Source organism: Rhizobium laguerreae, assembly GCF_019778565.1.
Lineage (GTDB): Bacteria > Pseudomonadota > Alphaproteobacteria > Rhizobiales > Rhizobiaceae > Rhizobium > Rhizobium laguerreae.
Map to the genome: position 1 here is coordinate 1 of NZ_JAAXQT010000009.1, position 113638 is coordinate 113638.

Sequence of the window (113638 nt, forward strand, 5' to 3'; positions counted from 1 at the left end):
ATCCGCTGCAGATCACGCTCGCTCATCGCTATCAGTCCCATCGGCAATCTCCCCGGCGCCAATCAAACGCGGGGAGTGTGACATTCCAACTTTGCAGAAACAGGACACTTTAACTTTGCGGCTACAAGCATATATCGCATAAGATAGCTTATGGAACTGCTTCCGACGCCTGGCCTGTTGGTGGCTGTAGAACCGGAGCAAAGACCGGATGACCTTGCCCCGTTGAAATAATCCATTTTGAAGTAAGCTCTGGCCCATGTGAGAGGACCAGAGGATGAAGCGCAATCGTTTCACAGACGAACAGATCATCGGCATATTGAAGGAGCACGAGGCAGGCACGCCGGTCTCGGAGCTTTGCCGCAAGCATGGCGTTAGCGATGCCAGCATCTATAAATGGAAGGCCAAGTTCGGCGGCATGGAGGTGTCCGAGGCCAAGCGGCTGAAGACGCTTGAGGACGAGAACACGAAGCTGAAGCGGCTTCTGGCGGATGCGATGCTCGACAATGCTGCCTTGAAAGACCTTTTGGGAAAGAAGTGGTGACGCCCGCGGCCAAGCGGAAAGCTGTTGCGCATCTGATGAGCCATCATGGGATGAGCGAACGGCGGGCGTGTAAAGCCATTGGTTTTTGCCGAATGACGGTCCGTTATGAGACCAGGCGCGACGATGATCATGAGCTTCGCGAGCGAATGAAGGCGTTGGCGCATGAACGTCGCCGCTTCGGATATCGACGCATTCATGTGCTGCTCCGGCGGGAGGGTCACCTCGTGAACCACAAGAGGCTCTTCCGGCTCTATCGGGAGGAGAAACTGACGGTGCGCAAGCGCGGCGGTCGCAAGCGAGCGATAGACACGCGAGCGCCGATGCTGGTGCCGATGGTGGCCAATGATCGCTGGTCGCTAGACTTCGTGTCGGATCAGTTCACCGATGGGCGCAGGTTGCGGATTCTGACCGTCGTCGATGATTGCACGAGGGAGTGCCTGGCGCTCGTCGCCGATACATCGCTTTCCGGTCTTCGCGTCGCACGGGAGCTTGACCGGATTATCGAGGAGCGCGGCAAGCCGAGGATGATCGTCAGCGACAACGGCAGCGAGTTCACCAGCAACGCGATCCTGCAATGGGCGGACCGGACCAAGGTTGACTGGCATTACATCGCGCCTGGAAAACCGATCCAGAACGCTTTTATCGAAAGCTTCAACGGGCGGCTGCGAGACGAGTTCTTGAATGAAACTCTGTTCTCGTCGCTTGCTCACGCCCGGTCTGCGCTTTCAAACTGGCGTAGCGATTACAACGATCAACGCCTGCATTCAGGCCTTGGCTGGCTGACACCGGCCGAATTCGCTCAGACACTCAACCCGCGACGTGATGCGGTGCTGCGCAGCCGAAATGGCTCCGCACCGCAACCCGCCGCTACCGAACCAACAACAGCAACCAAAAACCGCTGGAGCGAACTCAAAGCTGGATAAAACTGGGGGCAAGGTCAGAGCCGCCCCACCCTCCAATTGACTGCCCACCATCTTCTATCGCGACCTTAACGTCCAAGGCGATAAGGTCCTGAACATTTGGGACAACGCCAGTTTGCAAGATATCGCCGATCACCGTTGCACCAATCAGATTCGAATTACGTTGAATCAATTCGCTATTGGCGTCCTGGCCGGAAAACATCAGACCATTTCGTGTAGCGGCCCGAATGTATGTGTTGGCTTGACTTTCAAAATAATTGGAATTGATCTCAACGGCCTTATCTAGCCAATACAGAAAAGGTTCATTCTGGGGATCTCCACTCAATATCGTGGAAAGATAGGTGTATCCCTCCCAATAGTTTGTATTAGCGTTGTCTGTAATTTCGCGAAGAGTATCGACCTGCAATTGTGTAAGCATAACCATGTTTTTTCTCCGATAATGAGAGTGGTTCTACTGATTTTGTCGCCAATTTGAGATAAGTGACCGCAAGGTCGCGTCGATTTTGCGTATTTCTCTAACCGAGTGCTGCTTCAGCGTTATGTGCGCCGAAAAATGAAGATCTCGCAGGTTGAGGAAGCCGGTACAGAGACTGATGAGATCACAGGAGATAAATACCTCAGTCTCATCGGTAGCCCGATGCCAATGAGTACCTTCAGTAGCCGCCCATCCTGGCTTTATCTCCTCCAGTCCGTCGATTACTTTCACGGACCCGGCTGTTGTTACCGCGCGTATGGTGTTTTTGTAGCGTAATGAGGGATCGAAATAATCTTGTGGCGCACGGTCGTAGAACTGAAGCGCTTGGATTTCTACCAAATCCGACGGTGCGTCATTTCCGAAACCAACACCGCCGTAGGAATAATCAATTTCGTTAGAGGAGACTGAAACGTCACCATTATATCTGAATTGGATTGCAAGCTTGTTCACACCTAGTTCGCAGCTCTGCAGGTTCGCGCGTGGTCGGCCCGAAAGAAATACCCACGGCACTGAAAATCTGTAGGGACCTAAGACGACAGCAAATGTCCGCATCGGATCGAGTGCAGGTGCGGGGTTCGGCGATAGGTCGGGTTTAAAGGCGTCAACACAAAGAGGAATTCGGCTACTAGCCGGTTGGGCGAGCACCGGAGAGGGAACGGTTGCCAATCCTGAGAGGATCACCAAGCAGATGACTGCGGTCCTTAGAGTGCGGTTCACGGACCTGCAATCTGAAGCGCCTTCATCATCCAACCGGACCGATTCACACCCATTTGTAACGACATTTAGGTGCTGGTGCTCGAATTGGTTCGACTCACGATTTTTCGCATATGACTGTTCAGCCTGCTTTCCGTTCTCGGCATCAGACTGATTGTATTTCGCCCCCACAAGCCCATTAGTACCTTGGATCGATGGCACAAACACTTCCTCGACTCGCCCAGCCAATTGGGTGACTGCTGCATTACATTAAACGACACTCGCCCTGCATGACCCGAAAGTTGGCGATCAACGGCGTGTTCGCACGGCTGGATCATCTAGAACATCGCGTTGGAGGCGCTACAAAGTTAATCCTAGTGCTCACGAACTGCATCTCCGACACCAGCTTGCTGCCTGCCCAAAGGCCAGCGAGCAAATGTCAACAACTCCGATAATGGCGATCGGTCGGTCAAACATTTTGCACCCGCCCCAAGCGGATCAAACACAACTTAAAGGCTACGTGGAAAAATGCAACCATGATTCCACCGAAGTTTATTTAACACTTCATGCATGCATATTTTGTAGTGTCGCGAGATGGATCACTGCGGCCTTGCCTCGCAGCTGGAGCTTAAACAGCCTAATCGTCGTCGGCATCCGGTATGAAGACTACGTCTTTCTCCGACAGACTGGGATGTTGACGTGTCGTTTCAACTGAGGCAGGTGCGCCAAACAGTTCTCAGCACAGGGAAGCTCACTCGATGAAGTGCGCCTGCCTCAGTCTCCCGACATCGGACTCGCCTGGCTCACCACCGATCCAAAAAGCCGAGAAATTCTATCGAGCGGCTGGTTGGGAACATGTCGGTGAGAAGGATGGTGAGCTACTTTTCGAGCGATCAATGTGAGTCTTCCGCCAATTCCGGAAGAAAAGAAGAGGAGGCACCAGTTGCAATTGGGTTTGGAGCATTTGTCGAGAGCCCTGAAAAATCGCTTGATTTCTATCGGCGGGTTTTGGGCTTTGAAGTCCAGGGCTCGGCAAGCACCGAATACACGATGTTGAAAAACGGTGACGCGGTGGTCGCGATCGATTCGCGTAGCGCCCCTTTCGACCGATCATCCGCTTCGGATCGCATCCGGCCAAAGAGCTGGCCTTGGTATTGAGATCGTCGTGAAGGTCGCTGACGTCGAGGGTGCCTATCGACGGGCAAAAGAGAGCGGCTGGCCGGTCTCCGATCTTGCTCTGCAGCCTTGGGGGCTGCGCGACTTTCGCCTTGTCGATCCCGACGGCTATTATGTCAGAGTGACCGGCCGTAAAAACGAAAGTTAATGTCCATGACTTCTGCCATACCTTTGAGACTTCTCCGGAGAAGCCATCAGCCTTTAGCGCGATTGTGTGGAAAGCGTCCCGACGTATGATAGCTTAACAGCGTTTCACAAGAAGCCGCGAAATGCGTGACAGTGTTATGAACGTCGAATGGGGGCGGTGCTGTTTCTGCTCGGAAGGCATTGAACCGACGGACACTGATCCTGTCCGGATTACCGCTGAGACCCCAGAGGGCAAATGGCAAGTCTGGTTCGCACACGGAGAGTGCTTTAAGGTCGCTTAACTGACCCGCCGGATGCTCCCGGATATTTTGCACCCGCTCACTTCTGAAGACGGAGCGTGTGGCCTTAACCCCGGCGGGTCTGTGAGGATCACCGGCTAAATTAGGAGGAGGCTGATGAGGGGCTGGGCAGCAATTCTCGTCGTAGCTTTGCATCGCATCGTGCCGCGGATGATTTGGACAATTAGATCAAGCTTTTCAATCATTTGGGCGCCTCCCATCACATCGCTCCCTGATGGAGGTTTTGATGGCCACGCTTGATCGAGAAGTAAGACTCCGACTTAGTGTGCAACAGGCATTGCTTGGGGCAGTCTCATCGACGTTAGCCGCTGTTACGTGCGGCTGGAATTACGACGAAATCGTCCTAGAATTTTTGGTTGACCCGGACTTCAACAAAGAAGATCGGGAACGTATGGACGTGGTTGCATCTGAGGTAATCGCGGGTCTTGAAAGGCAATGAACCAACGACACCACTCATCAGATGCCCAGCGTCTCTAATTTAGCGAGCTTACGCGTTAAAGCGCTCACTTTCTCGAGATATTTGTTTGAACGATGTGGTTTTCCGCCTGGGGGATTTTGCCCAAATACGTTTTGGTCTGTCCTATTGTTCGATCAATCAGGCCGAATCTCTCACCACAAGCTCGCCTTTGAAGTTAACCGTCTCCCTCGGTGCTCTTTCCAGAATCATGTCTATTGCCGCTTTGACCATCTGGTCGGTGGGTTGCTCGTAGGTTGTAAGGCCGTATGCTGGTGACGCCGCAGGAGCAGCGTTGTCGAAGCCCACAATGGCGAGATCATCCGGCACACGTAAGCCGAACTCGCTTCGGGCAACATCCATCGCTCCGAACGCGAGAGCATCGTTTTCGCACATGAGGACATCGATCCGGTCTTCCGGCGCAACTTTGGACAGATAGTCCCGTGCGGCTTGCGCGCCGGCTTCTGCGCTGTAACGCTCGGCAGACATCTCTACGAGCTCGACGCCGAGAGCGGTTCGCCAGAACTCCTTAAAGTTTCTCCGCCTGCCAAGCGCTGTAGACAATGTACGCGCCCCGGCCATAAATCCCGGTCTCCGATATCCCCTTTTTAATAGGTGCTCGCCGATCTCGGCAATCGCCACGACCGCATCGCAGGAGATGGCGGGAACACCTTCGATCTGGCTATCTCGAGCAAGAACAAACATCGGCGGCCCACCGCGTCCCAGCTTATGATCTGTCAACATCTCGTCCCGAAACGCCGTACCAAAGAGCACGATCGCATCAACCTGCCGCTGGTCGGCATTCAATATGGCGTGCACGTGGTTGTAGTGTTGATTGATATTGATCAACATGGTCACGAGCCCCTCCGCCTGCAGGCTGGCGGTCAGCTTTTCAAGAAACGGAAGCTTGTGCGGGTTTGCGAAGTCATCAACGAGAACCGCGACCTGATGTGTAGAATTGGTGGCAAGGCTCCTGGCCAACAGGTTAGGCCGATAATTGAGCCGCTCTGCCGCCTCCAGCACTTTGGCTTTGCTTGCTTCCGTGATCGATGCACCCGGCGTAAATGCGCGGATGACCGTCCACTTTGAAACGCCGGCCTCCATCGCCACGTTCTGCGCCGTCGCTCGCTTCATAGTCGAACCTCCCGTTTGAAACGTTTATTCCATTTCTGCCGGAATGCGAAATGAATGGTTGATTTCTCTTAGCAATCTTATAGCTATGCACGTTTGCTACCGGTAGCAAAAAATATGCACCCGGTAGCAACTTTGGAGGACGCGCCGTCTGAGGCGTTTTTGGTGGTTCTCGCGCTCGGAGGTGCGGGACACCCTTTGGGAGGAGTTTTTATGAAATCGTTTCTTCGTAAAATCGTGCTGGGCGCTGCCGTGGTTGGAGCGCTTGGCGCTGCATCCGGCGTTGCCATCGCACAGGATATCAACATCATCGCCGTAACGCACGGCCAGGCCAACGACCCCTTCTGGTCCGTCGTCAAGAACGGAGTGAGCGCCGGTGCCAAGGATGCCGGTGTCAGCATCGATTATCGCGCACCGGAAACCTTCGACATGGTGGCCATGAGCCAGTTGATCGACGCAGCCGTCAACCAGAAGCCAGCCGGTCTGATCGTCTCGATCCCGGATTCGTCCGCATTGGGCCCGTCCATACAAAAGGCTGTCGCCGCCGGCATTCCGGTCATTTCCGTCAATTCCGGTTCCGATGTCTCGAAGTCGCTCGGAGCGCTCCTCCATGTCGGCCAGGACGAATACAGCGCCGGCAAGGCAGCGGGCGAAAAGCTCAAGGAAATGGGCGGCAAGGTTGCCATCTGCGTCAACCAGGAAGTCGGCAACGTCTCCCTCGATCAGCGTTGCAAGGGCTTTTCCGATGGTTTTGCGGGTACCGTTACGGTCCTACCCGTCTCCAACGATCCGGCCGACGTTCGGGCCAAGGTGAAGGCGGCGCTCAGTTCCAATCCCGACATCGACACCGTTATGGCGCTTGGCGCAAGCACTGCCGGCGAACCGTCGCTGGCTGCCGTCGCCGATGCAGGCATGACTGGCAAGATCAAAGTCGCCACTTTCGACCTTTCTGCAGACTTCTTGAAGGCTGTCGCAGCTGGCGATGCCGCTTTCGCCATCGATCAGCAGCAGTTCCTCCAGGGTTATCTGCCCGTGGTCTTCCTCGCAAACTATGCCAAGTACGGCCTGATCCCCGGCGGCAACGTGCCTTCCGGTCCGAACCTGATCACCAAGGAAAAGGCCGCCCAGGTCGTCGAATTATCTGCAAAGGGCATCCGCTAATCCACGACTGCCGAAAGGCTTGATTGTCGAACACCCTCCGCTTTCGAAGAGGGTGTTCGACAGGCGACGTGCGCCGTGAGGAATGCCCTCGGCGCTTCGGCGAATTGCATCCATTGGGAGGTAGGTATCATGGCTCCGATTGAGCAAAAAATAGGAGATGCGTCTAACTCCGACGAGCGCATCAAACAGGTGGGCTTTCTCACACATATGATGCGTCGGCCCGAGCTCGGCGCGGTTGCTGGCCTCATCCTGGTGGTGACGTTCTTCTTTCTTACCGCAGACCGTTCGATGTTTTCGCTTTCAGGTGTGATGACGATCCTGGCCCCAGCCTCACAGCTGGGAATTCTCGCCATTGCGGCAGCTCTGCTGATGATTGGTGGCGAGTTCGATCTTTCGATCGGCTCGATGGTCGCCTTCGCGGGCCTGATCTTCGGTGCGGCCCTGACCAATTTCGGCCAACCGCTCTGGATTTCCATTATCATCACGATGCTGCTTGCAGCCGCCATGGGCGCGGTGAACGGACAGATCGTGATCAGGACACGGCTGCCGTCGTTCATCGTCACGCTTGCCTTCCTCTTCATTCTGCGGGGTCTAACCCTTGTTGGCCTGAAATGGGCGACAGGCGGCTCAACGCAGCTTCGCGGTATAGGTGAGGTCGTCGGCGACGGTCTCTTGAAGCGCTTGTTCTCAGGCGTCGCCTTCCAGGATCTTTTCAGCTGGCTTGCAGCCCATGGCCTGGTCGAGAAGTTCGACAACGGCGTTCCGAAAGTCACGGGCGTGCCGGTGTCGGTGGTCTGGTTCATCGCCATTGCCGGGCTTGCCACCTGGGTTCTTCTGCGCACTCGGATCGGAAATTGGGTCTTTGCCGCCGGCGGCGATCCCAATGCGGCTAGAAACTCCGGCGTACCGGTCGATCGCGTGAAGACGGGGCTCTTCGCGCTCACGGCCTGCGCCGCGGCGCTTGTGGCCATCATTACGGTTCTAGACGCCGGCTCGACGGACGCGCGCCGCGGCTTCCAGAAGGAATTCGAGGCGATTATCGCTGCCGTGATTGGCGGATGTCTGCTGACCGGCGGCTACGGTTCGGCGATCGGCGCCTTTTTCGGCGCTATCATCTTCGGCCTCGTCTCGATCGGCCTGACCTACACGAAGTTCGACTCTGACTGGTTCCAGGTGTTCCTCGGCTCCATGCTGCTGCTGGCCGTTCTCTTCAACAATTTCATCCGCCGCAAAGTGACAGGGGAACGCTGATCATGACTGGTAGCCAATCAGAAACCGCTCCGCCCGTCATCGAAGTCAAAAATATCGTCAAGCACTACGGCTCCGTCATCGCTCTCTCGGGCGTTTCGATGAAGGTATCGCAGGGCGAAGTGCTCTGCCTGCTTGGCGACAACGGAGCTGGGAAATCCACGCTCATCAAGACGCTGTCGGGTGTGGTCCGTCCTTCGGGCGGCGATTTCCTGGTCGAGGGAAAGCCAGTCGCGTTCACCAGTCCGCGCGATGCGCTCGATGCCGGGATCGCAACCGTCTATCAGGATCTGGCGATGATCCCGCTGATGTCGATCACGCGAAACTTCTTCATGGGACGGGAACCCGTAAAGGGCATTCCTCCGTTTCGCCATGTCGACTTCAAGTATTGCAGCGAGGTGACCCGCGAGGAGATGCACAAGATCGGCATCGATATCCGCGACCCCAACCAGGCGGTCGGCACCCTTTCCGGCGGCGAGCGGCAATGTGTGGCGATCGCGCGGGCCGTCTATTTCGGAGCCAAGGTCCTCATCCTCGATGAGCCGACGTCGGCATTGGGTGTTGCCCAGACCTCAATGGTGCTGAAGTACATCCACCAGGTCCAACAAAAAGGCCTCGGCGTAATTTTTATTACCCACAATGTCCGCCACGCCTTTGCAGTCGGGAACCGCTTCACGGTTCTCAATCGTGGAAAGACGCTCGGCACCTTCGACAAAAGCGAGATTTCTCTCGAGGAACTGCAGAACCTCATGGCCGGCGGCAAGGAACTGCAGGTGATTTCTCACGAGCTCGGCGGGACGATCTGAGCAATACAAGCATTGGGAAACAGAAATGACCACGATCCTAAAATCCTCGCCTTTCATGCTCGCAGTCTGCGCTGAAATGGTGTTTCGCTCCCTGCCCGTTCTTGATCGGCTGAAACGGATCACAGAACTCGGTTTCCAGGCGGAAATTTGGGACTGGACGAAACACGATATCAAGGCGATCGCAAAATCTGGCGCCACTTTCTCGTCGATGACCGGATACGTGACCGGCACTTTGGCAGACGAGGAAGGTGCGAATGAGCTTCTGCGCACAGCGCGCCTGTCGATCCCCGTCGCCAAGGAACTCAACTGCCCACGCCTCAACCTGCACGGCACCGGGCTCGACGGGCAGGGTCTGCCCGTCGTCAAATCGGAAATCGTCACTGGCGCCATGTGGCTGAAGGCGTACGACACCCTACAGCGTATCGCCGATCTCGGCGAGGAGGAAGGCGTCACCTTCGTGCTCGAAAACCTGAACGAGGCTGTTGACCATCCGAAGACGCCGTTTGCCAAGGCCGCCGACACTCTTGCATTGGTGGCGGCCGTCAACCGGCCGTCGCTGAAGCTCAACCTCGATCTTTACCACGCACAGATCGGCGAGGGGAACTTGATCGAGCTTTGCCGCACCGCTCTTCCACATATCGGTGAAATCCAGGTCGCCGACGTTCCCGGCCGTAAAGAGCCGGGCACTGGTGAAATCAACTATCCGGCGATCGCACGCGCCCTGAATGAGATGGGCTACCGGGGCACGATCGGCATGGAAGCCTGGCCTTCCGGCGATGACGAGCTGGCGCTTTCCCGCTTTCGCGACGCGTTTTCCCTTTGATCCGACAGCAGCATTTTCAGGAGCTTTCCATGCCCGCCCACCGTCCCGTCAATCTCGCTCTCATCGGTGCCGGCCGCATCGGTTCGTTCCACGCCGAAAGCGTCGCCCGGCGCCTGGTTGATGCCAATTTGCTCGCCGTCGCCGATCCGGCGCCGGGCGCTGCCGAAAAACTGGCGGCAGCGCTCGATGCACCCAAAGCCTATACCAGCGTATCGGAGCTCCTCGCCAATCCGGAGATCGATGGCGTCATCATCGCCACGCCGGCGCGTTTCCACACGAGCGTCGTCGTGGAAGCCGCCCGGGCCGGAAAAGCGGTCTTCTGCGAAAAGCCGATGGCGCTGACGCTCGGGGAAGCAGACGAGGCGATCGCTGAGACAAAGTCTGCCAAGGTACCGCTCCAGGTTGGTTTCAATCGCCGCTGGGACCAGGCTTTTTACGAGGGCCGCGCGGCGATCGACGCCGGCAAAGTTGGTTCCGTCCAACTTCTTCGCTCGTTGACGCGAGACCCGGGTCCCTACGGCGGCAACCCGGAAAAGACGCCGCTATGGACGATCTTCTATGAGACGCTGATCCACGACTTCGACACGCTGCTGTGGCTGAACCCGAAAGCAACCCCGATCGAGGTGACGGCGATTGCCGATGCCCTCGTGGTACCGGACTTTGCCAGAAAGGGTTTTCACGACACCGCCGTCGTCACCATCCGCTTCGACAACGGTTCGATCGCTGTGGCGGAGGCGAATTTCTGCGCCATGTACGGCTACGACATCCGCGGTGAGGTCTTCGGCTCCGGAGGCATGGTGACGATGGGCGATGTACGCCGTTCCTCGATGACGCTCTACGACAAGAACGGAGTTTCGAACGATACCTGGCGGCGTGACACGGATCACTTTGTCCACGGTTACACCGCCCAGCTCGCCTCCTTCGTCGACGCCATAAGGACAGGCTCCGTCACCGGCCCGACCGGTGAAGATGCCCGCAATGCGCTTGCCATCGCGCTCGCCTGTATCACGTCGATTACCGAACGCAGGACAATTCAGCTGTCCAGCCTCTAGGCCGGATCGCAAAAGACGGAGTGTGCCAAGAAATGTCGCAGCATATCCGCAATCTATGCAGCCCGCCGGCAAGTTTCGAAGAGCTGAAGTCGGCCATCGCCTGCCGCCACGTCACCTTCCCTCTTCGCGTCGAGAATGTGGCGAAGAGGGTCCTGGCCAAACCGGAACTCATGGCCTTTGGTAGCGCGACCTCAATCGCGGACGACTGCGGCGTCTCCGTCTCTACGGTCATGCGCTTCGTTGCGCATATCGGTTTCCATGAAATCGCGCAGGCACGCGCAATTTTCAGAAATGAGTTGCGCCGCCGCCTGGCTGTGTTGTTACCCGAGTCGGGTACGAAAAACGAGAGCGATGGGTAGATGGCCGTCGCCACAGTCGGCCATTTGGGCCTCCATACTGCGCACAAGTTAAACTGAAATTGGCAAAGTTTGTCAAACTAGCTCCTCAATCTGTATCGGCGAAAAGCGACGCACCTGCTGGACCAAAGGAGATCGTTGGGAGGCTTGATGTGAGATAGCCCCACGACCGCGCGCGGCTGCCTCGACCGATTTCTACCCGAGGAAGGCAGCAAATTCGGCTTGAAACACGTTACATGCAGGCCTCGTCCGGCACGAGCACATGGTTCTTGCTCTCAAGCGGTACGAAGTTCGCATTTGGAATCGCGGCGGCAAGCTTGAAACCTTGATCAAGCGGCACGCACACGTTACCGCGGCTCGGCAAATCGCGCCGCTCCCCAAGATCACCTTCTCCGACGCATTCCCTCAGAAACTAGTTTCGATCTTGGGCCCTCTGAGATAGACATCCCAGGTCCATACGCGCGTGTTTTGCGTCGACGCGTCAATCCCCGGAGTTGCATCATGAAAATCGCGCCGCAGCAGCGGATCTATGTCTGCTTCTTTCTCTTCGCTGTGTCGCTGGGCGCGCTGCTGTCGAGGATGCCGGATTTGCAGGTTGCGATGGGCGTCAATAAGTCCGAGTTGGGGTTGACGCTGATAGGGGCTGCGATCGGCGCCTTGATTTCGTTGACTTTATCTTCGCCCTTGATCGCCCGGCTGGGCGCGCGTACGACGGCATTCATTACTGTTCTCGGCACATCTGCGCTGCTGTCGCTGGTGCCGTGGATCGGTGCGGCGCCGCTCGTGTTCTGTGTGCTCTTCGTCGAGGGGCTGCTCGCCGGGGCGCTGGAGATCAATCTCAATGTTGAGATCGACCGCATCGAAGCGCAGTTAGGACGCGGCGTGATGAACAGGGCGCATGGTTTCTGGAGCCTCGGCTTCTTCGTCACAGCACTTGTCTCCTCCGTCGTCCGCCAAGCCGGCATTTCGATGGAACTCCATCTCGCCGCGACCTTTGTCACGGTTCTTATCATCGGCATCTGGGCGATTTCCGGCATGCGGAATGCACCGGCGCGGATCGCGTTGCATGAAGGCAAGGCGCCGCTGGTAGCGCTTCCCACCTGGGGCCTAATGCCGCTCTGCGTGATCGGCATCGCGGCCTTTCTCGTCGAAGGCGCCGGGATCGACTGGTCGGCGATCTATATGCGCGATGTGTTTTCGGTCGAGCCCTTCATCGGCGGACTGGGACTGACGCTCTTTACCTTCTGCATGGCGCTGGCGCGCCTATTCGTCGATCCGCTGGTCGATCGGTTTGGCGCGCGGGCCGTCGCCACGATGTTGCTTGTTCTTTCGGCGATCGGCATCTGCGCCGTGTCGGCGGCGCCGCATCCCTATGTCGCGCTGGTGGGCTTTGCCTTGATGGGCGCCGGCTGCAGCGCGGTCTATCCTCTCGCCGTTTCGGCGGCGGCCCAACGCACAGATCGCGCGGCGTATCTCAACGTCGCCGCCCTCGGCCAGATGAGCTTTGTCGTCTTCTTCCTGGCGCCGCCGCTGCTCGGCTTCATTGCCGAACATGCTGGCATCCGGACATCCTATCTCGTCTGTCTTCCGCTGATCATTTACGCGCTCTTCTCGGCCAAGGCGCTTGCTACGCGCCGGGCTGCCGGCGGCGGTAGCGCTGCGATTGCTCGAAGCGTCAACGGGTGACTTATTGTGCTACCGGTTTTTGGCCGCGCGATTGGTTCCGCGCAAGGCCCAAACGAGCACGTCGTCGCGGCATGCATGGTGCCCTAAGCCTTGCGAGATTGAAGGTCAGTCCGTTCTGGTCGGGGGAGATCGCCATCGTGCGCTATTGATCACGTGTAAACCAGCCTGGCGGTGACGCTTCGCCGAATTTACAGACGAACGACGGCCTTGAGCGGGATCGAACCGGCGTTGGCTAATCGTGAAGCACCTGATAGGTCATAGATCGCTGTGTATGAGGTCTTGGCACATCCTCAGAGACACAACCCTCGGACCGCACTGGAGAGCTTTGATGGGCTGGAAAACACCGAAGATCGAATACGTGAATGGCTATAAGATCGTTGAAGTCGAAGGGCCTACCTTCAAAGTCTACGATGGGGACCGTCAGCTCGGGGACGATTTCCCCTACCCCGGCGAAGCTGCTGCTTACGCAACCTCGTTGCCAAAACGGGATCATCCACGCTAGGCGAAACGCCGCGGAAGATCATTCAAAACCCTTTATGGCAGCCTTACTGAAAGTGGAACAAGATTTGACCAGCTCCCAACTTTCTTCATCGCTGGAACTGCTTGGGTGGTCTGAATTCTTCGCTGACCAGGTCCAGCCCAGCGAAGCGGACTTGATCCCCAGACGCATCGCTTCAGTTCACCGGGCACGCATCGAGGCAATCGATGTCACCGGGCCGGTCGGACTGGAATTCCCATCCAATACCAGTACCGGTGACTACGCGGTGGGCGACTGGGTTCTTGCCGATGCACTGACTGACATGCTTATCAGACGTCTCGACCGAAAAAGCGTCTTTCAGCGACGCCCGGAAGGCGGACGTGGCCAGCAACTTGTTGCCGCCAACATCGACACCCTGTTGATCGTGACCTCGTGCAATGCCGATTTTAATCTTGCTCGGCTGGAACGTTACCTGATCATGGCCAACCAGGCCAGGAGCAATCCGGTGATTGTGCTAACGAAGGTGGACACCGCGGAAGATGTCGGCATATTCCAGGCGCAAGCCGAGGCGTTGCAGCGTGACCTGCCAGTCATCGCCTTGAATGGGCGCTCCGCGGACGCCGTTTCCCTGTTGAGGCCCTGGTGCGGCGTTGGCCAGACGGTTGCGTTGGTGGGATCTTCTGGTGTCGGAAAATCAACGCTGGTGAACACCATGACCGGGCCTGAATCCGACGCAAAGCAAAAGACGGGCACCATCCGCGAATATGACGCGCAGGGCCGCCACACAACCACGGCGCGATCCCTGCATGCAATTTCAGGCGGCGGCTGGGTCATCGATACGCCGGGAATAAGAACGCTTTACGTGAGTGATGGTGCCGACGGTATAGACACCCTCTTTGCTGAAATAACCGAGCTGGCGCCGCTTTGCCGCTTTCGCGATTGCACCCATGCCCATGAACCTGGGTGCGCGGTCCAGGCAGCTGTCGCAAGCGGTGCTCTGGTCGCCGATCGCCTGGAACGCTGGCGGAACCTGCTTGCCGAAAACCGCGATCGAACACCGGTTGTGAGCGGACCCCGCGGCAACAAGATCGTTCGCAAGAAGAAATATTGAAAGTGTTGAGGTTTGCGACGGTGCTCATCGGCATCAGCCCATGATCCGCCACCTGAATTGGCTGGGCTGGGGGATAGCGCGAGCGCTCAATGATTGGGATTGCGGTCACGAAGAAGACCCTGCAAGCGGCCGCTCCCGCTTGTGAGGGATATATCTTTGAACAACCGCGATATGAGGCGCGGTTGCAATCCTTGCCTCTCATCGATGAGGAGGAATGACATCCTCTTTATCTCGATCGTGACCACGCCTGCATTGTCATGGCGACGATAATTCCCGGAATCCATCGCATGGAATCCATTTTCCACCGCCCAGGCGGCTATCATATCCGCGTTCATCAAGATCCTGCTTTAGGAGATGTGGACGTGCTGTCTCTAGCTGTCCCGCTCGCGCAAATCGCTTCGCAGTCCTACCGATACCGTAACTGAATCGCTCTAATCCAGCCAAATCCTTCCAAGATTACAGTTCCCGCTCAGGTGTTGCGAGAAAGACTCGAAGCAATCGTTGTAAACCGGTACCACTCAGCCGAGGCCCCGCCCGTTTTAGTGCCTTGAAGGGATGTGAACCGGCGACGCCTTACTCAGGATAAGCCGCTGATGTGTAACCCTTATTTATGGAACTGGAGGTAGTGGGCTCTTTTTAGCGTGCTCATCGTGTTCGTCAGGCGCGCCTATGTGGTGCAAGCTGCACGCCAAGCATCCTCCGCCATCCTTGATCGTAGCGAAACGAGGCAGGATGCATTACTCGATATCTTTCAGCGCATCGAGCGGGCCGATCAGCGCCGTGCGTGGGGGCACGAGGGTCGGCTGCACCAGATGCGTAATTGCTGGGCCGCGGTCTGCGTCGAGGATCGCAAACCCCTTGGTGATCATCGCCTCGCTGTCCTGCCGGATCATGAAGACGGGGAAAGGCAGGAAGGAGCCGAAGGGATCGTAGTCGTAGCAGCCGACGATGATATCGGCGAAGGTCTCATGCGGGTGCAGGGCGAGAAAGCGCATCAGCCCTTCGAGGTTGATCGAGGAATTGACGAAGAATGCGCGCGGCAGCTTTCCATGGCCTTCGTAGAAGGCTTCGAAGGCGCGCGCCGTCATGGCGGGGGAATAGCCGGTCGGCTGGATGCAGACGTCCGGATCCGCGCCCAGCAATGCGCGCTTTACGTCGCGAAAGCCGCGAATTCGCTCATGGCTGGCATGGTCGTTGCGGCCGCCGAACAGGTACAGATCGTCGGGTGAAAGTGGGCCATCCTCCTGCGCGCGTTCGATGATCGCCTGTGTCAGCATGCGCGCACCTTCATGATTGTCGCTGATGATCGACGGCGCCAGCGTGCCCGGCAGATCGATGTTGACGTGCTTCAGCCCAGCCTTTTCGCAAACCTTGTGCACGCCATCCGGATCGGTTGCGCCGGCGATGAAAAGCTCGTCGATCGAATAGGAGATCAGCGTCTCGACAACCTTGCGCTCCTCCTCCGGATCGCGACAGGCGCTGACGACGAGAGGGCACTGGCCGCGGCTTCTGACCTGCGCCTCGAAAGACTGCGCCATCGAGGAGAAATAGCGGTTGTCGTGCACCGGCAGCAGAAGACCGACGAGACCGGAGCGGGACGAACGCAAGCCGCGGGCCTGCAGATTTGCCGTATAGCCGTGCTCGTTTGCCAGATTCTGAATGAGCTGCGCCGTCGCCTCTTTGATACGCCGTTTCCGCCAGCTTCCGTTCAGCACGGCGCTCACGGTGGAAGGCGACGCACCCGATAGGATCGAGAGATCGTAGATGGTCGCCTTCTTCCTGCTGACGTTGGTCATATCGCGCCTTCCTTTGTCGCTTCCCTTAGAAACAAACCCCTCTTGACGAAAGCCCCGCCTTGATCGATAGTCATTGCACCATCGATTGTGCAAAAAAGAAAGATCGATTGTGCAAAGATGGTTCGCCGGAGGAGGCGGGATGGGAGGCAAGGGTATTCCCTCGCCAAGAAGCAATCAGGAACAACCTGCCGCAAACCGGCCGGTGGTCGTCGTTCGTATGAGCGACCTTTGAGGAGGAGTGAGGATGAGGAGCCTTATCGTAGCGGCGTTTGCCGCATCGCTGTCGCTTGCCGGGGCGGTGGTCGCGTTTGCGCAGGACGCGCCGAAGGTCGGCGTTGTCGTCAAGATCGGCGGCATTCCCTGGTTCAACGCGATGGAAGCCGGGATCAAGGAACAGGGCCAGAAACTGGGGGTCGATGCCTTCATGATTGGCCCGACCAGCGCCGACCCGGCGCTGCAGGTGCGCGCCATCGAGGATCTGATTGCCCAAGGCGTCAAGGTCATCGGCGTGGTTCCGAACGATGCCAAGGTGCTTGAGCCCGTGCTGACCAAGGCGCAGGCCGCCGGCATCAAGGTCATTACGCATGAATCGCCCTCGCAGAAGGGCGCCGACTGGAATTTCGAGCTCGCATCGGCCACCGGCTTCGGTGAAGCGCATGGCAAGCTGCTCGCCGAGAAAATGGGCGGCAAGGGCGAATATGCCGTCTTCGTCGGCTCGCTGACCGTGCCGCTGCACAACGCCTGGGCGGATGCCGCAATCGCCTATATCAAGGCGAATTACCCGGACATGAAGCTCGTCGGTGAGCGCTACGGCGTGGCGGAAGACGTCGACAAGAGCCGCTCGACGGCGCTCGATCTCATTGCCGCGCATCCGGATCTGACCGGCTTCCTCGCCTTCGGCAGCCAGGGTCCGATCGGCGCTGGGCGCGCCATCGAGGAACGCCGCAAGACGGGCAAAATCTTCGTGCTCGGCCCGTTCTCGCCCGGTCAGGGCCAGAAGCTGATCAAGGCCGACGCGATATCGGGCGGCTTCATGTGGAATCCGAAACAGGCCGGCGAAGTCTTCGTCACGCTCGCCGATCGCCTGATCAAGGGCGAGAGCGTCAAGGAAGGTGATGACATTCCGGGTCTCGGCGTGATCAAGCCTGTTGGTAACGACATCATCGTCGATCAACTGCTGCCGATCAACAAGGATACGGTCGACGACCTGGCCGCAATGGGCCTCTGAAGAGGCCCCCTCCCCGGGTGTCGGGCTGGTCCATGTCGACCGGCCCGGCGTTCGGGAAAGAGAGCGGTATCCGGCCATGGCCGGACCATTTGACTTTTATGGCATTCGACTGGACGGGCAACCGGCATGAACACAGCAACGGATGATGGTGTGAAGGCCACGCCGCTTCTTTCGCTTCGCGGCATCAACATGACATTCGGCGGTGTCAAGGCGCTCAAAGACGTCTCCTTCGAAGTCTTGCCCGGCGAAGTGCATTGCCTGGCCGGCGAAAATGGCTCCGGCAAGAGCACGCTGATCAAGGTGATCTCCGGCGTCTATCGGCCTGCTGACGGCGCCGAGATCGTCTTCGACGGTGAGACGATATCCCACATGACGCCAGGCATGGCCCAGTCCCGCGGCATCCAGATCATCTGGCAGGATCTCGCGCTCTTTCCGGAAATGAGCGTGGCTGAGAATATCGCCTTCCAGACCCTTTCCGGTTCGCGCCCGCGCTTCGTCAATTATGCCGCGATCCGCGGAATAGCCGAGGAAGCACTCGCCCGCCTCGGCGTCACCCTCGACGTCGACAGACCCCTTAAGGATTTCGCCATCGCTCAGCGCCAGATCGTCGCCATTGCCCGCGCGCTGGTCGGAGAGGCCCGGATCGTCTTCATGGACGAGCCGACCGCCTCCCTCACCCAGTCGGAGACCGATCATCTGCTGGCGATCGTGCGCACGCTGTCGGCCTCGGGCGTTGCCGTGGTCTTCGTCAGCCATCGTCTTGCGGAAGTGCTGGAAATCTCCTCGCGCATCACCGTGCTGCGCGATGGCGCGCTGGTCGGGGTCTATCCGGTGGAGGGCATGACCCAGTCTAAGATCACCGAGCTGATGACTGGGCGCACCTTCGACCAGAATGTAGTCGCCCGCGACGTATCGCAGAACCCGGTCGTGCTTTCTGTCAGCAAGCTTTCCCGGCCTGGCGAGTTCGAGGACATCTCTTTTGATCTGCGCCGTGGCGAGACGCTCGGGATCACCGGCCTGCTTGGCTCCGGGCGCACCGAACTTGCCCTCACGCTGTTCGGCATGCGCCGGCCCGCCTCCGGAACGATCGTGTTGGAGGGAAAGCCGGTGCGCTTTGCCTCCAACCGCGAGGCGATCACATCAGGTGTCGCCTATCTCTCCGAAGACCGCCTTTCGCTCGGTCTCAACCAGCCGCAATCCATCGCCGACAATCTGGTCATGGCCTCGCTCAACCGCATCCTGAGCGGCCGGCTCATTTCGCCTGAAAAGAAGCGCTCGCTCGTCGCGCGCTGGATCGCCGATCTCGGCGTTAGGATCGGCAGGCAGGACGATGCGATCTCGACGCTTTCGGGCGGCAACCAGCAGCGCGTCGCCATTGCCAAATGGCTCGCCACCGATCCAAAGGTGCTGATCCTCGATGCGCCCACGGTGGGCGTCGATGTCGGCGCCCGCGCCGGCATCTTCGAAATCGTAGCGCGCCTTGCCGAGGCGGGGCTTGCGATCATCCTCATCTCGGACGAGGTGCCGGAGGTCTATTTTAACGCCGATCGGATCATCCATATGGAAAAGGGCCACATGGCCGGCTGGTACGATCCGCGCGCAACCACACTGAAGGACCTGGAGGCGACGGTTTATGCGTAAGCTGTTCCTGGCCTATACGACGGAATTCGTGCTGTTTGCCGTCATCATCGCGATGAGCATTGTCCTGGCTTTTACGACCGACCGCTTCATCACGCTCGGCAATGGGTTCGACCTGCTCAACATCAGCGCGGTCAATATCATCTTCGCCGTCGGCCTGCTCGTGGTGCTGATATCAGGCGGCATCGACATCTCCTTCGCCGTCGCCGCCTCGATCGTGCAATATGTCACTGCACTGGCGCTTGAGCGGATCGGCGGGGGCGGCTGGGTGTCCGGTCTGCTGATCGCGGCCGGTATCGGCATGGTGCTCGGGATGATCAACGCCTTCCTGATCCACCGCTTCCGGATCATCTCGATCGTCGCGACGATCGCGACCTTCAACGTCTATTTCGGCCTGCTGATGTTCTTCACCAAGGGCGTGTCGATCTACAATCTGCCCGACTGGCTGACGACCCGCGTCATCATCTACGAGCGCGAAATGGCCGATGGGAGCTGGGCTGAGATCACCTTGCCGGTTGTCGTCATGGCCGTCTGCACGCTCGCCACCTGGCTCTTCATTACCCGCACGACCACCGGCCGGCAGCTCTATGCCTTTGGCGACAATCCGGAAGGGGCGCGCCGCTTCGGCATCAATATCGGCGCCATGCAGTTCATCGCCTTCGGTTGGCTTGGATTGATGGCAGGCATCGCCGGTCTCATGCAGGCGCATTATGCGCAGGAGGTCGTGCCGAATGCACTTTATGGCCGCGAGCTCGATGTCCTGGCTGCGGTGGTACTCGGCGGCGCGCGGCTGGGCGGCGGCAAGGGCTCGGTGCTCGGTTGCGTGCTGGGCGTGCTGCTCGTCTCGATCACCCAGAACGGCCTCAACCTGATGGGCGTCTCGCCCTTCGCCTTCAAGATGATCGTCGGCGCGATCATCCTCGTTGCGATCACCTTGTCGAGCGCCCGCATCGGCAATCTGGTGCCGGTATTTGCGACTCGCAAATTGACCGGCGACAGGCCTGCAGACAGGGGAGAGAGCTGATGAACGCGCTCGCCGCCCGCTTCAACGCCATCTTCGGGGCCGACATGGCCGGTCCCCTCGCCGCACTGGCGGCCGTGCTGATCGTCTTCGGTGTCGCCTCGCCGCATTTCCTCACGAGCGCGACCTTCGGATCGGTCGCCTTTCAGCTTCCCGAGCTTGGCATCCTGACGCTTGCCATGCTGATGCCGATCCTCACCGGCGGCCTCAACCTTGCGATCACCTTCACCGCCAACATCGCCGGCCTGACGCTCGCCTGGACGCTGCAGGCCAATGGCGGCATCGATGCCGGCCCGGGCGCCTTCCTGCTCGGCTCGGCTCTGGCGCTCGCCGTCGGCGCGGCAAGCGGCCTGGTCATGGGCCTGGTCATCGCCTTTACCCGCGCCCATCCGATCCTCGTTTCGCTGTCGATGATGATCTTCCTGCGCGGCCTCGGCGAGTTCCTGACACGCGGCGGCGATATTTCGGGCTTCCCCACCTTCATCGCTCCGATCGGCCACGGCAGCATCCTCGGCATCCCGGTACCTTTGTTGATCCTGATCGCCTGCGTGATCGCCAGCCACATCCTGCTCTCGCGCTCCAAGCTCGGCTTTTCCACCTACATGATCGGCTCCAATATCGAGTCTGCCCGCTATTCCGGCATCAACAGCCGCAAGGTCCTGGTGCTGGTCTACATGCTTTCCGGCGTGATGGCGGCGGTTGCCGGCATCATCATGCTTGCGCGCTTCAATTCGGTGCGCGTCGGCCACGGTGAGTCCTATCTGCTGATCACCGTGCTCGCCTGCTTTCTCGGCGGCATCAATCCTTTCGGCGGCTTCGGCCGCGTCCTGCCCGTTTTCGTGGCGCTCATCGTGCTGCAGCTCCTCTCTTCGGGGCTCAACCTGCTCGGCGCCAACCAGCATCTCACCACTGCCGTCTGGGGCATCCTGCTCATCGTCGTGATGGTGCTGCGATGGCTCTCGGCCACGTTCATCAGAATCGTGAAATAGGAGACACGACCATGGAAGGTTTCGGCGTTCACACCAGCATGTGGACCATGAACTGGGATCGCGCAGGCGCCGAGAAGGCGATTGCCGGAGCCGTGCATTACAAAATGGACTTCATCGAGATCGCGCTGCTCAATGCGCCGGCTGTAGATACCAAACACACCCGCGACCTGCTCGAAAAGCACAAGCTGCGCGCCGTCTGCTCGCTCGGCCTGCCGGAACATGCCTGGGCATCCGTTCGCCCGGATGCGGCGATCGAGCATCTGAAGGTCGCGATCGAAAAGACTGCGGAAATGAACGCGGAAGCTCTGTCCGGCGTCATCTTCGGCGGCATCGGCGAGCGTACCGGCGTGCCGCCGACGCAAGGCGAATACGACAACATCGCCAAAGTGCTCGACGCGGCGGCAAAACATGCGAGGAAGTACGGCATCCAGCTCGGTGTCGAGGCCGTGAACCGCTATGAGAACCACCTGATCAATTCGGCGCAGCAGGCCGTCGACATGGTGGAGCGTGTCGGTGCCGACAACATCTTCGTTCACCTCGACACCTACCACATGAATATCGAGGAAAAGGGTGCGGCAAACGGCATCCTGATCGCCCGCGATCACCTAAAGTACATCCATCTTTCCGAAAGCGACCGCGGCACGCCGGGCTACGGCAACATCCCGTGGGATGCGATCTATGCCGCGCTTGCCGCAATCGGATTCAAGGGCGGGCTTGCGATGGAAAGCTTCATCAACATGCCGGTTGAGGTCGCCTATGGCCTGGCCGTCTGGCGCCCCGTTGCACGCGATATGGAAGAGGTCATGGGCAAAGGCCTGCCGTTCCTACGCAATAAGGCGGAACAATACGGTCTGATCTGACCCCAGTTGCCGGATATCGCCCATTCGGTTGCATCAGCCTTAAGTCGAGGCTGATGCTGGTCGTCCATAAGTCACAACCGCAGCGGCCACAGGGGTGCCCGGCTGAAGAGCTCTCGCCACCGCCGGCAAGACCATGCGCCCCATCTCTTCAGCAAATGTTGGAATTTCTTTCGGCTTGTGGGTACGAAATGACTGCTGAGAAATATCATACTCGTTGTGATATTGTTATTATTGCTTGTTACGTTCATCCTCCTATGCCATTTTGCCTATTAAAATAAGACGCTTGAACGGCTCGCGCCTGGGCTCTAGTTTCGAAGAGATGGCGGCGTTTCGATCGACCATCGATATGGGGGAATCTTGGATGGCACGCATTACGCTGAGGCAACTGCTCGACCATGCTGCGGAGGAAGGCTACGGCGTTCCCGCTTTCAACATCAACAATATGGAGCAGGCGCTCGCCATCATGGAAGCCGCCGACGCGTGTCATGCGCCGGTTATCATGCAGGCGTCGCGCGGAGCCCGCGCCTATGCCCATGACATCATGTTGAAGCACATGATGGATGCCGTCGTCGAAATCTATCCGCATATTCCTGTCTGCGTGCATCTCGATCACGGCAACGATCCCTCCAATTGCATGACGGCGATCCAGGCGGGCTTCACCTCGGTGATGATGGATGGTTCGCTGAAGGCGGACGCCAAGACGCCCGCCGACTGGGCCTATAATGTCGGCGTCACCAAGATGGTGACCGATATGGCGCATTTCGGCGGCATCTCGGTGGAAGGCGAACTCGGCGTTCTCGGTTCCCTGGAGACCGGCATGGGCGAGGCCGAGGACGGCCACGGCGCCGAGGGCAAGCTTTCGCATGACCAGCTGCTGACCGATCCGGACGAAGCCGTGAAGTTCGTGCGCGAAACCAAGGTCGATGCGCTCGCTATAGCGATGGGCACATCGCATGGCGCTTACAAGTTCACCCGCAAGCCGGACGGTTCGGTGCTGGCGATGAACGTCATCGAAGAAATTCACCGCAAGCTCCCGAACACGCATCTCGTCATGCATGGCTCGTCCTCGGTCCCGATCGAGCTGCAGGAGATCATCAACAAATATGGCGGTCAGATGAAGCCGACATGGGGAGTGCCGGTCGAGGAAATTCAGCGCGGCATCAAGAACGGTGTGCGCAAGGTCAACATCGATACCGATGGCAGAATGGCGATGACCGGTCAGATCCGCCGCGTGCTGCAGGAGGACCCGAGCGAGTTCGACCCGCGCAAATATCTGAAGCCGGCAATGACGGCGCTGACCAAGCTCTGCAAGGAGCGCTTCGAACAGTTCGGCACGGCCGGTATGGCGGGCCGCATCACGCCCCTTCCCGTTGCGGAAATGGCGAAGCGTTACAAGTCCGGTTCACTCGATCCGGCTTTCTCCTGAAACTGGGCTAGCCCGAGGCCGGGCGGGTGCCTTTTCCGGCTCGGCGGCGACAGGTCCGCCCGTCAGTGCTTGGCCGTGGAAGCGGCTCAGCTGGCTGACAACATCCTCGATTTCGCTTGCCGTTCGTTCGGCATTCCAATCGAGCGCCGCCCCGACAACGCCGGCGATTTCCCGCAGGCCTTCCAGCGTCAACCGGCCCTCGATCGCAAGCGTCGTGCGGCGCATCACGATGTCCGACAGGTGGACGGCGAGTTCGTTCCGGGCGATCCAGTCGATCTCCCGGAAACTGTAACGCGACGCACCGGTCAGGCGCTGTTCGTCGGAATAGCTTGAGGGGGAAGAAAGCAGGGCCACAGCCGTCGTGCCGTAGCGGCCGAGCAGTTCGTCAGCTCGCTCGGCAACAACGCCGCTGCGTGACGCCATATCCCTGATCCAGGCGTTACGTTGCTTGGCCTCAGCCGGAAAGGCCTTGCCGCCGCCGATCGCGAGATAGCGCGTCGACTGGCTGCGGCTGCGCTGCAGCCGGGCGAGAATGGTGTCGGCGACCTCTTCCGCAAAGCCGCGGAATGTCGTCCACTTGCCTCCCACCAGCGAAATGATCGGAAAAGGTCTGCCGTCCTCTGGCTCCTTCACCGGCGCGGAGTGATCGCGGCTGATCAGCCCCGGTACGGTCGCATCCGATGCAGGTAGCGGGCGGATGCCACTATAGCTGTAAACGATCTGGTTGTGATCGAAGCGCAGCGTCGGCAGCAGCGAGCGGACGCTTTCGAGGAAATACTCCGTTTCGGGCTCTTCGCAGGAGACGTTGTCCGGATCATCCGCGGGAATGTCGGTCGAGCCGACCAGCGCCAGCCCGAGATAGTCGTAGACCAGGCAGATGCGGCCGTCGTCGGCCTCGAAATAGATCATGTGGCCGTTGAGGCTTCGCACCAATTCGGGATGGTCAAGCAGGATGTGGGAACCCTTCGTGCCGCCGATCAGGTGCGATGGAGCGCCGAGCAACGTGTTGACGTGATCGATCCAAGGACCTGCCGCATTGACGACCAGCTTGGGAGCGACGCCGAACTCGCGACCATCGGGCTGCCGGAAGGTCAAACGCCCGTCTGAAACGGCGGCCAGTGTCGCGAAATTCGCCGCGAGGCTCCCCGCATTCGCGTCGAGACCATCACGCACGAGCTCATAGACGAGCCGCTCCGGCCTGCTGATCTTGGCATCGTAATAGATGCCGCCGGCGACGATGGCAGGCGTAATATGCGGCATTTCCTTGCGCGCCTGTTTCTTCAGGATCAGCCGGTGGCGCGGCATGACCTGGTCGCGCGAACCGAAGAAGTCGTAGAGCCGAAGCCCGATCTTGATGAGAACCGCACCACGGCTGCGCGGCGCCGTCTTCGACCCGAAGAGCGTCCGGATCGCTGCCCAGATGCCGCGTGTCCAGGAAAAGACCGGAATGAAGGTCGGCAGCGGCTCGACGCAATGCGGCGCGTTCTTGAGCAGGAGGTTGCGCTCAAGCGTCGACTGCGCAACCAGTCCGAACTCACCCGTTTCCAGATATTTCAGGCCGCCGTGAATGAGCCGCGATGGTGCGGCGCTCGTGCCGGAGGCAAAGTCGGCCTTGTCGACGATCAGGCAATTGACACCCTGTAGCGAGAGGTCGCGGAACAGGCCGGCACCGTTGATGCCCGCCCCGATGATCAAAACGTCGATATCGTTCTCGCCGAGATTCGAGAAGCGCTGCTGCAAATCGGGGGTCATGCTCATCGTCCTCAATCGCCCGCCGCTGCAGGCATTTGTCTTTTCAGTTTGCCGATTGCTCCGGCGCAAGCGCGGCAATCCTAGGCCAAAGGGGGATCATCGCGTCGGCAATGTCGCGGAATACCCGGTAACGCTTTTCATAATCCGCGCTGCGCGCCGCATCCGGCCGGCAAGTTTTCGCGATGGAGGCCGTGTCGCGCGGATCGCTCTGCGGATCGGCAAAGATACCGGCGCCCGAGCCGGCACAAAGCGCAGCACCCCAGGCGGCCGCCTCATCGGTCTCGGTGACCGTGACCGGCATGCCAAGCACATCGGCAAACATCTGCACGACGGCAGGATTGCGCGAGACGCCACCGGCGAGCCGCGCCTGATCGAAGGCAAAGCCGTCGCGAAGCGCGTCGACATGGATGCGATGATTGAAAGCGATGCCCTCAAGCACGGCGCGCAGCATATCGCCGCGGTCGTGCCATCCACCGAGCCCGAAGAAGCCGGCGCTGGCTGCTGCGCCATAAGGCGAGCCGAACAGATAGGGATGGAAGAGCGCCGTCGAGGGGCGCTCGAAGGCGGCGTCGATCTCGGGCGCCAGCAGGGCGTGGATCGAGTTGCCTTGCATCTCGCCATTCATTCGCTCGGCAGCGCAGAGCGTATCCAGAAACCAGTCGTAATTGGCTGTCGAGGCCGGGGAGATCGACATGCTGTTCCAGATGCCGGGCGCAATCCCGTTGCGGCAGAACCAGCGTCGATCGACACGCGGTTCCGACGAAAGCGTCTCGTTGATCGAATAGGTCCCGGCAATGACTGCGACAACGCCCTTGGCATAGCCCCCTGCCCCGAGCGCCGAGGCCGTGACGTCGTGCAGACCGGCAACGACAGGCGTCCCTTCGGCAAGGCCCGTCAGCTGCGCGGCTTCACGGGTCACGCGTCCGACGATCTGGTCGGAGCGCGAGGCCGGCGGCAGGGCGTGGACGAGATCCTGCAATCCAAACAGCCGAAGGGCGTCCTCGCTGTAGTTCTGCGTTTTGACATTGGTGAAGGAGGTGCTCGCTTCGGTGCGGTCCGTACCGATGATCCCGGTCAGGCAGAACCGCAGCCAGTCCTTGCAGCTGCAGAAATGGCCGATGCGCTTATAGCGTTCAGGCTCCATTTCGCGGATCCAGGCAAGCAATGCCGATGGCGCGGAGACGTGCGGGATCTGTCCCGTCAGTTCGATCGCCAGGTCGGCGACATCGCTCTGCGTCCACCGGTCGACGATCGCCCCTGCCCGGCTGTCCAGCGAGAGAATGGCCCGGCCAAGCGGCTTCCGGGCGTGATCGAGCAGGTAGATGCCGTCTCCATGCGCGGTAGCGGCAATGCCCTCTATGTCGCTTGCCGGTCGTCCGCTGAGGGAAATCGCTTCGCGAATGGCATCGGCCGTCGCGTTCCACAATTCATCCATGTCGCGCTCGATATGGCGTGCCCTCGGAATGAACTGCGTGACGCGGCGCCGAGCGACTGCAAGAGGCGTGCCGTCGATATCGAAGATGACTGCCTTGGTGACTGTCAAACCACTATCAATCCCGAGCAGTGTCGGCATTCAGATTTACCTCACGAGGAGCAACGGGTCGGCGCCGTCAGGAGCGCCCTCCGGCGCCCCTGGCGATGACCACGTTGATATCTCTGGACCGCATGCGGTCGATGTGCACCGGCTGGGTCTTGTCGTCGACGATGACCACGTCGAACTCATCCAGTGCTGCGAAACTGTGGAGCGCACGCCGTTCGAACTTGGTATGATCGGCAAGCAGGATGCGTTTTACGGAACAGTCGAACATGGCGCGCTTGGTATCGACTGTTTCAGGAGACTGGTGCAGCACCGTGCCATCGCTGATCGCCGACATCGAGATGAACGCGACATCGGCCCTGAGAGCCTTGATCTCGTTGATGGTCATGCGACCCATGAAGGCATTGCACCAATTGTAATACTGGCCGCCGAGGGCGAGCAGCGTCACGTCGTGCAGGCCCGTCAGCGCATTCATCAGCGTCAGGGAATTGGTGATTGCGGTGACCGGCGCCTTCGACGGCAGATGTGCCGCCATCTGAAGAACCGTGGTCGAGTCATCGAAAAAGATCGCCTGCCCCGGTTCGACGAATTGCATTGCCGCCTCGGCGATCAGCTTCTTTTCGGCCGACTGACGGTTCGAGCGGTAGACGTCGCTGGATTCGATGAGATTGGTCGCCGCCGCCGTGACGATGCCGCGCGTCTTCCTGAAGAGGCCGCGGCTGACGAGTTCATCGACGTCGCGATGAGCCGTCATCAGGCTGATCCCAAAGCGGTCGGTCAGGTCTTCAATCCGCATCGAGCCTTCACCCATCACGGCCTCTGCAATCATGCGGCGGCGCGCGATCTGGCGCGTCTGCCGGCTGTCGCTGGTGAGTTGGTCCAACAGATCGTCGTCCCGGCTGGTCTTCTGTGTCACGGGTCACCCCTGTCGCTGAATTGTGGATCCCAGCTTCGTACAGTGATTGCCGCGCCAAGGCAAAAACGTGAAGAGCAACCGGTGATTGAACCGCCGGCCATCGCTTCCAGCATGAAAGTGAGGGCGCTCTTGCGAGCGCCCTCTTCTGTTTACTGAGCCAGAACGAACGGGCCAGTGTACTTGTCGATGTTGTCCTTGGTAATCAACAGGCAATCAAAGAGCTGCTTCTCGCTCTTGGCACCCGTGTTACCCGTCTTGATCAGATTGTCGGCCTGCTTGACGGCTTCTTCGGAGAAGACGGCAACCGGTTGGAGGACGGTGTATTGGAGTTCGCCCGCCTTGATGGCAGCAACGGCATCCGGCGAACCGTCGAAGCCGCCGACCTTCACATTGGCGAGCTTGCCGGCTTCCTTGAGCGCGGCAATCGCACCAAGCGCCATTTCGTCATTGCCCGAGATGACGCCGACGATATCTGGGTTGGCCTGCAGCATCGACTGCATCTTGTTGTGGCCCTGGGTGCGGTCCCAGTTGGCAACTTCCTTGGCGACCTTCTTCAGATCCGGATACTGCGAAAGGACAGTTTCGTAGCCATTCGACCGCGTTGCAGCATTGTTGTCGGACGGAGCGCCGAAGAGTTCGGCATAGTTGCCCTTGTCGCCGATCGCTTCGACCCATTGCTGCGCACCGAGTGCGGCGCCCTGTGCGTTGTTGGAAACGAGCTGCGCCTTGGCCAGGCCTTCCTGGTTGATTTCGGCGTTGACGAGGATGACCGGGATGCCGGCAGCAACGGCCTTCTTGACCGCTCCGACGGAACCGTCGGCGTTTGCCGGGTCGAGGATAATCGCCACCGACTTGTTGGTGATCGCCGTATCGATCAGGTTGCTTTCGGTATTGGTGTCACCCTTGTGGGCGTTGACCGAGGCCGTGTAGCCGAGCTTCTCGGCGGTTGCCTTGGCAACATTGCCTTCCGTCAGCCAATAGGGATTCGACGGATCGTTGACGATGATCGTCATCATGCCCGCTGCCCAAGCCGAGCTTGCCAGAAGCGGTGCTACGGCCGCGGCGGCCAGAAGTATGCGCATGCCTTTCTTAAACATAGTCTCTCTCCCATTCGTGAGCTTAGTTATTGCCGGGGATCCGGCAGGGCTTTCCGCAATCGGCTTCGTGGATTCCAATCTGCCGTCGTGGATAAGTTTCGGTCTTAGCCGTCAGGACGATTTGACCCGGCGGCCGTATTGGATGCTGTTCATGAGGACGGCGAGAACGATCACAGCGCCGGTAAATACTGTCTGCCAGTAGGCCGAGACGCCGATGATCACGAGGCCGTCCGAAAGGAAGCCGATGACGAAGGCGCCGAGCATGGTGCCGCGAACCGTACCGCGGCCGCCGGTCAGCGCCGCGCCGCCGATGACCACGGCTGCGATTGCCGTCAGTTCGTAGGTTGTGCCTGCCGTCGGACCGGCTGAAGTCAGCTGCGAGGAGAGGACCAGACCGGCGATCGCAGCACAGACGCCCGAAAGCACATAGACGATGATCTTCACACGCTTGACCGGGACACCGGAGAGGTCGGCGGCTCGCTCGTTACCGCCTGAGGCATAGAGCCAGCGGCCGAAGGCGGTGCGGCTCAGCACGATGCCGCAAATGATGGCGAGAACCGCAAGCACGATGACACCGATCGGAATGCCTGCGAGCCGGTTGAAGCCGAGCCAGTCGAAACCGGTATTGCCGAGTTCCGGACGGCCACCGAGATTGTTGTAGGTCAGGCCGTTGGTCATCAAGAGCGCGATACCGCGGGCGACGTAGAGCACGCCGAGCGAGGCGACGAAGGCCGGCACCTTGAGATAGGCGATCAGCACGCCGTTGACCGCACCGACCAGCGCACCGAGCGCACATGTGATGACGACGACGGCCCAGACCGGCGGATAGAGGATGACGCCGAAATAGGTGAGCGTGACGCCGTGCATCAGGAAACCGGCGATGCAGCCTGCAAGCCCCAGTGTCGAGCCGACCGACAGATCGATACCGCCATTGAGGATAACGAGCAGCATGCCGATCGCCAGAATGCCGAAGATCGCGACGTGCGACGCCATGATCAGGAAGTTGTTCAGCGTGAAGTAATAGGGCGACAGGAACGAGAAGACCGCAATGATGACGATCAGCGCGAAGAAGGCCCGGCCCTCCAGGATGAGACGCACGATATTGGTATTGCGCTTCGGCCCGCTGGAAACTGATTTCTTTTCGGTGACGTTCGTGACTGACATAATCAGTGCTCCATAATCCAGGCTAGTGCGCGATCACGGCTTCGCCGGAGGCGGCCATGATCTTTTCCTTGGTGACATCCGAGCCGAACTCGGCCGATATCCTGCCGCGGTGCATGACGATGATGCGGTGTGCGATACTCAGGCATTCATTGACTTCGGACGTCGAATAGATGACCGCCAATCCCTGCTTGGCGCGCTCCGCGAGCAATTTGAAAACTTCCGCCTTGGCGCCGATGTCGATGCCGCGGCTTGGCTCATCAAGCAGGATGACCTTTGGCTGGGTTGCCAGCATCTTGCCGATGACGACCTTCTGCTGGTTGCCGCCGGAGAGCGAGCCGATCGACGCAGCACCGCCATCGGTTTTCACATGCACCCGCCGGATCGCGTCATTGACGAGATCGCGCTCCCGATGGCCGGAGGTGAAAAGCCCTTTGGTGAAGGCGCGGATACTCGCAAGCGACAGATTGGAGCCGACCGTCATCGTCTGGACGAGGCCGTCGCGCTGGCGATCTTCGGGCACGAGCACGAGACCGCTGGCAATGCGCCCGGCGATGCTGAGCCCGCTGACGTCCTGTCCTTCGAGCAGAACCTGTCCGCCACTTGCGCGCAGACGTCCGGCAATGCACTCGAGCAGTTCCGTGCGCCCCGCGCCCATCAGCCCGTAGATGCAGACGATTTCGCCGGCACGCACCTTGAGCGACAGACGATCGACTGCATTATAGGCAGCGCCGGAGGGGCCGGGGACACTGAGGTTTTCGATGGAAAGCGAGAGGTTTCCGAACGGGTGACCTTGCGGCGGGCTGCCAAGGTCGAAATTCTCGCCGACCATGTTGCGGACGATCCATTCGAGATCGATGTCCTTGCGCTCGGCATAGGCCGTCATGTTTCCGTCGCGCAGAACGACGGCGTGATGGGTGATCTGCAGCGCCTCTTCCAGATGATGCGAGATGTAGACGATCGACACGCCACGGCTCGTCAGGTCGTGGATGACCTTGAAGAGCACTTCCACCTCCGTCGCGCTCAGCGCCGAGGTCGGCTCGTCCATGATCAGGATGCGCGAATTGACGGAGAGTGCCCGGGCAATTTCGACAATCTGCTGCTGGCCGAGGCGAAGATCCTCGACCCGCGTCAGCGGATCGATGTCTTCCTCGAGCTCTTCCATCAGCGCCCGGGTCTGACGCTCCTCTTCAGCGAAATCGACGACACCGCCCTTGATGATCTCGCGGCCCATGAAAATATTGTCGCGGACACTGAGATTGGGGGCCAGGCTGAGCTCCTGATGGATGATGGAGATCCCGCACTCGCGCGCATGGGTCGACGAGGTAAAGCTGATCGGTGAGCCGTCGAGAATGATCTCGCCGGAGCTTGGCTGCGCCACACCCGAAAGGATCTTCATCAGGGTCGACTTGCCCGCGCCGTTCTCCCCGAACAGCGTTGTGACCTGGCCGCGATGGATGTCGAAGTTCACTCCCTTGAGGGCGTGAACGCTGCCGTAGGATTTTGCTATGTTGCGGGCAGCGAGGACCACCTCGCCTTTCGCCCCGTTGCTGCGTTGCGGCTGGTTCATTTGAGCTCGACCTTTACCGGCGTGACGAGCCAGTTCTTCGGGTTGATGAGCTTGAAGACGCCGACCACGGTCGCCTGCTTTCCGTCCAGGGCGTCAGCATCCAGGCCCGCGAAAACCGCCTTCTTCATCTCGTTATTGATGGCCGAGCCGGCATCCTGATACTGGATCTGGTTGGTAAACTGGCCGAATTCGATGGTGCCGGTTGCATCGCGGAGGTCCGTGCCGTTGACCGCAGGGCCGGTCTGGACACGGACCACCGTCTCGGGAGGCAACCCATCGATCTTCATTTCGTTGGTGTTCGACTTGCGGGCGCCGAAAACGCCGGTCAGCGTGACGGGGATGACCGGTCCGGTGCTCGTCGCGGTACCGTATTTCTCGGCCGCCGCCTTCTTGTCGGCGGCAATGGCGGCCGCGAGATCGGCGGCGGCAACGGCCCGCTCCTCGACATTCGCCTTGATCTTCGGGAACTGCTCGGCGCCGAAGGTTTCCGGAGAGAATGCCTGCTGGCGGACATCGTTTTCGGAGCCGATCCTGACGACCGTCGTATCGAACGCGATCGCTGCAACGACGATGGCCGTCAACGCCGCGCTGACAAGGAGCGTGCGATTGCTGCTGCTCGGCTTTGATGCTGGATAATCGGGCGATGTACTCATGTCCGTTCGGCCTTTGGGCTTGGAATAGCGAGGTGAAGAAGGCTAGCGCGATGATGACCGCAGACGGGCTGAAGCACTGCGTCGCACTGGAACGGAAGCCGGCGGGCCGCCCGCAAGAGCGCAACTCTGGACGAAAATTCGCATCGGAAGCCTCCTCAACAAGACCGGCGATTGTCTCCTCCAACCGCCTTGGCCTGCAATTCTCCATCAGGAAGGGACTTCCGTGATAGAAGTATGTTATTTATGCCGTAGATGATGTTATATATTTTATAAGCTGTCAACGGCACTTTCGTGGCAACTTGACTGAAATGCACGACCTCACATCTTGTTCATCACGCTGCGGTGCAGCAAAAAGCGGCGGCAAATGCAGACACTTTCACATCTGTCATTCAGCCCACAATTTCGCCATCCACATGTTTTTTAACTATTATCTCACAGCTACAGCATTGCGCGCTCTGCCGCTTTTGACGCCACCTGCCGATAGCGCGGCGGCGGGGAAGCAAACTCCCTACTCCTCTATTTTAGATGAAAAAAATTACACCGCTAGAAAAATCTTACTAGCATTATGGTATCTTTATGTTATCTTTTCGAGCGAGCTTAGGAAGGTTTCTGCGGCGCGCCGATCCTGGGATTTGCCGAAGTGGCCGCGCTTGCCGTTGCTCGTGAAAGAACCGAAGTTGGCAGCCGCATGCATCATCGCAGAGAGTTAGGGATCGGGAGGATTTCAGATGAATTTGATGCGCGTATGGCCCGCCGCGGCGCTTGCGGTGGTGGCGAGATAGGCCTGCAATGACATCGACCGAGAAGATTATCATTGGGATAGATGCCGGCACCTCGGTCATCAAGGCTGTCGCCTTCGATCTGTCCGGCCGCCAGATCGCCACTGCCTCCGTGCGCAATAGATACGCCACCGGAGACGATGGCTCGGCAACGCAGTCGCTGGATCAGACCTGGCTCGATTGCGCCAGCGCGTTGCGTGGCCTCGGCGAAAGAGTCCCTGATCTTGCATCCCGCACCGCAGCTATCGCCGTCACCGGACAGGGCGACGGAACCTGGCTCGTCGGCCGCGGCAATCGGCCGGTCGCCGACGCCTGGCTGTGGCTCGATGCGCGCGCCGCGCCGACAGTGACGTCGCTCGCCGGCGGAACGCAGAACCGTGCCCGCTTCGAGGCAACAGGCACCGGGCTCAACACTTGCCAGCAGGGCGCGCAACTTGCCCATATGGACCGCTTCACGCCGGATCTTCTCGATCGGGCGGAGACGGCGCTGCACTGCAAGGACTGGCTCTATCTCAACCTTACAGGCGTGCGGGCAACCGATCCATCGGAGGCGAGTTTCACCTTCGGCAATTTCAGAACGCGCCAGTATGATGCAGTCGTGATCGACGCGCTCGGCCTTGACCATAGACGCAGGCTCCTGCCCGAAATCATCGACGGCAGCGAGATCAGCCACCCACTGACATCGCAGGCGGCGAAGGCCTGTGGGCTTCTTGCCGGAACGGCGGTCTGCCTCGGCTATGTCGACATGGTGATGACGGCGCTTGGTGCAGGCGTGCGCAGCGGCGCTCACAACGCCGCCTGCTCGACGATCGGCTCGACCGGCGTGCACTTGCGCGCCAAGTCCGTTGCCGATGTTCAGCTCAATCGTGAAGGGACCGGCTATGTGATCGCCCTGCCTATCCCCGGCATCGTCACCCAGGTCCAGACGAATATGGGCGCCACGATCAACGTCGACTGGATCCTCGACGTCGCCGCCTATCTGATGGCCGAGGCAGGAAAGCCTGCTTCGCATGCAGACCTCATTGCGCGCATCGACGGCTGGTTTGCAGAAAGCCGGCCGGGGTCGGTGCTTTACCATCCCTACATTTCCGAAGCGGGCGAACGTGGGCCTTTCGTCAACGCCAATGCGCGCGCGGGCTTCACCGGGCTTTCGATGCGTCACGGCTTCCCCGACCTGCTGCGCAGCGTGGTCGAAGGGTTGGGGCTTGCCACCCGCGACTGCTACTCGGCGATGGGCGCGATGCCCGAAGAGCTGCGGGTCACCGGCGGGGCAACACGCTCCGTCGCCCTTCGCCGCTCACTTTCGGCCGCCGTCAACGCACCGATCCGCCAGTCGCGCCGCGAGGAGACCGGGGCGGCCGGCGTGGCGATGATGGCCGCGGTGGCTGTCGGCGTCTATTCCAGCATGGACGATTGCATTGCCGACTGGGTGACGCCGCTGCTCGGCGATCCGGAGATACCGGATGCCAGCGAGGCCCACAGGTTCGACCGGCTTTTTTCTGCCTACACCGATGTACGCCAGGCAATGGCGCCCGCCTGGGACAAGCTTGCCGAAGCCGCAACGACGTCGCCGCTGGGCGCGTAATTCTGATGCAGCAGGCATTGAAGGAGCATGACATGACCGAACCCGAACTCCTGGATCTCTTCGTCATCGGCGGAGGCATCAACGGTGCGGGGATAGCACGCGATGCCGCTGGTCGCGGCCTGAAGGTCGTGCTGTGCGAAAAGGACGATCTGGCACAGGGAACCTCGTCTCGCTCGGGCAAGCTGGTGCATGGCGGTCTGCGTTACCTCGAATATTACGAATTCCGCTTGGTGCGTGAGGCGCTGATCGAGCGTGAAGTGCTGCTCAATGCCGCGCCCCATATCATCTGGCCGATGCGCTTTGTCCTGCCGCACAGCCCAGAGGATCGCCCCGCATGGCTCGTGCGGCTCGGCCTCTTCCTCTATGATCATCTCGGCGGCCGCAAGAAGCTGCCCGGGACCCGCACGCTCAACCTGCTCCGCGACCCCGAGGGCACGCCGATCCTCGATCAATACACACGCGGCTTTGAATATTCCGATTGCTGGGTCGACGACGCCCGCCTCGTGACCTTGAATGCGGTGAGCGCAGCGGAAAACGGCGCTCTGGTGCTGATCCGCTCGCCGGCCGTTTCGGCCCGTCGCGAGAACGGCGGTTGGACTGTGGTCACGAAAAGCAACGCCACGGGAGAGACGCGAACCTTCCGTGCCAAATGTCTGGTGAACTGCGCCGGCCCCTGGGTGATGGACATCATCAATCGCGTCGCCGGATCGAACTCCGGCCGCAACGTCCGGCTCGTCAAGGGCAGCCACATCATCGTGCCGAAGTTCTGGCCGGGCGCCAATGCCTATCTGGTCCAGAACCACGACAAACGCGTCATTTTCATCAATCCCTACGAGGGTGACAAGGCGCTGATCGGGACGACCGATATCGCTTACGAAGGCCGGGCCGAGGATGTCGCCGCCGACGAGACGGAGATCGAGTATCTACTCCAGGCGGTCAATCGCTACTTCAAGGAAAAGCTGCGTCGCCACGATGTGCTGCACAGCTTCTCCGGCGTGCGCCCGCTGTTTGACGATGGTAAGGGCAATCCGTCCGCTGTTACCCGCGACTATGTCTTCGATCTCGACGAGACAGGCGGCGCTCCGCTGCTCAACGTCTTCGGCGGCAAGATCACCACGTTCCGCGAGCTCGCCGAACGCGGCATGCAGCGTCTCAAGCATATTTTCCCGAATATGGGAGGCGACTGGACTGAGAAAGCGCCACTGCCCGGCGGCGAAATTCCGAATGCCGACTACGAGAGCTTCGCCAACAGCCTGCGCGATATCTATCCCTGGATGCCGCGCAAACTCGTGCATCACTACGGCCGTCTCTACGGCGCTCGCGCCAGGAACGTGGTTGCCGGCGCGACAAGCATGGAAGGGCTCGGGCGGCATTTCGGCGGACAGCTCTATGAGGCCGAGGCCCGCTATCTCGTCGCAACGGAATGGGCCGAAACGGCGGACGACATCCTCTATCGCCGCACCAAACACTACCTCCATCTGAACGAAGCGGAACGCGCGGCCTTTGGCGAGTGGTTTGCTTCCACCCGCCTTGCCGCCGCCTGAAGGATGCCGCCATGCCGCTGACCCTTTCGCTCAATACCAATCCGCTGGTGAACCGCTTCGCCGACCCAGACGATCTGATCGACACGGTTGCGCGCGACCTGCGGATCCGCGACATTCAACTGACCCACGAGTTCATCAATCCGAGCTGGCAGGCACCCGTCATCCGCCGCCTGACGCGCACGATGAGCGCTGCGCTGAAACGCACCGGCGTACGGGTCACCTCGGGCATGACAGGCCCCTATGGGCGCCTCAACCATTTTGGACATCCGGATGCCGATGTGCGCCGCTACTACCTCGACTGGTTCAAGACCTTTGCCGACATCACCGCCGATCTCGGCGGCCACTCGGTCGGAACGCAATTTGCGATCTTCACATACAAGGACTTCGACGATCCGGCCAGACGCGAGGAACTGATCAAGATCGCCATCGATTGTTGGGCCGATGTCGCCGAGCACGCGCGTGCCGCAGGCCTCTCCTACATGTTCTGGGAACCGATGAGCATCGGCCGCGAGTTCGGCGAGACGATCGGCGCCTGCCTGTCGCTGCAGGAGCGGCTGACATCGGCCGGAATGGCCATCCCGATGTGGATGATGGCGGATATCGATCATGGCGACATAACCTCCGCCAATCCCGACGACTACGACCCCTATGCCTGGGCGCGTGCCGTCCCGCCGATATCGCCGATCATCCACATTAAACAGAGCCTGATGGACAAGGGCGGGCACCGGCCCTTTACCGCCGAATTTAACGCCAAGGGCCGCATCCAGCCGGCACCTCTGCTCCAGGCGCTGGCCGAAGGTGGGGCGAAGGACAATGAAATTTGCCTGGAACTCTCCTTCAAGGAACGCGAGCCGAACGATCGCCAGGTCATCCCGCAGATTGCCGAAAGCGTCGCCTTCTGGGCGCCGCATATCGACACCGGCATCGCCGACTTGAACATCTGAGGCGGAGATCTTTAAAAGGCAGCACTGCGATACGGCGGAATCGCCGCATGACCTTCGAAAAGGAGCCGTGATGACGGACGCCGATGATACGCTTGCCGTGCGTGCTGCCTGGCTTCACTATGCCGGTGGCCTGACGCAGTCCGACGTTGCGCGCCGCCTCGGCGTGCCGTCGGTAAAGGCCCATCGACTGATCGCCAGAGCGGTCGCCGATGGTGTCGTCAAAGTTACCATCGACGGGGATATCGTCGAATGCGTCGAGCTGGAGATGCGGCTTTCGGAACGGTTCGGGCTTCAATATTGCGAGGTCGCACCCGATCTCGGCGAGGAAGGCTTGCCGCTGCGCGCACTCGGCCATGCAGGCGCCGGCTATCTCAAGCGCGAGATCGAGCGCGGCGACAATACGGTGATCGGCCTTGGTCATGGCCGCACGCTTTCCGCCGCCGTGCAATATATGCCGAGGGTGAGCGCGAAGAACCTGCGCTTCGTCTCGTTGCTTGGCGGGCTGACACGAAACTACGGCGCCAATCCCTATGACGTGATGCATCGCATCGCCGAAAAGACCGGCGCCCATGCCTATGTCATGCCGGTTCCCTTTTTTGCCAATACCGGCGAGGACCGCGAAGTGCTGAAGGCGCAGCGTGCCGTCAAGGAGGTCTTCGATCTTGCCAATAATGCCGACCTCAAGCTCGTCGGCCTGGGAACTGTCGATGCCGAGGCGCAGCTGGTTTTGTCCGGCATGGTCGAACCGGGTGAAATCGACGACATTGCTGCCGCAGGCGGCGTCGGCGAAATCCTCGGACATTTTTTCGACGCCGACGGCCATATCCTCGAGACCGCGCTGACGGCGCGCACGCTCTCTGCATCTTTTCCCAAAACCAAGAAAGAGCGGCTCGTGGCGCTGGCGGGCGGACAGTCGAAAGTGGCGGCCATCCGGGCAATTCTGAATAGCCGTCGCCTTTTCGGGCTGATCACCGACGAACGAACCGCGCAGTCGCTGCTGAAGTAGCTACGGAAACACAACAATATTTGATCGCAAAATAACATAATAAATGTTGATTATCACGCATACTCCGTTATCTTAACATCAAACGAGGGTGGAGATCGGGATGAGGCGGGAAGAGCGGCAGCAGTTGATCGTCAACCTGCTCGTCGAAAACAAGACCGTCGATCTCGACGACCTTGCCGATCGCTTCACCGTGTCAAAGATGACGATCCATCGCGATCTCGACGATCTCGAGCAGGCCGGCGTCCTGCGCAAGGTTCGCGGCGGCGCGACCATTGACGCCGGAACGCAGTTCGAAAGCGACTTCCGCATTCGCGAACGCCAGGGCAACGAGGCCAAGCTGGCTATGGCCGAGACCGCGCTGGAACTGGTCGAGCCGGGTATGACGGTGATGGTAAACGACGGCTCGATGGCGGCCGTGCTCGGCGAAATGCTGCTGCAGAAGCGGCCGTTGACCTTGATCACCAACAACGCGGCGATCATGGAGCGGCTGAAAGGCGAAACCGGCATCACGCTGATCGCGCTCGGCGGGATCTACTCGGCCAAATTCAACGCCTATCTCGGCGTCGTCACCGAGGAGGCACTGTCGCGCCTGAGAGCCGACATCGCCTTCATTTCGACGCCCGCCGTCAGCGGCGGGCTCGCCTATCACATGGACGATAACGTCGTGCGCGCCAAACGGGCGATGATCGCGTCGTCGACCAGGACCTGCCTTCTGGTCAACCATCAGCGCATCGGCCACACTGCCCTGCATGTCATGGCGGACCTGGCCGATTTCGACGCTGTTATCACCGACAGCGCACCGAATGCCGCTGTCCTCGAGGAATTCGAGCAGGCGGGCATTACGCTCACCATCGCATCAACGCAGGATCCGACATGACCGAAAAGCCGCGCTTCTGGATTGGCACCAGCTGGAAGATGAATAAGACGCTTGCTGAAGCCGAGCATTTCGCCCGCGGCCTCGAAGCTGCCGATGCCGCGCGTGACCCGCGTATCCAGCGCTTTGTGATTCCGCCCTTCACAGCGGTGCGCGAGGTCAAGTCGCTGCTTGCCAAGACCTCGGTGAAGGTCGGCGCCCAGAACATGCATTGGGCCAATCAGGGTGCCTGGACCGGCGAAGTCTCGCCGGTGATGCTGAAGGACTGCAATCTTGATCTCGTCGAGCTCGGTCATTCCGAACGGCGCGAACATTTTGCAGAGACCGACGAGACAGTGGGTCTGAAGACCGAAGCAGCCGTTCGCCACTGCCTAATTCCGCTGATCTGCATTGGCGAGACGCTTTCCGACCGCGAAAGCGGAAAGGCCGCCGATATCCTCGCGATCCAGGTGCGCGGGGCGCTTTCGAAACTTTCCGGCGCCCAGAAAAGCGCCGAAATCCTGCTCGCCTACGAGCCGGTCTGGGCGATCGGCGAGAAGGGCATCCCGGCGACCGCGGAATATGCGGATGCACGCCAGTCTGAAATCATAGCCGTCGCCGAAACTGTGCTGGGCCGGAAGATCCCCTGCCTTTATGGGGGGTCGGTCAACCCGCAGAACTGCGAAGAACTGATCTCGAGCCCGCATATCGACGGGCTCTTCATTGGCCGTTCGGCCTGGAATGTCGAAGGTTACCTCGACATCCTGGCCAGATGTGCCGCCAAACTCTGAGGAGAAAGACAATGAAACTTGCCATTGCAGGAGACAGCGCCGGCGAAGGCCTCGCCAAGGTTCTGGCCGACCATCTGAAGGACCGCTTCGACGTCTACGAAGTCTCGCGTACCAGCGCCGGCGCTGATCCTTTCTATGCCAACCTCTCGGATCGCGTTGCCTCAGGCGTCATCGACGGCACCTACGACAAGGCGATCCTCGTTTGCGGCACCGGCATCGGCGTCTGCATCTCGGCCAACAAGGTTCCGGGCATCCGTGCTGCCCTGACGCACGACACCTATTCTGCCGAGCGTGCAGCACTTTCCAACAATGCGCAGATCATCACCATGGGAGCCCGCGTCATCGGAACCGAGCTTGCAAAGTCGATCGCTGACGCATTTCTTGCCCAGACCTTCGACGAGAACGGCCGCTCTGCCGGTAACGTCAAGGCCATGGATGATCTCGACGCAAAGTACAGCGCCCGCTGATCCTGCCGCGACCAAGAAACGGCTTGTCGGCGGCAGGACGACCCGCATCGGCTGTCTGGCCGAAGAGACCGATGCGGGAGATCGATGCGGTTGGCGATCTCGTCAATGTTTGAGGTTGCAATCGCCTCGGTCGCCCTCGCCGGCCTTTGCTTTCGTCTTGGCCGTTTGGCGGCGATCGGCAGCTAGCGAGCGACCGACGTCATCACTCTCCTTAAACTGTCCCTGCTTATTACGGCGGACATAGCGTTTGTCGGTGCCGGTATCGATCAGTTCGCGCTTGGTCATGTCATCTATTCCTGTGGTTGCCGTCTTCTTGCGACGCACGCCGTGACAAAAAGATGCATCGAATCAAGAACATCTCCGGACTCGGAATACGGGAGGCTGTCGTACGTTAAGTCATTGAAATTAGATTCGTTTCGCGGCGGAACAATCAGCCGGGTGATTGAGTTGACTCGCGTTGGTTGTGTGAGGGAGTCGCGCAGATGGTTGCCCCGCGGGCGAATTGGAAAGGCTACATCAAGTTTGGAGAAGTTGCGTTTCCCGTCGCGCTCTACACGGCCGCATCCTCGTCCGAACGGATCGCGTTCAACACCCTTAACCGAAAGACTGGCAATCGGGTTCGGCGTGAGTTCGTCGACAGCGAAACCGGCGATCCCGTCGAGCGCGAGGATCAGGTCAAAGGTTTCGAGATCGAGGACGGGCGATATGTCGTCCTTGAACCCGACGAAGTCGCGGCCGCGATTCCGAACAGCGATAAGACACTTACCGTCGAGGCGTTCATTCCCTGCGATGAAGTGGATGATGTCTATTTCGACAAGCCCTACTACCTTGCTCCCGACAAATTAGGCGGAGACGCCTATAAGCTGCTGCGCGACGGCATGAAAAAGGCCAAGGTTGCTGCAATTGCTCGTACGGTCTTGTTCCGGCGTCTGCGTACCGTTCTCATTCGGCCGCACGGCAACGGTTTGGTCGGCTCCACCTTGAACTATGACTATGAGGTCCGTTCGTCGCAGAAGGCTTTCGAGGAAATGCCGGACCTGAAGATCGAAGGCGAGATGCTGGAACTTGCCAAGCACATCATCAATACCAAGAAAGGTGAATTTGATCCGAAGCAGTTCGATGATCGCTATGAGGAGGCCGTCGCCGAGCTGGTGAAGGCCAAGATAGAGGGCCGTACGCTGCCGAAGAAGAAGGCGCCTCCCGCATCAAAGCCGAGCGACTTGCTTCAGGCGCTGCGTGAAAGTGCCGGAGTGCCCGCGCCCGCCAAGAACAAGCGCACCGCAGCTAACGCAAATGCCGGAAAAGCGCGCCAGAAGGCAGCGCGTGCTACATCGGCGAAGTCGCGTGGCACCGGCGCCGCTCAACACCGCCGCGCCAGCTGATCGGAGGATGCAATGGCCCTTCGTCCCCACTGGAAAGGCTATCTCAAGCTCTCGCTTGTCACCTGCCCCGTGCAGATGATGCCCGCGACCTCGGAAAACGAGAAGGTCCGCTTCCACACCTTGAACCGAGAGACGCAGAACCGCGTCGTCAGCCATTATGTGGATTCCGTCACCGGCAAGGAGGTGAAGGATGAGGACGAGGTCAAGGGTTATCAACGCGGCGAGAACGAGTATGTCATTCTGGAAGACGAGGAACTCGAAAGTATCGCGCTCGACAGTACCAAAACAATCGACATCGAAGTTTTCGCACCGCGCGACGGCGTCGACTGGATTTGGCTCGATACGCCCTACTATCTTTCTCCGGACGATCCGGTCGGCCAGGAGGCGTTTTCAGTCATTCGCGACGCCATGGCCGCCGAGAATATGGTCGGCATATCGAGACTGGTGATCTCGAGACGGGAACGCGCCGTCATGTTGGAGCCACGCGGCATGGGCATCGTACTTTGGACGCTGCGTTATGGGGATGAGGTGCGCGATGCAGAGACCTATTTCGAGAGAGTCGATGACCAGCCTGCCGACAGCGAAATGATGCCGCTTGTCCAGCAGCTCATCAAAAAGCAGACGCAGCACTGGAGCCCGAAGATGGTTTCCGATCCGGTTCAGGACAAACTCCTCGACATCATCGACGCGAAGAAGAAGCAGATGAAAAAGCCGAGCAGGACAGCGTCCAAGTCCAAGGAAAAACAAGAGCCGGCACCAAGCAATGTCATCAACATCATGGATGCCCTGCGCAAGTCGGTCGAAGCGGAAAACCGCCCGGGGAGGCGCTAGACCTGATCATGACGCGCCCGCGCCGCCCAATTCTGCCCTTGCTCGACGAATCTCACTCAACGCTGCACTCTCGTCCGATCCGCAAGCGCGATCCTGACCAGCCCAGTCTGCCCTTCGATCCAATGCCGTCGCGCATTGAGCCGTGCCTCGCACTGCTGAAGCCGACTGTGCCCGTGGGGCCGGATTGGCTCTATGAGGTGAAATTGGATGGCTATCGATTGGCAATCCATATTGAACCGAAGGGCGTGCGAGTCATTACTCGCGGCGGCCATGACTGGACCCATCGCTTCCCCGCCATCGCTGCGGCAGCAAAAGAGCTTGGGGTGACGACCGCCATTCTCGATGGCGAGGCCGTTGTACTCGATGATCACGGCCGATCGGATTTTGGCGCCCTGCAACGTTCTCTCGGCGGGCGGGGCGGCAAGCGGGTGTCGACCGAGTCAATCCTCGTTGCCTTCGACCTTCTCTATCTCGATGGACACGATCTGACCGGCACCGAGCTTGACGTACGCCGGCACCTGCTTGAAGACCTGATACCGGAAGGCGATGATCAGACGATCCGCATCTCCGAAGAGATAGAGCTGCCGGCCGAAGACCTCCTCGAGCACGCCTGCCATCGTCATCTGGAAGGCATCGTTGCCAAGCACCGCGACCGGCCCTACCGCAGCGGTCGCACGGGCGATTGGCTGAAAATCAAATGCGTCCAGAGCGAGAGCTTCATGATCGTCGGTTATGAGCAGTCGGCATCCGCCCGCGGCGGCATCGGCAGGCTGCTGCTGGCCGGCAGACAAGGGCTCGACTGGATTTACGTTGGGTCGGTCGGAACCGGTTTCGGTGCCAGAGATGCTGAATACCTGAAAAAGACGTTGGACCGGTTGAAGACGAGCCGGCCTGCCGTTCCCCTGAAGGGCAAGCGTCTTGTCCTCGTGCAGCCGACGCTGATCGCCGAGATCGAGTTTCGCGGCTGGACGGATGACGGCAATCTCCGCCATGCCTCCTACAAGGGGCTGCGCGAGGTTCAGGACAACGCCGCCGTCTTCGATATGAGCTAAAATCATCCTTGCTCTAAGGTCAAAACGCCGATCAGAGGTTCTCGAGAAGAAGCCCAAAACTGGGCCGCCATTCGAATATATCGACGCTCGCGTAAATGCCGGAGCGGACGAAGGGGTCTCCTGCGCTGAACGCCCCGAACTCGGCGAGCGTTTCGACTTGCGCGATCACGATTGCGGTGGAACCCTTGCCCTCCGACGGCGGTGCAGAAGGTCCGGACAGCAGGATGCGGATCGGCGCGCCATGCAGATAGGCCTTGTGCTCATCGAGCAATCGCGAGCGTTCGGCAGCCTTGCAGGGGTCGGATACCGCGTAGCGGGCGACGATCATTGTCTATTCTCCACCGGCGTCAGCACGAAGTCGAAATCGGAGCGCCAGACCGTCGGGTGATCGACACGCTCGAAAGGCGCGACCAGGCTGTTTTTAACGCCAAACACCGTATCGGATTCCAGATAAGGATCGTCGCCGACAAACGTGTGGGTGACGAGCTTCTGATAACCTGAAGCCGTAATCAGGTAATGGGTATGGGCTGGACGGTAGGGATGGCGGCCGAGGGACGCCAACATCTGGCCGACCGGGCCGTCATCCGGGATCGGATAGGAAACCGGCTTTATGCCAACGAAGCTATAGACGCCATCTGCGCCGGTGACGAAAATGCCACGGTTGTTCCACTTCGGCTGGATATCCGGCTGCTGGACGTCGTAGAAGCCATCGGAATTATCCGACCATACATCGATCCGGGCTCCCTCGACCGGATTGCCGTCAAGATCCAGCACCCGGCCGATGAAGAGACAACTCTCGCCCTTGCCGTCGAGCGAGATCTTTTCACCCATCTGCCGTACGGGCGCCCCTTCGACATGGAATGGTCCAAACACCGTATTTTCCGTGGCGCCTGGCGGATGCCGATTGTTGATCGCATCCACCAACATCGACAAACCCAACGTATCGCTGAGCAGGATGAACTCCTGTCGCTCATCATGACAGAGATGGCCGGTACGGGTCAGGAAGTGTATTGCCAGCTCCCATTCCTCCTGGGTCAGGCTGATATCCTTGGCAAAGGCATGCAGGTGCTTGACGAGCGACTCCATGACTTCGGCAAGGCGCGGATCAACGCCCTGCCCCATCCGCGAGTTGACGGCTTCCACGGATCTCTCTTCGGTGAAATATTCAGTCACGTCGCCATCCTCCTAAAGCATTAACGCGGCCGCGCGCCCTCCCAGGCGCTCTGCAACAAAGCCCGGATCGCTTTCCGTTCGATCGGGCGCGGGTTCCAGTAGGGATTCCGGGCGGCGAGTTCCGCCGCATGATCCAGATCGGCTTCCTTCATACCCAGATCCCGCAGCGCCATGGGCGCGCCGATCGAAGCGGCAAAATCATAAAGACCGCCGCCCAGCGAGCCGCCAAAAAGATCGGCAGCGGGCTTTAGCGCATCCGTCGCGGCTGCGGCATTGTAGGCAGAAGAATGGGGAAGAATGACCGCATGGGTTTCGGCATGCGGCAGGTCGAAGCTACCGCCCAGCGTATGGCAAAGCTTGTGATGCAGGGCCATGCCAACCGCTCCGAGCACCGTGCCGCACAGCCAGGAACCGTACAGCGCTTCGCTTCGCGGCTCGATGTCCCCAGGTGCATTGACGATTTGAGGCAAAGCCTGCTTCAGCGCGCGCAAGCCCTCGACCGCCATCATCGACGAAATGGGGTTGCGATCCTGCGCGTAGAGACCTTCGACCGCATGCGCCATCGCATTGAGCCCGCTGCTGACGCTGATGTTGACCGGCAATCCCAGTGTCAATTCAGGATCGTAGATCACCACTTCAGGCAGGATGCCGGCCCCGCGGACCGTCGTCTTCTGCCCGTTCTCTGTCTGACCGAGGATTGGTGTTACCTCCGACCCCGCATAGGTCGTCGCCACCACGATTTGCAGCGCGTCGTTGCGATAGGCGATTGCCTTGCCGAGACCGATCGTCGATCCGCCGCCGATCGCGACGACGCAATCGGCACCGGCTGCGTTATAGGCCGCCATCGCGCGCTCGGTCACATCGACCGGCGTATGCATCGTCGCATCGTGGAATAGTCCAGCCGCAAGCGGGCCGAGGGAAGCGGCGATCCGTTCAGCCTCCGCTTTCTGGTGCGGGGTCGAAAGGATCAGGGCGCGTTTGCCGCCCTGCCCTGCAATCGCCTCGGCGAGACGGTTCAACGAGCCGCTCCCGAATATCACCTGGGCCGCGCTGGCCGTGTATCTGAAAGGTACAACCATGCTATCGATCGAGTTTGAAGAGTGAAACCGCGTTGGTGCGACCGATCTTCAGACGGTCGGCTTCGGAGATGGTCGTGCTGTCGAACCAGTTTGCAGCATGGTCGACGTTCTCGAATGGCCAATCTGTCGAGAACAGAATTCGGTCCGCGCCGATTTCCAGCATAGCATCGATAAGCGATTGGGTGCGGAAGTTCCCCGACGTCGTGATGTAGAAATTTTCGTTGAAATAATCAGCAATCGGGCGTTTGGCCGGATAGCTCTTTTCCACCTTGACCCACGCATTCCGGTTGTCGATGCGCCACATCATGTATGGCAGTCCCTCGCCCATGTGGCCAACGATGATCCGCAAGGCCGGATGTTCATCAAACAGGCCGGACCCCATCAGGCGCAGCGCATGAACAGCGGTCTCCTGCGCGAACGCCCAGGTCGGCCCCATCAGCCAGGAATGGCCGGCATAGATCCGGCTATCCTGCGGCAGCGGGTTGCGCGGATGCAGATAGAAAGGAACGTTGAGCTTTTCGACTTCGGCCCAGAACGGGCGGTATTGCGGCAGGTCGTAGTAGAGCGGCGTCGTTCCGTCGCCTTCCTGCGAGAAGCCATTGACTAGCGCGCCGACAAAACCCAGCGTCGTCATGCAGCGCTGCAATTCCTGCGCTGCGGCATCCGGATCCTGCAGGGGCAATGCTGCAAATCCCAGAAAACGGTTCGGGTTCTTGACGCATTGCTCCGCCAGGAAGTCGTTGGCGCGTCGGGAAATCTCCAGCGCCTTTGCCTTGTCCGGGATCGCCTGCACGGCCGGAGCGTTCAGCGACAGGATCATCTTCTCGATGCCGTGGGCATCCATCAGCCGCAAACGCTTTTCCTGGATATCTAGGAGACGGGCGGATAGTTCCGTCCAGTAGTCGCCCGGCACGAATCCGGCAGAATCCTGCAGCGTCTCGGGAATGGCGAAATGTTCTTCAAGCGCGATCTTGCCTTGCACGATATGTTCTCTTTCCTGTCTTAAATCGAAATGCTGAGGATGGCGGATCAGAATTGTCCCTTGGGCGGAAGACCGAGCAGTTGCTGGCCGGCCATGGTGCCGACGGCATCCCAGTTCATGGAAATGTGGCGCCCGACGGCATTTGCATCGCGCCACGCCCGCTGGACGGGGTTGGACATCTGGAGGCCGAGGCCGCCTGTCGATGCATTGAGTGCTTCGACCGCCCGAAGGGCCAGGCTGACCGCAAAGGACTGGCTGCGGCGGGCAAGAATCCGATCTTCCTCGGTGATCTCGCCGGTGCCATCCTCGCGGGCCTGGGCCAGTTGCTGCGCCCGGGCAATATCGCGCAGAATGATTTCGCGGGCGGCATCCACCGATGCGGAGGCTTCCGCCACGCGAAGCTGGATCGTCGGAAACTCCGCGATCTTGTTGTTGCCACCGGCCACTGCACCACGTGTCACACGGGTCCCGATCTGGTCGATATAGCTATCCAGTGCGCCCTTGGCCGCACCGACGGCGGCGCTGCCGAGGCAGAACGGAACTCCCATGAGGAGCGGAATGTTGAAAAGCCCGATACCCTTGTAGCCACGTCCGCCCGGCGTTCTGCCGGAGGTCGCATCCGGAAAGCTCAATATGCGGTATTCGGGAACGAAGACATCCTTAAGGATCAGGCTTTTTGAGCCGGTGCCTGCGAGGCCGACGACGTCCCAGGTCTCGGCGATGGTATAGTCGCTGGCGGGAACCAGAAGAAACGCCGGTACAGGACGCTCCCCCTCGCCGTTTGGCGGAATGATCGCCGCACAGAGCGCCCATTGGGCATTTTCGCATCCGCTCGCAAAGGCCCAATCGCCGGATAGCCGGAAACCACCCTCGACGCGTTCCGCCATGCGGACCGGCGCGTAGGAACCGCAGAGCAGCGCATCCGGATTGCTGCCCCACACGTCCTGCTGAACCCTTTCATCGAACATGGCAAGCAGCCATTGATGCGCGGAAAGGAGGCCGGCAACCCAGCCGGTGGAGGCGCAGGCCGACGATAGCTCGATATTTGCATCGACAAGCTCGGCAAAGGATCCTTCGTCGCCGCCGAAACGGGCCGGCTTGACGACATCGAAATAGCCGGCGGAGCGCAGCAGATCGATAGAGCGGACCGGCACACGGCCGGATTTTTCCGTATCGCGCGCGCCGGCACGGATTTCGTCCAGCACCGGGGCGATGCGATCTGCAAGACATGCGGTCTTGACCCGCGCCGAGGCGGGAAACAGGGCGGCTGTATTGTTCATGGGACTACCTTCAGTTCTGGGATGCAGGAAGCGCGTGCTGCGGCGCGCAATATTTCGAATTTTCGTACATCAGCGCGATCGTGTTTTCGGAATGGCGTGTATCCACCACCTGCCCGATGAAGATCGTGTGCGTTCCATAGGGAACTGCGCCCATGCGGCGGCAGACAACCGAGGCATGAGCGGTGTTCAGCACCATCATGCCGCGCTCATGGCGAACCCAATCGGCAGCGTCGAACCGACGCTCAGGCGCGATCTTGCCGCTGAAACCTTCCGATACGGCTGCCTGCCTGTCGGTCAGAATGCTGACTGCGAATTCCGGCACCTCAAGCAGCATGTCATGCAGGTAGGTGCGATTGTTCAGGCAGATGATGAGAGATGGCGGATCCATCGAAAGTGATGTGACGGCGGTCGCCGTCATTCCATGATCCGCGCCGTTGCGACAAGCAGAAATGACTGTCACCGTCGCCGGGAAACGGCGCATGGTCGATCGAAACGCATCGCTGATCGGTGCGGGGTCCGGCGCTATGCCGAGGGCAGCAGTGGCAGACATGATTTCCTCCCGTGTCTCCTCGGCATCTAGATTATTGCATTTGCAACTATTGTCAATGCAAGTTTATAAATTGAGCGGGAAAATGCTGGCCTTACTCGACCTTTCTCGACGGCTGAAAGCCAATCGTGTTGTCTTTCCGGTCATTTAGGTGCATGTCGGAGAGAGCCCTCAGCAAGCGAAATCCCGCCAGCAGACAGAGACATGTACAAACTTACCGATTCCGTTCCTTATCTTCTCAATCGCGCCGGCGTGCGGATAGCCGAGGTATTCGCGCAGAGAATCGCCGAAGACAATCTCAGCGTGGCGATGTACCGCGTTCTGGCCATGCTCAAGGAGCGCCGGGAGAGCACCCTTGGAGATCTCGCCGACGTCGTCTCCGTCGAGATTTCGACGCTGTCGCGCCTCGTCGGCACACTGACCAAGCGGAAGCTGGTGTCGAGAACACGTCCGGAAGATAATGGCCGTATCGTCATCGTAAGGCTGACCCCGCAGGGCGAGGCGCTGACCGAAAGGCTCATGCCGCTTGCCGTCGAGCTTGAACGCACCGCGGTTCAGGACATGTCGGACGAGGAGGTCGCAGCACTGAAGAAGGCGCTGCGCCGCATGCACAGCAACCTGCCGGCAATGTCCGGAAAGGGAAAAGTTGCGAGCTGAAAAGTTTGCAGTTGCAAATATTTTATTCGCAAGTATTTAATAGCGTGTCATCGTTGTCTTGACATAGCCCGTTTGCGGGTGAGTCTGGCGCTGGGAGGAACCACGCCGGCAACGATCCAGGAGGATTTGTACACGGATCGACGCGGACCTGCCGCTGGCAGGAGCGTACTTCCTGTACGCAAATGTATGGGGAGGGAACATTGGCCATACAAGATCTCGCTATTATCAACGAACGCGTTCGCAGCCCGAATATCATCATCGCCCTTTGCGGTCTGCTGATCCTGTTCGACGGCTATGACCTGATCGTTTACGGCGCAGTCGCGCCGGCTTTGCTCGGTGAAGCCAGTTGGGGCCTGACGCCGGGCATGGTCGGACGGGCTGCCTCCATCACCCTATTCGGTATGCTGCTGGGCGCTCTCGTTGCCGGAACACTTGCTGACAGGATAGGTCGTCGCAAGGTCATCATCGGCAGTCTGCTGAGCTTTTCCGTGATGATGATCGGCAGCGGTCTTGCGCCGAACTTTATCGCTTTCGAGGGAACACGTTTTCTCGCCGGCCTGGGCCTTGGAGCTCTTTTTCCGACGGTAACCGCTCTAATCATCGAGTTTTCTCCGCCGAAACGGAAGGCAATGGCCTATTCGATTGCTCTTCTGGGTTACCTGGCCGGCGGCATCATCTCGGGTATCCTCGGAATGCTGCTGATACAGAAATACGGATGGCGTCCACTGATGATTATCGGCGGTGCACCGATCCTGCTTCTGCCTTTCTTCATCCGTCTCATCCCCGAGTCCCCCGAATGGCTGGCAACGAAGAACCGCCAGACCGAAGCGAACCAGATTGCAAACCAGTACGGGCTGCCCAATCCTATAGCCAGGCCTGCTGCGTTTCGACAAGTGGGCATCCGGTCGCTGTTTTCCGAAGGTCGCCTGCTGCCGACATTGAACGCATGGGGCATTCACTTCTGTTCGCTTCTGCTCACATTCGGCATGGTCAACTGGCTTCCGACCATCATGAACAAGATGGGCTATGACCTCGGTTCTGCCCTCCTCTTCTCCGTAACGCTCAATCTCGGAGCGGCCGTCGGCCTCCTGATCGGCGCAAGGATTGCCGACCGCGGAAATGTCAAAATAGTCGTGGCTGGGATGTTTCTTCTCGGTGCCTGCTCGATCTGGTTGCTGACGCAGGTGGATCAGGGCCTCCAGGTTTATGGTCTCGTCGCACTTGCCGGTACGGGAACGATCGGTACGCAGATCCTCGCCAACGTTCTCGTTGGAAACCTCTATCCGGTCGAGATCCGCGGAACCGGCCTTGGTTTCTCGCTCGGCATCGGCCGTATCGGAGGCATGATAGGACCGGCCATCGGCGGTGCGGTTCTGGGTGCAGGCCTGGCTCCGCAGTGGAACTTCTACATCTTTGCATCCGTCGGAGTCTTGGGATGCGTCCTCGCACTCATGACATTGCTGTATCGCAAAAAGGCTGATTGACGCCCAGATTGTCGGCAGGTCTGGCATCCAGAACCTGCCGGCAATGGCTCCCGCAGACCGGCGGTCGAGCAGGTCGGCTAGATCGCCCTGATGAAACGAGCTAAATAGTCGACGAAGCAGCCGAGATCCCGTATGCCGCTCATATGTCGATCCGACAGGCAATAGAAAGTCATAACGATGGCAAACTCGCCCCGCAGACCTGTCAATCCAATGGATGCTGCCGAAGCGTTGTTCAATCCCGCGAAGAAGAAGCCGAAACAAGCTGTTGAGCGGCCGGCGCTGCCGAATACAAAGGAGCTTGTTTCGCTCAAGATCGACAGTGATGTGCTTGCCTATTTCCAGGAAGATGGCCCTGGCTGGCAGGATCGGATCAACGACATTTTGCGCGCCGCGATGAAGAACAGGCTCTGACCCTGTTGCACCATCTTGTCCGCCACGGGTGGTCGTTGTGATGCCGAATGCACTGCACCGGCTTCTCCGCAGCGGCCTTGTCCATGTTCTCTTCGCCTCTTTGGTAATGGGCAGCTGGGCGGTCTTCGCCAATCGGGCGCACGCCATGCCATTGCCGCTCTATGCCGGGCTTGTGCAGGGTACGATATCCGCCTGCCTGACGCTTTTCCTGAAATCTGTGATTGACTGGCTTTCCAAGCGCTTCGTCGGATCGGTACGATTTTGGGCGCCGCCTCTCATTGCTTGTCTCGGCTCAGCCAGCATTCTCGTGGCAATCCATGCGGCGACCGGCACACCGGAAATACTCAAGACCATCGCATTTCCGCTGCTCGTATCGACGAGCTACGCGACAGTTTACAATTATTCGATCTCGGCAAGACGAGGTTTCGATACATGATGGGAAGGCACGTGATCCCATTTTCGCGGACACGCCTCCTGCAATAACAAGCAGTCGCATGCTGCAGGAAGCAAGGGCGTGTCCGGGGTAGAATGTCACTCCTTCACCGCCCCGGTCATCGATGAGACGTAGTAGTCCACGAAGAACGAGTAGAGGATGACCACCGGAAGCGAGCCGAACAATGCGCCCGCCATCAGTGCCCCCCATTCGAAGACGTCGCCGCGCACCAGTTCGGTCAGTACGCCCACAGGAATGGTTTTGTTTTCCGACGACTGGATGAAAGTCAGCGCATAGATGAATTCGTTCCAGGACAGCGTGAAGGCGAAAATGCCAGCTGAAATCAGCCCGGGTACTGCGAGCGGCAGAATGATCTTGGTGAGAATCTGCCACCTGTTGGCGCCGTCCACCAGCGCGCTTTCCTCCAGCTCGAATGGAATCGAGCGGAAATAGCCCATCAGCAGCCAGGTGCAGAAGGGAATGAGGAAGGTCGGATAGGTGAAGATCAGCGCCAGCCGCGAGTCATAGATCCCGAGCTTGAAGACGATGAAGGCAAGCGGGATGAAGAGGATCGACGGCGGCACGAGATAGGCGAGGAAAATGACGAGGCCGACCGAACGCGAGCCGGTGAAGCGGACGCGCTCGATCGCATAGGCGCCGAAGACTGACGCCACCAACGAGAGGAAGGTGGAGCAGACCGCCACCAGCATCGTGTTCCACAGCCAGCCCGGATAGGATGTCTCAAAGAACAGGTATTTGATGTGATCGAGCGTCGCCCCCACGACCCAAAAGGGGCTGTAGTTGTTATAGTCGGTCAGCTGATCGTTCGGCTTCACCGCGGTGATCGCCATCCAGTAGAACGGGAAGAGCAGCACGACGACGAAGACCGCCATCGGCAGGTAGAGCATCACGATCCGCCGCGGCAGGCGGTTCAGATAGCTCATACCTTCGGCATTGTCGGTCACGACCTGATCGGCGGCGTTTGAATTTATCGACATCGTCACTCTCCCTAACCCCAATTTGGCTCTAACCCTGGCCTTAATCCTGGCCGCCCTGTTGCCATTTGCGCCGTTGCAGCCCGAAGAAGCTGAACATGATGGCGCCGAGCAGGAAGGGCACCATGGCGACCGCGATGGCCGCACCCTCGCCGAGCTGACCGCCTGGAATGCCGCGCTGGAAGGATAGCGTCGCCATCAGATGCGTCGCGTTGACGGGTCCACCCTTGGTCAGCACGTAGATGAGCTGGAAATCCGTAAAGGTGAAGAGCACCGAGAAAGTCATCACCACGGCGATGATCGGCGTCAACATCGGCAGCGTCACATAGCGGAAACGCTGCCAGCTCGTGGCGCCATCGAGCGAGGCGGCCTCCTGCAGCGACGCCGGAATCGTCTGCAGCCCCGCAAGCAGCGAGATCGCCACGAAGGGAATGCCGCGCCAGACATTGGCGACGATGACGGATATGCGCGCATTTATGGGGTCCCCGAGAAAGTTGATCGGCCCGCTGATCAGTCCCAGCTGCATCAGCGACCAGGAGATGATCGAAAATTGGGAATCGTAGATCCACCAGAAGGCCAGGGCCGAAAGCACCGTCGGCACGACCCAGGGAAGCAGCACGATGGCCCGGAAGAAGGATTTGAACGGCAGGTGCTGATTGAGCAGCATCGCCAGCCAGAGGCCGAGCGCGAATTTCAGCACCGAGGCAACGGAGGTATAGAGAATGGTGTTGAAGACCGACAGCCAGAAGACGCCGTCGTCCATCAGGAACTGGTAGTTCTCCAGCCCGATGAAGATGCCGTCGCGGCCGATCCTCGTATCGGTGAAGCCGAGCCAGACGCCGAGCCCCAGCGGATAGGTGAGAAAGCAGACGAGGAACACCGCCGCCGGCAGCATGAACAGGAAGCCGAGCACGTTGTTGTTCTGCAGGAGCGAAGAGATCGGCCCGCGTCTATCCTCCGGATTCACCATCGACATTGCTTATCTCCAGATTACGTTTTGAACTCGCAGAGTGCTAGCGGCATGCCGAAGCCGGCATGCCGCTTGCTTTGAAGCGCGCCTCAGACGCGATAGTAGCGGTTTGCCCGGCGTTCAGCTTCCTTCATCGCATCTTCGGGCGACATCTGGCCGGTGACGGCGGCCGCATACATGTCGACCAGAACGTAGTCGGCCATGGTCGCTGCCGAGGCATAACCGAGTGGGCCGCCATAGCCGTTCGGGCGCAATTTTTCCGAGGCGCGCGCATAAGGCGCGTGGATCGGATCGGATGTCCAGATCGGGTTCTGGGCGAAAGCCTTGAGCGGCTGGCAGCAATAGGCGCTGGAGCCCTGGATCCAGGCATTCATCTGGTCGGCTTCCATCATGAACTTGATGTAGGCCTTCGCCGCTTCCGGATATTTGGTGTGCTTGAAGAGAAGCAGTGAGCTCGTCTGGAAAAGCTCGACGCTCTGGCCAACCGGGCCGACCGGGAAATTCGTCGTGCGGATGTCCTTGGCGATCTCGGCGAGCTTCGGGTCGTTCTTGGCTGTGTAATAAACCGAGACGCCGTTGGCGATCAGCGAAACCTGGCCGGCGAGGAAGGCACGGTTGTTGTTGACGTCCTGCCAGCTTTCCGTGCCTGGAATGAAGGTCGCATAGAGCTCCTTGGCATAGTTGATCGAAGCCAGCGTTTCCGGGCTGTTGATCGTTACCTTGCCGCCTTCGTCGACCATCTTGCCGCCGTGGCTCCAAAGCAGCCAATGGGCGTAGTTGTTGCCGTCGCCAACGGCCTTGCCGTGCGGGAAGCCTGCCGGCGTGCCCTTGGCTTTCATCGCCTTGCAAAGCTCAAGCAAGCCTGCCGTGTCTTTCGGGAATTCGCTGAAGCCGGCCGCCTTCACGTGAGTGTCGCGATAGACCACCGCATTGCCGATTGCGGCCAGCGGCATGGCGATGAATGTGTCGCCGCGCGCCGCATAGCCCTTCACACCATCATACCAGCCGCCATATTTGTTGCCGAGATAGTTGGCGAGCTCGGTCAGGTCGACCAGCTTGTCGGGATACTGGTGAGCGTCGTCGAACCAGCACATGATGAGGTCCGGGCCGGAACCGACATTGGCCGCGACGGCAGCCTTTGGGCGGATATCTTCCCAGCTTTCCTTGTCGATGCGCACATCTACGCCGGTCGCGTCTGTGAATTTCTTGGTGTTTGCAATCCAGGCCTCCTCATCGCCCTTGACGAAGGGTGTCCAGCGCAACAGCCGCAGGCTGGCGCCGCTTTCCGGTGTATAGGTCGGTTCGGCCTGCGCGAAGGTCGGCCGGATGCCTAGGCCGGCGGCGCCGGCAACGGCAGCCGAGGCGGCAAGAAAGTCACGTCTCTTAAAACTCATGATATTCCTCCTCTTCAGAAAAGCGGGTGCGAACTCCCCGACGTTCACCTCCCGCATTGTGAACGACGGTCCTTGAATCCCTAAAACGGGGTGCTGCCGGCTTGCGGGCGACGGGGGCTCCTCCGCCCCGCGCAGCCGCCGGACGGCGTCAGTTGGTCAATCTCCGGCCGCTCTCGGCATCGAAGAGATGAACATGCGCGGCGTCGATCGCAACGCGCAGGGTCTCGCCCGGCCGCGCGCTGACGCGTTCGCGGAAGACGCAGCTGAGGTCGCTGCCGCCGAGCCTGAGGATAAGATGCGTCTCGTAGCCGGTCGGCTCGATCACCACGATTTCGCCGGGCAGGCCATCGGCATCGAGCAGGATGTATTCCGGGCGCAGCCCATAGACGAGGTCGCGGCCCAGGGCGTCGGCAGGCGGATTGGAAACCGGGAGCGCCGTGCCGTCCGGCGCCTTGAAACTTTTAGGGTTTTCGGGGTCGAGCCTACCCTTGATCATGTTCATCGCCGGCGAGCCGATGAACCCGCCAACGAAGAGATTGGCCGGCTTGTCGTAAAGCTCGAGCGGCGTGCCGATCTGCTCGACGACGCCGTCATGCATGACCACGATCTTGTCGGCCATGGTCATGGCCTCGATCTGGTCGTGGGTGACGTAGACCGTCGTCGTTTTCAGCCGCTGGTGCAGTTCCTTGATTTCGGCGCGCATGGCAACGCGCAGTTTCGCATCGAGGTTGGACAACGGTTCGTCGAATAGGAAGACTTCCGGATCGCGGACGATGGCGCGGCCCATGGCGACACGCTGGCGCTGGCCGCCGGAAAGCTGGCGCGGATAACGGTCGAGCAATTTGTCGAGACCGAGGATGCCGGCGGCATATTTCACCCGCTTCTCGGCTTCCGCCTTCGGCGCCTTGTTCAGCATCAGCGAGAAACCCATGTTCTCCTGTACCGTCATATGCGGATAGAGCGCATAGTTCTGGAACACCATGGCGATGTCGCGGTCCTTGGGCGGCAGCGTGTTGACCACGCGCCCGCCGATCTTGATCTCACCGCCGGAAATATTCTCAAGTCCCGCCAGCATCCGCAGAAGAGTGGACTTTCCACAACCCGACGGGCCGACCAGGATCACGAACTCCCCGTCGGCAATGTCGATATCCACGCCTTTGATCACCGGAAACGACCCGAATGATTTCCGCACATCCGCGAATTGAACGCCTGCCATACCCACTCCTCCCAGAAATCGAGCGCTACATGCTATGTCTTCGTATTTTCGTATATCTTGCCGGCGGCCTTATCTTCTCAAGTCCTTCTGCCGTTGCAATCCCGCATATGCGGGTGTGCCCTGGCGGTACTCTCCTCCTATGGCGCGGTTTTAGCCCAGCCCAATCTCATCCGGACGCACCCGGAGCGTCTTCGGCGAGATAGACCTCGATCAGCTCGTCCACCGTGGTTTCGGCGGAAAAACCCAGTTGCGTCGCGCGTTCGGGCGTAAAGGACTTCGGCCATCCGGCGACGATCCCTTCAATGACCTCGTCGCGGCGGTGATCGATCAAGTCCGCCGCCTCGGGACCGGCAGCACGGCGCAAGGCGGCAATCTGGTCGGCAACGGTGGCGGCGACGCCTGGCATGGTGAGCGTGCGCCGAACACCCAGCGCCGCCGTGTCGAGCGTCGCAGCATGGATCAGGAAGTTGATGGCGGATCGCGGGCTTGCCAGCCAGTGCTTGACCGTTTCTTCGACCGGAAGAACAGCCCGCTGGCCTGCGAGCGGTTCACGCAGGATTCCGGAAAAGAAGCCCGATGCGGCGGCGTTCGGCGCACCCGGCCGGATCACGATGGTCGGCAACCGAATTCCGACGCCGTCGATAAAGCCGCGCCGCGAATAGTCGGCAAGTAGAAGCTCGGATATCGCCTTCTGGACTCCGTAGCTGGTCAGAGGCGCCAGCACGTAATCGTCGGGAATGGGATCGGGAAACGGCGAGCCATAGACCGCGATCGATGAGGAGAATACGAAGCGGGGAACATAGGCCTGGCGGCTTCCTTCCCGGCGGATCGCTTCCAACAGCGATCGCGTGCCGTCGAGATTGACCCGGTAGCCGAGTTCGAAATTGCGCTCGGCTTCGCCGGAAACGATCGCGGCGAGATGGAAGATAACGTCGGCCCGGCGAGCCGCCAGGGCTTCCGCTGCGGCGCTTTCGGAAATATCGGCAGCCAGTGCTTCGACCGGCACGGAGGCGCCGGCCGGCACCAGCGGAGCCGTGACATCCGAGAGCGTCATGCGCGTGATTGCATGAGCGCCGAGGGAACCGCTGCGCCCCAGTGTGGCGGCGAGCTTCCCGCCGATCATTCCTCCCGCCCCGATAATGAGAATATGCATCGTGTTTCGCCTCCCTGCGAACTACGAGAAGAGCAGTTTGGTGGTCGTATAAATGCGGGTTTCGTGTATCGCGAAGGCCGCGCATGCGGCGTCCGGATCCCGCGTCTCCAAGCCGGCGAGGATCATCCGGTGGTCGGCGATGCTCGTTGCGATACTCCCGGGCTGCGATACGACGCGCCTTCGGTGGCTCAGAAGATAGGAATAAAGGTCGGCGGCCATATCAGCCAGCACCGCGTTGCCGCTGGAACGGTAGATGGCGGTGTGAAATTCCCGGTCACATATCAAAAAACGCACAGGATCGTCACAGGCGGTCTCCTGCGCTGCGATCGACTTGCGGAGATAATCAAAAGTTGAAGGCTCCATCTTGAGCGCGGCAGCCCTGACGACCTGTGCTTCGATAAGAAGCCGAGCCTCATGAACATTGTCGAGACTGTAGGCCGCGATGTCGCGATACCGCGCAGCCTGGACGGCCAATTCGCCCACGTCCTCTGATGCCACCACCGTGCGCGTTCCGTGCACAACCGAGAGAATCCCATGCGTGGAAAGGATAAGGATCGCCCCACGGACGGTCTCGCGGCTGACCGAGAGTGCGGAGGCGAGTTCACGTTCGCTTGGCAGCGGATCGCCCACCTTGAGAATGCCGGTGGCAATGAAGGTCGCAATCTTCTGGACGACGAAGTCTTTCATCGACTTCTTCGGCGCTCCACCGAGCGCCGCAACCTCGTCTTCGAGCATCGCTCGAACGTCCATTGCTTTTCCCCTCCCCGCGCTCAGGTCTACTGGTCCGGTAAGTGGACCAGTAGACCTGAGCAAAAGAGGATTGTCAACGCATGATGGCACGCGATTTACCAAACCGTTATTTGGAGCAGTTTTGCGAATGGCAATATCAGCACGCCGCGAAAACCAGCTGATCACATCGCCGGACGGGCGGACCCCTCCTCCACAAAAGAGGAAACGATCAGGGAACACACCAACCACGTACGCTTGACGACATCAGAACTTACGCCTGCCGTCCTCGAAGGTGCCGCCATCTATGGAGCCGACGATCACAAGGTCGGCAAGGTCGATCATATCCATGGCGCGGGCGCCGGCGGCTCCGCGGTCATGCGCGATGAAGACGGCGACGTTCATGCCGTTACGAGCTGGACCAAGGACGAGTTCAAACAGATGCCCGAGTACCGCGACTGGGCGTAATCACATGATGCCTTCCGTCCTGACGTAGTCGTTGACGCTGCAGAGCGGAAGGCCCATCTACTCGTACATGGCAAAACCCAAAACCACCGACGATGCGGAGCTGATCAAGGAGTGGCCCCTATCGACCGCAGCCACGCTCGGATCATCCGTTCGCGCGAAGGGGATTCTGCTGGAGATTCGCGCACGTCTGCCTTTGGCGGTGAGAAAGTCGCTCGAAATCGAGGCGGGTGCTCTGACACTGGCGATGGCTGAAACGGCTAAGAGTGCGTTCCGTGCTGCTTCGTCAGTCGTTTCCAACGCGCTCGAAGACATCGAAAGCCTGCCTGTGATCCCCCGTGAAATCCAGGATATCCTGACGATCTCTACTACCGAGAGACATCGCTGGCTCAGCGACGGGCGCTTGCCCAGTGCAGGAACCCGCACGGTGAAGCTGCGTGGGCGGGCGAGGAAGATTACCTTCCACGTATTCGACCCGCGCGTGGTGGAGGACATCCTCGACCGAGACATGGTGACAGTCTGGCGCGAAGAGGATGCTGAAGCGACGGCCGAGAAACGACGACGGGCAGCCTTGAAAGCGAAGTTGACGCGTTCGTTGAAGACCAAGGCCAAGACCCCTTCGAAACTTGATGCCGACCCCGACGATGCGTCACGTTCGAAACCTCTCGGCTGGGAAGAGTTCTGTCGCGATGGGTTGCTCCGCTGAGGCGGCGGCACCTCTGCAACGCAGTCTTCGATCCCTTCCTGTCTAACGGTGTCGATCCGCTGATCACTTCTCGCAAAGCTTGGCCACGTTCCTCTCCAGACTTCGCCGGAGGGCGCCAGAGATTTCAGTCTCAAGTCCTTTGACGATGTCGCCGAACCGGCCACCGGTCTTCACGATCTCGATGGAGGTCTCGGTCATCTTGCAGGTCGTAAGGTCGACCTTCAGCCGAATCTCAGCGGTCGCTGAAAACCCTCCTTGTACCAGCGCTTCGTCCGAGGTCTTGCAAGCAAGCGTGCCGCGGGCGCTCGCCTCCGCGGTGTTGCCATTGACCGACAATTGCAGGTTTTCGATCTTCACCGAATCGAGCTTGTCGACGCCTACCTCCACACTGATACCGAAGCTCGATACCTTGGTCTTCAACGACCTGCATGGCTGCGCATCTCCGATGGCCCTCTCCAGGGCATTCGGTGCCTGTGCGGCGAAGGAGCATGGCTGGAGGAGAAAGACTCCTGCCGCTAACAGGCCTAAACGTTTCTGCATCGCTCTCCCATCTCCCTGGATTTCATGCAGGCGCCTCTGAATGATAGGGCGGGATCGGTCTGCGGGAAAGGCAATGGCGGTTGCCCGACCATGACCGTCGATAATGAACTTAGACGTCAAATATTGTTTTACGACCGATGGAAACCACGTCGTTTGCAGTACGAGCTCGTGGCCGCGGCAAATGGCGAGCCACATCCCTCGCATTCCGATCCGATTACCTGCCCTGAAAGATCCTGTGTCGTCTTTCGAGCCGCTCGTCGATCTTCCCGCAACATGTTTCGGAAACTGTAAGCACAGGAGACCGCAGCTCCGCGTATTGCTCTTAGAACACTGATCTGTTCGAAAGAAAGTGATGATTCTTCAGATCGATATTGGCTTCATGAGCGGCGACTGTGTTCAGGAACCGGTCGAGCATCGAGTTGAAGCTCTCCGGCTTTTCCCAGAAAGGCGCGTGACCAGCACCTTCCATTACATGCGCTTTGCCTTCGAAGAGCAACTGGATGTTCAGGCCCGAAAAATAGCTGAGTTTGACAAAGGGGTCATGAAATCCATTCACAAAAGCAATGGGTATATCAGCCTGTTCGACGGTGCGGCGCTGATCCACCCCCTGCCCCCGCAACATTGCGCGAGAAAAAACGCTCCTTAGTCTCCCGTCTGCGCGCGCTATGGCGTCGCGAAAGGAGGGGTTGCTCGTGTCTCCAAAGCAAAGAGACTGAAACCGCTCCACGTCACGCGATGTAAAGTTCTCTTTTGATGCCAGAAGAATATCAAATGATGGATGGAATCCCCGCAGCATTCCGAGGAGACCGCTGGGGACCGGTGGCGTGCCGCACAACATCAGGCCCGAAATGCTGTTGCCGCTGCCCGCCATCTCAATCGCGACGTGACCGCCAAGCGACCATCCCAGCACGGGAAAGCGATGAAGCCCCAGGCGGGCTGCCACCTCTCCTATGCAGTCGGCAAGACCGGTGACGGTATAAGTTGACTGCGGATCTCGAGCGTCGCTCGATTCGCCATGTCCCGGAAGATCGAGCGCAATCAGACGCCAATTCCGGGACAAATGGCTGTGTAGTTGCCGTGAAAAGACCGTCCGTGAGCTGCCGGAACCGTGTATCATAACCAGTGGTGCAGCGCCATCGATAGTGTCACTGATGCCCACGGCGCCGTGGCTGGTGTCGATTGTACAGTGAAATACGTCCATAAGCTGCGACCCCTAAAGCCCAGCCCGAAGTCTTGCACGAAAATATCTACGGCCGGTGCATGATCATCGTAAACCAGATCTAAACCAGGTCGTGCAATCATGACTCGTTTCAGTGCGGTTGCGTATCATACATCAATCATTTGCCTAGGCGTTGTATACGGGCTAGGTCTGTCGCAGCAGCAATTGTAACCAACCTTTCAAGCCGGGCATCGAGATGCAATTTCTTCTGGACTTCATTATTTCGATCACCAGCCTGACTATCGTCGGGTCCTACGCGTGGTCGTTGCGAGGCCACTTCAACTCACCGAAGATGGAAGCCGGAGCAAAGCTGATCACCGTCGGCGTCATCGCGACGACGGCGTTTTTCCTGTACCTGGTTTGGTCCGGGACCCAGATGCTATGGGTACAGGTAGTAGGACTGGGATTTGAAATCGGGTCGGCGGGCTTGTTCTGGTGGGCGGTGTCGGCCTCGCGACAGGCCAGGTTGCGCTTTGTGTTCACCCTCGATCATCCAGATAGTCTTGTCACCGACGGTCCCTATCGCTACCTGCGGCACCCTTTTTACACGTCCTACCTGCTCTTCTGGTCGGGGTGGGCGCTCGCATCTTGGTCGATATGGTCGATCCTGCCGGTCTTATTTTTTACGGTTGTCTACGTGATTGCAGCCCGCAATGAGGAGAGGAAGTTCTCCCTATCACCGCTGGCATCCGAATATGAAGCCTATCGGCGCAAGACGGGCTTGCTGACACCGTGGTTCGATTGGCGGTAAACCTGCTTCCGAGGGAGGGTACGCATGGCGAAACCGCGTCAGACGCGATGAAGCTGTACCACGAGGCAGCGGCTCGATAGGCGACTGACCTCTCGACGATGCGATAAAGCAATCAGCGTCGAAAGCCTCCGACCGATGGACTTTTCGGACTGCTCCACGGAAACTGTCGATCGTGGCCAGGCGAGTGTCGTTGCCTGCAACAAATCCAACTTGAACACATGGCATTAATCCGACGCCTGGCCCGGCTGTCGCCACGGTGGATCGCCGGGCGCGAACTCCCAAAGCAATTGCGGTTCGCGCTAACTATCACCTCGAACCCGGTCCGCGGTAAGCCCCTCAATCAAGCCGCGACCCGCGCCTTGGCGAAGCGTTTGATCGCCTGTTCCAGTGGCCGTTGGCCGTCGCAATAGTCTTCCCAGGCCGACGATTTCGCCAGAAGAGCAGGAACGGTGCGGATGGTGAAGCGCTTGGGGTCCAGGTCCGACTTGACCTGGGTCCAGGTCAGTGGCATCGAGACGGTGGCGCCCGGCCGGGCGCGCGGTGACAAAGGCGCCACCGCCGTCGCCATCCGGTCGTTGCGCAGATAGTCGAGGAAGATCCGGCCGTTCCTCAGGCTCTTCGTCATTTTGATCAGATAGAGATCGGGATTGTCGCGCGCCATCTGCTGGCACACATCGTGCGCAAAACCCTTCGCTTCAGCCCACGAAAGCGGCTTGCGCTTGTTGACCGCGAGCGGAGTGACAACGTGCAGACCCTTGCCGCCAGTCGTCTTGCAAAAGCTGATCAGGCCCAGCGCGTCGAGACGGTCCCGCATTTCCCGGGCCGCCGAAACCACAGCGGAGAACGGCACGTCCGGACCTGGATCAAGGTCGAAGACGAGACGCCCGGGCACCTCGGGCTGATGCGGTTCGCAATTCCAGGGGTGCAGCTCGACCGCGCCGATCTGCGCGACGGCGGCCAAGCCTTCGACCCGGTCGATTTGCAGATAGGGCTTTTTATCGCCGAACACCTTGACCAGTTCGAGAAGGTTCGAGGTGCCGGGCATCGCATGGCGCTGGAAAAATTGCTCGCCGCCGATCCCGTCGGGTGCGCGGATGACCGAACATGGGCGTCCCTTGATGTGCTCGATCAGCCAGGAACCGACGGCTTCGTAGTAGCGGGCCAGCTCTTCCTTGGTGACCGCTTCGCCGTCATTCGCATCCGGCCATAGCGGCTTGTCCGGGTTTGAAATCAGCACCCCCATGACCTCGGCTTTGGCGCTTTTTCGGCGGACGGGCCTGGCCTTCGCCTGCACCGCCGGCTGCGGCACGTCAGTTCGCGCGGGCTTCGCCGGCCGTTCAGCCTTGACCTCTTTCGCCGGCTTGTCTTCCCTCAGCCCCTTGAAGGCCGCCTGCCGGACAATACCGTCTGAGGTCCATCCTGCGAATTCGATTTCCGCCACGAGCTCGGGCTTCAGCCACGTGACCTCGGCCTCCTTTTTCGGTGCGCCGACACCGGTGAAAGGCGATTTCGCCGTCTCGAGCGCCTTCAACTTCGGCAGCAGCGTTTCGACTTTCTTTGCGCCATATCCAGTGCCGACGCGGCCGACATAAACGAAGTGGTCGCCACGATAGACGCCGACCAGCAGGGATCGGAATTTCCCGTTGGTCTTTGCGTAGGCGCCAATTACCACCTCATGGCCGGCGCGGCATTTCGACTTCGCCCAGCTTTCAGTACGGCCGGATTGATAGGGTGCATCCGCTTGTTTGGAGATGATGCCTTCCAGCGAGAGCTTGCATGCAGACCGGAGAACTGCATCGCCGCCAGTCTCGAAATGTTCGACGAAACGAATGCGCGGATCGCTGCCGGCGCCGGACAGGAGGCTTTGAAGCCGCGCCTTGCGCTCGACGAGCGGCAGAGATCGCAAATCCTCCCCTCCCTCATAGAGTAGATCGAAGGCGAAATAGACGAGTTCGCTGGTCTTGCCTTCCGAAAGGGCAGCCTGCAGGGCCGCGAAATCAGGAGCGCCACTATCGTCGAGGGCGCAGATCTCGCCGTCGATGATCGCATCGGGCAATGCCGATGCCGCCTCGGCGATATCGGGATATTTTGCAGTCCAGTCGAGCCCTTTCCTGGTCTTCAGCGTCGCCTCACCATCGAGCACGCGCATCTGGATCCGGTAACCGTCGAACTTGATCTCGTGAATCCAGCCGGTGCCTGCCGGAGGGCGCTCCAGGGTCTGGCAGAGCTGCGGCGCAATGAAATCCGGCAAATCGACCTGTGTCACCGTCTTGGAGTCTCCTCCAGTTCGGGCATCCTCTTTTCTCTCGTCGGCAGCCAGTCCCTGATTGCTGTCCCAGACCGCATCGGCCCGAACATCGCCGCCCTCGACCATGAAAGGCTTGGGCTTTCGTCCTTTGCCGGCCGCGATCATTTCCATGGTTCGGCCGGAGGCAACCGATGTCTGATTTTCTTCGAGGATAGTCGCGCCGTTCTCGTCGACGGAGAACTCGTCGTGGTGTTTGATCAGCAGCCAGTTGGTGCGCTTGCCACGGTCGCGATCGTTGCGCATCCGCACCAGCACGAAGCTGCCGTGCAGGCGTTTGCCTTCCAGCGTAAACTTGAAATCGCCTTTTGCCAGCGCCTGCTCCGGGCTCTTCTTTCCTTCCGGTTCCCAATAGCCCCGATCCCACAGCATGACAGTGCCGCCGCCATACTGGCCTTTCGGAATGGTGCCTTCGAAATCACCATAGTCCAGTGGGTGATCCTCCACCTCGACGGCCAGCCGCTTGTCGTGCGGATCGAGGGATGGCCCTTTCGTGACAGCCCAGGACTTGAAGACGCCGTCCAACTCGAGTCTCAGATCGTAGTGCAGCCGGGTGGCATCATGTTTCTGGATGACGAAGCGACGGCGGTTGCTGCGCGTCAGGCGCTTTTCGCCGCTCGGCTCGGCCGTTTTTTGAAAATCGCGCTTCGATCGATAAGTCGATAGTTTGTCGCTGGCCATAATCGCTCCAGAAAGCAGCCCCGACAGCGAAATGCCGGCTGGCAGCTGGAAGTTCCATCAGGGCGTTTATACCGGCGCTCATCGGGAAAACGCGCGCTTCGGCAAGACCTCGCCTCATCGGAGGCGAGGTCATCACTGATACCCTAGATGGCCGCGTGACGCGCTGGCCGGGGCGGATGCGGAGCGGGCTTCCTCCTCCACGGGACCAGGACGGCCGGCATTCCGACTTCGAGACAGGCCGCCACGAAGGCCTCACGCGCGACGATGCCGGGAATGATCCCGTTAAGCGCGCCGCGGCACGTCTTCACCGCTCGCTCATGGCGCTCTCCATGACGCAGCGGCCATTCGTTCTCGAGAAAATCCAAGGCGTCGTAAACGCCTGTGAAGGTACGCTCTAAACCGCACTGCAGCCGGATCGTCACCGGCCGGATCCATGGAACATCGTTCAGCGGCATCTTTTCCTCCTTTCATGCCACCAATGGTCCTGACGAAATGATATTGTGGCTGTGCGCCGACGGTTCAAGGACCGCCGTGAAGCGTCTCTCAGATGATCTTCTCGATACCGGCATTGGCCCGTCCAGCTCCTGTAGCGCCTGCCTCGGCATGCGTCCTGGGATCAACCCGCCGCAACTGTCAGAAGATAGAGCGGTGAGTATCGGAACAAAAAATTCACCTCACCAAGCATCGTTATCCATGCTCAAGCGTTAATCGCTACCATCAGGATGCAAAGATGCGCTGGGATCAATGGCTGTCCGTTCTCGTCATCACGCTGATGATGGGTGCGTTTCTATGGGATCGTTATCGATATGATATCGTCGCCGTGAGCGCACTTCTCATCGCGATCATTATCGGGGTCGTCCCCGCCAAAAATGCCTTTACCGGCTTTGCCGACGACATCGTCATTATCGTCGGCAGCGCGCTCATCGTGAGTGCGGCGATATCCAGATCGGGGATCATGGATGTCGCCTTGCGCAGATTTTCGCCCGAACGACGTGGGCCAAGGATGCAGCTGATCATCTTGGTTGCCATAGTCGCAGCCCTGTCAGCCTTTATCAAAAACATCGGTGCGCTGGCGATCATGATTCCGGTCGCTGTGCAAATGGCGCGAAAGTCAAACGTATCGCCGTCCGTGTTCTTGATGCCGATGTCTTTCGCCTCCCTGCTTGGAGGGCTCATGACGCAGATCGGCACGTCGCCAAACATCATCGTGTCCCGGGTGCGCGAGGAGATCACCGGGCAGCCGTTCATGATGTTTGACTATACGCCTGTCGGCCTGGCGCTCTCGGTCGCCGGCGTTGTTTTTCTGGCGCTCTTCTACAGGCTGCTGCCTGAAAGATCGCGTGTAGAGACATCGATGGACGAGGCGGTAGCGATCAAAAACTATACCACCGAAGCCAAGGTCGCAGCGCCGTCCGGGGCGATCGGGCAGTCGGTCAGCTGGCTGCAGAAACCTGCCGGCGGCGATGCGATGGTCACCGCCATTATCGGCGGCGGCGGGCAAAAGCGCACGCCCCTTCCCGACACCGTGCTCAAGGATGGCGACCTGCTTATTATCGAGGGCGAGCAGAGCGCGCTCGACAAGATCGTCAGCGAAGCCAAGCTTCAACTGTCCGATCGCAAGCACCAGCCGGAGGCGCGCCGCGACATAGGTTCTGTCGAAGCCATTGTCGGCGAACATTCCCGATTGATCGGCGTCAGCGCAAAAGACGTCTCGCTTTTTGACAATACCGGCCTCAACCTTCTTGCCGTCAGCCGCCGCGACAAACGCTTCACCGAGCGTCTGGGGGAGATCAAGATCCGCAACGGGGACGTCTTGGTCCTGCAGGGCAACCTGCAGAAATTACCGGATCTTTTGCGCGAGTGGGGATGCCTACCGCTCGTCGAACGAAATCTGAAGCTCGGCAGCGCCCGCAATGGCCTGGTCCCCGTCATCATCCTCTTGGCGACGATGGCGGCCACGGCCTTTGGCGGGATCCCCGTTGCGACGGCGTTTTTCGCCGCAGCTTTTTTGATGGTGGTCACCGGATCCATCCCTTTGCGGGAAGTTTATCAGCATCTCGATGCGCCCATTCTGATCATGCTGGCCGCTCTCATTCCGATCAGCGACTCGCTCAGGACCACAGGAACCACCGACATCATCGCGGACCTCCTCTCGCGAACCGCCGAAATGCTCCCGCCCTTCGGTGCGTTGGCTCTCATCCTGGTTGCGGCCATGGCCGTAACCCCGTTTTTGAACAACGCAGCGACGGTTCTGGTCATGGCCCCGATCGCCGCGACCTTTGCCGAGCAGCTGGGCTTTAGACCCGATGCTTTTCTGATGGCGGTGGCAATTGGAGCCGGCTGTGACTTCCTCACCCCCATCGGACACCAGTGCAACACGCTCGTGATGGGACCGGGCGGATATCGGTTTGGTGACTACGCGCGATTGGGTCTGCCGCTCTCGCTCATTGTGGTGGTCGTCAGTGTGCCGATCCTGCTATTGGTCTGGCCGATCTGATTGCACCTGACCGGGCGTTGCGGCGACCGATAGAAGTTTCGAAGCCGAGATGTTTTCGTCAAGCAGCGACGTCAGGAAGAGGCAAACCCAGGATCTCGGCATGTTTACAAAGCTTCTGCCAAGCCACCTCGCCGACCGGCACGCCCTCTTCCAACGCCGAGCGGCGCTTTCGTGCGGCGCTGTCGCCCGGCATGCGAACGGGGCCATTGTTCCAGGGCGCCGGAGGATTGCTGCGGCATGCAGAGGCGAGAAAGTCAGACTGCGCCGTAAAGGCATCCAGCCCGGCAAAAAAGGCGGGATCGATGACCTGAAGGAAAGCGCTTTGCGAAAAGACACCGGACGGCGTGTTGGCCCGTCCCTTGCCGGAAAGCCCCTGCCCCAGCAATTCGACGATCAGCCCGAGCCCAAAACCCTTGTGCCCCTTCAACTGGCCGCCAAGAGGCATCATTGTCCCGCCCCGTTCGGTCACTTCGCGTGGATCATCGGTCGGCTCGCCTGCGGCGGTGAGAGCCCAGGCCTCAGGAAATTTCTTGCCGGCCTTCGCCAGGTTTTGCGTCATGGTCGTGGTGGTGATCGAGGCCGAGACGTCGATCAGGATCGGATCCCTGGACGTCGGGAAGCCGGCCGCCATCGGGTTTGGCGTCAGAAGCGGCTTCGTGCCGCCATAGGGCGCGACACGGCTCGCCGCGGGATGCGAGACCGACAGCTGCACGATGAGGCCCCGGTCGGTGACCTGCCGCATGAAGGCTGAAAGAGCGCAGGTATGATGGCAGTTGCGGATCGCGGCGGTGACAACTCCATGATCGCCGACCCGTTCGCAGGCCTGCTCGATCGCCTTCGTCAGCAGCCATGCGCCTGGGAGGGATTTGCCGTCCCAAACAAAGGCTGCGCCGCGGTCATTGACGACCTCATAGCTGCCGGACTTCGCAAGGGAACCGTCCTCCAACGCCTCGACGTACCAGTTCAAAAGGCTGACGCCATGGGTTTCGTGACCGATCATGTCGCCTTCCACCAGGACGGCGGCAGTCGTTTCGGCCTTGTCGGGCTCCATGCCGGCGCGGGTCAATATCTGCTCGGCGAATTGGGTCAGGGCAATGCGGTCAATCAGCGGCATAGGCATTCCTCCCTCACGTCATGGAAAGCACGGGCCGCTATTTGCGGGCGGCCCGTGCTTAAGTGCGGCAACCCGGCTTACTTGAAGCGGATCTGCGACAACTGCAGTTCGGAATTCGTCGCGATCGTCGGCTTGAAGTCGAGACGCGGCGAGACGCGGGTGAAACCGACCATGTGGAACATCGGGATGTCGGCGATGATTTCGGTATTCACCTTGGCGAACAGCTCCTTCCAGAGTTTTGTTCGCTCGTCGCCGGTGGCAGACGTCGCCTTGGCGATCAGCGCGTCGACGGCAGGATCGCGAACCATGGAGTGCGAGCCGTCGGTCGCGTATTTCACGAATGCGGTGAAGACGGGATCGCCGGTCGCATTGTCGTGCTGCGACTGGGTCAGCGTCGGACCGGAATCGGCGACAAAGGGTGCGACGAAGTAGCCGTTCCACACGGAAACGTCATACATGTCGAGCTTTACGTTCAACCCAACTTCCTGAAGCATTGCCATCATCGCTTCCATCGCTTCGGTGGCATTGGGATATTGCCCATTACGGCCGATGATGCGGATCTCGCGATCGACCGGCACGCCGTCCGTTTTCGCTGCTGCGACCAGTTCCTTTGCTTTTTCGGGATCATACGGCCAGGCGGGAATATCGGCATTGTAGCCGATCGTGGTCGGCACGACGAGCTGTGTCGCGATCTTGGCCTGTTCGGGGAACAGTGTTCCGAGCATCGCCTGACGATCAATAGCGAGGTTCATCGCTTCACGGATGCGCCGGTCGTTAAGGGGTGCTGCGCGCGTATCGATGCGCAGCGATGTCGTCTCCGAATTCGGATAGGCGAAATCGGTTTCCTTGTTGGTGGCATCCTGCACGGATACGGCCGGGACGATATCGGCTTCGCCGGCATCGACCATGGCGGCAGCAACGGCGCTGTCGGAGCGGAACAGATAGGTCGCCTGTTCCACCTGCGGCTTTTCCCCCCAATATTCCGGATTGCGTTTCAGCACGATCGACTGGCCGATTTCCCATTTGTCGAACGTATAGGGGCCAGTGCCGATCGGCTTGCGGGTGAATTCGTCTGCTGGTGTCGCCTCGGCCGATTCCACGGCCATCACGGTCATCAGAAGCGGAAGAATCGGTTGCGCCGGTTTTGTCGTAATCCGGATCGTGTTGGCATCCGGCGTTTCGAAGCTGAACTCGGTGCCGCCGAAATATTTGCCGCCGGTCTCACAGCTGGGCTTCTTGTTCTTGTTGCGTTCGATGGTGAACTGGACATCTTTGGCGGTGAACGGCTTGCCATCGTGCCATTTGACATTCGGGCGCAGCTTGAACTCCCAGGTGTCGTCGTCAATCTTCGACCATTCCGTCGCCAGGCGGGGCTTGAGGCCGCCATTGACGTAGTCGAATTCCACCAGCATCTCGTTGACGTTTTCAGAAATGACCCGGCCGACGTCCTGGCGGGCAGCCATACAGGGCTCGACGACATCGACCGTTTCGGCAAGCACAATAGTGACGTTGCTCTTGGCATCCTGCGCCTGAGCCGAGCCGAAACTCAGCGCGAGCACCGTTGTTGAAAAGCAGGCAGCTAACAAATGCAGTTTCATTTCGTTCTCCTCCCATGCGCCTTTGGCGCTCCTCACAGTAAATCTGTGTCCCGTTTTCCGGTGCTCCGGCATCCACTCGGCAGGCGCGAAATTTTACCCGGCCGAAGCGATCAGTTCGCGCATCATCTCGACTTCCTCGTCGGTAAGATCCGTCAGCGGCGCCCGCACCGGACCGGCATCAAAGCCGCGCAAACGCACGCCTGCCTTGACCGCAGAAACAGCATAACCGGCCTTGCGATCGCGGATGCGGGCAAAGGGATAGTAGAAATCGCGCAGCATCTGCTCACAGGCCGCGTCTTCACCGGCGAGGAATGCCTTGTGGAATCTCAGTGCCGTTTCAGGCACGAAATTGAAGACCGCCGAGGAATAGGTCGGCATGCCGGCTCCGCGATAGGCTTGAGCAAACAGTTCGTGTGTCGGCATGCCGCCAATATAGGAAAGGCGGTCCCCGAGCGCGATCGTGACACGGCGTACCGTATCGATGTCGCCGGTTCCATCCTTGAAGCCGATCAGATTTGGGCATTCGTCGGCAAGCTGAGCAAGCTGCTCGGCCGAAACCCGCGCCTGGCCACGATTATAAACGATGACGCCCATATTGGTGGCCTTGCAAACGGCCCGTACACGCGCGGCAATGCCATCTGCCGGCGCCTCGGTCAGGTAATGCGGTAGCAGAAGAATGCCGTCGCCGCCCGCCGCCTCGATGTCGCGCGCCATGTCGCAGGCAATCCGCGTGCCGTAGCCGCATCCGGCAATAACGGGTGCATCGCCGGACACGGCGCGGGCGGCCTTTACCACCTCGACCACCTCACCCGGCGTCAACGAGAATAGCTCGCCGGTGCCGCCGGCAACGATCAGGCCGGCAACGGGGTAGGATGACAGCCATTCCAGATGCGCTGAAAATGGCCTGGCGGCAAACCGGTCTTCGGCATCAAAAGGCGTGACAGGGAAGGACAGCAGGCCGTTGCGAATGATCTCGCGAAGTTCAGTCGGGGCAATCAATTTGGCACTCCTTCAATTGCGCAGGTCTTGGGGCAACAGGTCCGCGGGGAAATTCTGGTAGGCAACGGGTCGCAGAAATCTGCGGATCGACATGGTCCCGACGCTTGTTGCGCCGAAGTTGGTCGAGGCCGGGTAGGGCCCGCCATGCACCATGGAATCGACAACCTCGACACCGGTAGGGAAGCCATTGACCAGCAATCTGCCCGCCTTTCTTTCGAGGATCGGCAGCAGGTCGCGGGCAAGGCCAAGATCGGCATCGTCCATATGGATCGTCGCGGTCAACTGTCCCTGGAAGCTTTCGGCAAGGGCGAGCATCTTTTCAGGCGAGCCGACGCGTACGACGAGACCGAGAGGACCGAATACTTCTTCACTGAGCGAATGATCGGCAAGCCAGGCCGAGCCGTTGGTCTCGAACAGGTTCGGCGCTGCGTCCCGGCCGGCACTCTCTGCAGCGAGTACCGGCGCGACGGCATTGCTTGCCCGCAGGCGGTCCACACCGTCGTGATAGGCTGTGGCGATGCCGTTGGTCAGCATCGTCTGCGTCGCCACCTTTTCAAGAGCCGCCTTGGCGGCACTGGTGAACTTGTCCGCCTCCGGCCCGTCGACGACAACGGCGATGCCGGGCTTGGTGCAAAACTGGCCGGCACCAAGCGTCAGTGAACCAGCCCAGCCTGAACCGATTGCCTCCGCCCGGGCAGCGGTAGCGGCCGGCAGCAGGAACATCGGATTAACGCTGCCCAATTCCCCGAAAAAGGGGATTGGCTCAGGGCGCTGGGCGCAAAGGTCAAAGAGCGCCCGCCCGCCGGCAAGCGAGCCGGTAAAGCCAACTGCTTTGATGGCCGGATGGGTCACCAGAGCCGTTCCGACATCACGGCGGCCGCCCTGGATCAGACTGAAGACGCCGGCCGGCATTCCGGTGCGTTCGCTAGCAGCGGCGATCGCCTCGGCGATAATTTCTCCGGTGCCGGGATGGGCTGAATGTCCCTTCACCACGACCGGGCAGCCCGCCGCAAGCGCGGCTGCCGTATCGCCGCCGGCGGTCGAGAATGCCAGCGGAAAATTCGAAGCGCCGAAGACGGCGACGGGGCCGATCGGCCGTTGCACCAGGCGGATCTCGGGGCGCGGTGCCGGTTGCCGGTCCGGTTGCGCCGCATCGATGCGCGCGTCGAGATGCGCGCCCTTGCGGATATGCTCGGCAAACAATCTGAGTTGGCCGGTGGTACGAGCACGTTCGCCGTTGAGCCGGCCCTCTGGAAGTCCAGTTTCCTGCGTTCCGATGAGGGTAACGGCCTCGCCACGCTTGTCGATCTCCTCGGCGATTGCCTCGAGGAAAATGGCGCGCTCCTCGCGTGTCGTTGCCGAAAATGCTGCAAAGGCAGCTTCAGCAGCGCGGCAGGCGCGGTCGACCAGTTCCGTTGTGCCGACAGCGAAGTCATGTGCCTGCCCATGCGCCGGCTCGGACCGAAATGTCGTCGTTCCGGCAATCCACTCGCCGGCGATGAAATGCCTGCCTGAAGGGGTCCAGCTCATTGTTATTCTCCTCGGCGGAGCCTTGCTCCGTCTTGATACGTGAAGTGGTGTTCAAGATGCGCCGCCTTAGCGGCCATTCACCTTCCGCCATTCGGCAAAGAGCGTCAGATTGCTTTCGTCGGTGGCCGGGTAAAGGCCAATGATCGTGTGACCTTGCTTGACGCGTTCTGTCACGAAATCCTCGTAAGCGGTCATCTCCACTGCTTCATCGGCGATCTCGTCGGCGATCTCGGCAGGGATGACGATCACGCTGTCGTCGTCGCCAACCATGATGTCGCCCGGGAAGACCGCAACATCGCCACAGCCTATCGGCACATTGATGTCGATTGCCTCGTGCAGCGTCAGGTTCGTCGGACTGGAGGGACGGTGGTGATAGGCGGGGATATCAAGGCCACCGATCGTCATGGCGTCCCGGAAGCCGCCGTCGGTGACGACGCCGGCTCCGCCGCGCATCATCAGGCGGGTAATCAGGATGTCGCCGGCAGACGCTGCGCGCGGATCCTTGCGGCTGTCCATCACCAGAACAGCGCCGTCCGGGCAAGTCTCGATCGCAAGCCGTTGCGGATGTTTCGGGTTCCGAAAGACGTTCATCGCGTTGCGGTCCTCGCGCGCCGGCATGTAGCGCAGCGTGAAGGCCGGTCCGACCATATTGCGACCCTTCGGCTGGACCGGCCGAACATCCTGTATCGTCTGGTTTCTCAGGCCGCGCTTGAACAGGGCCGAGCAGAGCGTCGCGACGGAGACACCCATCAGTTTTTCACGGGTTGCGGGGTTCATATTTCCTCCTCCTCGTTCTCGTTCAGGCGCCGAAGCTGCGGGTTTCCACAGTCCAATCACGCGCCTTGCCTGTCAGGCTGCAGCCGAGTCCAGGACGAGCCGGCACGATCATTCGGCCGTCCTTGATCTCGAGTTGTTCGTTAAACAGTGGCGCCAGCCAATCGAAATGCTCGACCCACGGCTCATGCGCATAGGCGGCCGCCAGGTGCAGATGGATTTCCATGGCGAAATGCGGCGCCAGGCGCATACGTTTCGCCTCGGCGTGCGTGCAGATGCGCAGAAAGGGCGTGATGCCGCCGACACGCGGCGCATCCGGCTGAATGAAGTCGACCGCATCGGCCCGGATCAGCGCCATGTGCTCGTCGGCGCTTGCCAGCATTTCGCCGGTGGCGATCGGCGTGGCAAGTTCCCGCGCCAGTGCGGCATGGCCCTCGGCGTCATAGGCATCGAGCGGCTCTTCGATCCATTCGAGGTTGAGCGGTTCGACCAGCCGGCCGAAGCGCAAGGCCGTCGTGCGGTCCCATTGCTGGTTTGCATCGACCATCAGCGGGACACGGCCATCGATATGGCTGGTCACCGCATCAAGCCGGCGAAGGTCGATCATGGGGTCCGGCTGTCCGACCTTGATCTTGATGCCGCCGATACCGGAGGCGATCGAGTGGTCGATGGCATCGCGGATTTCCTCGACGCTCGATGACAGGAAGCCGCCGGAGGTGTTGTAGCAGGCGACACTGTCGCGATGGGCGCCAAGCAGTTTTGCAAGCGGCAAGCCGGCGCGTTTCGCCTTCAGGTCCCAGAGGCAGATGTCGATGGCGGCGATTGCCTGTGTTGCAATGCCGGAGCGGCCGACCGAGGCTCCGGCCCAGCAGAGCTTGTCCCAGATGCGCGCGGTGTCGTTGGGGTCTTCGCCGATCAGGTTGTCGGCAAGCTCGCAGGCATGTGCATAAAGGGCAGGTCCGCCTGCCCGCTTCGAGTAACTGAAACCGAGACCGCTATGGCCGGCCTCGGAGACGATCTCGCAAAATAGAAAGGCCACCTGGGTCAGCGGCTTCTGTCGGCCCGTCAAAACCTTGGCATCGCTGATCGGCCGCGCCAAAGGCAGGTAAACGAGCGACAGGGTGACCGATCGGATGGCGTCCAGCTTGGACGGACCGGCAGCGAAGCCAGCCTTGGGAGGCTGTGCGGGAATCGTACGTCGATCGGGATCAAACATCGTGGTGCCTCAGTTGATAGCCGGTTCCGGCGTCTTGCCACCGAATTGCGTGGTCAGGAAATCAAAGTCGCAGCCTTTGTCGGCCTGCTCGATATGGCCGGAGAACATAAAGCCGTAGCCGCGCTCATAATGCCGCGTCGGCGCCACCCACCCGGCTCGCCGCGCTGTGATCTCTTCTTCGGAAACCAGCATATTGAGGCTGCGTGCCGGAATATCAAGCTCGACCATGTCCCCCGTTCTCAGCAGGGCCAAAGGCCCGCCAACATAAGATTCCGGTGCGACATGCAGCACGCAGGCACCGAAACTGGTTCCGGACATGCGGGCGTCCGAGATCCGCACCATGTCGCGCAGGCCGAGCTTCAACAGCGCCTTCGGCATCGGGATCATGCCCCATTCCGGCATGCCCGGTCCGCCCTGGGGGCCGGCATTGCGGAGCACGAGAACGGTGTCCGGCGTCAGCGGATAGTTTGGATCATCGATGATCTTCTTCATCTCCGCATAGCTGTCTGCGACCAGCGCCGGGCCGCAATGGCGATGGAATTTCGGGTCGCAGGCCGCCGGTTTGATGACCGCGCCGTCGGGACACAGGTTCCCCTTGAGCACGGCCAGCGAGCCTTCGTGATAGACCGGGTTCGACAATGGCCGGATAACGTCGTCATTGTAGATCTTCACCTGGTCCAGACCATCCACCAAGGGTTTTCCCGTCACGGTGATCGCGGTGGGATCAAGCTTGTCGCCGAGCTGCTTCATCAGAGCGCGCAGGCCACCCGCATAAAAGAAATCCTCCATCAGGTAGGTCGAACCGGAAGGCCGGATGTTGGCGAGAACCGGCGTCGTGCGACCGATACGATCGAGATCATCAAGCTCCAGCGGGACGCCAGCGCGCCGCGCCATGGCAATCAGGTGAATGATGGCATTGGTGGAGCAGCCGGTCGCCATGGCGACGGTGACCGCATTGTCGACGGCCGCGGGCGTGATGATCTGGTCCGGCGTCAGATCCTCCCACACCATATCGACGATGCGGCGGCCGCAGGCCGCCGACATGCGCTGGTGGTTGGCATCGGCTGCGGGGATCGAGGATGCGCCCGGCAGCGTCAACCCCATAGCCTCGGCGATCGCCGTCATCGTCGATGCTGTGCCCATGGTCATGCAATGGCCGTAACTGCGGGCGATTCCGCCTTCGATGCCCTGCCACTCCTCCTGGGTGATCATGCCGGCGCGGCGCTCGTCCCAATATTTGAAGCCGTCGGTACCGGAGCCCAGCGTCTTGCCGGCATAGTTACCGCGAAGCATCGGGCCGGCCGGCAGATAAATGAAGGGAATGCCCATGCTGACTGCGCCCATGACAAGGCCTGGTGTCGTCTTGTCGCAGCCACCCATCAGAACGGCGCCATCGACAGGATGGCTCCGCAACAGTTCCTCGGTCTCCATCGCCAGCATATTGCGATAGAGCATCGTCGTCGGCTTGACGAAGTTTTCGGAAAGGGAAAGAGCGGGCAGTTCCATGGGGAACCCACCCGACTGAAGAATTCCCCGCTTCACCCATTCGGCCCGTTCACGGAAATGCATGTGGCACGGCTGCGCATCGGACCAGGTGTTGATCACGGCAATGATCGGCTTTCCCTGCCAATCCTCCGGTGCGTAACCCATCTGCATGGTCCGCGACCGGTGACCGAACGAGCGCTGATCATCCGGCAGCATCCATCGGGCGGACCGCAATTGCTCGTAGGTTTTCCTCGCGGTCACGGCCTTCTCCCACCTTTTCGCTTGCTTATTTCAGCGTTTGCACCAACTGATATTTTAGTTTGACATATATATCAATGGAAAGTTTGCGTTCTTGTGCATTAGGTCGTGCAAAGCTATGAATGGAGCCGAAAAGGACGCCTCACATGAATTCCCAGTTCGCCTCTACATTCGGCCTGACCGCGCCCGGCTTCCCGGTCGTCGCTGGCAGTACCGTCCAGCGAGTCTATGATGATCTGCGCAAGCGCATCATCACCATTCAGTTGCCGCCGGACACCACGCTGTCGCGCACCGAGCTCACCGAGACTTATCAAGTCAGCCAGACTCCCATCCGTGACGCATTGCAGCTTCTCAAACAGGAGGGTCTGGTTCGCATTTATCCGCAGTCCCGCACTGTGGTGACCAGGATCGACGTCCTGCAGATTTACGAGGCGCATTTCCTCCGCGTTGCACTGGAAACCGAAGTTTGCCGCCGCCTCGCAACCGATCCGGACCCGGATCCGAGCATCATTACCCGCGCCCGGTCGATCATCAAGATGCAGGCGGCAGTCGCCGACGACGCCGATCAGATCGCGATCTTCCAGGAGCTCGACGAGCTCTTTCACCAGACATTGTTCGCAGGCGCCAAGCGCAGCAGCCTCCACCAGTTGATACGCGAGCGCTCCGGCCATCTCGAGCGTATTCGTCGCCTGCATCTGCCCGAAAAGGGCAAGATCGTCAGCATTCTCGATGGGCATCACGCCATCATCGATGCGATTGCCGCGCGCAACGAACAGGGTGCCGTCGACGCGATCCGTGAGCATCTCAGCCGCACCGTCGCAAAAGTGGAAGACCTGCGGAAGGAGTTCCCGGACTACTTCGTCTGATCCGCCCCGCCGCGGGTTTTGCCGGAGTCAATTGACGGGCGTCAGCAGCGGCCTGCCTGCGAAGAAGGCTGCAAGGTTGTCGACCGTCAATTGCGCCATCCTGTCGCGCGTTTCCTCGGTACCGCTGGCATGGTGGGGATAGAGCACAACGTTGTCGAGCGCTGCGAAGCGCGGATCGGGATTGGGTTCGTTGAGGTAGACATCGATGCCGGCCGAGGCGATCCGCCTTTCCTGCAAGGCCTTGATCAAGGCCGGCTCATCGACCACGGTGCCGCGGGCAATGTTGATGAAGCTGCCCGTTGGCCCGAGCGCATTCAGCACGTCCGCCGAAATCAATCCTTCGGTGGCAGGCCCGCCAGGCGTCGCGACGATCAGGATATCGGCCCAGTCCGCCAGTTTTACCGGCGTGTCGAAATAGACAAAATCGTTGCCGGCTTTCTTCGTCCTGCCGTAATAGCCGACCGTCAGTCCGACAGCTTCGCATCGCTTGGCAATCGCCATCCCTATGCGGCCGAGGCCGACGATCCCGGCCTTCTTGCCCGACGTCGATGTCGTCAGCGGCATCATCCCTTTCTGACCCCAGTCGCCGGAGCGCACATAGCGATCGCCTTCCGGCAGGCGCCGGCGTGCCGCAAGCATCAGAAGCAGTGCCATGTCGGCAACGTCGTCGCACAGCACCTCGGATGTATTGGTGAGCTTGATGCCGCGCCGTGTCATCGCCTCGACGTCCATCTGGTCGTAGCCAGCCGAGGAACAGGCGGCAAGCTTTAATGCCGGCAATTTCGAAAGCAGGGCTTCGTCGATCGTCACATGGCCGTTGCAGACCAGCGCGGAAGAGATCGGGCCGGCTTGCTGCAAGAGAGCATCCCGCTCTTCGCCTTTGACCAGATCGAGCCGGTGCAGCGTGTAGGTCTCCTCCAGCATCGCCATCTGATGGGGCCGGAGCGGATAGGCGACGATAACATCGGGCTTCATGCGGAAACGAGTCCTTCCTGTCGTTGGCGGGCGGCGCGTCGGGTGGCCTGGATCTCAGGATCGGGATCGAGGCTCGCGGCAAGAAGCGCCTGCGTGTAGGGGTGGAAGGGCGCGTTGAAGATCTGCTCCACCGGACCCTCCTCGACAATCTCGCCGGCCTTCATGACGATGACGCGATCGGCGAAATCGCGAACCACCGGCAGGTCGTGTGCGATGAAGAGGTAGGACAGGCCGAATTCGCGACGCAGGCCCTCAAGCAAAGCGATCACCTGCGCCTGGATCGACACGTCGAGTGCCGAAACCGCCTCGTCGCAGATGATCAGTTTCGGCTCCATCGCCAGCGCCCGGGCAATCGCGATGCGCTGGCGCTGGCCGCCGGAAAACTGATGTGGATACCGGTCGGCCATATCCGGTTTCAGGCCAACCTTGACCAGCAACTCGGCCACTCTCTCCTTCCATCTCGCTTTCGGCAGGATATCCGGGTGAATGACCCAGGCCTCCGAAATCAACCGGAACACACTCATCCGCGGGTTCAGTGACTGGGTCGGGTCCTGAAAGACCATCTGCAAATCGCGACGCAGCCCGAATATTTCCCTCGGGGTCATCGCAAGCAGATCGTTGCCGCGGTAGAGAACCTGGCCCTCCTGCGGATCATCGAGGCGAACGATTGCCCGGGCAAGGGTTGACTTGCCGGAACCGCTCTCACCGACAACGGCAACCGTCTCGCCGGGCATAATGACGAAATCCACGCCCTTCAGCGCCTGGAATGCGCCAAAACTCTTTTTCAAGCCGATGGCGCGCAGCAGCGGTTCGCCCTGCCGGTCGCGCTCTTGCGCCATCGCACCCTTCCCCGGTGCGGCGGCTATCAGCTTCTTCGTGTAGGCGTTCTGCGGGTTGCGATAGACTTCGGCCGCATTGCCGGTTTCGACCACGCAGCCGGAATTCATCACCACGACCCGGTCGGCGATCTCGGCAACGACGCCCAGATCGTGAGTGATCAGCAACAGGCCCATGCCGGTTTCCTGCTGCAACTCCTGCAGAAGTTCGAGCACCTGCGCCTGTACCGTCACATCGAGCGCGGTGGTGGGTTCATCCGCGATCAGGATATCGGGCTTGCAGGCGATCGCCATGGCGATCATCAGGCGCTGCCGCTGGCCGCCGGAGAACTGGAATGGATACTTTCGCATCGCCGCCTGAGGATCGGTTATGCCGACGCGTCCGATCAATTCGAGCGCCCTCGCGCCGGCGCGCTCCGCCGACTGGCCATGCGTCGTCATCATCTCGGTGATTTGCCACCCGACCGGATAGACCGGATTGAGGTGGGCGAGCGGGTCCTGAAAGATCATGGCGATCTTGGCGCCGTTGATCGAGCGCCGCTCCTCGGGCGTCATTTTCAGCATGTCGCGCCCGTTGAGGAGAATGGCGCCGCTGGTGATCTTACCGGGCGGCATGTCGATCAGATTCATGACCGCCGAGGCCGACACGGATTTGCCTGAACCGCTTTCCCCAAGGATCGCCAGCGTCTCGCCGCGATCGAGATGCCAGCTGACATCCTGCACCGCCTTGACGGTCCCGCTGGCGGTGTGAAACTCGACCGAGAGGTCACGCACTTCCAACAGATGTTCAGCCATTTTTCCTGCCCCTCATTTCAAGGCGCCAGCGTTGCGTCGGATCGAGCGCGATGCGCAGCCAATTCGACAGAAGGTTCAGCGACAGCGTCGTCAGGATGATTGCAAGGCCCGGCCAGAAGGAAAGCCACCACGCATTGGTGAGATAGGGTCGTCCTTGAGCAACCATGAGACCCCAGGTGATCTCCGGCGCCTGAATGCCGATGCCCAGGAATGACAGGGAGGATTCCGCCAGCATGACGAAGGCGAAATCCAGCGTCGCAATGGTCACCAGTGTTGGGAAGATCACTGGCAGGATGTGATGGAAGACAATGCGCCAATACGATGCTCCCATGACCTTCGCCGCCTGCACGAACATCCGCTCGCGCACTTCCAGCACTTCGGCGCGCGTGGTGCGCAGATAGATGGGAATGCGGGTGATCGCCAGGACGAGGACGATGTTGGTGACCGAGGGCTCGAGCATGTAGAGCACGATCACCGCCAGAAGCAGCGACGGAAAGGACATGATGACGTCGCCGAGGCGCATGATCCATTGAGCAGCAGAAGAGCGGCTATAACCTGCCACCAGACCGAGCGCCGTACCGACGACGGATGATGCCAGCACGGCTGCTGCGGCCACCAGGATGGTATTTTGCGCCGCCACGATGACGCGTGCAAGAAGCGGCCTGCCCAGCGCATCGGCGCCGAGGACATAAAGCATTCCGCGGGTGATATCGAACGGCGGCGCGTTCCGGCCCCGCAGGTTCTGCTTGGTGGCGATGGCCTCCAGCAGGAGCGGGCCAAACAGCGCACAGAGCAGAACGATCAAGAGGAACAGAGCCGCGAAAAAAGCGAGCTTGTCCGCCCACAGCATCGTCAGCCAGCGCCCGATCGGGCCGCTTGGTTTTTTCTCGGCGAGGATTTGTGTGTCGGCCATCGTCATCGCTCAATACCGGATGCGTGGATCGAGCAGCGCATAGGCGATGTCGATCAACAGGTTCATGATGAAGATCGCCAGTGCCGAGACCATGATGACGGCCAGCACGACGGCGAAATCGCGAAGCAAAATGGAATCGATCATCAGCTTGCCGATGCCCGGAAAGCCAAAAACAGTCTCGACGACGACGGCACCGTTCAAGATGGCGGCCGCCTGGTCGCCGATGACGGTGATCACCGGCAGCATGGCGTTGCGCAGTCCGTGAATGAAGATGATTGATTTCGATCGGACCCCCTTGGCGCGGGCCGTCTTCACATAGGCGGAAGACAGAACACTGATCATCGAGCCGCGGACCACCTGCAGGATCAGGCCGAAAGGCCGGATGAACAGCACGCTGACCGGCAGGACCCAGTGCCAGAACGTTCCTGTTCCCGATGTCGGCAGGACATGCAGTTTGACAGCGAAAATGACGATCGCCACGATGGCCAGCCAGAAGTCCGGCGCCGCAGCGCCGATCAGCGAGAAGAAAGTGGCGAGACGGTCGAAGACGCCGCCGACACGAAACGCCGCGAGCGAACCGATGACGATAGCGGCGACCGTGACCAGCGCCATGGTGATGACAGCCAGCCAGAAGGTCCAGACGAAAGCCTCCAGCACGACATCCATGGCCGGACGGGCCTGTCGCAGTGACTGACCGAAATTGCCTTGGGCAAGATCCGAGACATAACGACCGAACTGGATGATCAACGGATCGTTGAAACCGTTCATCTCACGGAATTGCTGGCGCATTTCGGTGGTCGCATCGATCGGCAGATAGAGGTCGGTCGGATCGCCCGTCAGCCGGGACAGGAAGAACACGATGACGATAAGCACCACGAGCGATACGCCACTGGCGATCGCGCGTTTGCCGATGAAACTCTTCATGCACTCCTCCCGAGTGAACCCCATGGGGGTCGTGATGTCCGGTTTCGTCTTCGTCTGTGCTGCCTGTGATACCCCTCCGGCAACAGGCACAGCTCGACGACTAGTCGCTAGAACTGAAATATTAGTGCATCTAAAATTTTTGTGAACCCCAAAAATGATCAGGGCTTGTCAACCGGCGGCTTGCGTCGCCATGTCATGCCGCGCGTTCCGATAATGGCCGCGCCGATGATCACCGCCGCGCCGATCCACGTCTGTGCGGCCGGAACTTCCGAGAAAAATGAGAAGGCCATAAGGGCCACGACGGGCAGTCGGAGAAAGTCGAGCGGTGCCAGAACGCTTGCGGCCGCCATACCGAAGGCGCGCGTGATCAGTGTCATGTTGAGCGCGCCGAGTGCCCCTTGCAGGGCAAGCAGTCCGAGTTGGCTCCAGGTCGGCATTGACCAGACCGGCAGCATGATGATCAGGCCAAGCGGCACCGTCGCTATCAGATTCCATGCAACCAGCCGGTCGGCACTATCCCTCAACGCCATCCGCCGCAGCATCAATTGGCTGGCCGCCGTCAAGACCGCTCCTGCCAGCGCAAAAAGCAGCCATTGGTCGAAACCGGACGCTCCAGGGCGAATGATGATCATGACGCCGATAAAACCTGCGACAATGCCGGCCACGCTGGAGATGCCGACATGCTCCTTGAGCACCAGCCACGCGCCGAGAACGAGAAACATGGGCATGGTGAAATTGATCGCCGTGGCATCGGCGAGTGGCGCGTGCGCAAAGGCGACGAACAAAGCAACCAGTGAGGCAAGCTTCAGACCTGCACGCACGACATGCAGAACACGATAGGGAGAGGATTTCAGGTCGACCCGTGACACGATCCAGGGCGTGACGACAAGAAGCCCGAAAAACGACCGGAAAAAGCCGATCATCAAGGGATGCACGTCGCCGGCCAGCAAACGCACAATGACCGCGTCGAAACTATTTAAAAAAGCGGCAGCCACCATCAAGCAGACGGCAAGGCCTGTGCGACCAGGCTGCATTACGCTGCTCCTGACCGAACAAAGGTGAACCCTGCTATATCGGCCACTCGACACGGTAGCGCATTGAACCGGCAATCCATTGGAAATAAAGCCTTCCCTGGCGTGTTTGCAATTCTCCCGCTGCCGCGGTTTGCCGCAGCGGAGACCACTCGTTCTCGCCAGGGGCCGGCGGCATCCGCTATTCCCCGGTACGGATCAACGGCTTTATCTCAATCCTTCAGCCTCCGTCACACTGACAGAGCGCATTGCTGACGGGAGCGCCTCGCTCACTGTTAGTGGATCATTCCGTTCGTCTTCGCCCGGTTCGAGAACTGGTGGACGAGCATGATGCCCTGCTCAAGGAGCAACTCGGCCGCCTGCAGATCGCGGGGCGTCATGTCCCCGGATAGACCGCGAATCGTATTGGCGACGCAGATGGAGTTGGCGACGAAGCGGGTGTCGCCCTCACCTTCCGCCTCCTCGGCCGTTGCTTCCAAGGCATCGGCGACGGTGTCGAGCAGGCTCGAGCGTTCGACAAGCGTCATGTCGTTCAGGGTTTTGGAAATGCCGTTCATGATTGTCTCCTCGCGCGTGCTCAAGGCGGATCGCAGCTCGATTTCTCGATTTCAGTCATATGGCGGTGACTGTCAGATAGGATGGCTGTCTTCAGAAGCAACTCATGGCTGCCGCGCACGTCATGCATGGGTGCAGCGAAATGGCGCGGCTCAATCAATAATTCGAGCCTATCATTCCAGATGTGTCAGGAGGTCGGCAAGCATCGATCGCTGCCCTTTCAACAGCTTTATGGCTGCGTCGGGAGGGGAAAACCACCCCGCCCGATCGACTTCAGGAAAGCTCTTTACCTGGCCCGACCGTGGTGGCCATTCCATTTCGAATTGGCAACTTTGTATCGCATTCACGTCGAGTATCGGATCGGCTTCGATCGCCCACGCGACGACTATCTTTCCGCCGGGTTGTCGGTATTCGCCCAACGGTGTGAACCTGCCATCGACTGCTACACTCAGCTCTTCGGCCGTCTCCCTTATTGCCGCCGCAAGCTCATCTTCTCCAGGTTCGACCAGCCCCTTCGGGATCGACCACGCAGCCTCGTCTTTCCCAGCCCAAAAAGGGCCGCCCGGATGGACGAGAAGCACTTCGATGTCGCTGGAAACACGCCGGTATAGCAGAAGTCCGGCGCTGCGGATTGCCATCGCCTTGTGCCCTTCATTTGTCGATCAGGAGGCCAAGCATTCCTCACAGATGCCGCAGCCGTCATCGTCCATCCACTGACGCCGGCGCTTACAGCAAAGGCAAGCACGACTATCGGGTTGTTCCTTTGTGTCTTCCGGTGGAATGATCTCGATCGTCATGTCGATTAGAGTGTCGGCCACAAGCTCCGCCATCTCGTTGCTCCATCAGTCTATTCTAAATAAGATAGGAGCGGCGATCGATACCGGCAAGGCTCTCGACGCCGGTCGGAAGGCCAAATGGCATGCCGAACCACATTCGGCGATCTCAGCATCGAACGCTGGGCCTTCTTGCGACAAGTGATATAGTTAAATTTCGGTCGTCTACCTGGACGATACGACAAAGGAACTATTCCATGGAAGACCAGAAACGCCCGCTGCAACCAGGAGAAACCGCCCCCGCCTTCGCGCTCGCCACGGCCAACTTCGACGGAACCGTCTCTTTCGCCGATTTGAGCGGTCGCCCGTTCGTGATCGGGTTCTTTCGCGGGTTGCACTGCCCGTTCTGCCGGCGCCAGGTCGAACAGCTTGCTGGCATACAGCCCACCCTGCGCGCCGCCGGAGTGGAGACCGTGGCCGTTATCAACACACCGGTAGAACGCGCTCGCCTGTATTTCCGCCACCGTCCGACGCCAGTAACGCTGCTATGCGATCCCGACTGCCACACACATCGGGCCTATGGTGTGCCCCATGCTGAGTTCCTGCCCGATGGGAGCAGCAAGCAGCCCGAATGGCCTTATAGCGCGACGATGGCGCAGTTCCAGGCGGCGCGCATCAACCCCACGGGCGAGTTGCCGGAATTGCTACAACCCATGGAAGCCAATACTATACTCAACGCCAAGGACCGCTTCGAGCTTGATGAAGCCGATATGGCGATCTTGGCGAACCACGCTACCCAGCTCGTCGGGCACTTCCTGGTCAATGCGAACGGCACCATCGCCTGGTCGCAAATCGAGGCGCTGGACGGGCCGAACGGTCTTGGCATCTTCCCGACTGCGGCGGAGATAATCGCCGCCGCCGGCAGCCTTGAACGCTGACTTTCAACGAACCATTGGCCAGCGTTGGCGAACTCTCCGACCTGTCATCAGTTTGACCTCCGCGTTCCGCCATCCCGAGAAAATAGTCACGTTAGACAGACTTCAACCGTTGCTCGGTTTTTGCGTCGAACAGATGCAGTTTACTGAGATCCGGGGCAATGACGATCCGGTCGCCGGCGCGGAGATCAAGGCGCTCCCTTACCGTCGCAACAAGATGATCCTCACCAAACTTCGTGGTGACCTGGATCTCAGCGCCGGTGGGCTCGACGAGAACGACCTCAACGGCAACGGGACCTTGTCCGATTGTGAGATGCTCAGGGCGAATGCCGTAGATAAGCTGTGCACCGCGTTCCAATGACGCTGCTTCGGGCAGTGGCAGCCTACCTCCGCCGTCCGCGATCAACTCCAGCGGCCCTGAAGTGCTGACCTGGCCTCGAATAAGGTTCATCGCCGGCGAACCGATGAAGCCCGCAACGAAGAGGTTTGCCGGCCGGTCGTAGAGATCGAGTGGCGAGCCTATCTGCTCGACGAAGCCGTCCCGCATCACAACAATCCGATCGGCCATCGTCATGGCCTCGATCTGATCGTGGGTGACGTAAATGGTCGTTGTCTTCAGTCGCTGGTGCAGTTGCTTGATTTCCGAACGCATCTGCACACGCAGCTTCGCGTCCAGGTTCGACAATGGTTCGTCAAACAGGAAGACCTGCGGATTTCTAACGATGGCACGGCCCATCGCCACACGTTGACGTTGGCCACCCGACAGGTTTTTCGGATATCTGTCGAGCAGATGCCCGAGCCCCAGAATTTCAGCGGCCTCCCGAACACGTTGCCTGGTCTGTTCCTTTGGGGCTTTCGCCAGCTTCAGCGAAAAACCCATATTCGCCTCGACTGTCAGATGGGGGTAGAGCGCGTAGGATTGGAAAACCATCGCGATATCGCGTTCTTTTGGCGCGACATTGTTCACGACCTTGCTGCCGATCGATATCCGGCCGGCTGAAATCTCTTCGAGGCCGGCGATCATCCGCAACAATGTCGACTTCCCGCACCCGGACGGACCGACCAGGATCACGAATTCTCCGTCTTGGATATCAATATCCACTCCATGCAGAACTTCGAAGTGACCGTAGCTCTTGCGGGCATTCGCCACATTTACTGACGCCATAACTTTCTCCGGCTGAATGTTGGTATCTTCGGGACGCAGCCGCTCGTCTGACACGGCGTCGATTGCTCATCGGCTTGCCGTGGCGGCTGAATAAGGCGCCAGTACCGCGTCGATCGCAGCAAGGCAGAGTTCGCGGGCCTTCGGAGCGACCCGCTTTGAAACCACGTCGGAATAGAGTCGGCCGAGATATTGGCTGATCAGAGTTTCGGGAATTTCATCGGGGAGCCGGCTGAACAATTCGCCGACCGCGGCGGATGCGCGGGGATCCGGCCAGTAATAGCGAATTCGATCACTATAGCTGAAATGCCGTTGCAGTCGCTGCTCATCGGGACTGCCGCCATAATGGGCCGCCCAGCTTGCCGGTTGTTCGACCATGATTTTTTCCATGGTCCTCACCAGTCCGGCTCGTGGCGTCCTCCCTGTAAGCACGTCAGCAATCGCATCGAGGCCGTACAGCGCTTCGCGCAGCGCGAAAGTCAGCCCTGGTCCGACCTTGAGGATCGCAAAGCCGCCGTCGACGAGAGCAGATAGCGCTTCGGCCGGCTGGTAGTCGGTGGAATGTGCTTCGAAAACCAAGCCCGGCATGTCGTCCAGCGAACGAATGAGGCTCGTGGCCCGTTCAGGCTTGTAGAGCGCCACGTCGGTGTTGCCAAATTCCACGCCCGGCTGAACCACGATCCCAATGACCCGCTCCATCGCCGGCGCCAAACCTGCTTCGGCAAACGACGCCTTGTGAACCGCCAGCGTTTTCATCGCCGCATAGGCCCGGGTAATTTCGATGTCTTCGAGTGCGTGCGTTGCACCACCTGGAGGCGGCACCTCGGTTCCGATGATATAGACCGGCGGAGGGCGGCCTGAACGAAGAGCGGCCTCCTCAGCGGCCTTTGCCAATCGAGCGGCCCGCGCCGCGGTCAATTCGTCATCGAGCGCCGCTGGTTCACCGGCACAGCCCATCGACGCGTCCAGGTGAATCTTTTCGAACCCTGCCTCGACATAGGCCGTCACCATAGCCGCGGCGCGCAGCATTGCCTCCTCGGCCGCCAGTTTTCTCCAGGGGTTGGGGCCGAGGTGATCGCCTCCGAGGATGATGCGTTCGGCTGGAAAGTCAGCCGCTGCGGCGATGTCCTCGATGAACCGGCGAAAGTCCGCCGGCGTCATCGCGGTATAGCCGCCCTCCTGATTGACCTGATTGCAGGTGGCTTCGATGAGGACCGCCCGGTGCTCCATGCCGGCACGCCGAAGGGCTGCCTCGATGACCAGCGGATGCGCCGAGCAGACCGAAGTGACGCCATGGGGAAAAGGCAGGTTTCGGGCACCGAAAAGCTTTCGCAGCGCGGTCTGGCGGTTTTCTTCGATCGACGTCATGCGAGCGTTACAACCTTCGTCAGGTGACGAGGAGAGACCGTGTCGATTTGCCGGGCCTGCGCGGCGCGTTCGCCGAGGACCTGCAGCGCCGGAAGGACAACGAGGCCCGCAAGCGACAGATCGACATCGACGGCGAGTTCCAGATCGCCTGGACCACCCACACCGACGACGACCGCGCCTTTTTCTCTCAGTTCTCCCACCAGTTTCGTCTCCGCCTCCCTCTGGTCGGAGCTGTACAGCATGACCGCAACCGTCTTTGCGTCAACGAGGCTGACCGGCCCATGACGGTATTCCAGCGGGTGGAAGGCCTGGGTCATGATCTGGCTCATTTCCATGAGCTTGAGCGCTCCCTCCAGGGCGATGCCGAAGAGCGGCCCGCCACCGAGAAAGACGAAGTGCGACCGGTCGGCGATAATTCCAGGAAGCGCCGCATCGAGAGCGCTCGCGAGCTGGCGGGCGGAATTCACGACAGAGGCAGGAACCTTCTGCCCGATCATCTGCAAACCGAGAAGGACCATGAGGCTAGCCGATACCGTCATGACGATACCTTCGTCCGGATGGGTTTCGGCCGCGATCATCCGATCGCAATTTTTCGCGAGAGAGCTTTCCGGTTCGACGGTTATCGCCGTCACGAAGGCGCCGGCGGCGCGGCTTGCCTTTGCCGCGGCGACTGTCTCCGTCGTCTCGCCGCTTCGGGAAAGCGCAACGACGTGTGTGTTGCGCCACTCCGGCCAGAAGGCCGAGGGCCGGTTTTGCCATTCCGCACCAGGGACCGCGATTGCCTTGCGTCCGGCCATATTGGCATAGGCTGCCAGCGAGAGTGCAAGATTGAAGGAGGTGCCGCAACCGACGAAGACCAGCAGCTCCGCGCGGTCGTCGGCTGAATTCAATCCAATGGCCTTCTCCCAATAGGGAAATTGCTCGAAAATGACTTTTTCGGTCGTGTTCATGAAGTCTCCGATTATTTGACGGAACCAGCCAGAAGGCCGCTGACGAGGTAACGGTTGAGGAAAATGACGACGAGGGCGGGGATGACGATGGCGATCGAGCCGCTCGCGGTGATGAGGCCGTAGTCGATGAAGTTCTTCGTTACGAATTCCGGAATCAGAACCGTTAGCGGCTTCGTCGCCTGCGGCGAAAAAATGAGCGGTACGAGATACTGTCCCCAGGCGCCCAGAAACGTAAGGATTGCCGCTGCCGTCAGACCCGGTCCGGCCAACGGCAGGACGATGTTGAAGAAGATGTAGAGCCGGCCCGCTCCGTCGAGTTGCGCCGCTTCCTCCAGTGCGATCGGAAGAGCTTCGAACACGCTCCGCAACAGCCAGAGCGACAGAGGCAGGAAGGCCGAGACATAGATCAGCGAAACACCCAGATAGGTATCGACGAGATGCAGCTTGATCATGATCTGATAGAGCGGGATCAAGACAGCGTAGGCGGGAATGGCCAGCGTCGCGACAACGGCGACAAAAAGCGCTTTGCGGCCAGGAAACTGAAGCCTGGTGAACCCGTACGCCCCCAGAGAAGATATCGCGACACAAAGCAGCGTGGCGGCGATCGATGTCACCACGCTATTCAGCAACGCGGCCCGGAACTGTTTGAACACCTCCACACCTCCGATCCGCGCAATATTGATGCCAAGCAGCCGCGAGTAGTGATCGAGCGTAAAGTGCTGCGGAAAGAAGTTGATTGGTCGGGTTGAAAAGTCTTCGCTGGGCGTTACCGAACTTGCGATGGTCCAGTAGATCGGCCCCAGAGACCAGATCAACAGGACGACGACACCTGTCCAAATCATCATTCGATAGGCAATAGTGGATCTCATCAGTCGAACCGTGTGTTGCGATAGACACGAAGGACGTAGACCAGCGAAATCAGCAGAGACACGAGAGTGATCACGACCGATAGCGCCATGCCATACGAGAAGCGGAGATTCTGGAAGGTTTCGAGGTAGATCTGGACGAGCACCGGTCGGGTCTCGAGGCTGGCGCCCGCCAGAACCCAGGCCTCGTCGAAGAGATTGAAAGCGTTCACGGTTGCGTTGGTCATGGCGACAGCGATCGCACTGCGAACCAGCGGAAGCGTTACCCACCCGAACATCTGAACGCGCGTGGCTCCATCGATCCGTGCAGCCTCATAGAGATGAACAGGGATGCTCTGCATCGCGGCAAGGACGATGACGATCGTCAAAGGCATCATGCGCCAGACGTGGACCACCGTTACGGCGACGATGGCGCTGGTGCGATCGTTGAACCAGACGTGATTTTCGAAGGGGAGCCCGAGCGCCGAAAGGATGCCGTTCAACAGGCCCGCGCCCGGTTGATAAATCCAAAGCCAAATGACCGAATTCACAACGCCGGGCAGCGCCCAGGGCAAGATCACCGCTGCGAGCACCCACTGTCGCCCGACCTTGATCTGATTGATGAGAGCGGCAGCAAGAACGCCGAACACGGTTTCGGCCACGACGGCCAGAACAACGTATGTCAGCGTGTTGCTCCAGGTCGTCGCGAGCTGGCCATCCGAAAGCATTCGGCTGTAGTTTTCCAGGCCAACGAATGGCGTGCCGGCCTGCATGGGGTTGACCCTGTGCAGGCTGTCCCAGACGGTTCTTCCCATCGGGTAGAAGACCAAAGCTGCCATCGTGAGAACGATGGGCGACACCAACAGCAAGCCGAGCGTGGCGTCGGCGTTGAAGCCGACCCCACTCTTGCTCGTGGCCCCTTCGGACGCCAAAGCGGTCATTGCGCCATCGCCTGCTTGGCGGCGGAAGCGATGGCCTCCATCGCCTGGTCGACGCTCATCTGTCCCTTGGCAGCGCTGTTGATCGCCGTGTTTACGCCGCTGGAAAATTGCGGGTACCAAGGCGGCGTGCCCTGCGGGAACAGCGGCTCAACCGTCTTCGACTGCGCCACGAGAGCGTCGCCGCTGTTCAGCTTTCCGGATTCGTTCAGTTCGGAAAGCGCCGACGTGCGTGTCGGCAGGAAGCCATTTACAGCATTCTGCTTCTGGAAGTCCTTGCTGGTGAACCATTTGACGAAAGCGATCGCCGCCTCTTTGTTGGGAGAGACGTTTGGAATAGCCAGCGCTTCCGGAAGGCCGAAACTGCGCGTTTCACCGCTTGCCGTCGGCACGAGGATCGCTTCTACCTGGCCGGCGACTTTCGACTGCTTGGGATCGTTCATCTGGCCGAGACGACCAGGCTCGCCGGAAATCATGATGCTGGTGATGCCCTGCGCGAACATGCTCTCATTGATTTGGCTGTCCTTCAGGCCGGTTGACGCCGGATCGACCAGCCCGTCCTTGAGAAGCATCAATTCGAAAGCAAGCGCCTTGTAACCAGCCGAATCCGGCGAGGTAAAGAGCGGATTGAAATCCTTGTCGAAGAGTTCGCCACCGAAGGCCTTCGTCAGCAGGTACCAGCTCGTCGACGCGCCTTCGGTTGCCGAAACCGGCAGGCCGATCGGATATTCGACAATGCCTTTTTCCTTGATCTTCTTGGCTGCAGCGACCAGGGCGTCCAATGTTTTCGGTATCTCGGTGATGCCTGCATCCGTGAAATGCTTCTTGTTGACGAGCATCACCCGGAAGTCGTTGGTGTAGGGAATTCCCAATAATTTGCCGTCGACCGTGAAGATCTTGGCAACGCCGATATCTTTCACCGTATCGGCGTCGATCACGTCGTTGAGCGGCATATACCAACCGGCCGCGCTGAACTGACCGGTCCAGGACCAATCGAATTCGGTCACATCCGCTGGCGCTGTACCGGCAACCAAGGCTGTCACCAGCTTCGGGCGGATGTCGTCCCACGACAGAGTCTGCAGGTCGACGTGAATGCCGGTTTCGGCCTCGAAGTCAGCGGCGATGTTCGGTCCCTGCGGCGATGGCATGAGCACCGTGATCGACTGACCGGCAAGCGGCTTGGCGTCCTGGCCAAGAGCCGGTGCGGCGATTGCCAAGGCCGCCGATGCAAGTAGAGGCAAGATCAATTTATGCATGTTCCCATCCTTCATTATTCTTGAGCTCAATTACTGGGATGCGCAGTCACCGCCTTCGGCCGTGGCCACGATTTGCCCGAACCAGCCGTCGTCTAACGGCCAGTCGAGAAGTTGGGCGGCAGCCAGGAGCGCGCCGCCAATCGGGGGAAGTTTCGGCAAAGCCGCAGGCCTGCCAATTCGCCGTTCAAGCGCCTCCAAAAGAAGTCGGCTCGAAAAAGTACCGCCGGCATAGGTCCAGTCGGCATCCGGATCACAATGGCCGGCAATTGCCGCATGATGCTTCGCCAGTTCATCGGCCGCCTGCTCGATCAACCCGACCGCCCCTTTATCGCCGCCAAGTGCGACCTGATCGACGAGGGTCGAAATTGCTGCAATGTCCGCCCGTGGGTTTGCCAGGGAGCTGGCCCAATCGCCGAGCCCATTCATGGGATTGCTCAAGTCGATGCGAAGGTGGTCAAACAGGGCCTTCGCGAGAGCTGTTGCCGAAGCACGCCCATCCAAGCTTTGGCTGACGAGATTGAGCGCCCTCTGCCCGATCCAATGGCTGCTGCCCTCGTCACCGATGAGATCTCCCCAGCCGCCGGTGCGCGCCGATCGGCCTTCGGAGTTACGCGCCCATGCCATTGAACCCGTGCCGGAAAGAATGAGGATACCCGGCTCGCCCGCAAAAGCACCGAGGTGCGCCGCGTCCACATCGTTGAGGACGCGCCGGTGGACGTTTGGGAACAGCCGCTCGATCGCATCGCGCTGTAGAGCCGACAGGCGCTCAACCTCGGCGTAGGCGGGCAGCGCTGCGGCGACGGCCGCCAGATTTCCTTCATCGCGAAAGGGAAGGAGATGCTGCTCCAGCTCATGGAGCCAATTCGGATTGTCCATGGGATTGACGCCATGGCCGCGGGAACGCCGCAATATCCGGCCACGCTTGTCCGCGAGGGCAACCAGCACCTTGCTTCCGCCACCATCGATGCCGAGGATCAGCGCGTCGCTCACTCTTTCGCCCTCAGATCCGCGATCGTTGCGTCGACGCCGAAGTTGACGAGCTCGTCACGCCAATGCCGCGAAAGCCCGGAATCGGTAATGACTTTCGCGGTGTCCAGCGGTGCGACCTTGTAGGTCGCGGTGGTTCCGAATTTCGAGGAATCGGCCAGAACGAAACGATTGGCCGACCGAGCCAGCATGCGCCGGTTAAGGCTCGCCTCCGCACTGTCCACGCTGTAGATCGCGCCGTCGGAGCTGATGGCGCTGGCGCCAAGAAAGAGCTGGTCGAACCATAATGTTTCCAGCATTGCCTCCGCCTGAGGTCCGACGAGCGACGCATTTTCGCTACGCAGCTGACCGCCGAGAAGCACCACCTCCAAATTCGGAATATTCAGGAATTCCTGCGCTACCGTCAGGCCGTTGGTGAATATCCTGAGCGGCATGGGGTTGATGCGAACGAGGCGCGCAAGCTGCAGGACGGTGGTTCCCGCGTCGAGAAAGATCGCCGTACGCGGATGAAGCAAGCCATAGGCCGCGGTGGCAATCGCCCGTTTGGCTGACAGGTGGCGCTTTTCGCGCTCCTGAAATGCAACCTCAACCGACGATCCTTCGGCAATGCGCGCTCCACCATGCACGCGATCAATGGCGCCTTCCTGCTCAAGGATCTGCAGGTCTCTACGAACCGTGGCAAGCGATGCTCCGATCGCATCGGCAAGCGCCTGAATGGTCGAAAAGCCGTTCGCGTAGAGGTGGCTGCGAATGGCATCCAATCGATCGACCTTCACTCCAACTGCCTGGCTCAACGAAAACCTCCCTCACGGCCGATCCCAATTTCGATCATGGTTTCATTTCAAATGATCAGTGTCAATCAATTTTCTGACGTTTTGTGATTTATCGGATGATGGCTGGAATGAAAAAAACGCGCCGTGAATTCACGGCGCGTCTAAACGAATGCCATACGCTTGTGGCTGGCTTATCCACGGGATCTCACTGATATCTCGGCAGCAAATCGCCGTGTGCGACGATCAGGTCGTCGACAAGGTTCCAGATTTGGTCTGGCGACAGTTCCGCAGACGTATGCGGATCGAGCAGAGCGGCCTGGTAGATGCGCTCGCGGTTTTTTGTAAGAGCCGCCTCGACCGTCAACTGTTGAACCGAAACGCTCAGGTTCATGACGGCGGAAAGCTGAGAAGGGATCCGACCGACCCGGACCGGCTGAATTCCATTTCTGTCGACATGGCAAGGCACTTCCACGATGCATTCATCGGGCAGATTCTCGATCAGGCCGTTGTTTGGGACATTGCCGTATATCAGCGCCGGGTTGCCAGTTACCGCGGCATGAATGATGCCGGCCGCGTATTCGTTGCTGCGGCACACCTCGATCGGCTTATCGCCTTCCAGTTCCTTGCGAAGGGCATGCCACTCTTTGATCTGCACCTCGCAGCGCCGGATGTATTCGTCCAACGGAATATTGAGCTGATCGATCAGGTCCCCTCGTCCCTCCTTGATGTACCAGGAGGTATACTCGGAGAAATGCTCGCTGGATTCGGTGACGAAGTGGCCGAGCCGTTTGAGAACATCGAACCGCACCCGATCGTCCGGCGGAACGCGGCCATCGGCGGCGAGAGCGTTCAGTCTCGGATAAAGATCTTCCCGCCGTCCGTCGCTATGAATTTTCTCATATTTCAGGAAGAAGGCGACGTGGTTGATCCCAGCCGAAACATAGTTCACGTCGGCAATGTCCTCGCCGAGGCATTGGGCGAGATGCCCGGCTGTGTGCTGCACACTGTGACACAAGCCGACGGTGCGGATTTCCGGGGCCAGATCCTTGATCGCCCAGCAGTTGATGGCCATCGGGTTGACGTACTGCATCAGAAGAGCCTGCGGGCAGACCTCCTCCATGTCTCGGCAGATCGCCTCAAGGACTGGTATCGTCCGCAAACCGCGGAAAATGCCGCCGATGCCAAGGGTGTCGGCGATCGTCTGACGCAAGCCATATTTGTTTGGAATGTCGAAGTCCGTGACGGTCGCCGGTTTGTAGCCACCGACCTGCATCATGAGGATCACGAAATCGGAACCGCGCAGCGCTTCCCGCCGGTCGAGCGTGGCGTCGATCCTGACGTTTGAAAGCTTAAGCGACTCGCAGATCCGGCGAGCGACGATCTCTGATGTCTTCAGTCGCTCTGGATCGACGTCGAAGAGGCTGATGACGTAGTCGCCGCCTCTCTGCGAGGACAGGACGTCTCCCAGAATGTTCTGTGCAAAAACGGTGCTACCAGCGCCTACCAGGCAAATCTTCGGCATTGCAATCTCCCTATCGGTTGTGATTGCTTAGTGCTCCTTCTAGGTCAGAATTTCCTCCCGGCATCGGCCTATTAATTCCGGAATTCGAGTCTTGGACGCATGAAACATACCCAAAGCCGCGGCGAATGGATTGGATCCCGAGGGGAGTTCCTGGTCGAGCGTCACATCGCTGATGCGATGGCAGCACCGCATTGGCACGACCATGTTGAAATAAACCTGCTCATGGCCGGCCAGATGACCTACCTTTTTAATGGAAGGCGGGAACAGGTGGAGGCCGGCCGCCTGGTCTTATTCTGGGCCGCGATTCCGCATCAGACGATCGCTGTTGCCGAAAACGCCCCGCTGGTGTGCCTCTATCTTCCTCTTGTCGATTTCCTGAGTCTGCCGGTGGACAGAAAGGCAAGGCAGTCGATCATGCAGGGGAGATTTCTGGCGCAGGGAAATCAGGAAACGATGGATGCTTCGACCCTCCCACGATGGGAAAAGGAATGGCAGTGCGGCAGTGCGGCAAGACGGAAACTGGTCGTGGAGGAAGCACGACTGCGAATACGGCGTCTGATCCTGGACAATGCTGAATGCGACAATTCGCCGACCCATGTCTCTCCGACATCGTTGGCCGGCCACGCGGTGCGCCACGTCGAGCTGCTGATCGACCTCATCAATTCCCGCTACGCAGATCCGGTAAGCGTAGCCGATCTCGCCAAGCTTGCGGGAATGCATCCAAGCACCGCCAACAGCGCTTTCCGAAAGGTTTTGGGAATATCAGTCAACGAATACCTGACCCGACATCGGATTGCCCGGGCGATGCAGCTACTGACGGACACGGACGATCCGGTCCTCCAGATCGGTTTTGACTGCGGGTTTGGTTCCAGCAGTCGCTTCTACGAGATTTTCAAGGAGCGAACGGGTACGACCCCCCGTCATTTCCGGGAAGCGGTGAACTCCAAGAACACTCCAGCGCCCTGATGAGATTCCAACAGACGGGGCTCGTGATGGCTCTGGGTGCCCATCTATTTCGGCTCGTTGCCTGAGCAGATGCGTGCGGCTTGCGCTTCGACCTCACGCGGATCCAGCGTCGCCGTTTGATCCCGGCGATAGATCTCGGCGGAAATCACCGCCAGGCATCGATCAAAATCGGAGGGGCGGATGAGGATCGCGCCACCAACGATGATCGCGGAAAGCAAGATCGCCCCTGCCAGCAGAATATCGCTTCTCACCATGTTCCCCCAGTGCGACCGCCGTACGGCTTTAGTGGAGCGTGCCGCTGATCACCATTTTTGACACGAATGCGGAAAGAAGCTGGCTATCGAAATGGCCCGGCGAATTCATCATCATGTTGATCGCCTCTGCTTGCGAGAAGGCGCGCTTATACGGCCTGATTGTGGTCAGCGCTTCGTAAACGTCACAAATCGCCGCAAGCCGGGCTACGTAAGGGATCTTCTTTCCGGCGAGCCGGCCAGGATAGCCCGAGCCATCGAATTTTTCGTGGTGGTAGCGACAAATGTCGAGCACCGGCTTCGGGATATGCGCGACATGGGAAACCAGCTCATATCCCCGCTGAGGATGCCCGCGGACAAGATCCATTTCCTCGGCCGTCAGCTTGCCGGGTTTCGTCAAAATCTCGTCCGGCAGCGCCATTTTTCCAAGATCGTGAACCAGTCCGCCGAGTCCCAGGACCCGCACATCCTCTTCTCCATGACCGAGGCTGCGCCCTAGGGTGATCATCAATGCGCTAACCGCCAGCGAGTGGAGAAACGTCAGTTCATCTTTTTCCTTCAGCTTTGCGACTGCGATAAGCGCGCCGGCATTGTCGAAGGCTGCCGACATGATCCGCTCCACAGCTGCGCTTGCCGCATCACTGGCGAAAGAGGCTTTGATCCTGGCGTGGGCAAGCATTTGACGGATCTGCGGTCTCGTATCCTCGACGCATTCCCTCGCCTGCTTGATATCCTTTGCCGAAAACACGGCACGAAGCTGGGCTTCAAACGCAGTCCGGTCGATGTCCTGTGCCCCGCCCGGGTCGACATCCGCGCCTTTTCCGACGTCGATAACAACCGTCATCAGGCGGTTTGCCATCAAACTCTCGACCTGACCGGCGGCCGAGATCAGGAACGGCTTGAACCGGCGTGTCCTGTCTTCTCCCTCGATTTCGACGTCCTCGACATACATTCCTACCCGCAATTGGCTGACATGTATCCGTTTTCGCATCTCTGATCCGTTCAAAATAATCTTGGTACTCAAGCGTTGTCTCAGCTATCCGGGGCTGGCCCGAGCGCGAAAACCTCGCTCAGGCTATCGGGCTCCGGCACGGGGCTTGTCTTGGTTGAGCCGTTGTCCATGCTGCTCTAAAATGGCCGCGGCAACCGTTCGATCGACTGCTTTCGAAAACAGATAGCCCTGCCCGAGCTTGCAGCCGAGCTGGCTCAATTGAACAGCTTGGGGTTCTGTTTCAATGCCTTCTGCGACGACCCGGATCCCCAGCTTGTGAGCTATTCCGATCAGGCCCTCAACGATGAAGGTCCCAGCGTCGCCCGGCACCATGCGGTCGATGAAGGACTTGTCGATCTTGATGATGTCGACCGGCACCGTCAGCAGATGGGTCAAAGACGCGTAGCCCGTGCCGAAGTCGTCGAGGGCAACCCGCAAACCCCTGGACCGAAGAGCCTTTATCTCGTCCGCTACGACATAGTCCCGTTGTCCGAGATAAACCGATTCCGTCACTTCGAGGATGATATGCTTGAGAGGAACCTCCGCTTCCCCGAAAATTCGGCACAGCCTGTCTTGCAGATTGCCGCCACGAAAATCTGCGGCGGACAGGTTGATGCCGACATGCTGGAGAGGAAGGCCCCGGGCGAGCCAGCTGCGGATGTCTCTCGCAACCCTCAGCAACATCCGTTGGGTCAGCTCAGCAGCAATATGCGCGTCTTTTGTCGCCTCATGGAAATGCGCTGCGGCTATGATTTCGCCTGAAGGCGTGGTCATTCGACACAAGGCTTCGAAACCGACAATTTCCCGCGTATCAAGGCGCAAGATCGGTTGGTAATGCGCGTCGATCCTATCGTCTTCCAGGGCGACGCCCACGTCCCGAACCGCCCTGAAGCGTCTGGTCAGGGCGGTGCCCAGGCCGGGATAGTGTTGCACGTATCGACCGCGGTTGTGTTCTTTCGCATGATAGAGCGCCACATCGGCGTTCTGGCGGATCTGGTCAGGGTTTGTTTCGGTCTCTGCCAACGCACCGCCAATCGTCGCGGCGGGAAAGACGACATGACCGTCGCACGTTGAAGGAGAAGACAGCGGTTTGAGGATGTCGGAGGCCCTCGCACTCAGATCAAGGTCTTTGTCGTCCGACACAATGACAGCAAACTCATCTCCGCCAAGCCTAAAGGTGTTTTTGGCGCCTGCTGTTGCGGCGATCCGGTCTGCAACCACTTGAATCAATGCGTCGCCGGCTGCGTGCCCGAACGTGTCGTTCACGAGTTTCAAGTTGTCGATGTCAACAAGCAGGATGCCCCAGGCGCGCCGGGATCGAGGCAGCTCTTCGGCGAGAAGCTGGTTGAAACGAGCGCGATTAGACAGTCCCGTCATGGCGTCGCTATATGTCAGCCGCTGACGTTCCATCACCCGTTCTTCGCGATCGATGGCGATTGTGCAGAGATGGACACAAGCTTCGACGAGGTCTCGTTCGACGGCCTTCGGACCGCCGTGTTCTCGATAGTAGAAGGCAAAGGTGCCGATCACCCGCTCGCCACGCTTGATCGGGCTGGACCAGCAGGCCTTAAACCCCAGCGGAAGGACCAGGGACTTGAAGTCCTGCCAACGAGGATCGGTCTCGATATCGGTGACAACGACCGCTTCTCCGAAATAGGCGGCAGCGCCACAGGAGCCCGCAAGAGGACCGGCTTCAAGATTGTCGACAGCCGCTGAATAGTCAGGCGGAAGGGAGGGGCCAGCAAGTGTGTGAAGACGACTCCCATCAAACGTCAGCACCGAAGCGATGATTCCAGGAACGGCGGCCTCAACCCTGAGGCAAAGTTGCTCGATCGTTGCTGCCAGCGGTTCCCCTTTGGCAATCATTTCCAGAATGGCATTCTGCAACTGAAGGATCATGACGTTACTTCCCGGAAGGAGACCCTGCCTACCAAACCGACTTTCAAATCAGGTTACGCCGTTGATTAGATTTTGATCGAATAGACACACTCGCGAGCCATCAACGGCCGAGCCCCGAAGCGGAGTTAGAAAGTCCAGACCAGAGGCAGGGTCGATCGGCTCACGCGGGCCTTGAATAATCGATCGTGGGACTCATCTCCTTTTGCTCGTGGAACAGACGTTCCGGGCTGAATGGGTGTGATGCCCGGATTGGCGCATGCCTGGCGCATAATCGCCTCTGATTGGCAGGGCTTGGTGCCCTGTTCCACGATGCCATGCCGTTTGAGGCAGACGTCCTTGACCGTCGGCTTGCTTCATTCAAATGTCACGGGGTGCAGAACATGACGAAAGTTCCAACTATCGCCCGTATCTGGCGCGGTCGCACGAAGCCGGAATTTGCTGATGAATACGAAGCTTACAATCGCGCTGAGGGAGTTCCGCCGCTACAAAAGACGGCACTCGGCGTCCAATTGCTGCGCGAAGATCGAAAGGATGAAACATGGTTCACGACGATCTCCTACTGGGCCGACATGGAATCGATGACGGCGTTTACGAAAGGTGATCCGGAGCAGGTTCATCATCTGGCGCGAGATGCAGAACTGCTGTGCGAACTTCCGGAGCGTATCCAGATACACAAGATAGTGGTTCCGCCAAACCTGCGTTGAGCGTTCCTAGCTGTCTCCTACAGCTCCCGCGCTTTTCCCGGCTAGAGATAATCGTTCCAAAACGTTTTGGCTTGACTCCCAAAACGTTTTGGAGAATCTTTTTCTCACTTCGGGAGGAAGGTCTTGGCCAATCTCAAACAACTCGCGCAATCGCTGGGACTGTCGATCACCACGGTGTCGCGTGCGCTCGACGGTTATGCCGATGTGTCGGCCACCACGCGCGAGCGGGTTCGCGAGGCCGCCGACAGGGTCGGCTACCGGCCGAATGCTTCGGCCCGCCGCCTCCGCAAGCAGCGAGCCGAGCTCGTTGCCGTCACGCTGCCGAGCGATCCCGGCCATATCGGCCCTCCGCATTTCCTCGATATGTTGTCCGGCTGCGCCGAACATCTTGCTGCTGCCGGCCTCAATCTGGTGATTGCACCGGTGCCGCGCGGCGAGAGCGAACTCGACATCTGCCGCCGCTTCGTCGATGGCCGCCGCGTCGATGCCATGCTTCTCGTCCGCACCAAGCGGAAGGACGAGCGCGTCGAATTCCTGCAGTCGCGCGGCATTCCCTTCGTCACCAACGGCCGCACCGAAAGCCTGACGCCCCATCCCTATATCGATGGCGACGGCTTTGCCGGCTTCCGGGCCGCGACCTTGCGCTTCCATGCTGCCGGCCACCGCCGCATCGGCCATATCGCCGGCCCGCAGGAATATTACTTCGCACATGACCGCTGCCGCGGCTGGCGGGCGGCGATGGAGGAATGCGGCCTGGCCACCGACCTCTGCGCCGAAGGCGCGCCGCTGGAACAGGGCGGTTATCTCGCAGCACTCGAACTTCTGCGCCAACCGTCGCGTCCGACCGCCCTCGTCTGCGCCACCGACGAAATGGCGATCGGGGCGCTTCGGGCGCTGCGCGAGGTCGATGGCGGCAACCAGATCAGCATTGTCGGCCATGACGACCTGCCGATGGGCGCCTTCACCAGCCCGCCGCTCTCGACGATGCGTATGACCGGCGAACACCTCGGCGCAAGCTTCGCCTCGCTGCTGCTGCGTGCCATTGCCGGCGAAACCGCCGAAGAACTCCAGGAACTTCATGCGATCGAATTTGTCGATCGCGACAGCCATCGCCGTCCGCTTAGAGCGGCATAGACAGCAGTGCATCTCAAACAAAGAACAATGAAGGAGGAGAAGATGAAACATATCATGTCATTTGGAATTCTGGCTTCCACCGTGCTGGCCTTCGCCTCACCGGTGCTTGCCCAGACGGTTTTCGTGTCCACCCAGCTTCGTCCGATCGAGGAGGCGACCGTCGTCCGCGAAGAACTCCTGAAGGACGTCGGCCCGGTCGATTACGTGGTCGAGGAGCCGCCGCAGTTTGCCGTCCGCATGGAGGCCGAACGCCAGGCTGGCAAGCACACCGTCAGCCTCGTCGGTGCGCTCCATGGCGAGCTTTCGCCGCTCGCCGACAAGGACACGCTCGAACCGCTCGACGATCTCGCAAAGAAGCTGGCAGCGAGCGGCATGCCGCAGTCGCTGCTCGACCTCGGCAAGCTCGGCAAGTCGACCCAGCAATATATCCCGTGGATGCAGGCGACCTATGTGATGGCTGCCAAGAAGGAAGCCCTGCAATACCTGCCTGCCGGCGCCGACGTGAACGCGCTGAACTACGATCAGCTGATCGAGTGGGGCAAGAACATGCAGGAAGCGACGGGCCAGCCGCAGATCGGTTTCCCGGCCGGCCCGAAGGGGCTGATGGCGCGTTACTTCCAGGGCTATTTCTATCCGTCGTTCACCGGAGGCGTCGTGCGCACTTTCCAGAGTGCCGACGCGGCTGCCGGCTGGGAGAAGCTGAAGGCGCTGTGGGCCTATGTGACACCGAACTCCACCAGCTACGACTTCATGCAGGAGCCGCTGGCCGCCGGCGAAGTCATGGTCGCCTGGGATCATATCGCCCGCCTGAAGAATGCCATTTCCGCAGCACCTGACGATTATGTCGTCTTCCCCGCCCCCGCCGGTCCCAAGGGTCGCGGCTACATGCCAGTCGTTGCCGGTCTCGCCATTCCGAAGGGTGCGCCCGACAAGGCCGGTGCAGAAAAAATCATCGAACACCTCTCCATGCCGGAGACGCAGCTCCTGACCGCCTCCAAGGTCGGCTTCTTCCCGACCCTGAACGTCAAGCTGCCGCCGGATCTCGATGCCGGCGTCGCCCTGCTCGCCGGTGCGGTCACCGCCACCCAGGCTTCCAAGGACGCGGTCATCTCGCTGCTCCCGGTCGGTCTCGGCGACAAGGGCGGCGAGTTCAACAAGGTCTACATGGATAGTTTCCAGCGCATCGTGCTGCAGAACGAGCCCGTTGCAGACGTGCTGAAGACCCAAGGCGCGACGATGGCCAAGCTGATGACCGACACGAAGGCTGCCTGCTGGGCGCCCGATGCCAAGAGCGATGGCCCCTGCCCGGTTCAATAAATCCGCTTAGCAAGCGTCCGGGCGGAATGCCCGGGCGCTCTTTCAACCCTCTGCTCGTCTAGGCCGGAGCCGATGACCAACAGCCGACCCTGGATCCCTTATCTGCTGATCCTGCCATCCGTCGCCTTCCTGGCGCTGTTGTTCGTCGTGCCTCTGGTACAGACGATCTGGCTGGCGGTTTCGGACAATGGCGCGCCATCGCTCGCAAATGCCGAGCGCATGGTCACCGACATCAATTTCACCCGCTCGGTGAAGAACACCTTCCTGCTGACGATCGCGGTCGTGCCGGTGCAGATCGCCATTGCGCTGGCCATGGGCACGATGGTCGCCAAGGTCGGCCGTGGGCGGGAGACGATCCTGTGGATCTGGACGATTCCGCTCGGCATTTCCGATCTCGCCGCCGGTCTCGTCTGGCTGTCGATCCTGCAGAACACCGGCTATCTGAATTCGCTGCTCTTCGGCCTCGGCATCATCGGCAGGCAGGCAAGCTGGCTCTCCTACCAGACGCCGGTCGCGCTCTTCCTCGCGATTGCGGTTGCCGAAATCTGGCGCGGCACGGCAATCGTCATGGTCATCATCGTCGCTGGTCTCAATCAGGTGCCGAAGGAGTTCAAAGAAGCCGCCGAAATCTTCGGGGCTGGCCCGTGGACGCGCTTCTGGCGCATTACCCTGCCGCTGATCCGCCCCGCCCTGCAATCGGCGTTGATCCTGCGCACCGTGCTCGCCTTCGAGGTCTTCGCGGTGGTCTATGCGCTCGGCGGACGCAACTTTCCGGTTCTCGTCGGCGAGGCCTATAACTGGCAGAACCAGAACCAGAATTACAGCGTCGCCGCCGCCTACGCAGTGCTGATCATGATCATCTCGCTTGCCGCCACGCTCATCTATCTGAAGGCCTTGAAGGTCGATCCGGAGCGCCTGCCATGACCACGGATACCGTCAACACGGCTGCGGACACCCGCAACGCCGCCGGCTTCGTCTCCTCGCGGCGCTGGCTGCTGTGGAGCGGCATCGCCGCACTCTGCGCCTGGGTGCTGGTGCCGATCTATCTGGTCGCGCTCGGCGCGCTTGGCGGCCGCCAGGGCGTCTATATCTGGCCGAAGACCGGCCTTCCCACGGGCATATCGCTCGAGCCCTTCATTCTCTTCCTGAAGACCGAAGGCGTCGTCCAGTCCTTCCTGAATTCGCTGGGGGCAGCCGGCATCACGGTGGGGCTTTCGATCCTGCTCGGCGCACCGGCAGGTTATGCGCTCGCCCGCTATGATTTCCGCGGCAAGGACAGCTACCGCCTCCTGGTGTTGCTGACCCGCGCCTTCCCGCTGGCGATCCTGGCACTGCCGCTGACGGTCTCCTTCATCCGGCTCGGCCTCTACGATACGATCCTCGGCGTCGGCCTTATTCATACGGTCCTCGCCCTGCCTTTCGCCGCACTCGTTACGCAGGGCATTTTCCTCGGCGTGCCGAAGGAGTTGGAGGAAGCCGCCTGGGTGTTTGGCTGCACCCGCATCCAGGCCTTCTTCAAGGTGGTGGCGCCACTCGCTCTGCCCGGCATTGTCGCGACCGCGGTCTTTGCCTTCGTCATCTCGTGGAACGAGGTTTTTGCCGCCTCGGTGCTGACGGTGCGCAACCGCACACTGACGGCCTACCTGCTGACCGTGCTTTCGGAAAGCCCGATGCACTATCGCTTTGCCGGGGGGCTGATGCTCATCCTTCCCTCGGTCGTCTTCATCTTCGCGGTCAGACGCTACCTCTTCGCGATCTGGGGCATTTCCTCCAAATAACGGGACCAGAGACATGGCCAATATTGTCATCGACCGCATCCGCAAGAGTTTCGGAGCCTTCCAGGCGCTGAAAGAGGTCTCGTTGACGATCGACGACGGCGAATTCGTCTCGCTGCTCGGTCCGTCCGGCTGCGGCAAGACCACGCTGCTGCGCATCATCGCCGGCCTCGAGACCGCAACATCAGGCGATGTCCGTATCGGCGACAAGTCGGTGATCGGCTTGCCTCCCAAGGATCGTGGCCTTGCGATGGTCTTCCAGAACTACGCCGTCTTTCCGCATATGACTGTTTACGAGAACGTCGCCTTCGGACTGCGGATGCAGAAGGCCGACGACGCACGCGTGAAGGCGCAGGTCGAAAAGGCCGCCGGCCTGTTGCATATCGAACAATATCTCGACCGCTACCCGAACAAGCTTTCCGGCGGCCAGCGCCAGCGCGTCGCGGTCGCTCGCGCCCTTGCCGTCGAACCGAAGGTTCTGTTGATGGACGAGCCGCTTTCGAACCTCGACGCGCTGCTCCGTCTCGAAATGCGCACCGAACTCAAGACCGTGCTGCAATCGGCAGGCACCACGACGATCTATGTGACCCACGACCAGACGGAAGCGATGGGCCTCTCCGACCGCATCGCCGTCATGCATGGCGGCGTGGTCGAGCAGGTCGGCCATCCGGTCGAGATCTACAATCACCCGGCGACACGTTTCGTCGGCGGCTTCATCGGCAATCCGCCGATGAACTTCATCCAGGTGCCGGTTTCGAACGGCCAGGTGGCGGTAGGCGCCGAATGGCTCGTGGCGCCGCAGGAATCCGGCGATCAAATCGTCCTCGGCCTGCGCGGCGAGGCCGTCGAACTCGCGCCGCTGCCGCAGGGTCTCGAAATGCGGGTTCGCGTTGCCGAGCCGATGGGCTCGCATCTGCTGTTGACTGGGTCGATCCATGACCAGCCGGTCCGCGTCATCCTGCCGGCTTCGGAGACCGTGAAGAGCGGCGAGACGATCGGCCTAAAGCTCGACCAAAAGCGCATCACCTGGCTTTCGCCCGAAAGCGGCAAGTCCTTTCCGGCCGTTTTGGCCTAAGAATACCGGAGCATCCAGAATGAACACGCATATCGACCAGGCGAAGCGCATCCTCGCCCAGAACGATCGTGGCGGCTATACCGTGCCGACCGACCGGCTCTATCCCTTCCAGTGGAACTGGGATTCCGCCTTCGTCGCCATGGGCTTCGCGCTCTACGATGTCGATCGCGCCTATCGCGAGCTGGAACGGCTGGTCGAGGGCCAGTGGGCGGATGGAATGATCCCGCATATCGTCTTCCACGCGCCAAGCGAAACCTATTTCCCGGGGTCGGATGTCTGGCGCACGCACCACACGATCCCGACCTCCGGCATAACCCAGCCGCCGGTCTTCGCGATCGCACTGCGCAAGCTGCATGAGGTCGCCGGCAAGGAGGACGAGACGCGCACCCTGCCCCTTTACGAGGCGGCGCTGAAATGGCACCGCTGGTGGTATTCCGCCCGCGACCCTGAAGGGACGGGGCTTGTAGCACTCCTGCATCCCTGGGAAAGCGGCAGCGACAATTCTCCCGCCTGGGACATCGCGCTTGCCCGCGTGCCCGTCACAACCGACACGCCTGTCGTGCGTAAGGATATCGGTCATGTGGATGCCGACATGCGCCCGCGCGACGAGGATTACCGCCGCTTCATTCATCTGGTCGATACCTATGCCGCCTGTGGCTGGGATCCGGCGAAACAATGGGAAAAGGCGTCCTTCAAGGTCGCCGAGATCCAGACGACCGCCATCCTTCTCAAGGCGGGCGAGGACCTTGAGCATCTTGCCCGCCTGTTCGGCCGGACCGACGACGCGATCGAGATCGCTGCCTTCAACGACCGCAGCCGTACGGCGATAATGGCCCAGTGGCGGCCGGAGCTTGCCCGCTTCGTCTCGCGCGACCTGGTCTCCGGCAAAGATGTCGAAGCCGCGACGCAAGCCGGCTTCATCCCCCTCCTCTCGCTGGACCTCGACAAGCAGGTTGCGAACGCCCTGGTCTCGGAAATGAAGGCCTGGTCCAAGGGTCTAAAAGTTGCCTTCCCCACCACCAAACCCGGCATCGCCAGCTGGGAGCCGAAGCGCTACTGGCGCGGCCCCGCCTGGGCGATCATCAACTGGCTGCTGATCGACGGACTCAGGCGCAATGGGCATGCGGATGCGGCCGAGGAACTGCGGAAATCGACGATCGCAGCGATCGAAACGGAGGGTTTCGCCGAATATTTCAACCCTGTCACCGGAGAAGGCTGCGGCGGCCTCGGCTTCTCCTGGACGGCCGCCGCGTATCTGTGGCTTGAGGGAGGCACAGTCCGTGCTTAAGTGTAGAGCCGCGCCCAGCTGCTAGTCTCCGCGATCAGCGCTCCAGGGGTCGCCGACATATAAAGTGTATGATTTAATCATACGGTGGGTTATAAGGAGATAACCGAGGACACACTATGCGTACAACCCAACCCCTTACCATCACGCTCCCGCTGGAAATGGCGCAAATGGTGAAGGCCAAAGTCAGCTCCGGCGAATATGCGACCGAGAGCGAAGTCATCCGCGACGGTCTGCGCACCTTGGCCGCCCGCGACGCCGCCGTTGAGAAATGGCTGCGCGACGAGGTCGTGCCTACTTATGACGAGATGAAAGCCCACCCCGAGCGCGCCCTCTCCGTCGAGGAAGTCCGCCGGCGGCTCGATGCCCGTATAGCCGCTCACGCCAAGAAATAGCGCAGGGCATGAACTACAACGTCATTTTTGCGCCCAGGCGAGCGACGACCTCGAAAACCTGCTGGTGTACCTGATAGACGAGGCCGGGCCGGAGACGGCTCGCAACTGCGTCGGTCAGATCGTGGATTACTGCCTCAGCTTTGAGACGTTTCCCGAGCGCGGCGCCGTGCGTGACGACCTACGGCCGGGACTGCGCGTCGTTGGGTATTGCGGCAAGGCAAGCATCGCGTTTGTGGTGGAAGAGAACATCGTATCTATCCTGCGTGTTTTCCATCGCGGCCAAGACGTCCGCTTCGACGATAATGAGCAAACGACTTAATCCAGACGACAGATCGGCTGCTCGCCCTATTCCGGCTGCCATGGCTGCATGGTGAGCACATTGCCGCCCAGCTTGGCGAAGGCGCGCTGGCGGCAGGAGAAGACGAGGATCTGCTGGTCGCGCGATTGGCGGTGCAGCGCATCGAACATCCGCTCGATCCGGTCGTCGTCGGAATAAACAAGCGCATCGTCGAGGATGACGGGTGCCGGCCGGCCGTCGCGGGCAAGCAGCCTTGCGAATGCAAGGCGGGTCAGCACCGAGAGTTGCTCCCGCATACCGCCGCTCAGCCGGTCGACATCCTCGTCCAGGCCGTTGCGGCGCACGATCTGCGGCAGCAAGGTGTCGCCGTCGAAGGTAATCGAGATATCGTCGAACAGCAGGCCGAGCAGCGGGGCGAGTTCGTTCATAACAGGCTTGAGATAAAGGTCGCGCGCGGCTGCCCGCGTCGCCGTCAGCGCCTTGCGCAGGCGATCGAGCACGGCGACCTCCGTCTCGAAGCGCTTTACCTGTTCCCGCGCCGCGTCAAGCAAACCGCGAGTTTCCAACCAGTTTTCTTCCACCGCACTGTCCGAGCGGGTGCGGATCTGACCGCCGAGATCGGCAAGCTCTTCGCGAAGCCTGGCAATTTCGCGGCTTGCGGCGTCGGCGACCGAGCGCGCCCTGGCAAGGGCGGCCTCTGCGCCGGCGAGGTCCCGTCCTGTCCTGCGCAAAGGCCCGGCCCGGAGCTCAACCGCGTCGCATTGTTCTTTGGCGCTGGAAAGCCTTGCCGCAAGGTCCCGTTGCAATTCAGTTCGGCCGGCTTCGGGGCCGATGACCATCTCGATCGCCTCGAGTTCCTGGCCAAGCCTGGCGTGCTCGGTCTGCGCCCGCAATATGGCCTCGCCGGCTTCCGTGCGCATCACTGACGCCTCCCGCGCCCTGTTGCGCGCCAGTTCGATGCGCCGTGTCGCATCCGCGAGACCGGCACGCACCTCTTCCGGGTTGGCGTCGAGTTCGACCGCACCCTGGCTGAGTTCGGCAAAGCGTGCGGCGTCGAGGTGAAGCTCGTCAATGCCATTCGGGGCGAGATCGGCGAGCCGCTGGCGCGCCCGCACCAGTTCCTCCTGCTTATTCCGCGCAGCAATATCGCGCTGCCGCGCCGTCCGCAGACTGTCGACACCGAGCTTGGCAAGCAATGTTTGGCGCGTGGCTTCCGCGGTCTCCAACACCCCATTGTGATCGGCCTGCCGGCCGGAATGGATGGTCAGCGTGCCGACGCCCGCTATGTCGAGCCTCGCCATCCCGGCAAAGCTCTTATCCTCGCCCCCATGCAAAGGCTGGCGGTCCATGCTCACCAATCCGGAGACGTCCTTCAGGTAATCGATCCTGAGTGAGGGAAGGCCGACTTCGGCGGCTGCGCGCAAGCCGACGATCTTGATGTCGAGTGCTTCAAGTCGTTCGATGGCGTCGGCTGGAATGGCGAGCATTGCGTGCGCAGCCTCTCCGTCCTCGATCTGCTGCCGCGCCGCTTCCGCCTGTTCGAGATGCAGACGAACCTCGGCCAGCCGCTCGGCGGCGTGGCGCGAACGTAGCGCTGCCTCCAGCCGCGCCAGCAATTCGCGGTTTAACCGCTCCTCCTCTTCGGCCGCCTGCACCTCCGTCGTTGCAGCCTCGCTTTCGGCCAGCGATGCCGTGCGTCGCTCGGCTGCATTTGAAAGCTCCTTTTCCGCCAAGGCGAAACGCCGCGCGAGTTCGCCACTGCGGTTCAATGCCGTGTGGAAGCGGTCGAATGCCTGCTGCGCCTCATCGCGGCGACTGGCGGCCAAAGTAGCCTCGGCGTCGAGCGCCTTGAGTTCCCTGTCATGCAGTTTAGCGGCTTCGAGCACCGACTCGGCGTTGGCAATCGCCGTCTTCCGGCCGGCCTCTTCGTCCGAATTTTCCAGTTCGCTGAGTCTCGCCTGCACTGAGCGGCGGCGATCGAGTGCGCCGTGCAGCATCTCCACCTCCTTGGCCAGCCGCGCCTCCTCCGCCTGCAACCGGTCACACTCCTCGAGCGCGGCGGCAAAGCGGCCTCCGGCCTTTGGCCGGAGCGTCGCGGTGACCAGGCGATTGAGTTCATCCTCGCAGGCTTCGAGCACTGCCGACATGCGCCGCCCGCCCGTCAGCGCCTCCACCTCGCCCTGCACCGAAGACAGCAGGCTTTCGCGCACCCGCTTGTCGTTTTCTTCCTCACTCTTGCTGCGATTTTCGATGCCGGTGACGCCCTGGCGCACCCAGAGCAGGCCTGCCGGGCCGGCAGTTCCGCCGGAAATGAGATCGCCGATGAAAGCCTCGGCCTCGTCGGCCTGGGCGACGAGCCGGCCGCTGCCGAGATCGGTGACGCTGGCGCGCCGTCCGCCATAGAACTGCTTGGTCAGGCGGTAGCGGCCGGCTTCGATCGTGATATCGGCCTCGACGATCGGATTGCCGCCGCTATAGGGGCGCAGCATCTGCACGCTCTTTGGCGTGCCGCCGTGCGGCTGGAAGAACAGCGCATGCAGCGCCTCGAAACAGGTTGATTTGCCGTGTTCGTTGGCAGCGCTCAGCACGTTGACGCCGTCGGCGATTCCTTCGACAGATATGCCGCGGCCAGCGAAGCGTTTGACGTTATGAAGGCGAAGAGCGTTGAGTTTCATCGATCGATCGCCTCGCAATAGGAAAACAGGCGGATCAACGCCTCACGCGCCACACCCCTGTCATCGCCCGATCGGGATTGGTCGAGGCTTTCGGCAAGCAGCAACTCCGCAGTATCGCGCAGCGCACCGGCTCGGTCGATGATCTCGAGATCATCGCTCTCGCAATCGGTCCCCAGCAGTTCCGTATCGATCTCCAGATGCGCAAATTCCGGCGCGACCTGTTGCAGCAGGCTGGTCATTGCTGTGCGCCCGTTCAATCGGGCACGGCCGGACAGCGCGACACGCAACAGGGTTTGTCGCCGCGCGAACGGTTCCGGCAGTGCCGCCTTCAGCGCTTCAACACCGTCTTCTGACGCCAGCAGCGGAAGCTGCAATGTCTGCCAGGAAAAGCTGGCAGTCGCGACAGCCGTCGTCGTCGGCATCGCCCCCTGCCCGGCAATGGAAACGACCATCGCCTGCCCCGGCCGGTCATGCTTGAACCGGTCGGGCTCGGGCGCGCCGCTGTAATATGTTCTGGCGTCGACCGCGACCGAGCCGTGCCAATCGCCGAGCGCCATGTAATCGAGGCCGGCCAGCGCCGCGCGGTTCGGCGCAATCACGTTGGTGGCCGTGGCATCCTCCGAGAATTCCTGGATCGGGCCATGGGCGAGGCCGATGCGGATAGAGCCGTCCGGCGTGGCTGCACCCGTCATCCATTCGGTCAGGTCGCGGCCCGGCCGCCTGGCCGTGCAAGGCGCCGGCAGCAGGATGACATCAGGTCCAAGCGGAAGGGGCGCCGCTTCCATCGCCAGGATGACATTGTCGGGCACCACGCTGCGCGCAGCACTCCAGAGCTGGTCCGCCAGCAGCGAATCGTGGTTGCCAGGAAGCAGGACCCAGCGCAGCGGCGTATTCCGGGCCATCTCGCCAAGCGCTTGGCGAAGCACGGCAGGTGTCGGCGTCTCGGTATCGAACGTGTCGCCTGCGAGCAGGATGACACCTGCCCCATGCTCACGTGCCGCACCGGCAAGCCTGGCGATCACGCCATGCCGCGCCTCGCGCAGGCGCCCTCTCAAATCCTCCGGAAGATTGCCAAATCGTTTGCCAATATGAAGGTCCGAACTGTGCAGGAAGGAAAACATTAATCAGCCATGTTTGCGATGCGCCGCGAGCTTTCGAGCATGGCCTCCAGCGCCGCGCGTCTTTTCGGACACGCAAGGACACTGTAGCGCTTTGCAGTAGGCCTCGTCCGCGGTTCGCGATTCCGTTGTTCCGCGACAGACCATGCCTCCCGATATCAGGCGAGGCAAGCCTATCCTGGCTTAACAAGCTCTTATCCAACGCTTATCTAATTCTGCGGGATATTCGACACCGTAGCCATCCTGCTCACGGACGAGGACGGCTGCTAATACCGCCGGTAACCTCCGGGCGGAGTGCCGCCTGATCCGTCGGCCATCTCTCAGACCTCCAATATATCAGGGAGCCGTTCACGAAGCTCCTTCACCAGCACGCGCTCATTTTCCGAATAGTCGACCGGAACGTTCACCAGATGGACGCCACCTCCGGAGAATGCCTCTTCGAGAACCTGTTTGAACTGGCCGATATCGTCGACCCTGGTTCCCCTGGCGCCGTAGGATTCGGCATATTTCACGAAGTCGGGATTGCCGAAGGTCATCCCGAAATCCGGGAATTCGTCTACGGCCTGCTTCCAGCGGATCATCCCATAAGCATTGTCCTCGATGACAAGAACGACGAGGTTGAGCTTCAGCCTGACGGCGGTCTCGAGTTCCTGGGAGTTCATCATGAAGCCGCCGTCACCACAGATCGCCATGACCCGCCGCTCGGGGTATAGCATCGAGGCAACCATCGCCGACGGCAGCCCGGCTCCCATCGTTGCAAGAGCATTGTCGAGCAGCAGCGTGTTCGCCATCCGCGTTCGGTAGTTGCGCGCGAACCAGATCTTGTACATGCCGTTGTCGAGCGCCAGGATGCCATCATGCGGCATCACCTCTCTTATATCGTAAACCAGTCGCTGCGGCGTGAAGCGATCCTCCGTCGCCCGCGCGGCAATGCGCTCGAGAATGCGCTCCCGCAGGTGAAGAAGCGCCTGCGCGTTTGGCAGCTTGCCCTCGAGGCGATCCGCCAGCGCCTTCAGCGAAGGGCCGATGTCGCCGATGACTTCGGATTGCGGGAAGTAGACCTGCTCAACGGTCGCCGGCTGATATCCGACATGGACGACCTTCGGGCCGCCCTTGCCCATGATGAAGGGTGGCTTCTCGATCGTGTCGTGCCCGATCGTGATGATAAGGTCTGCCTGTTCGATGGCCTCGTGGACATAATCCCGCTCCGACAGCGCGGCGGTGCCCATATAAAGTTCGGTTCCGCCGGGCACCGTTCCCTTCCCCATCTGAGTGGTAAAGAACGGAATGCGCGTACGGATCACAAACTGCGCAATATCCGATGTCGAGCGGGGACGCGAGGCGGCGGCCCCGAACATCAGAAGCGGACGTTTGGCTGCGGCGATGAGGGCGGCGGCGCGATCGAGGGCCGCATCGCTTGCCGTCGGCAGTTCGAGCTGATGCGGTGCAATCAGTGCCACTTCCTGGCATTCTTCAGCCGCAATATCTTCCGGAAGCTCCAGATGTACCGGCCCCGGCCTTTCCTCCTGGGCGATGCGGAACGCCTCCCTGACCGTCGTCGGGATCATCTGCGGCGACACGATCTGCCTTGCGAGCTTGGTCAGCGGCTTCATCGACGCGACGACATCGACCACCTGGAAACGCGCCTGGCGGGACGAGAGAATCCCCTTCTGACCGGTTATCATCACCATCGGCATCGCGCCGAGCAAGGCATAGGCGGCACCCGTCGAGAGGTTCAGAGCACCAGGCCCGAGCGTCGTCAGGCAGACGCCGGGCTTTCCAGTCAGGCGGCCATAGGTCGCGGCCATGAAAGCCGCCGCCTGTTCGTGTCGGGTGAGGACGAGCTCAATCGACGACTTTCGGATGGATTCGACGACGTCGAGATTCTCTTCGCCTGGGATGCCGAAAATGCGCTCGACACCTTCGTTCTCAAGCGCTGCCACTAGAAGATCGGAGCCTTTGGTCATTGGATGTTTGCCCGTGCTGTTTGGATCGAGGCTTCCAGAAAGGAAGGCCTCTTGAAGATATGTTCTTTTCCGGGCCTGTCCATGCGTTCGGCGGCATCGCCTCAATCTTAGTCGCCGAGGATTTCTGGATAGGACTTGCCGCGGGAATAAAAAAGCTCTCCGCGGTTCTGCTGGCAAACAGCTTTGACTGATGGTGTGAGATGTCGCGGTTCAAGCCGGCACCTCCCGCCCGCAACGCGCAGAGCCCTGTTTTGCTGGATCGAGGATATCAATGGCTTGGCGGCTAACCGGCTACAAGAGCCCCTTGGCCTTGAAGTCGGCGGCGAAGGTGGCAAGCGGCATAACGAGGGTGAGTGGTTTCCCTTGCAGCGGTTCGGCGCCATAGCTGGCATACCAATGGGCGGCGCGTTCGCTCTTGGCATCGATGATGAGCAGGATCCCGCCGCCCTCGCTGGCGAGCCGCAGGCAACGGAGCGCTGCAGCAGCGATGAGCTGGCCGCCTAAACCCTTTCCCGCCACCTTTATGTCGGTTGCCAAGCGCGCAAGCTTGAAGCCTGCGACTTCATGGCGTGCGAGGCCTCTCGTCAGCTTTGGAGGCACGGCCTCATGTGTAACGGCCGAAGGCGCGACTGTGTAGAATCCGAGGATGCGATCAGGTTGGGCCTTGTCGATGGCGCAGAAGGTCTTCGCCGCATTCTGCTCATGGCTCTGCCGAGCGAAGCGCCGAATGAACTCGTTCATTGCCCCATCGCCGCAATCGAATGAGGCCCGATCGTGCGACTTAGCGATCGGCTCTTCATGCCAGACGGGGAGGGTCACAGGGCATCCGGTAGAGCAGAGATCGCAGCGCGTAGTTTCGCGTTCGGTTTTGGCGGGTGTTCAAGCAGGTCGAGGATGCGGATGAAATCGCGGCTCGACACGGTCTCAACTTCAGCAGCCTGGATGACGGCTTCGGCTTCAGGTACTATCTTATCGAGAATGAAATCTGCCATATCCTTGTTCGAGAGGGCAGCCGCGCGCGCGATAATTGCCTTCTGCTTTGGCGGGATACGGAGCTGGTAGCGTTCGGTTTTGTTGTCCGCGGTTCTCGGCATAATTATCTCCTTAATCGCAATGTAGCGTACACATAGTATGTGTACAAGAAGTTCCTGAGATGATCGCAGCATTCATGGAATGGTTCAGCGAACACTACTTCGAGGGCCTTCGGCGGGCTTGCGACCTCCTGACCCCTTGCCCGTCCATTATCCTTCAAGCGTCCAGTTCGGCTGCTCGGCGTGACGCTTTCATCGCTCAATACGATGAAATCGTCGA

The 113638-nt window shown here is 60.1% G+C and carries 108 protein-coding genes and 1 pseudogene; 49 read left to right on the forward strand and 60 right to left on the reverse strand.

What is annotated here, in order from left to right; genetic code table 11:
* The first annotated feature begins 274 nt into the window (after positions 1 to 274).
* Positions 275 to 1464 (forward strand): IS3 family transposase gene (locus tag HFO71_RS24905; protein WP_221988547.1). Its coding sequence is split into 2 segments (ribosomal slippage): positions 275 to 524 and positions 524 to 1464, totalling 1191 coding nucleotides; the frame shifts between segments, so codons are not numbered across the junction.
* Here the strand turns inward: HFO71_RS24905 and HFO71_RS24910 are convergent.
* Positions 1451 to 1885, reverse strand: coding sequence for a hypothetical protein (locus HFO71_RS24910; RefSeq protein ID WP_221988548.1), 435 nt, complete (start codon positions 1883 to 1885; stop codon positions 1451 to 1453). The genes HFO71_RS24905 and HFO71_RS24910 overlap by 14 nt on opposite strands.
* Before the next feature lie 27 nt (positions 1886 to 1912).
* Positions 1913 to 2851 carry a hypothetical protein gene (locus HFO71_RS24915; protein WP_131641174.1) on the reverse strand — a complete coding sequence of 313 codons (939 nt, stop codon included), beginning with the start codon at positions 2849 to 2851 and terminating at the stop codon, positions 1913 to 1915.
* A 726-nt stretch (positions 2852 to 3577) separates the two neighbouring features.
* On the opposite strand from HFO71_RS24915, the pseudogene HFO71_RS24920 reads away from it, so the two are divergent.
* Positions 3578 to 3953, forward strand: a pseudogene (locus HFO71_RS24920) (VOC family protein).
* Between the two features lie 524 nt (positions 3954 to 4477).
* Positions 4478 to 4690 carry a MafI2 family immunity protein gene (locus HFO71_RS24925; RefSeq protein ID WP_244735431.1) on the forward strand — a complete coding sequence of 71 codons (213 nt, stop codon included), beginning with the start codon at positions 4478 to 4480 and terminating at the stop codon, positions 4688 to 4690.
* Between the two features lie 156 nt (positions 4691 to 4846).
* On the opposite strand, the gene HFO71_RS24930 is transcribed toward HFO71_RS24925, so the two are convergent.
* Complete coding sequence (locus HFO71_RS24930; RefSeq protein ID WP_131641173.1) at positions 4847 to 5839, reverse strand: LacI family DNA-binding transcriptional regulator; 993 nt, start codon at positions 5837 to 5839, stop codon at positions 4847 to 4849.
* A 210-nt stretch (positions 5840 to 6049) separates the two neighbouring features.
* On the opposite strand from HFO71_RS24930, the gene HFO71_RS24935 reads away from it, so the two are divergent.
* The 9 genes from HFO71_RS24935 (at position 6050) to rsgA (ending at position 14557) form a co-directional block, all read left to right on the forward strand.
* A complete protein-coding gene (locus HFO71_RS24935) occupies positions 6050 to 6997 on the forward strand; it encodes a sugar ABC transporter substrate-binding protein (protein ID WP_131641172.1) in 948 nt (315 codons plus the stop codon).
* A 129-nt stretch (positions 6998 to 7126) separates the two neighbouring features.
* Positions 7127 to 8248, forward strand: coding sequence for an ABC transporter permease (locus HFO71_RS24940; protein ID WP_131641171.1), 1122 nt, complete (start codon positions 7127 to 7129; stop codon positions 8246 to 8248).
* Positions 8249 to 8250: 2 nt separating this feature from the next.
* Positions 8251 to 9051, forward strand: coding sequence for an ATP-binding cassette domain-containing protein (locus tag HFO71_RS24945; RefSeq protein WP_131641170.1), 801 nt, complete (start codon positions 8251 to 8253; stop codon positions 9049 to 9051).
* 25 nt (positions 9052 to 9076) lie between these two features.
* Positions 9077 to 9874, forward strand: a complete 798-nt coding sequence (locus HFO71_RS24950) for a TIM barrel protein (protein ID WP_077980727.1) — start codon at positions 9077 to 9079, stop codon at positions 9872 to 9874.
* 29 nt (positions 9875 to 9903) lie between these two features.
* A complete protein-coding gene (locus HFO71_RS24955; protein ID WP_077980726.1) occupies positions 9904 to 10926 on the forward strand; it encodes a Gfo/Idh/MocA family oxidoreductase in 1023 nt (340 codons plus the stop codon).
* Positions 10927 to 10958: 32 nt separating this feature from the next.
* Entirely contained in the window at positions 10959 to 11285 is a 327-nt protein-coding gene (locus HFO71_RS24960; RefSeq protein ID WP_077980725.1) for a MurR/RpiR family transcriptional regulator, read from the forward strand.
* A 498-nt stretch (positions 11286 to 11783) separates the two neighbouring features.
* Positions 11784 to 12968 carry an MFS transporter gene (locus HFO71_RS24965; RefSeq protein ID WP_168255656.1) on the forward strand — a complete coding sequence of 395 codons (1185 nt, stop codon included), beginning with the start codon at positions 11784 to 11786 and terminating at the stop codon, positions 12966 to 12968.
* A gap of 328 nt (positions 12969 to 13296) precedes the next feature.
* Positions 13297 to 13470 (forward strand): hypothetical protein, encoded by a 174-nt coding sequence (locus tag HFO71_RS24970; RefSeq protein WP_165503784.1) that lies wholly within the window; start codon positions 13297 to 13299, stop codon positions 13468 to 13470.
* A gap of 34 nt (positions 13471 to 13504) precedes the next feature.
* Positions 13505 to 14557: a ribosome small subunit-dependent GTPase A gene (gene rsgA / locus HFO71_RS24975; protein WP_131641168.1), complete on the forward strand. Its 1053-nt coding sequence runs from the start codon at positions 13505 to 13507 to the stop codon at positions 14555 to 14557.
* Positions 14558 to 14643: 86 nt separating this feature from the next.
* Here the strand turns inward: rsgA and HFO71_RS24980 are convergent, their stop codons facing one another.
* Positions 14644 to 14892, reverse strand: a complete 249-nt coding sequence (locus tag HFO71_RS24980) for a hypothetical protein (RefSeq protein ID WP_221988550.1) — start codon at positions 14890 to 14892, stop codon at positions 14644 to 14646.
* A 402-nt stretch (positions 14893 to 15294) separates the two neighbouring features.
* A complete protein-coding gene (locus HFO71_RS24985; protein ID WP_077980721.1) occupies positions 15295 to 16353 on the reverse strand; it encodes a LacI family DNA-binding transcriptional regulator in 1059 nt (352 codons plus the stop codon).
* Between the two features lie 244 nt (positions 16354 to 16597).
* Here HFO71_RS24985 and HFO71_RS24990 point away from each other — a divergent pair, with 244 nt between their 5' ends.
* The 6 genes from HFO71_RS24990 (at position 16598) to fba (ending at position 23515) form a co-directional block, all read left to right on the forward strand.
* On the forward strand, positions 16598 to 17581 hold the full coding sequence (locus tag HFO71_RS24990) for an autoinducer 2 ABC transporter substrate-binding protein (protein ID WP_025397348.1): 984 nt from the start codon (positions 16598 to 16600) through the stop codon (positions 17579 to 17581).
* Between the two features lie 126 nt (positions 17582 to 17707).
* On the forward strand, positions 17708 to 19222 hold the full coding sequence (locus HFO71_RS24995; protein ID WP_077980720.1) for a sugar ABC transporter ATP-binding protein: 1515 nt from the start codon (positions 17708 to 17710) through the stop codon (positions 19220 to 19222).
* Positions 19215 to 20243 carry an ABC transporter permease gene (locus tag HFO71_RS25000; RefSeq protein ID WP_025397350.1) on the forward strand — a complete coding sequence of 343 codons (1029 nt, stop codon included), beginning with the start codon at positions 19215 to 19217 and terminating at the stop codon, positions 20241 to 20243. The genes HFO71_RS24995 and HFO71_RS25000 overlap by 8 nt, the downstream gene beginning before the upstream one ends.
* Complete coding sequence (locus tag HFO71_RS25005) at positions 20243 to 21229, forward strand: ABC transporter permease (RefSeq protein WP_221988552.1); 987 nt, start codon at positions 20243 to 20245, stop codon at positions 21227 to 21229. The genes HFO71_RS25000 and HFO71_RS25005 overlap by 1 nt, the downstream gene beginning before the upstream one ends.
* Positions 21230 to 21240: 11 nt before the next feature.
* Positions 21241 to 22089, forward strand: coding sequence for a sugar phosphate isomerase/epimerase family protein (locus tag HFO71_RS25010; RefSeq protein ID WP_025397352.1), 849 nt, complete (start codon positions 21241 to 21243; stop codon positions 22087 to 22089).
* A gap of 361 nt (positions 22090 to 22450) precedes the next feature.
* The gene (fba, locus tag HFO71_RS25015) at positions 22451 to 23515 is read left to right on the forward strand and encodes a class II fructose-bisphosphate aldolase (RefSeq protein WP_025397353.1); all 1065 of its coding nucleotides are present in this window, start codon (positions 22451 to 22453) and stop codon (positions 23513 to 23515) included.
* On the opposite strand, the gene HFO71_RS25020 is transcribed toward fba, so the two are convergent.
* From HFO71_RS25020 to HFO71_RS25050, 7 genes are all read right to left on the reverse strand, one after another.
* Positions 23492 to 25273 carry a glycerol-3-phosphate dehydrogenase/oxidase gene (locus HFO71_RS25020; protein WP_131641165.1) on the reverse strand — a complete coding sequence of 594 codons (1782 nt, stop codon included), beginning with the start codon at positions 25271 to 25273 and terminating at the stop codon, positions 23492 to 23494. The genes fba and HFO71_RS25020 overlap by 24 nt on opposite strands.
* A 37-nt stretch (positions 25274 to 25310) precedes the next feature.
* Positions 25311 to 26840: an FGGY-family carbohydrate kinase gene (locus HFO71_RS25025; RefSeq protein ID WP_221988553.1), complete on the reverse strand. Its 1530-nt coding sequence runs from the start codon at positions 26838 to 26840 to the stop codon at positions 25311 to 25313.
* A gap of 37 nt (positions 26841 to 26877) precedes the next feature.
* Positions 26878 to 27720 carry a DeoR/GlpR family DNA-binding transcription regulator gene (locus HFO71_RS25030; protein ID WP_131718461.1) on the reverse strand — a complete coding sequence of 281 codons (843 nt, stop codon included), beginning with the start codon at positions 27718 to 27720 and terminating at the stop codon, positions 26878 to 26880.
* A 149-nt stretch (positions 27721 to 27869) separates the two neighbouring features.
* On the reverse strand, positions 27870 to 28817 hold the full coding sequence (locus HFO71_RS25035; RefSeq protein WP_003550839.1) for a D-ribose ABC transporter substrate-binding protein: 948 nt from the start codon (positions 28815 to 28817) through the stop codon (positions 27870 to 27872).
* Between the two features lie 111 nt (positions 28818 to 28928).
* Entirely contained in the window at positions 28929 to 29981 is a 1053-nt protein-coding gene (locus HFO71_RS25040) for an ABC transporter permease (RefSeq protein ID WP_003562489.1), read from the reverse strand.
* A 22-nt stretch (positions 29982 to 30003) separates the two neighbouring features.
* On the reverse strand, positions 30004 to 31548 hold the full coding sequence (locus HFO71_RS25045) for a sugar ABC transporter ATP-binding protein (RefSeq protein ID WP_131641162.1): 1545 nt from the start codon (positions 31546 to 31548) through the stop codon (positions 30004 to 30006).
* The gene (locus tag HFO71_RS25050; RefSeq protein WP_077980716.1) at positions 31545 to 32201 is read right to left on the reverse strand and encodes a DUF2291 domain-containing protein; all 657 of its coding nucleotides are present in this window, start codon (positions 32199 to 32201) and stop codon (positions 31545 to 31547) included. The genes HFO71_RS25045 and HFO71_RS25050 overlap by 4 nt, the downstream gene beginning before the upstream one ends.
* 308 nt (positions 32202 to 32509) lie before the next feature.
* Here HFO71_RS25050 and HFO71_RS25055 point away from each other — a divergent pair, with 308 nt between their 5' ends.
* From HFO71_RS25055 to derI, 8 genes are all read left to right on the forward strand, one after another.
* Positions 32510 to 32911, forward strand: coding sequence for a hypothetical protein (locus tag HFO71_RS25055; protein ID WP_206988430.1), 402 nt, complete (start codon positions 32510 to 32512; stop codon positions 32909 to 32911).
* 79 nt (positions 32912 to 32990) lie between these two features.
* Positions 32991 to 34565, forward strand: coding sequence for an FGGY-family carbohydrate kinase (locus HFO71_RS25060; protein ID WP_245006973.1), 1575 nt, complete (start codon positions 32991 to 32993; stop codon positions 34563 to 34565).
* 32 nt (positions 34566 to 34597) lie between these two features.
* Entirely contained in the window at positions 34598 to 36109 is a 1512-nt protein-coding gene (locus tag HFO71_RS25065) for a glycerol-3-phosphate dehydrogenase (protein ID WP_131641160.1), read from the forward strand.
* Between the two features lie 11 nt (positions 36110 to 36120).
* Positions 36121 to 37053 carry a sugar phosphate isomerase/epimerase family protein gene (locus HFO71_RS25070; RefSeq protein ID WP_077980713.1) on the forward strand — a complete coding sequence of 311 codons (933 nt, stop codon included), beginning with the start codon at positions 36121 to 36123 and terminating at the stop codon, positions 37051 to 37053.
* A gap of 70 nt (positions 37054 to 37123) precedes the next feature.
* Positions 37124 to 38059 carry a sugar-binding transcriptional regulator gene (locus HFO71_RS25075; protein WP_017956515.1) on the forward strand — a complete coding sequence of 312 codons (936 nt, stop codon included), beginning with the start codon at positions 37124 to 37126 and terminating at the stop codon, positions 38057 to 38059.
* 100 nt (positions 38060 to 38159) lie between these two features.
* Entirely contained in the window at positions 38160 to 38936 is a 777-nt protein-coding gene (locus HFO71_RS25080; RefSeq protein ID WP_168259318.1) for a DeoR/GlpR family DNA-binding transcription regulator, read from the forward strand.
* The gene (locus HFO71_RS25085; RefSeq protein ID WP_131641157.1) at positions 38933 to 39703 is read left to right on the forward strand and encodes a triose-phosphate isomerase; all 771 of its coding nucleotides are present in this window, start codon (positions 38933 to 38935) and stop codon (positions 39701 to 39703) included. The genes HFO71_RS25080 and HFO71_RS25085 overlap by 4 nt, the downstream gene beginning before the upstream one ends.
* A gap of 11 nt (positions 39704 to 39714) precedes the next feature.
* Positions 39715 to 40170 (forward strand): D-erythrulose-4-phosphate isomerase, encoded by a 456-nt coding sequence (gene derI / locus HFO71_RS25090; RefSeq protein WP_003562478.1) that lies wholly within the window; start codon positions 39715 to 39717, stop codon positions 40168 to 40170.
* A 102-nt stretch (positions 40171 to 40272) separates the two neighbouring features.
* Here the strand turns inward: derI and HFO71_RS25095 are convergent, their stop codons facing one another.
* Positions 40273 to 40455 carry a hypothetical protein gene (locus HFO71_RS25095; RefSeq protein WP_131641156.1) on the reverse strand — a complete coding sequence of 61 codons (183 nt, stop codon included), beginning with the start codon at positions 40453 to 40455 and terminating at the stop codon, positions 40273 to 40275.
* A gap of 197 nt (positions 40456 to 40652) precedes the next feature.
* Between HFO71_RS25095 and ku (HFO71_RS25100) the strand changes: the two genes are divergently transcribed.
* The 3 genes from ku (HFO71_RS25100) to ligD (HFO71_RS25110) are packed head-to-tail and all read left to right on the forward strand — an operon-like array spanning position 40653 to position 43435.
* Complete coding sequence (gene ku, locus HFO71_RS25100) at positions 40653 to 41552, forward strand: non-homologous end joining protein Ku (RefSeq protein WP_077980709.1); 900 nt, start codon at positions 40653 to 40655, stop codon at positions 41550 to 41552.
* Positions 41553 to 41564: 12 nt separating this feature from the next.
* Positions 41565 to 42383: a non-homologous end joining protein Ku gene (gene ku / locus HFO71_RS25105; RefSeq protein ID WP_221984954.1), complete on the forward strand. Its 819-nt coding sequence runs from the start codon at positions 41565 to 41567 to the stop codon at positions 42381 to 42383.
* Positions 42384 to 42391: 8 nt separating this feature from the next.
* A complete protein-coding gene (gene ligD / locus HFO71_RS25110) occupies positions 42392 to 43435 on the forward strand; it encodes a non-homologous end-joining DNA ligase (RefSeq protein WP_221988557.1) in 1044 nt (347 codons plus the stop codon).
* Between the two features lie 31 nt (positions 43436 to 43466).
* Here ligD (HFO71_RS25110) and HFO71_RS25115 read toward each other — a convergent pair whose 3' ends face one another.
* From HFO71_RS25115 to HFO71_RS25140, 6 genes are read right to left on the reverse strand one after another with little or no spacing between them, the layout of a single operon-like run.
* A complete protein-coding gene (locus HFO71_RS25115) occupies positions 43467 to 43763 on the reverse strand; it encodes a YciI family protein (RefSeq protein ID WP_131641152.1) in 297 nt (98 codons plus the stop codon).
* Positions 43760 to 44608: a dioxygenase family protein gene (locus tag HFO71_RS25120; RefSeq protein WP_221988559.1), complete on the reverse strand. Its 849-nt coding sequence runs from the start codon at positions 44606 to 44608 to the stop codon at positions 43760 to 43762. Before HFO71_RS25120 ends, HFO71_RS25115 begins: the two co-directional genes overlap by 4 nt.
* Positions 44609 to 44628: 20 nt before the next feature.
* Positions 44629 to 45687 carry a maleylacetate reductase gene (locus HFO71_RS25125; protein WP_077980704.1) on the reverse strand — a complete coding sequence of 353 codons (1059 nt, stop codon included), beginning with the start codon at positions 45685 to 45687 and terminating at the stop codon, positions 44629 to 44631.
* Between the two features lies 1 nt (position 45688).
* A complete protein-coding gene (tsdA, locus tag HFO71_RS25130) occupies positions 45689 to 46669 on the reverse strand; it encodes a gamma-resorcylate decarboxylase (protein WP_132611508.1) in 981 nt (326 codons plus the stop codon).
* A gap of 47 nt (positions 46670 to 46716) precedes the next feature.
* The gene (locus HFO71_RS25135) at positions 46717 to 47949 is read right to left on the reverse strand and encodes a flavin-dependent monooxygenase (RefSeq protein ID WP_131663492.1); all 1233 of its coding nucleotides are present in this window, start codon (positions 47947 to 47949) and stop codon (positions 46717 to 46719) included.
* A 10-nt stretch (positions 47950 to 47959) separates the two neighbouring features.
* Positions 47960 to 48499, reverse strand: coding sequence for a flavin reductase family protein (locus tag HFO71_RS25140; RefSeq protein ID WP_077980701.1), 540 nt, complete (start codon positions 48497 to 48499; stop codon positions 47960 to 47962).
* A 201-nt stretch (positions 48500 to 48700) separates the two neighbouring features.
* Here HFO71_RS25140 and HFO71_RS25145 point away from each other — a divergent pair, with 201 nt between their 5' ends.
* The 4 genes from HFO71_RS25145 (at position 48701) to HFO71_RS25160 (ending at position 51484) form a co-directional block, all read left to right on the forward strand.
* Positions 48701 to 49153 (forward strand): MarR family winged helix-turn-helix transcriptional regulator, encoded by a 453-nt coding sequence (locus tag HFO71_RS25145; RefSeq protein WP_077980700.1) that lies wholly within the window; start codon positions 48701 to 48703, stop codon positions 49151 to 49153.
* A 182-nt stretch (positions 49154 to 49335) separates the two neighbouring features.
* The gene (locus HFO71_RS25150) at positions 49336 to 50637 is read left to right on the forward strand and encodes an MFS transporter (protein ID WP_221988560.1); all 1302 of its coding nucleotides are present in this window, start codon (positions 49336 to 49338) and stop codon (positions 50635 to 50637) included.
* Between the two features lie 177 nt (positions 50638 to 50814).
* Entirely contained in the window at positions 50815 to 51048 is a 234-nt protein-coding gene (locus HFO71_RS25155; RefSeq protein WP_077980698.1) for a BrnA antitoxin family protein, read from the forward strand.
* A gap of 40 nt (positions 51049 to 51088) precedes the next feature.
* Complete coding sequence (locus tag HFO71_RS25160) at positions 51089 to 51484, forward strand: hypothetical protein (protein WP_131661231.1); 396 nt, start codon at positions 51089 to 51091, stop codon at positions 51482 to 51484.
* A gap of 95 nt (positions 51485 to 51579) precedes the next feature.
* Here HFO71_RS25160 and HFO71_RS25165 read toward each other — a convergent pair whose 3' ends face one another.
* The 6 genes from HFO71_RS25165 to HFO71_RS25190 all read right to left on the reverse strand — a co-directional run bounded on the left by HFO71_RS25165 (position 51580) and on the right by HFO71_RS25190 (position 57959).
* Complete coding sequence (locus tag HFO71_RS25165; RefSeq protein WP_077980696.1) at positions 51580 to 52479, reverse strand: carbohydrate ABC transporter permease; 900 nt, start codon at positions 52477 to 52479, stop codon at positions 51580 to 51582.
* Positions 52480 to 52519: 40 nt separating this feature from the next.
* On the reverse strand, positions 52520 to 53452 hold the full coding sequence (locus HFO71_RS25170) for a carbohydrate ABC transporter permease (RefSeq protein WP_017956497.1): 933 nt from the start codon (positions 53450 to 53452) through the stop codon (positions 52520 to 52522).
* A gap of 83 nt (positions 53453 to 53535) precedes the next feature.
* Entirely contained in the window at positions 53536 to 54840 is a 1305-nt protein-coding gene (locus tag HFO71_RS25175) for an ABC transporter substrate-binding protein (RefSeq protein ID WP_077980695.1), read from the reverse strand.
* Positions 54841 to 54988: 148 nt separating this feature from the next.
* Positions 54989 to 56056, reverse strand: a complete 1068-nt coding sequence (locus tag HFO71_RS25180; protein WP_131641147.1) for an ABC transporter ATP-binding protein — start codon at positions 56054 to 56056, stop codon at positions 54989 to 54991.
* A 166-nt stretch (positions 56057 to 56222) separates the two neighbouring features.
* Positions 56223 to 57209 carry a D-erythronate dehydrogenase gene (gene denD / locus HFO71_RS25185; RefSeq protein ID WP_221984950.1) on the reverse strand — a complete coding sequence of 329 codons (987 nt, stop codon included), beginning with the start codon at positions 57207 to 57209 and terminating at the stop codon, positions 56223 to 56225.
* A 21-nt stretch (positions 57210 to 57230) separates the two neighbouring features.
* Positions 57231 to 57959, reverse strand: a complete 729-nt coding sequence (locus HFO71_RS25190; RefSeq protein WP_221976714.1) for a FadR/GntR family transcriptional regulator — start codon at positions 57957 to 57959, stop codon at positions 57231 to 57233.
* Positions 57960 to 58166: 207 nt separating this feature from the next.
* Between HFO71_RS25190 and HFO71_RS25195 the strand changes: the two genes are divergently transcribed.
* On the forward strand, positions 58167 to 58403 hold the full coding sequence (locus HFO71_RS25195) for a PRC-barrel domain containing protein (RefSeq protein WP_168259365.1): 237 nt from the start codon (positions 58167 to 58169) through the stop codon (positions 58401 to 58403).
* Positions 58404 to 58470: 67 nt separating this feature from the next.
* Positions 58471 to 59106, forward strand: coding sequence for a hypothetical protein (locus HFO71_RS25200; RefSeq protein WP_131641144.1), 636 nt, complete (start codon positions 58471 to 58473; stop codon positions 59104 to 59106).
* A gap of 63 nt (positions 59107 to 59169) precedes the next feature.
* On the opposite strand, the gene HFO71_RS25205 is transcribed toward HFO71_RS25200, so the two are convergent.
* A complete protein-coding gene (locus tag HFO71_RS25205) occupies positions 59170 to 59646 on the reverse strand; it encodes an LBP/BPI/CETP family protein (RefSeq protein WP_221984978.1) in 477 nt (158 codons plus the stop codon).
* 322 nt (positions 59647 to 59968) lie between these two features.
* Positions 59969 to 60847: an alpha/beta fold hydrolase gene (locus HFO71_RS25210; protein WP_077980689.1), complete on the reverse strand. Its 879-nt coding sequence runs from the start codon at positions 60845 to 60847 to the stop codon at positions 59969 to 59971.
* Between the two features lie 214 nt (positions 60848 to 61061).
* Between HFO71_RS25210 and HFO71_RS25215 the strand changes: the two genes are divergently transcribed.
* Entirely contained in the window at positions 61062 to 61616 is a 555-nt protein-coding gene (locus HFO71_RS25215) for a methyltransferase family protein (RefSeq protein WP_131641142.1), read from the forward strand.
* A 340-nt stretch (positions 61617 to 61956) separates the two neighbouring features.
* Here HFO71_RS25215 and ligD (HFO71_RS25220) read toward each other — a convergent pair whose 3' ends face one another.
* Together ligD (HFO71_RS25220) and HFO71_RS25225 are read right to left on the reverse strand one after the other, a co-directional pair.
* Positions 61957 to 64602, reverse strand: coding sequence for a DNA ligase D (ligD, locus tag HFO71_RS25220; RefSeq protein WP_221967964.1), 2646 nt, complete (start codon positions 64600 to 64602; stop codon positions 61957 to 61959).
* Positions 64603 to 64745: 143 nt separating this feature from the next.
* Positions 64746 to 65057: a DUF982 domain-containing protein gene (locus HFO71_RS25225; protein ID WP_221967966.1), complete on the reverse strand. Its 312-nt coding sequence runs from the start codon at positions 65055 to 65057 to the stop codon at positions 64746 to 64748.
* A 275-nt stretch (positions 65058 to 65332) separates the two neighbouring features.
* Here HFO71_RS25225 and HFO71_RS25230 point away from each other — a divergent pair, with 275 nt between their 5' ends.
* Complete coding sequence (locus HFO71_RS25230) at positions 65333 to 67099, forward strand: SLC13 family permease (protein ID WP_221984948.1); 1767 nt, start codon at positions 65333 to 65335, stop codon at positions 67097 to 67099.
* A 58-nt stretch (positions 67100 to 67157) separates the two neighbouring features.
* Here HFO71_RS25230 and HFO71_RS25235 read toward each other — a convergent pair whose 3' ends face one another.
* The 7 genes from HFO71_RS25235 to araD all read right to left on the reverse strand — a co-directional run bounded on the left by HFO71_RS25235 (position 67158) and on the right by araD (position 76076).
* Positions 67158 to 68219: an Ldh family oxidoreductase gene (locus HFO71_RS25235; protein WP_206111686.1), complete on the reverse strand. Its 1062-nt coding sequence runs from the start codon at positions 68217 to 68219 to the stop codon at positions 67158 to 67160.
* A gap of 71 nt (positions 68220 to 68290) precedes the next feature.
* Complete coding sequence (locus HFO71_RS25240; protein ID WP_221984947.1) at positions 68291 to 69811, reverse strand: ABC transporter substrate-binding protein; 1521 nt, start codon at positions 69809 to 69811, stop codon at positions 68291 to 68293.
* A 93-nt stretch (positions 69812 to 69904) separates the two neighbouring features.
* A complete protein-coding gene (locus HFO71_RS25245) occupies positions 69905 to 70810 on the reverse strand; it encodes a 5-dehydro-4-deoxyglucarate dehydratase (RefSeq protein ID WP_131641137.1) in 906 nt (301 codons plus the stop codon).
* 12 nt (positions 70811 to 70822) lie between these two features.
* Complete coding sequence (locus HFO71_RS25250) at positions 70823 to 72340, reverse strand: aldehyde dehydrogenase (NADP(+)) (RefSeq protein ID WP_077980681.1); 1518 nt, start codon at positions 72338 to 72340, stop codon at positions 70823 to 70825.
* Positions 72341 to 72406: 66 nt separating this feature from the next.
* Positions 72407 to 73117: a ribonuclease activity regulator RraA gene (locus tag HFO71_RS25255; RefSeq protein ID WP_017956481.1), complete on the reverse strand. Its 711-nt coding sequence runs from the start codon at positions 73115 to 73117 to the stop codon at positions 72407 to 72409.
* A gap of 22 nt (positions 73118 to 73139) precedes the next feature.
* Entirely contained in the window at positions 73140 to 74330 is a 1191-nt protein-coding gene (locus HFO71_RS25260) for an L-talarate/galactarate dehydratase (protein ID WP_077980680.1), read from the reverse strand.
* Between the two features lie 9 nt (positions 74331 to 74339).
* The gene (gene araD, locus HFO71_RS25265; protein WP_221988562.1) at positions 74340 to 76076 is read right to left on the reverse strand and encodes an L-arabinonate dehydratase; all 1737 of its coding nucleotides are present in this window, start codon (positions 76074 to 76076) and stop codon (positions 74340 to 74342) included.
* Positions 76077 to 76219: 143 nt separating this feature from the next.
* Here araD and HFO71_RS25270 point away from each other — a divergent pair, with 143 nt between their 5' ends.
* Positions 76220 to 76939, forward strand: a complete 720-nt coding sequence (locus tag HFO71_RS25270; protein WP_221954214.1) for a GntR family transcriptional regulator — start codon at positions 76220 to 76222, stop codon at positions 76937 to 76939.
* 27 nt (positions 76940 to 76966) lie between these two features.
* On the opposite strand, the gene HFO71_RS25275 is transcribed toward HFO71_RS25270, so the two are convergent.
* The 7 genes from HFO71_RS25275 to HFO71_RS25305 all read right to left on the reverse strand — a co-directional run bounded on the left by HFO71_RS25275 (position 76967) and on the right by HFO71_RS25305 (position 83606).
* On the reverse strand, positions 76967 to 77914 hold the full coding sequence (locus HFO71_RS25275; protein ID WP_221984945.1) for a 2-hydroxyacid dehydrogenase: 948 nt from the start codon (positions 77912 to 77914) through the stop codon (positions 76967 to 76969).
* The gene (locus tag HFO71_RS25280; RefSeq protein ID WP_132611530.1) at positions 77911 to 79545 is read right to left on the reverse strand and encodes an ABC transporter ATP-binding protein; all 1635 of its coding nucleotides are present in this window, start codon (positions 79543 to 79545) and stop codon (positions 77911 to 77913) included. Before HFO71_RS25280 ends, HFO71_RS25275 begins: the two co-directional genes overlap by 4 nt.
* On the reverse strand, positions 79538 to 80464 hold the full coding sequence (locus HFO71_RS25285) for an ABC transporter permease (protein ID WP_017996180.1): 927 nt from the start codon (positions 80462 to 80464) through the stop codon (positions 79538 to 79540). Before HFO71_RS25285 ends, HFO71_RS25280 begins: the two co-directional genes overlap by 8 nt.
* Positions 80465 to 80467: 3 nt before the next feature.
* Entirely contained in the window at positions 80468 to 81382 is a 915-nt protein-coding gene (locus HFO71_RS25290; protein ID WP_077980675.1) for an ABC transporter permease, read from the reverse strand.
* A 158-nt stretch (positions 81383 to 81540) separates the two neighbouring features.
* Positions 81541 to 82416: a DMT family transporter gene (locus tag HFO71_RS25295; protein WP_077980674.1), complete on the reverse strand. Its 876-nt coding sequence runs from the start codon at positions 82414 to 82416 to the stop codon at positions 81541 to 81543.
* A gap of 272 nt (positions 82417 to 82688) precedes the next feature.
* The gene (locus tag HFO71_RS25300; RefSeq protein ID WP_025397396.1) at positions 82689 to 82970 is read right to left on the reverse strand and encodes a hypothetical protein; all 282 of its coding nucleotides are present in this window, start codon (positions 82968 to 82970) and stop codon (positions 82689 to 82691) included.
* A 171-nt stretch (positions 82971 to 83141) separates the two neighbouring features.
* Positions 83142 to 83606, reverse strand: coding sequence for an NUDIX hydrolase (locus HFO71_RS25305; RefSeq protein ID WP_131641133.1), 465 nt, complete (start codon positions 83604 to 83606; stop codon positions 83142 to 83144).
* A gap of 392 nt (positions 83607 to 83998) precedes the next feature.
* On the opposite strand from HFO71_RS25305, the gene HFO71_RS25310 reads away from it, so the two are divergent.
* Positions 83999 to 84679, forward strand: coding sequence for a redoxin domain-containing protein (locus HFO71_RS25310; protein WP_131641132.1), 681 nt, complete (start codon positions 83999 to 84001; stop codon positions 84677 to 84679).
* A 91-nt stretch (positions 84680 to 84770) separates the two neighbouring features.
* On the opposite strand, the gene HFO71_RS25315 is transcribed toward HFO71_RS25310, so the two are convergent.
* From HFO71_RS25315 to melA, 9 genes are all read right to left on the reverse strand, one after another.
* The gene (locus HFO71_RS25315) at positions 84771 to 85841 is read right to left on the reverse strand and encodes an ABC transporter ATP-binding protein (RefSeq protein ID WP_131641187.1); all 1071 of its coding nucleotides are present in this window, start codon (positions 85839 to 85841) and stop codon (positions 84771 to 84773) included.
* A gap of 66 nt (positions 85842 to 85907) precedes the next feature.
* On the reverse strand, positions 85908 to 87206 hold the full coding sequence (locus HFO71_RS25320) for a D-tagatose-bisphosphate aldolase, class II, non-catalytic subunit (protein WP_131641131.1): 1299 nt from the start codon (positions 87204 to 87206) through the stop codon (positions 85908 to 85910).
* On the reverse strand, positions 87203 to 88156 hold the full coding sequence (locus HFO71_RS25325) for an SIS domain-containing protein (protein WP_168285802.1): 954 nt from the start codon (positions 88154 to 88156) through the stop codon (positions 87203 to 87205). The genes HFO71_RS25320 and HFO71_RS25325 overlap by 4 nt, the downstream gene beginning before the upstream one ends.
* A gap of 11 nt (positions 88157 to 88167) precedes the next feature.
* Positions 88168 to 89001, reverse strand: coding sequence for a carbohydrate ABC transporter permease (locus HFO71_RS25330; protein ID WP_221988603.1), 834 nt, complete (start codon positions 88999 to 89001; stop codon positions 88168 to 88170).
* Between the two features lie 23 nt (positions 89002 to 89024).
* Positions 89025 to 89942 carry a carbohydrate ABC transporter permease gene (locus HFO71_RS25335; protein ID WP_168255600.1) on the reverse strand — a complete coding sequence of 306 codons (918 nt, stop codon included), beginning with the start codon at positions 89940 to 89942 and terminating at the stop codon, positions 89025 to 89027.
* The gene (locus HFO71_RS25340) at positions 89939 to 91195 is read right to left on the reverse strand and encodes an ABC transporter substrate-binding protein (RefSeq protein ID WP_168255599.1); all 1257 of its coding nucleotides are present in this window, start codon (positions 91193 to 91195) and stop codon (positions 89939 to 89941) included. Before HFO71_RS25340 ends, HFO71_RS25335 begins: the two co-directional genes overlap by 4 nt.
* A gap of 30 nt (positions 91196 to 91225) precedes the next feature.
* Positions 91226 to 92185 carry an N-acetylglucosamine kinase gene (locus HFO71_RS25345; RefSeq protein ID WP_221984943.1) on the reverse strand — a complete coding sequence of 320 codons (960 nt, stop codon included), beginning with the start codon at positions 92183 to 92185 and terminating at the stop codon, positions 91226 to 91228.
* Positions 92182 to 92976, reverse strand: coding sequence for a DeoR/GlpR family DNA-binding transcription regulator (locus HFO71_RS25350; RefSeq protein ID WP_077980668.1), 795 nt, complete (start codon positions 92974 to 92976; stop codon positions 92182 to 92184). Before HFO71_RS25350 ends, HFO71_RS25345 begins: the two co-directional genes overlap by 4 nt.
* Positions 92977 to 93160: 184 nt before the next feature.
* The gene (gene melA, locus HFO71_RS25355) at positions 93161 to 94477 is read right to left on the reverse strand and encodes an alpha-glucosidase/alpha-galactosidase (RefSeq protein ID WP_221984942.1); all 1317 of its coding nucleotides are present in this window, start codon (positions 94475 to 94477) and stop codon (positions 93161 to 93163) included.
* 99 nt (positions 94478 to 94576) lie between these two features.
* Between melA and HFO71_RS25360 the strand changes: the two genes are divergently transcribed.
* Complete coding sequence (locus HFO71_RS25360) at positions 94577 to 95443, forward strand: helix-turn-helix domain-containing protein (protein WP_221984941.1); 867 nt, start codon at positions 94577 to 94579, stop codon at positions 95441 to 95443.
* A 44-nt stretch (positions 95444 to 95487) separates the two neighbouring features.
* On the opposite strand, the gene HFO71_RS25365 is transcribed toward HFO71_RS25360, so the two are convergent.
* From HFO71_RS25365 to HFO71_RS25375, 3 genes are all read right to left on the reverse strand, one after another.
* A complete protein-coding gene (locus HFO71_RS25365; protein WP_184501631.1) occupies positions 95488 to 95697 on the reverse strand; it encodes a hypothetical protein in 210 nt (69 codons plus the stop codon).
* Positions 95698 to 95725: 28 nt separating this feature from the next.
* Positions 95726 to 96685 carry an HD-GYP domain-containing protein gene (locus HFO71_RS25370; protein ID WP_170269202.1) on the reverse strand — a complete coding sequence of 320 codons (960 nt, stop codon included), beginning with the start codon at positions 96683 to 96685 and terminating at the stop codon, positions 95726 to 95728.
* Between the two features lie 84 nt (positions 96686 to 96769).
* On the reverse strand, positions 96770 to 98584 hold the full coding sequence (locus tag HFO71_RS25375; protein WP_221984940.1) for a putative bifunctional diguanylate cyclase/phosphodiesterase: 1815 nt from the start codon (positions 98582 to 98584) through the stop codon (positions 96770 to 96772).
* Positions 98585 to 98964: 380 nt separating this feature from the next.
* On the opposite strand from HFO71_RS25375, the gene HFO71_RS25380 reads away from it, so the two are divergent.
* The 9 genes from HFO71_RS25380 (at position 98965) to HFO71_RS25420 (ending at position 106588) form a co-directional block, all read left to right on the forward strand.
* On the forward strand, positions 98965 to 99288 hold the full coding sequence (locus HFO71_RS25380) for an antibiotic biosynthesis monooxygenase family protein (protein ID WP_025397412.1): 324 nt from the start codon (positions 98965 to 98967) through the stop codon (positions 99286 to 99288).
* A gap of 123 nt (positions 99289 to 99411) precedes the next feature.
* Positions 99412 to 100422, forward strand: a complete 1011-nt coding sequence (locus HFO71_RS25385) for a LacI family DNA-binding transcriptional regulator (RefSeq protein WP_168274640.1) — start codon at positions 99412 to 99414, stop codon at positions 100420 to 100422.
* 42 nt (positions 100423 to 100464) lie between these two features.
* Positions 100465 to 101739 (forward strand): ABC transporter substrate-binding protein, encoded by a 1275-nt coding sequence (locus HFO71_RS25390; protein ID WP_077980661.1) that lies wholly within the window; start codon positions 100465 to 100467, stop codon positions 101737 to 101739.
* Positions 101740 to 101811: 72 nt separating this feature from the next.
* Positions 101812 to 102663, forward strand: a complete 852-nt coding sequence (locus tag HFO71_RS25395; protein ID WP_020046945.1) for a carbohydrate ABC transporter permease — start codon at positions 101812 to 101814, stop codon at positions 102661 to 102663.
* Complete coding sequence (locus tag HFO71_RS25400; protein ID WP_025397415.1) at positions 102660 to 103517, forward strand: carbohydrate ABC transporter permease; 858 nt, start codon at positions 102660 to 102662, stop codon at positions 103515 to 103517. Before HFO71_RS25395 ends, HFO71_RS25400 begins: the two co-directional genes overlap by 4 nt.
* Before the next feature lie 13 nt (positions 103518 to 103530).
* Positions 103531 to 104589, forward strand: a complete 1059-nt coding sequence (locus HFO71_RS25405; RefSeq protein ID WP_131663458.1) for an ABC transporter ATP-binding protein — start codon at positions 103531 to 103533, stop codon at positions 104587 to 104589.
* 19 nt (positions 104590 to 104608) lie between these two features.
* Positions 104609 to 105877: an MGH1-like glycoside hydrolase domain-containing protein gene (locus HFO71_RS25410; protein WP_168255594.1), complete on the forward strand. Its 1269-nt coding sequence runs from the start codon at positions 104609 to 104611 to the stop codon at positions 105875 to 105877.
* A 116-nt stretch (positions 105878 to 105993) separates the two neighbouring features.
* The gene (locus HFO71_RS25415) at positions 105994 to 106269 is read left to right on the forward strand and encodes a ribbon-helix-helix domain-containing protein (protein ID WP_131641119.1); all 276 of its coding nucleotides are present in this window, start codon (positions 105994 to 105996) and stop codon (positions 106267 to 106269) included.
* 64 nt (positions 106270 to 106333) lie between these two features.
* Positions 106334 to 106588: a type II toxin-antitoxin system RelE/ParE family toxin gene (locus HFO71_RS25420; protein ID WP_231285628.1), complete on the forward strand. Its 255-nt coding sequence runs from the start codon at positions 106334 to 106336 to the stop codon at positions 106586 to 106588.
* 26 nt (positions 106589 to 106614) lie between these two features.
* Here the strand turns inward: HFO71_RS25420 and HFO71_RS25425 are convergent, their stop codons facing one another.
* The 5 genes from HFO71_RS25425 to HFO71_RS25445 form a co-directional block, all read right to left on the reverse strand.
* Positions 106615 to 109242 carry an AAA family ATPase gene (locus HFO71_RS25425; RefSeq protein WP_131663457.1) on the reverse strand — a complete coding sequence of 876 codons (2628 nt, stop codon included), beginning with the start codon at positions 109240 to 109242 and terminating at the stop codon, positions 106615 to 106617.
* Positions 109239 to 110363: a metallophosphoesterase family protein gene (locus HFO71_RS25430; protein ID WP_131641116.1), complete on the reverse strand. Its 1125-nt coding sequence runs from the start codon at positions 110361 to 110363 to the stop codon at positions 109239 to 109241. Before HFO71_RS25430 ends, HFO71_RS25425 begins: the two co-directional genes overlap by 4 nt.
* A 317-nt stretch (positions 110364 to 110680) precedes the next feature.
* Positions 110681 to 112327 carry an acetolactate synthase large subunit gene (locus HFO71_RS25435; protein WP_025396847.1) on the reverse strand — a complete coding sequence of 549 codons (1647 nt, stop codon included), beginning with the start codon at positions 112325 to 112327 and terminating at the stop codon, positions 110681 to 110683.
* Between the two features lie 291 nt (positions 112328 to 112618).
* Positions 112619 to 113146, reverse strand: coding sequence for a GNAT family N-acetyltransferase (locus HFO71_RS25440; protein ID WP_025396848.1), 528 nt, complete (start codon positions 113144 to 113146; stop codon positions 112619 to 112621).
* Entirely contained in the window at positions 113143 to 113421 is a 279-nt protein-coding gene (locus HFO71_RS25445; RefSeq protein ID WP_025396849.1) for a type II toxin-antitoxin system TacA family antitoxin, read from the reverse strand. Before HFO71_RS25445 ends, HFO71_RS25440 begins: the two co-directional genes overlap by 4 nt.
* Positions 113422 to 113638: the final 217 nt, after the last annotated feature.

What these genes read in the sequence shown, in the direction of transcription:
- HFO71_RS25135 (WP_131663492.1), bottom strand. Translation starts at nt 47,949, where the DNA reads ATGAACAATACAGCCGCCCTGTTTCCCGCCTCGGCGCGGGTCAAGACC.
- HFO71_RS25145 (WP_077980700.1), top strand. Translation starts at nt 48,701, where the DNA reads ATGTACAAACTTACCGATTCCGTTCCTTATCTTCTCAATCGCGCCGGC.
- HFO71_RS24985 (WP_077980721.1), bottom strand. Translation starts at nt 16,353, where the DNA reads ATGACCAACGTCAGCAGGAAGAAGGCGACCATCTACGATCTCTCGATC.
- HFO71_RS25435 (WP_025396847.1), bottom strand. Translation starts at nt 112,327, where the DNA reads ATGACCAAAGGCTCCGATCTTCTAGTGGCAGCGCTTGAGAACGAAGGT.
- HFO71_RS24950 (WP_077980727.1), top strand. Translation starts at nt 9,077, where the DNA reads ATGACCACGATCCTAAAATCCTCGCCTTTCATGCTCGCAGTCTGCGCT.
- HFO71_RS25070 (WP_077980713.1), top strand. Translation starts at nt 36,121, where the DNA reads ATGCCGCTGACCCTTTCGCTCAATACCAATCCGCTGGTGAACCGCTTC.
- melA (WP_221984942.1), bottom strand. Translation starts at nt 94,477, where the DNA reads ATGCCGAAGATTTGCCTGGTAGGCGCTGGTAGCACCGTTTTTGCACAG.
- HFO71_RS25160 (WP_131661231.1), top strand. Translation starts at nt 51,089, where the DNA reads ATGCCGAATGCACTGCACCGGCTTCTCCGCAGCGGCCTTGTCCATGTT.
- HFO71_RS25280 (WP_132611530.1), bottom strand. Translation starts at nt 79,545, where the DNA reads ATGGCTGAACATCTGTTGGAAGTGCGTGACCTCTCGGTCGAGTTTCAC.
- HFO71_RS25230 (WP_221984948.1), top strand. Translation starts at nt 65,333, where the DNA reads ATGCGCTGGGATCAATGGCTGTCCGTTCTCGTCATCACGCTGATGATG.
- HFO71_RS25360 (WP_221984941.1), top strand. Translation starts at nt 94,577, where the DNA reads ATGAAACATACCCAAAGCCGCGGCGAATGGATTGGATCCCGAGGGGAG.
- HFO71_RS24960 (WP_077980725.1), top strand. Translation starts at nt 10,959, where the DNA reads ATGTCGCAGCATATCCGCAATCTATGCAGCCCGCCGGCAAGTTTCGAA.
- HFO71_RS25445 (WP_025396849.1), bottom strand. Translation starts at nt 113,421, where the DNA reads ATGCCGAGAACCGCGGACAACAAAACCGAACGCTACCAGCTCCGTATC.
- HFO71_RS25060 (WP_245006973.1), top strand. Translation starts at nt 32,991, where the DNA reads ATGACATCGACCGAGAAGATTATCATTGGGATAGATGCCGGCACCTCG.
- HFO71_RS25390 (WP_077980661.1), top strand. Translation starts at nt 100,465, where the DNA reads ATGAAACATATCATGTCATTTGGAATTCTGGCTTCCACCGTGCTGGCC.
- HFO71_RS25050 (WP_077980716.1), bottom strand. Translation starts at nt 32,201, where the DNA reads ATGAGTACATCGCCCGATTATCCAGCATCAAAGCCGAGCAGCAGCAAT.
- HFO71_RS25315 (WP_131641187.1), bottom strand. Translation starts at nt 85,841, where the DNA reads ATGGCGTCAGTAAATGTGGCGAATGCCCGCAAGAGCTACGGTCACTTC.
- HFO71_RS25235 (WP_206111686.1), bottom strand. Translation starts at nt 68,219, where the DNA reads ATGCCTATGCCGCTGATTGACCGCATTGCCCTGACCCAATTCGCCGAG.
- HFO71_RS25380 (WP_025397412.1), top strand. Translation starts at nt 98,965, where the DNA reads ATGACGAAAGTTCCAACTATCGCCCGTATCTGGCGCGGTCGCACGAAG.
- HFO71_RS24925 (WP_244735431.1), top strand. Translation starts at nt 4,478, where the DNA reads ATGGCCACGCTTGATCGAGAAGTAAGACTCCGACTTAGTGTGCAACAG.
- HFO71_RS25240 (WP_221984947.1), bottom strand. Translation starts at nt 69,811, where the DNA reads ATGAAACTGCATTTGTTAGCTGCCTGCTTTTCAACAACGGTGCTCGCG.
- HFO71_RS25400 (WP_025397415.1), top strand. Translation starts at nt 102,660, where the DNA reads ATGACCACGGATACCGTCAACACGGCTGCGGACACCCGCAACGCCGCC.
- HFO71_RS25430 (WP_131641116.1), bottom strand. Translation starts at nt 110,363, where the DNA reads ATGTTTTCCTTCCTGCACAGTTCGGACCTTCATATTGGCAAACGATTT.
- HFO71_RS25300 (WP_025397396.1), bottom strand. Translation starts at nt 82,970, where the DNA reads ATGAACGGCATTTCCAAAACCCTGAACGACATGACGCTTGTCGAACGC.
- HFO71_RS25190 (WP_221976714.1), bottom strand. Translation starts at nt 57,959, where the DNA reads ATGGACGTTCGAGCGATGCTCGAAGACGAGGTTGCGGCGCTCGGTGGA.
- HFO71_RS25000 (WP_025397350.1), top strand. Translation starts at nt 19,215, where the DNA reads ATGCGTAAGCTGTTCCTGGCCTATACGACGGAATTCGTGCTGTTTGCC.
- HFO71_RS25150 (WP_221988560.1), top strand. Translation starts at nt 49,336, where the DNA reads ATGTATGGGGAGGGAACATTGGCCATACAAGATCTCGCTATTATCAAC.
- HFO71_RS25405 (WP_131663458.1), top strand. Translation starts at nt 103,531, where the DNA reads ATGGCCAATATTGTCATCGACCGCATCCGCAAGAGTTTCGGAGCCTTC.
- HFO71_RS25325 (WP_168285802.1), bottom strand. Translation starts at nt 88,156, where the DNA reads ATGAACACGACCGAAAAAGTCATTTTCGAGCAATTTCCCTATTGGGAG.
- HFO71_RS25285 (WP_017996180.1), bottom strand. Translation starts at nt 80,464, where the DNA reads ATGACGATGGCCGACACACAAATCCTCGCCGAGAAAAAACCAAGCGGC.
- HFO71_RS25140 (WP_077980701.1), bottom strand. Translation starts at nt 48,499, where the DNA reads ATGTCTGCCACTGCTGCCCTCGGCATAGCGCCGGACCCCGCACCGATC.
- fba (WP_025397353.1), top strand. Translation starts at nt 22,451, where the DNA reads ATGGCACGCATTACGCTGAGGCAACTGCTCGACCATGCTGCGGAGGAA.
- HFO71_RS25415 (WP_131641119.1), top strand. Translation starts at nt 105,994, where the DNA reads ATGCGTACAACCCAACCCCTTACCATCACGCTCCCGCTGGAAATGGCG.
- HFO71_RS25320 (WP_131641131.1), bottom strand. Translation starts at nt 87,206, where the DNA reads ATGACGTCGATCGAAGAAAACCGCCAGACCGCGCTGCGAAAGCTTTTC.
- HFO71_RS25040 (WP_003562489.1), bottom strand. Translation starts at nt 29,981, where the DNA reads ATGTCAGTCACGAACGTCACCGAAAAGAAATCAGTTTCCAGCGGGCCG.
- HFO71_RS25020 (WP_131641165.1), bottom strand. Translation starts at nt 25,273, where the DNA reads ATGAGCATGACCCCCGATTTGCAGCAGCGCTTCTCGAATCTCGGCGAG.
- HFO71_RS25005 (WP_221988552.1), top strand. Translation starts at nt 20,243, where the DNA reads ATGAACGCGCTCGCCGCCCGCTTCAACGCCATCTTCGGGGCCGACATG.
- ku (WP_077980709.1), top strand. Translation starts at nt 40,653, where the DNA reads ATGGTTGCCCCGCGGGCGAATTGGAAAGGCTACATCAAGTTTGGAGAA.
- ligD (WP_221988557.1), top strand. Translation starts at nt 42,392, where the DNA reads ATGACGCGCCCGCGCCGCCCAATTCTGCCCTTGCTCGACGAATCTCAC.
- HFO71_RS25215 (WP_131641142.1), top strand. Translation starts at nt 61,062, where the DNA reads ATGCAATTTCTTCTGGACTTCATTATTTCGATCACCAGCCTGACTATC.
- HFO71_RS25270 (WP_221954214.1), top strand. Translation starts at nt 76,220, where the DNA reads ATGAATTCCCAGTTCGCCTCTACATTCGGCCTGACCGCGCCCGGCTTC.
- HFO71_RS25250 (WP_077980681.1), bottom strand. Translation starts at nt 72,340, where the DNA reads ATGAGCTGGACCCCTTCAGGCAGGCATTTCATCGCCGGCGAGTGGATT.
- HFO71_RS25375 (WP_221984940.1), bottom strand. Translation starts at nt 98,584, where the DNA reads ATGATCCTTCAGTTGCAGAATGCCATTCTGGAAATGATTGCCAAAGGG.
- denD (WP_221984950.1), bottom strand. Translation starts at nt 57,209, where the DNA reads ATGCATATTCTCATTATCGGGGCGGGAGGAATGATCGGCGGGAAGCTC.
- HFO71_RS25045 (WP_131641162.1), bottom strand. Translation starts at nt 31,548, where the DNA reads ATGAACCAGCCGCAACGCAGCAACGGGGCGAAAGGCGAGGTGGTCCTC.
- HFO71_RS25305 (WP_131641133.1), bottom strand. Translation starts at nt 83,606, where the DNA reads ATGGCAATCCGCAGCGCCGGACTTCTGCTATACCGGCGTGTTTCCAGC.
- HFO71_RS25260 (WP_077980680.1), bottom strand. Translation starts at nt 74,330, where the DNA reads ATGTTTGATCCCGATCGACGTACGATTCCCGCACAGCCTCCCAAGGCT.
- HFO71_RS24970 (WP_165503784.1), top strand. Translation starts at nt 13,297, where the DNA reads ATGGGCTGGAAAACACCGAAGATCGAATACGTGAATGGCTATAAGATC.
- rsgA (WP_131641168.1), top strand. Translation starts at nt 13,505, where the DNA reads ATGGCAGCCTTACTGAAAGTGGAACAAGATTTGACCAGCTCCCAACTT.
- HFO71_RS25125 (WP_077980704.1), bottom strand. Translation starts at nt 45,687, where the DNA reads ATGGTTGTACCTTTCAGATACACGGCCAGCGCGGCCCAGGTGATATTC.
- HFO71_RS25255 (WP_017956481.1), bottom strand. Translation starts at nt 73,117, where the DNA reads ATGAACCCCGCAACCCGTGAAAAACTGATGGGTGTCTCCGTCGCGACG.
- HFO71_RS25370 (WP_170269202.1), bottom strand. Translation starts at nt 96,685, where the DNA reads ATGCGAAAACGGATACATGTCAGCCAATTGCGGGTAGGAATGTATGTC.
- HFO71_RS24910 (WP_221988548.1), bottom strand. Translation starts at nt 1,885, where the DNA reads ATGGTTATGCTTACACAATTGCAGGTCGATACTCTTCGCGAAATTACA.
- HFO71_RS25200 (WP_131641144.1), top strand. Translation starts at nt 58,471, where the DNA reads ATGGCAAAACCCAAAACCACCGACGATGCGGAGCTGATCAAGGAGTGG.
- ligD (WP_221967964.1), bottom strand. Translation starts at nt 64,602, where the DNA reads ATGGCCAGCGACAAACTATCGACTTATCGATCGAAGCGCGATTTTCAA.
- HFO71_RS24995 (WP_077980720.1), top strand. Translation starts at nt 17,708, where the DNA reads ATGAACACAGCAACGGATGATGGTGTGAAGGCCACGCCGCTTCTTTCG.
- HFO71_RS25080 (WP_168259318.1), top strand. Translation starts at nt 38,160, where the DNA reads ATGAGGCGGGAAGAGCGGCAGCAGTTGATCGTCAACCTGCTCGTCGAA.
- HFO71_RS24965 (WP_168255656.1), top strand. Translation starts at nt 11,784, where the DNA reads ATGAAAATCGCGCCGCAGCAGCGGATCTATGTCTGCTTCTTTCTCTTC.
- HFO71_RS25035 (WP_003550839.1), bottom strand. Translation starts at nt 28,817, where the DNA reads ATGTTTAAGAAAGGCATGCGCATACTTCTGGCCGCCGCGGCCGTAGCA.
- HFO71_RS25165 (WP_077980696.1), bottom strand. Translation starts at nt 52,479, where the DNA reads ATGTCGATAAATTCAAACGCCGCCGATCAGGTCGTGACCGACAATGCC.
- HFO71_RS25180 (WP_131641147.1), bottom strand. Translation starts at nt 56,056, where the DNA reads ATGGCAGGCGTTCAATTCGCGGATGTGCGGAAATCATTCGGGTCGTTT.
- HFO71_RS25335 (WP_168255600.1), bottom strand. Translation starts at nt 89,942, where the DNA reads ATGACCGCTTTGGCGTCCGAAGGGGCCACGAGCAAGAGTGGGGTCGGC.
- HFO71_RS25425 (WP_131663457.1), bottom strand. Translation starts at nt 109,242, where the DNA reads ATGAAACTCAACGCTCTTCGCCTTCATAACGTCAAACGCTTCGCTGGC.
- derI (WP_003562478.1), top strand. Translation starts at nt 39,715, where the DNA reads ATGAAACTTGCCATTGCAGGAGACAGCGCCGGCGAAGGCCTCGCCAAG.
- HFO71_RS25290 (WP_077980675.1), bottom strand. Translation starts at nt 81,382, where the DNA reads ATGAAGAGTTTCATCGGCAAACGCGCGATCGCCAGTGGCGTATCGCTC.
- HFO71_RS25055 (WP_206988430.1), top strand. Translation starts at nt 32,510, where the DNA reads ATGCACGACCTCACATCTTGTTCATCACGCTGCGGTGCAGCAAAAAGC.
- HFO71_RS25170 (WP_017956497.1), bottom strand. Translation starts at nt 53,452, where the DNA reads ATGTCGATGGTGAATCCGGAGGATAGACGCGGGCCGATCTCTTCGCTC.
- HFO71_RS25175 (WP_077980695.1), bottom strand. Translation starts at nt 54,840, where the DNA reads ATGAGTTTTAAGAGACGTGACTTTCTTGCCGCCTCGGCTGCCGTTGCC.
- HFO71_RS25275 (WP_221984945.1), bottom strand. Translation starts at nt 77,914, where the DNA reads ATGAAGCCCGATGTTATCGTCGCCTATCCGCTCCGGCCCCATCAGATG.
- HFO71_RS24935 (WP_131641172.1), top strand. Translation starts at nt 6,050, where the DNA reads ATGAAATCGTTTCTTCGTAAAATCGTGCTGGGCGCTGCCGTGGTTGGA.
- HFO71_RS25340 (WP_168255599.1), bottom strand. Translation starts at nt 91,195, where the DNA reads ATGCATAAATTGATCTTGCCTCTACTTGCATCGGCGGCCTTGGCAATC.
- HFO71_RS25065 (WP_131641160.1), top strand. Translation starts at nt 34,598, where the DNA reads ATGACCGAACCCGAACTCCTGGATCTCTTCGTCATCGGCGGAGGCATC.
- HFO71_RS24940 (WP_131641171.1), top strand. Translation starts at nt 7,127, where the DNA reads ATGGCTCCGATTGAGCAAAAAATAGGAGATGCGTCTAACTCCGACGAG.
- HFO71_RS24945 (WP_131641170.1), top strand. Translation starts at nt 8,251, where the DNA reads ATGACTGGTAGCCAATCAGAAACCGCTCCGCCCGTCATCGAAGTCAAA.
- HFO71_RS25365 (WP_184501631.1), bottom strand. Translation starts at nt 95,697, where the DNA reads ATGGTGAGAAGCGATATTCTGCTGGCAGGGGCGATCTTGCTTTCCGCG.
- HFO71_RS25205 (WP_221984978.1), bottom strand. Translation starts at nt 59,646, where the DNA reads ATGCAGAAACGTTTAGGCCTGTTAGCGGCAGGAGTCTTTCTCCTCCAG.
- HFO71_RS24955 (WP_077980726.1), top strand. Translation starts at nt 9,904, where the DNA reads ATGCCCGCCCACCGTCCCGTCAATCTCGCTCTCATCGGTGCCGGCCGC.
- HFO71_RS25115 (WP_131641152.1), bottom strand. Translation starts at nt 43,763, where the DNA reads ATGATCGTCGCCCGCTACGCGGTATCCGACCCCTGCAAGGCTGCCGAA.
- HFO71_RS24980 (WP_221988550.1), bottom strand. Translation starts at nt 14,892, where the DNA reads ATGAACGCGGATATGATAGCCGCCTGGGCGGTGGAAAATGGATTCCAT.
- HFO71_RS25085 (WP_131641157.1), top strand. Translation starts at nt 38,933, where the DNA reads ATGACCGAAAAGCCGCGCTTCTGGATTGGCACCAGCTGGAAGATGAAT.
- ku (WP_221984954.1), top strand. Translation starts at nt 41,565, where the DNA reads ATGGCCCTTCGTCCCCACTGGAAAGGCTATCTCAAGCTCTCGCTTGTC.
- HFO71_RS25210 (WP_077980689.1), bottom strand. Translation starts at nt 60,847, where the DNA reads ATGGACGTATTTCACTGTACAATCGACACCAGCCACGGCGCCGTGGGC.
- HFO71_RS25295 (WP_077980674.1), bottom strand. Translation starts at nt 82,416, where the DNA reads ATGCAGCCTGGTCGCACAGGCCTTGCCGTCTGCTTGATGGTGGCTGCC.
- HFO71_RS25330 (WP_221988603.1), bottom strand. Translation starts at nt 89,001, where the DNA reads ATGATGATTTGGACAGGTGTCGTCGTCCTGTTGATCTGGTCTCTGGGG.
- HFO71_RS25225 (WP_221967966.1), bottom strand. Translation starts at nt 65,057, where the DNA reads ATGCCGCTGAACGATGTTCCATGGATCCGGCCGGTGACGATCCGGCTG.
- HFO71_RS25310 (WP_131641132.1), top strand. Translation starts at nt 83,999, where the DNA reads ATGGAAGACCAGAAACGCCCGCTGCAACCAGGAGAAACCGCCCCCGCC.
- HFO71_RS24990 (WP_025397348.1), top strand. Translation starts at nt 16,598, where the DNA reads ATGAGGAGCCTTATCGTAGCGGCGTTTGCCGCATCGCTGTCGCTTGCC.
- HFO71_RS25410 (WP_168255594.1), top strand. Translation starts at nt 104,609, where the DNA reads ATGAACACGCATATCGACCAGGCGAAGCGCATCCTCGCCCAGAACGAT.
- HFO71_RS25075 (WP_017956515.1), top strand. Translation starts at nt 37,124, where the DNA reads ATGACGGACGCCGATGATACGCTTGCCGTGCGTGCTGCCTGGCTTCAC.
- HFO71_RS25155 (WP_077980698.1), top strand. Translation starts at nt 50,815, where the DNA reads ATGGCAAACTCGCCCCGCAGACCTGTCAATCCAATGGATGCTGCCGAA.
- HFO71_RS25095 (WP_131641156.1), bottom strand. Translation starts at nt 40,455, where the DNA reads ATGACCAAGCGCGAACTGATCGATACCGGCACCGACAAACGCTATGTC.
- HFO71_RS24930 (WP_131641173.1), bottom strand. Translation starts at nt 5,839, where the DNA reads ATGAAGCGAGCGACGGCGCAGAACGTGGCGATGGAGGCCGGCGTTTCA.
- HFO71_RS25395 (WP_020046945.1), top strand. Translation starts at nt 101,812, where the DNA reads ATGACCAACAGCCGACCCTGGATCCCTTATCTGCTGATCCTGCCATCC.
- HFO71_RS25010 (WP_025397352.1), top strand. Translation starts at nt 21,241, where the DNA reads ATGGAAGGTTTCGGCGTTCACACCAGCATGTGGACCATGAACTGGGAT.
- HFO71_RS25025 (WP_221988553.1), bottom strand. Translation starts at nt 26,840, where the DNA reads ATGCCGACACTGCTCGGGATTGATAGTGGTTTGACAGTCACCAAGGCA.